At 38.6% G+C, this 81,884-nt stretch carries 70 protein-coding genes, 1 tRNA gene, 1 other RNA gene and 1 riboswitch; of the genes, 45 read left to right on the forward strand and 27 right to left on the reverse strand.

Going from position 1 to position 81,884, the window contains the following annotated elements; all coding sequences use genetic code 11:
• Window positions 1-192 precede the first annotated feature (192 nt).
• Together ABD985_RS04960 and ABD985_RS04965 are read left to right on the forward strand one after the other, a co-directional pair.
• The gene (locus ABD985_RS04960; protein WP_345369703.1) at window positions 193-1,449 is read left to right on the forward strand and encodes a hypothetical protein; all 1,257 of its coding nucleotides are present in this window, start codon (window positions 193-195) and stop codon (window positions 1,447-1,449) included.
• 137 nt (window positions 1,450-1,586) lie between these two features.
• Window positions 1,587-2,462 carry a fructosamine kinase family protein gene (locus ABD985_RS04965; RefSeq protein ID WP_345369705.1) on the forward strand — a complete coding sequence of 292 codons (876 nt, stop codon included), beginning with the start codon at window positions 1,587-1,589 and terminating at the stop codon, window positions 2,460-2,462.
• A 127-nt stretch (window positions 2,463-2,589) separates the two neighbouring features.
• Here ABD985_RS04965 and ABD985_RS04970 read toward each other — a convergent pair whose 3' ends face one another.
• The 3 genes from ABD985_RS04970 to ccsA form a co-directional block, all read right to left on the reverse strand.
• Window positions 2,590-3,840, reverse strand: a complete 1,251-nt coding sequence (locus ABD985_RS04970; RefSeq protein WP_345369706.1) for a DEAD/DEAH box helicase — start codon at window positions 3,838-3,840, stop codon at window positions 2,590-2,592.
• Between the two features lie 56 nt (window positions 3,841-3,896).
• Window positions 3,897-4,427, reverse strand: a complete 531-nt coding sequence (rimM, locus tag ABD985_RS04975) for a ribosome maturation factor RimM (protein ID WP_345369708.1) — start codon at window positions 4,425-4,427, stop codon at window positions 3,897-3,899.
• A 118-nt stretch (window positions 4,428-4,545) separates the two neighbouring features.
• Window positions 4,546-7,098 carry a cytochrome c biogenesis protein CcsA gene (gene ccsA / locus ABD985_RS04980; RefSeq protein ID WP_345369710.1) on the reverse strand — a complete coding sequence of 851 codons (2,553 nt, stop codon included), beginning with the start codon at window positions 7,096-7,098 and terminating at the stop codon, window positions 4,546-4,548.
• Window positions 7,099-7,382: 284 nt separating this feature from the next.
• Between ccsA and ABD985_RS04985 the strand changes: the two genes are divergently transcribed.
• The gene (locus tag ABD985_RS04985) at window positions 7,383-7,982 is read left to right on the forward strand and encodes a superoxide dismutase (protein WP_345369712.1); all 600 of its coding nucleotides are present in this window, start codon (window positions 7,383-7,385) and stop codon (window positions 7,980-7,982) included.
• 355 nt (window positions 7,983-8,337) lie between these two features.
• On the forward strand, window positions 8,338-9,606 hold the full coding sequence (locus ABD985_RS04990) for a DUF2851 family protein (RefSeq protein ID WP_345369714.1): 1,269 nt from the start codon (window positions 8,338-8,340) through the stop codon (window positions 9,604-9,606).
• Between the two features lie 33 nt (window positions 9,607-9,639).
• Here ABD985_RS04990 and ABD985_RS04995 read toward each other — a convergent pair whose 3' ends face one another.
• Entirely contained in the window at window positions 9,640-10,713 is a 1,074-nt protein-coding gene (locus tag ABD985_RS04995) for a DUF1573 domain-containing protein (RefSeq protein WP_345369716.1), read from the reverse strand.
• Window positions 10,714-10,854: 141 nt separating this feature from the next.
• Here ABD985_RS04995 and rnpB point away from each other — a divergent pair.
• The 6 genes from rnpB to ABD985_RS05025 all read left to right on the forward strand — a co-directional run bounded on the left by rnpB (window position 10,855) and on the right by ABD985_RS05025 (window position 16,780).
• Window positions 10,855-11,247, forward strand: an RNA gene (gene rnpB, locus ABD985_RS05000) — RNase P RNA component class A.
• Window positions 11,248-11,675: 428 nt separating this feature from the next.
• Window positions 11,676-12,875 carry a sigma-54-dependent transcriptional regulator gene (locus ABD985_RS05005; RefSeq protein WP_345369718.1) on the forward strand — a complete coding sequence of 400 codons (1,200 nt, stop codon included), beginning with the start codon at window positions 11,676-11,678 and terminating at the stop codon, window positions 12,873-12,875.
• 247 nt (window positions 12,876-13,122) lie between these two features.
• Window positions 13,123-13,233: riboswitch (SAM riboswitch) on the forward strand.
• 238 nt (window positions 13,234-13,471) lie between these two features.
• Window positions 13,472-14,749 carry a methionine adenosyltransferase gene (metK, locus tag ABD985_RS05010; protein ID WP_345369720.1) on the forward strand — a complete coding sequence of 426 codons (1,278 nt, stop codon included), beginning with the start codon at window positions 13,472-13,474 and terminating at the stop codon, window positions 14,747-14,749.
• Window positions 14,750-14,999: 250 nt separating this feature from the next.
• The gene (rplS, locus tag ABD985_RS05015; protein WP_345369721.1) at window positions 15,000-15,356 is read left to right on the forward strand and encodes a 50S ribosomal protein L19; all 357 of its coding nucleotides are present in this window, start codon (window positions 15,000-15,002) and stop codon (window positions 15,354-15,356) included.
• A 116-nt stretch (window positions 15,357-15,472) separates the two neighbouring features.
• On the forward strand, window positions 15,473-16,273 hold the full coding sequence (locus ABD985_RS05020) for a UDP-2,3-diacylglucosamine diphosphatase (protein WP_345369722.1): 801 nt from the start codon (window positions 15,473-15,475) through the stop codon (window positions 16,271-16,273).
• Between the two features lie 12 nt (window positions 16,274-16,285).
• Window positions 16,286-16,780, forward strand: a complete 495-nt coding sequence (locus ABD985_RS05025) for a YkgJ family cysteine cluster protein (RefSeq protein ID WP_345369724.1) — start codon at window positions 16,286-16,288, stop codon at window positions 16,778-16,780.
• Between the two features lie 141 nt (window positions 16,781-16,921).
• On the opposite strand, the gene rnc is transcribed toward ABD985_RS05025, so the two are convergent.
• From rnc to ABD985_RS05050, 5 genes are all read right to left on the reverse strand, one after another.
• The gene (gene rnc / locus ABD985_RS05030; RefSeq protein WP_345369726.1) at window positions 16,922-17,659 is read right to left on the reverse strand and encodes a ribonuclease III; all 738 of its coding nucleotides are present in this window, start codon (window positions 17,657-17,659) and stop codon (window positions 16,922-16,924) included.
• 215 nt (window positions 17,660-17,874) lie between these two features.
• Window positions 17,875-19,128: a beta-ketoacyl-ACP synthase II gene (gene fabF, locus ABD985_RS05035; protein ID WP_345369728.1), complete on the reverse strand. Its 1,254-nt coding sequence runs from the start codon at window positions 19,126-19,128 to the stop codon at window positions 17,875-17,877.
• Between the two features lie 172 nt (window positions 19,129-19,300).
• Entirely contained in the window at window positions 19,301-19,537 is a 237-nt protein-coding gene (locus ABD985_RS05040) for an acyl carrier protein (RefSeq protein ID WP_345369730.1), read from the reverse strand.
• Between the two features lie 135 nt (window positions 19,538-19,672).
• Complete coding sequence (locus ABD985_RS05045) at window positions 19,673-20,125, reverse strand: hypothetical protein (RefSeq protein WP_345369732.1); 453 nt, start codon at window positions 20,123-20,125, stop codon at window positions 19,673-19,675.
• 17 nt (window positions 20,126-20,142) lie between these two features.
• Entirely contained in the window at window positions 20,143-20,550 is a 408-nt protein-coding gene (locus tag ABD985_RS05050) for a phage holin family protein (protein ID WP_345369734.1), read from the reverse strand.
• 436 nt (window positions 20,551-20,986) lie between these two features.
• Here ABD985_RS05050 and ABD985_RS05055 point away from each other — a divergent pair, with 436 nt between their 5' ends.
• On the forward strand, window positions 20,987-21,505 hold the full coding sequence (locus ABD985_RS05055; protein WP_345369736.1) for a cupin domain-containing protein: 519 nt from the start codon (window positions 20,987-20,989) through the stop codon (window positions 21,503-21,505).
• A gap of 227 nt (window positions 21,506-21,732) precedes the next feature.
• Here ABD985_RS05055 and ABD985_RS05060 read toward each other — a convergent pair whose 3' ends face one another.
• From ABD985_RS05060 to ABD985_RS05080, 5 genes are all read right to left on the reverse strand, one after another.
• Window positions 21,733-22,662 (reverse strand): SDR family oxidoreductase, encoded by a 930-nt coding sequence (locus ABD985_RS05060; RefSeq protein WP_345369738.1) that lies wholly within the window; start codon window positions 22,660-22,662, stop codon window positions 21,733-21,735.
• A complete protein-coding gene (locus tag ABD985_RS05065) occupies window positions 22,655-23,209 on the reverse strand; it encodes a KdsC family phosphatase (RefSeq protein WP_345369740.1) in 555 nt (184 codons plus the stop codon). The genes ABD985_RS05060 and ABD985_RS05065 overlap by 8 nt, the downstream gene beginning before the upstream one ends.
• A gap of 236 nt (window positions 23,210-23,445) precedes the next feature.
• Window positions 23,446-24,609, reverse strand: coding sequence for an ABC transporter permease (locus ABD985_RS05070; protein ID WP_345369742.1), 1,164 nt, complete (start codon window positions 24,607-24,609; stop codon window positions 23,446-23,448).
• 118 nt (window positions 24,610-24,727) lie between these two features.
• A complete protein-coding gene (locus ABD985_RS05075) occupies window positions 24,728-24,871 on the reverse strand; it encodes a hypothetical protein (protein WP_345369744.1) in 144 nt (47 codons plus the stop codon).
• A gap of 14 nt (window positions 24,872-24,885) precedes the next feature.
• On the reverse strand, window positions 24,886-25,194 hold the full coding sequence (locus ABD985_RS05080) for a hypothetical protein (protein ID WP_345369746.1): 309 nt from the start codon (window positions 25,192-25,194) through the stop codon (window positions 24,886-24,888).
• Window positions 25,195-25,570: 376 nt separating this feature from the next.
• On the opposite strand from ABD985_RS05080, the gene ABD985_RS05085 reads away from it, so the two are divergent.
• The 10 genes from ABD985_RS05085 (at window position 25,571) to ABD985_RS05130 (ending at window position 34,208) form a co-directional block, all read left to right on the forward strand.
• Entirely contained in the window at window positions 25,571-25,894 is a 324-nt protein-coding gene (locus tag ABD985_RS05085) for an ATP-dependent Clp protease adaptor ClpS (RefSeq protein ID WP_345369747.1), read from the forward strand.
• 66 nt (window positions 25,895-25,960) lie between these two features.
• Window positions 25,961-26,566 (forward strand): recombination mediator RecR, encoded by a 606-nt coding sequence (recR, locus tag ABD985_RS05090; protein ID WP_345369748.1) that lies wholly within the window; start codon window positions 25,961-25,963, stop codon window positions 26,564-26,566.
• A gap of 160 nt (window positions 26,567-26,726) precedes the next feature.
• Complete coding sequence (locus ABD985_RS05095; RefSeq protein ID WP_345369750.1) at window positions 26,727-27,131, forward strand: DUF4783 domain-containing protein; 405 nt, start codon at window positions 26,727-26,729, stop codon at window positions 27,129-27,131.
• A gap of 180 nt (window positions 27,132-27,311) precedes the next feature.
• Window positions 27,312-28,169, forward strand: coding sequence for a carboxylating nicotinate-nucleotide diphosphorylase (gene nadC / locus ABD985_RS05100; protein ID WP_345369752.1), 858 nt, complete (start codon window positions 27,312-27,314; stop codon window positions 28,167-28,169).
• A 52-nt stretch (window positions 28,170-28,221) separates the two neighbouring features.
• Window positions 28,222-28,713, forward strand: coding sequence for a YcxB family protein (locus ABD985_RS05105; RefSeq protein ID WP_345369754.1), 492 nt, complete (start codon window positions 28,222-28,224; stop codon window positions 28,711-28,713).
• A 258-nt stretch (window positions 28,714-28,971) separates the two neighbouring features.
• Complete coding sequence (locus ABD985_RS05110) at window positions 28,972-29,892, forward strand: MerR family transcriptional regulator (RefSeq protein WP_345369756.1); 921 nt, start codon at window positions 28,972-28,974, stop codon at window positions 29,890-29,892.
• A 353-nt stretch (window positions 29,893-30,245) separates the two neighbouring features.
• Entirely contained in the window at window positions 30,246-31,847 is a 1,602-nt protein-coding gene (locus ABD985_RS05115; RefSeq protein WP_345369758.1) for a sensor histidine kinase, read from the forward strand.
• Entirely contained in the window at window positions 31,834-32,535 is a 702-nt protein-coding gene (locus ABD985_RS05120) for a response regulator transcription factor (RefSeq protein ID WP_345369760.1), read from the forward strand. Before ABD985_RS05115 ends, ABD985_RS05120 begins: the two co-directional genes overlap by 14 nt.
• A 193-nt stretch (window positions 32,536-32,728) precedes the next feature.
• Entirely contained in the window at window positions 32,729-33,148 is a 420-nt protein-coding gene (locus ABD985_RS05125) for a secondary thiamine-phosphate synthase enzyme YjbQ (protein ID WP_345369762.1), read from the forward strand.
• A 142-nt stretch (window positions 33,149-33,290) separates the two neighbouring features.
• The gene (locus ABD985_RS05130) at window positions 33,291-34,208 is read left to right on the forward strand and encodes a lysophospholipid acyltransferase family protein (protein ID WP_345369763.1); all 918 of its coding nucleotides are present in this window, start codon (window positions 33,291-33,293) and stop codon (window positions 34,206-34,208) included.
• Between the two features lie 93 nt (window positions 34,209-34,301).
• Here the strand turns inward: ABD985_RS05130 and ABD985_RS05135 are convergent, their stop codons facing one another.
• The gene (locus tag ABD985_RS05135) at window positions 34,302-35,402 is read right to left on the reverse strand and encodes a vWA domain-containing protein (protein ID WP_345369764.1); all 1,101 of its coding nucleotides are present in this window, start codon (window positions 35,400-35,402) and stop codon (window positions 34,302-34,304) included.
• 360 nt (window positions 35,403-35,762) lie between these two features.
• On the reverse strand, window positions 35,763-36,746 hold the full coding sequence (locus tag ABD985_RS05140) for an NAD(P)H-dependent flavin oxidoreductase (RefSeq protein WP_345369766.1): 984 nt from the start codon (window positions 36,744-36,746) through the stop codon (window positions 35,763-35,765).
• Between the two features lie 549 nt (window positions 36,747-37,295).
• Here ABD985_RS05140 and mfd point away from each other — a divergent pair.
• The 3 genes from mfd to ABD985_RS05155 all read left to right on the forward strand — a co-directional run bounded on the left by mfd (window position 37,296) and on the right by ABD985_RS05155 (window position 42,732).
• Window positions 37,296-40,637: a transcription-repair coupling factor gene (gene mfd / locus ABD985_RS05145; RefSeq protein ID WP_345369767.1), complete on the forward strand. Its 3,342-nt coding sequence runs from the start codon at window positions 37,296-37,298 to the stop codon at window positions 40,635-40,637.
• 202 nt (window positions 40,638-40,839) lie between these two features.
• Entirely contained in the window at window positions 40,840-42,150 is a 1,311-nt protein-coding gene (locus ABD985_RS05150) for an SUMF1/EgtB/PvdO family nonheme iron enzyme (RefSeq protein WP_345369769.1), read from the forward strand.
• Window positions 42,151-42,498: 348 nt separating this feature from the next.
• Window positions 42,499-42,732 carry a hypothetical protein gene (locus ABD985_RS05155; RefSeq protein WP_345369771.1) on the forward strand — a complete coding sequence of 78 codons (234 nt, stop codon included), beginning with the start codon at window positions 42,499-42,501 and terminating at the stop codon, window positions 42,730-42,732.
• Window positions 42,733-42,852: 120 nt separating this feature from the next.
• Here ABD985_RS05155 and tig read toward each other — a convergent pair whose 3' ends face one another.
• Both tig and ABD985_RS05165 read right to left on the reverse strand, forming a co-directional pair.
• The gene (gene tig / locus ABD985_RS05160) at window positions 42,853-44,208 is read right to left on the reverse strand and encodes a trigger factor (protein ID WP_345369773.1); all 1,356 of its coding nucleotides are present in this window, start codon (window positions 44,206-44,208) and stop codon (window positions 42,853-42,855) included.
• 143 nt (window positions 44,209-44,351) lie between these two features.
• A tRNA-Leu gene (locus ABD985_RS05165) sits at window positions 44,352-44,433 on the reverse strand.
• Between the two features lie 179 nt (window positions 44,434-44,612).
• Between ABD985_RS05165 and ABD985_RS05170 the strand changes: the two genes are divergently transcribed.
• A complete protein-coding gene (locus ABD985_RS05170) occupies window positions 44,613-46,832 on the forward strand; it encodes a RelA/SpoT family protein (RefSeq protein WP_345369775.1) in 2,220 nt (739 codons plus the stop codon).
• A gap of 261 nt (window positions 46,833-47,093) precedes the next feature.
• Window positions 47,094-50,111 carry a GAF domain-containing protein gene (locus ABD985_RS05175; protein WP_345369776.1) on the forward strand — a complete coding sequence of 1,006 codons (3,018 nt, stop codon included), beginning with the start codon at window positions 47,094-47,096 and terminating at the stop codon, window positions 50,109-50,111.
• A gap of 137 nt (window positions 50,112-50,248) precedes the next feature.
• Here ABD985_RS05175 and ABD985_RS05180 read toward each other — a convergent pair whose 3' ends face one another.
• Window positions 50,249-52,099: an ABC transporter ATP-binding protein gene (locus tag ABD985_RS05180; protein WP_345369777.1), complete on the reverse strand. Its 1,851-nt coding sequence runs from the start codon at window positions 52,097-52,099 to the stop codon at window positions 50,249-50,251.
• A gap of 229 nt (window positions 52,100-52,328) precedes the next feature.
• On the opposite strand from ABD985_RS05180, the gene ccoS reads away from it, so the two are divergent.
• The 16 genes from ccoS (at window position 52,329) to aroA (ending at window position 67,488) form a co-directional block, all read left to right on the forward strand.
• Window positions 52,329-52,499: a cbb3-type cytochrome oxidase assembly protein CcoS gene (gene ccoS / locus ABD985_RS05185; RefSeq protein ID WP_425550435.1), complete on the forward strand. Its 171-nt coding sequence runs from the start codon at window positions 52,329-52,331 to the stop codon at window positions 52,497-52,499.
• Window positions 52,465-54,624: a cytochrome-c oxidase, cbb3-type subunit I gene (gene ccoN / locus ABD985_RS05190; protein WP_345369779.1), complete on the forward strand. Its 2,160-nt coding sequence runs from the start codon at window positions 52,465-52,467 to the stop codon at window positions 54,622-54,624. The genes ccoS and ccoN overlap by 35 nt, the downstream gene beginning before the upstream one ends.
• A gap of 68 nt (window positions 54,625-54,692) precedes the next feature.
• Window positions 54,693-54,893: a hypothetical protein gene (locus ABD985_RS05195; RefSeq protein ID WP_345369780.1), complete on the forward strand. Its 201-nt coding sequence runs from the start codon at window positions 54,693-54,695 to the stop codon at window positions 54,891-54,893.
• The gene (locus ABD985_RS05200; RefSeq protein ID WP_345369781.1) at window positions 54,877-55,137 is read left to right on the forward strand and encodes a hypothetical protein; all 261 of its coding nucleotides are present in this window, start codon (window positions 54,877-54,879) and stop codon (window positions 55,135-55,137) included. Before ABD985_RS05195 ends, ABD985_RS05200 begins: the two co-directional genes overlap by 17 nt.
• Window positions 55,138-55,150: 13 nt before the next feature.
• Window positions 55,151-56,062, forward strand: a complete 912-nt coding sequence (locus ABD985_RS05205; protein WP_345369782.1) for a cbb3-type cytochrome c oxidase N-terminal domain-containing protein — start codon at window positions 55,151-55,153, stop codon at window positions 56,060-56,062.
• A gap of 114 nt (window positions 56,063-56,176) precedes the next feature.
• The gene (gene ccoG / locus ABD985_RS05210) at window positions 56,177-57,619 is read left to right on the forward strand and encodes a cytochrome c oxidase accessory protein CcoG (protein WP_345369783.1); all 1,443 of its coding nucleotides are present in this window, start codon (window positions 56,177-56,179) and stop codon (window positions 57,617-57,619) included.
• A gap of 88 nt (window positions 57,620-57,707) precedes the next feature.
• Entirely contained in the window at window positions 57,708-58,151 is a 444-nt protein-coding gene (locus ABD985_RS05215; RefSeq protein ID WP_345369784.1) for a FixH family protein, read from the forward strand.
• A gap of 90 nt (window positions 58,152-58,241) precedes the next feature.
• Complete coding sequence (locus tag ABD985_RS05220) at window positions 58,242-58,943, forward strand: sulfite exporter TauE/SafE family protein (RefSeq protein WP_345369786.1); 702 nt, start codon at window positions 58,242-58,244, stop codon at window positions 58,941-58,943.
• A gap of 304 nt (window positions 58,944-59,247) precedes the next feature.
• Entirely contained in the window at window positions 59,248-59,475 is a 228-nt protein-coding gene (locus ABD985_RS05225; protein ID WP_345369787.1) for a cysteine-rich CWC family protein, read from the forward strand.
• Between the two features lie 49 nt (window positions 59,476-59,524).
• Window positions 59,525-60,211 (forward strand): DNA alkylation repair protein, encoded by a 687-nt coding sequence (locus ABD985_RS05230; protein WP_345369788.1) that lies wholly within the window; start codon window positions 59,525-59,527, stop codon window positions 60,209-60,211.
• 117 nt (window positions 60,212-60,328) lie between these two features.
• Entirely contained in the window at window positions 60,329-61,843 is a 1,515-nt protein-coding gene (locus ABD985_RS05235) for a magnesium chelatase (RefSeq protein ID WP_345369789.1), read from the forward strand.
• 109 nt (window positions 61,844-61,952) lie between these two features.
• Window positions 61,953-62,579 (forward strand): L-threonylcarbamoyladenylate synthase, encoded by a 627-nt coding sequence (locus ABD985_RS05240; RefSeq protein WP_345369790.1) that lies wholly within the window; start codon window positions 61,953-61,955, stop codon window positions 62,577-62,579.
• 185 nt (window positions 62,580-62,764) lie between these two features.
• Entirely contained in the window at window positions 62,765-64,105 is a 1,341-nt protein-coding gene (locus tag ABD985_RS05245; protein WP_345369792.1) for a UDP-glucose dehydrogenase family protein, read from the forward strand.
• 9 nt (window positions 64,106-64,114) lie between these two features.
• A complete protein-coding gene (locus tag ABD985_RS05250) occupies window positions 64,115-65,065 on the forward strand; it encodes a UDP-glucuronic acid decarboxylase family protein (RefSeq protein WP_345369794.1) in 951 nt (316 codons plus the stop codon).
• Between the two features lie 421 nt (window positions 65,066-65,486).
• Complete coding sequence (lipB, locus tag ABD985_RS05255) at window positions 65,487-66,203, forward strand: lipoyl(octanoyl) transferase LipB (protein ID WP_345369796.1); 717 nt, start codon at window positions 65,487-65,489, stop codon at window positions 66,201-66,203.
• A gap of 67 nt (window positions 66,204-66,270) precedes the next feature.
• Window positions 66,271-67,488: a 3-phosphoshikimate 1-carboxyvinyltransferase gene (gene aroA / locus ABD985_RS05260; RefSeq protein WP_345369799.1), complete on the forward strand. Its 1,218-nt coding sequence runs from the start codon at window positions 66,271-66,273 to the stop codon at window positions 67,486-67,488.
• 227 nt (window positions 67,489-67,715) lie between these two features.
• Here aroA and ABD985_RS05265 read toward each other — a convergent pair whose 3' ends face one another.
• The 5 genes from ABD985_RS05265 to rplU form a co-directional block, all read right to left on the reverse strand.
• Window positions 67,716-70,400, reverse strand: coding sequence for a hypothetical protein (locus tag ABD985_RS05265; RefSeq protein ID WP_345369800.1), 2,685 nt, complete (start codon window positions 70,398-70,400; stop codon window positions 67,716-67,718).
• A gap of 81 nt (window positions 70,401-70,481) precedes the next feature.
• On the reverse strand, window positions 70,482-71,282 hold the full coding sequence (locus ABD985_RS05270; protein WP_345369802.1) for a DUF481 domain-containing protein: 801 nt from the start codon (window positions 71,280-71,282) through the stop codon (window positions 70,482-70,484).
• A gap of 541 nt (window positions 71,283-71,823) precedes the next feature.
• On the reverse strand, window positions 71,824-73,437 hold the full coding sequence (gene dnaA / locus ABD985_RS05275) for a chromosomal replication initiator protein DnaA (RefSeq protein WP_345369804.1): 1,614 nt from the start codon (window positions 73,435-73,437) through the stop codon (window positions 71,824-71,826).
• Between the two features lie 405 nt (window positions 73,438-73,842).
• Window positions 73,843-74,100 carry a 50S ribosomal protein L27 gene (rpmA, locus tag ABD985_RS05280; RefSeq protein ID WP_345369806.1) on the reverse strand — a complete coding sequence of 86 codons (258 nt, stop codon included), beginning with the start codon at window positions 74,098-74,100 and terminating at the stop codon, window positions 73,843-73,845.
• Window positions 74,101-74,125: 25 nt separating this feature from the next.
• The gene (rplU, locus tag ABD985_RS05285; protein ID WP_345369808.1) at window positions 74,126-74,437 is read right to left on the reverse strand and encodes a 50S ribosomal protein L21; all 312 of its coding nucleotides are present in this window, start codon (window positions 74,435-74,437) and stop codon (window positions 74,126-74,128) included.
• 319 nt (window positions 74,438-74,756) lie between these two features.
• On the opposite strand from rplU, the gene ABD985_RS05290 reads away from it, so the two are divergent.
• Complete coding sequence (locus tag ABD985_RS05290; protein ID WP_345369809.1) at window positions 74,757-75,749, forward strand: ribonucleoside-diphosphate reductase small subunit; 993 nt, start codon at window positions 74,757-74,759, stop codon at window positions 75,747-75,749.
• Between the two features lie 326 nt (window positions 75,750-76,075).
• On the forward strand, window positions 76,076-76,885 hold the full coding sequence (locus ABD985_RS05295; RefSeq protein WP_345369810.1) for a lysophospholipid acyltransferase family protein: 810 nt from the start codon (window positions 76,076-76,078) through the stop codon (window positions 76,883-76,885).
• A 486-nt stretch (window positions 76,886-77,371) separates the two neighbouring features.
• On the opposite strand, the gene ABD985_RS05300 is transcribed toward ABD985_RS05295, so the two are convergent.
• Window positions 77,372-78,133, reverse strand: coding sequence for an alpha/beta fold hydrolase (locus tag ABD985_RS05300; RefSeq protein WP_345369812.1), 762 nt, complete (start codon window positions 78,131-78,133; stop codon window positions 77,372-77,374).
• Between the two features lie 187 nt (window positions 78,134-78,320).
• Between ABD985_RS05300 and ABD985_RS05305 the strand changes: the two genes are divergently transcribed.
• Window positions 78,321-78,818, forward strand: coding sequence for a hypothetical protein (locus tag ABD985_RS05305; protein ID WP_345369813.1), 498 nt, complete (start codon window positions 78,321-78,323; stop codon window positions 78,816-78,818).
• Window positions 78,819-79,015: 197 nt separating this feature from the next.
• On the opposite strand, the gene ABD985_RS05310 is transcribed toward ABD985_RS05305, so the two are convergent.
• Together ABD985_RS05310 and gldF are read right to left on the reverse strand one after the other, a co-directional pair.
• Window positions 79,016-79,993 (reverse strand): polyprenyl synthetase family protein, encoded by a 978-nt coding sequence (locus tag ABD985_RS05310; protein WP_345369814.1) that lies wholly within the window; start codon window positions 79,991-79,993, stop codon window positions 79,016-79,018.
• Window positions 79,994-80,079: 86 nt separating this feature from the next.
• Window positions 80,080-80,808 (reverse strand): gliding motility-associated ABC transporter permease subunit GldF, encoded by a 729-nt coding sequence (gene gldF, locus ABD985_RS05315; RefSeq protein WP_345369815.1) that lies wholly within the window; start codon window positions 80,806-80,808, stop codon window positions 80,080-80,082.
• Window positions 80,809-81,884 lie beyond the last annotated feature (1,076 nt).

The raw sequence follows: 81,884 nt of genomic DNA on the forward strand, positions 1-81,884 counted from the left end.
GCCACTCCTTATAAATTTAAAGCCTTATTCAGCACGAGATGTTGGATAAGGCTTTTTTTGTGTATTATTTGGAGTAAGGTTATATTTTTTATTGCTATCTATTTTATACAAAAAAGAAATTACTTATTGGATTATTCTAATCAAACTTAATAACTTTCTACTCTAATTACATTTTTTAATATACACACTTTTATGAGAAATTTGATTGTAAGGCTAAACGTGCTTCTTTTCTTTTTTTTGGCTATTAGTACTCTTCAAGCTCAAGAAACGTATAAAAATGCTAAGTTAATCATCAGCGAAACAGATACTTTGACAGGATTAGTAAATAGTCAGGATAGAATTAATTCATATGAAAAAATAATTTTTAAAGACAAGTTAACAGATGACAAGATAATTTTTCAACCAGGATCCTTCTTGGAATGTGTGCTAGAGGATGGTCGAACATTGGTATCAAGACAATTAGTAAAAGAGGATAACTCAAAAATTTTTGTTATTGTAGAAGTATTAGAAGAAGGAAAGCTATCTCTTTTTAAATATGGAGAACAGTTTTATGTGCAAAAACAAGATGGTCCTTTACTGGAGTTATCCAATGAATGGAGGGATGTTGTTATTAATCATAAGCCTGTACGTCAATATTCAAATAAACATATAGGAATATTGACATACCTATTTTCAGATGCACCTCAATTAAAAAGTCAATTAAAAGAACTGAAGTGTAATGAGAAATCATTGAAAAAGGTTATATACTCCTACAATAAAAGCAAGAAGAGTGTATATGATACGAAGTCATCTAAAAAAATCTCTTCAGTAACTATAGCTGGAGGTTTATATACTATAGGAGGTTTCTCTATGCTTTCTGTATCTAATGATGATGCAGACTCTTTTGAATTGAAAGGGAAGGCGAATGATTTAAATATGTATATAGGTGGGTATATGAAAATAGGGGCTCCTGCTCTTTCTGAGCGTATTTATATGATATTAGCTTTGGAGTATGATAGATTGGGTTTTGATTATACTAAAGAGATGAAGAAGTCATCATATATTGAACACTATGATGTAAGTGTTCATTTATCTAGATGGAAAGTGCCATTTGGGTTACAATATGAACTTTCTCATAATGCATGGAAACCCTATTTTAGGATTTCTGGGGTTTATTTATATCAAGAATCTTCTGAAAGTACTTTTAATCTTACAAGAACTGTGACCTATGGAGATGTTGTTCAGACTTCAGAAATTGAACCAGTAAAGTTAAAAGTAAATGCTTGGTCTTATGGAGGGGAAATAGGATTAAAGAAAGTATTAAACAGTCGATTAACGTTATTTACAGGGTTACGCTATGAAGGGGGATATAATATGATTTTGCCTAGTAAAAAGCTTATAAAAGAGACCTATTACTACTCTTCATCTATCAGTAGCTTTAAAGCTGTAGTAGGAATAGAGTTAAAATAATGATTAGATATAATGTTAAATCATTCTGACTTTTCATAAATAGATCCCTTGTAGAGCTATTAGTTGTACAAGGGATAATTTATTTTAATACGCTTTATTGACTGTAGATGTTAATTAATCTAAGAGTATTGTAAAAAATGAGTTCAGATTTCTACCCATCTCTCTTACAAGAAAAACTTCAGACTACGGCATATGACTTATCGATTCACTCTATCGGAGGTGGCTGTATTAATGAAACAGTTTTGGTCGAGGTTAATAAGCGACAGTTTTTTGTTAAAACCAACCCAGACCAGTCTCTTGATTTTTTTGAGAAGGAACAGCAGGGACTCCAACTGTTACGACAAAAGGTACAAGGATTAGTAATTCCTGAAGTGTATTTTGTAGGAGAACATCAAGGTATTCCTACATTTGTGATGGAGTATGTCTTACCTTCTACAAAAGGCAAAAATGAAGTATTTTTCGATAATCTAGGGAGAGGGCTAGCAGAACTGCATCTACATGCACAATCTACATTTGGCTTAGAAGTAAACAACTATATAGGGGCACTTCCACAAAGTAACCGACAACATAGTACTTGGCTAGATTTTTTTATGGAAGAGCGCTTATTTCGACAGTTTCAATTGGCAGTGAAAAAAGGATTTTTAGCAGAAAGCACTTTGCTTAAAGTAAGTGGATTGTCCAAGGTATTGGAGGGAGTATTTCCAGATGAAAATCCTGCTTTATTACATGGAGACTTATGGAGTGGAAATTGTATGCCTACGAATGGGCAAAAAGCTTGTTTATATGATCCCGCAGTATATTATGGACATCGGGAAATGGAACTAGCGTTTACGAAGTTGTTTGGAGGATTTTCTGAGCGATTTTATGAAGCTTATGGGGAGGTATTTCCTATTGCTTCTGGATTTGAGGGGAGGGTGGCTATTTACAATTTATACCCTTTGATGGTCCATGTAAATTTGTTTGGGATGGGATATTATAGGGAAGTAGAGGAGACTTTGAATAGATTCGTTTAGATCTATTTGTTGTTGACTTGAGGGTGGACGTTTAATGAAATAGATGATAAATAGGTCGTAGCATCCACGCTACGACCAGTGTCTATTACTAACTTGCTTTTTAGGTAGTTTTAGTAACAGATTATAACTATCGTCTTTTCTGCTTATCTCTATTTTTCTTTCTATTCGCAAAAAACTCCTGTTTCCTACGGTTTTTCTCCTTTTCAGCCTCTTTCTTTTCTGAAGCTGTCATTGGTTTATCTGTCTGTGGAAAAGGATGCTCTTTTACTACGGTCAATTTTTGTCCTGTCAGTTTTTCGATATCCTTCACATAGGTATTTTCCTCTGGTTCACAGAGAGAGATCGCAATACCTTCTTCTCCAGCTCTTCCAGAACGACCGATACGGTGTACATAGGTCTCGGAAATATTCGGAATATCATAATTAATGACATAGCGTAGCTTATCAATATCAATTCCTCTGGCAGCAATATCGGTGGCTACGAGAACCTGAATACTTCCACTTTTAAAGTTATTCAAGGCTTTTTGTCGTTGTGGCTGACTCTTATCACCGTGAATGGCTGCAGCAGAGATATTCTTCTTCTTTAGTGTGCGGACAATACGGTCTGCTCCATGTTTGGTACGAGAGAAAAGTAATACCTGCTCCATTTCTTCCTTCTCAATAATATGAGTCAGTAGGTCATTCTTACTTTTCTTATTGGTATAATAGACGTATTGCTGTATGGTTTCAGCGGTAGAAGATACGGGGGTGACTTCTACTTTCTTGGGATTGTTCAAGATCGTTTTCGACAAGTCGATAATATTCTTCGGCATGGTTGCCGAGAAAAACAACGATTGTCTTTTTGTCGGTAAAAGCTTGAGAAGCTTTTTGATATCATGAATAAAACCCATGTCCAGCATACGGTCGGCTTCATCCAGTACAAATAGCTTAATATCTTTCAGGGAAATAAATCCTTGTTGCTCCAAGTCAAGTAGACGTCCCGGAGTAGCGACGAGGATATGTACTCCTCTACGAAGTTCTTCAACTTGCTTTCCTTGCTTTACTCCTCCAAAAATAACGGCATGCTTTAAATTGGTGTGTTTGCTGTATGCCTTGATATTTTCATCAATTTGGATTGCTAGTTCTCTGGTTGGTGTGACAATCAAGGCCCTAATCTTGGGTCTGTAATTTTTGTCCCCTTCTCTTTCGTGAATGAGTTGAATGATTGGAATAGAAAAGGCTGCCGTTTTTCCTGTACCAGTTTGTGCACAACCTAATAGGTCATGACGATTGAGGATAAGAGGAATGGCTTGTGCTTGAATAGGTGTGGGAGATTGATAATTCTTTTCTTCCAGTGCTTTTATAATCGGAGTGATGACTCCCAGTTGTTCAAAATTCATATAGTATTATAATATATAAAGCGCAAAGTAGGATACTTTACGCTCTATATTAAAATTTAATCTTCTAAATAAATATCTAATAATCCTTCTGGTAGATTGACCTCCATCGTTTTGGTTTCGTGGTTGGCACGAATGACAATATCTTCAGCCATAGGGATTAAGACTTCTTTTCCTTTATATTTCATCGCCAATAAATCCTGAGAGTTGGTATTGGCATAGATCGTGGCAACATGTCCCAGTTCACCTAGATTCTGATCTATAATGGTATAGTCAATAATATCGTGATAGTAGAACTGTCCTTCTTCCAGTTCGGGAAGTACTTCCAAAGGAAGGTATAGCTTAGCTCCTTTGAGCTTTTCAGCTTCTTCAACCGTTTCGATATCTTCAAGTGCTACAATAAAGCGATTTTTATTGGCAGAGATACTTTCTATAAAAAGAGGAACAAGTTGTCCCTGCTCTTCCATAAAAACGGTATCCATTTCTTCGTAGTTTGAAGGGCTGTCTACGTCCAAGTTAAAAATAACTTCTCCGTTTAACCCATGTGTTCTGGAGATAACCCCCAGTTCAAAGCAATCTTCTTTTTTCATATTGTTTTAAGGATAATGAGCCTGAATAGACTATTGTCCAATAAATTCATTATTAAACATAGCCCCACTCCGTGGGAGTGGGGCTACAATAATATATATTATACAGCAGTAAGGTTAATTATGCTGATATAGTTTCTTTTTGCTTAGCCGTTTTTTCTTCTTGTTGGTTGAATTCTTTGTAACGTCTTACAGTCACAATACCAAAACCAATACACATCACGATAGTACCAATCCAAAGAAATCCAATATAAGGTTTTTCAATCGCCTTAAGAATAATCCAGTCTTTCTGGGTGGTTTGTACATCAAATGTGAAAACCTCTTCTTCAGGGTTGATATGATTAACACTTACTTTTAGACCAAGATTTCTATTGGTAACTTCAGGGTTAGCGGCAAAAGAATTATCTCTAATCATATAGATTGGGCTAATTTCTTCTGTTGTTCCTAACACTCTTAGATTAAACTTAATGGCTACGTCTTGTTCTCCAAGATTTACCCCTGGTACTTTCTTCATAGGTGTAATACCATCCAGTACCACATAGAAATCATGCAGTAATAAGGTGTCTCCAATATGCGCTTGATGTTGCTCTGCTTGGCTCCATTCAATAGTTTCATCATCAGCAGCCAAGTTAGTAATGTGTGTGTACAAATCACCGTGCCAATAAGAAACGATATCAGGAGAAGGCACTAGCCCCATTTGCTCATTATCTTGAATACGTGGATAGAGAGTAAATACGTCTCCGTTATCCTTTTTATACTCTATCTCGTAGTAGATATTTTCATTATAGATGTGGATAGTATCTCCTGCTAAGACATAAGTTTCTCCATTCACAGCAATATTTTCTTTAGCAATCGCTCGGTATGGATCACTGAAGAACATTAATAGTTCTCTATCGAAATATCCAGGAATGTCTTTAGAAGTCATGCGTGGCCCCTTATAGGTTAGGGTATACTCCATCATACGCTTTGGTTGACTTCTGAACAACAATAAATTCTCTTTATTCATCTCTTCAGGAAATTCTGAATTGTAGATACGTCCCTCGTAGTTGATAGAGATAATTTTTTCGTATCCTGAAGAAAATAGAATACCTATAAGCATTAGTGCTATACCGATGTGAGTCACCGCTCCTCCGGATAGTTTCACATTAGTTTTAAACAGTTTGAATAGAATTCTACCGTTAGAAACTACAGAGAAAATACCGGCTGTTAATAACAAGATATATGAGAAAGTATATACTTTGACTACGTTAATAATAATAGCGGTAAGCATTAAGGCAATTGCCAGTGGAATGCTGATTTCTGTTCTTAAGGTCTTCAGGTCATTTACACGCTTCCAGAAGAAGAACTGTGCTGTTCCCGAAAGGATTGCAATACTCATTCCAAACCATAATTGGAACTTCGTATAGAAAGCTACCTGATCGGTTGGAGGAGCAATATTGGAATCCATTCCCAAACCATTCAGAATTGCATTGAATACCGGAATAGAGGTAGGGAAAATAATCTGAAAAGCAGATAAACTTAGTACCGTAGCGCCAATAAAGATCCAGAACTCACTAGAATAAGCAGAGGAGTCTGTTTCTTTCTCAGGGATCTTGTTCCAATGTTTTACGAAAATTACAATTGCCAGAATGATAAAGGCAAATAGGTAAATCATCAGCTGTCCTGATAGACCCAAATCCGTAAAGGAGTGTACGGAAGACTCGCCCAAAATACCACTTCTGGTTAGGAAGGTAGAGTACAGTACCAATAAGAAGGTAGTTACCGCTAGGATCATGGCAGCCTTCAGGCCTGTTCCATTTTTACGGAACACAATCATAATGTGAACCGCTGCAACTAAGATAAGCCAAGGAACCAAGGAAGCATTTTCCACAGGATCCCAGTTCCAATATCCACCAAAGTTTAAGGTTTCATAAGCCCAGTAAGCCCCCATCATAATACCTAGGCCCAAGACCAATGCCGCAATAGAAGACCAGTATAATGTTGGAGCAATCCATTCTTTATAGCGTCCTGTTTGAATACCTGCAATAACAAAAGCAAAAGGAACCAAGGTTAAGGCAAATCCCAAAAACAAGGTAGGAGGGTGAATGACCATCCAGTAGTTTTGCAATAAAGCATTTAAGCCAGTACCATCATTTGGAACGAAGTTCGGGTTACTCTCAAAGATAGGAGCGCTGATTGCATCTCTTAGAAGAATAAAAGGATCACTACCAATATTCATCCCAATCCAAGGGTCAACACCCAGAATCATGGAAACCAAGAATGCTTGCACCGCTGCAAAGATGTACATCACATTGGACTCCCAGCTTTTTGCTGTTTTAATCAGGATACCGCCAATCAGTACATGCCAGAAAATCCACAACAGGAAACTACCTTCTTGTCCTTCCCAGAAACAAGAAATCATAAATTCTACCGGGAGGTTATTCGAAGAATGGCTCCAGGCATAATGATATTCATAATAATGATTGTAAATAATGTAGAATAGGGATAGTACCACGCCAATGACTGCCATGCCATGTGTGATAAAGGCCGCTCTACCCAGAAGCTTCCAGCTCTTATTTTCTTGCGTTTGCGTCTTTTTGGAAGATATCCAATACGCAATAGCGGATAAAATAGCAGACACGAAAGCGATAATAATCAGGGAGTGCCCGAGATTTCCGACAAAGGTGTGTATCATCTGTTATGTAAATTTAGCTTATATGTGTATCCTGAGTTATATGCATAACTTAGTTGAAAAGTTGCGCAAAAATACTAAATAACTTTCCCTTTTACTATTGATAACTAATAGATTAATACAAAATGCTCTTCTAAAAGTTGAATTTTTCTTAATAAAGGTACCTTGAACAATTTTAGATTAATCTATCATATTTATAACCCTATACTGGTTTTTTTGTTAAGTTAGTAGGACTATATAGATTTTGATATCTATTAATTTTAATCATTAAAAAGTAGAATAATATCATGGCATTTGAGTTACCAAAACTACCGTATGCATACGATGCACTAGAGCCGCATATCGATGCAAAAACAATGGAAATTCACCACAGTAAGCACCACAATGCATATACCACTAACCTGAACGCTGCGATTGAAGGAAGCGACTTGGAAGGTAAGACAATCGAAGAAATCTTGGGTGGTGAGCTTTCAGCAGCAGTAAGAAATAACGGTGGTGGTTTTTATAACCACAACTTGTTTTGGGAAATCATGAGCCCTAACGGCGGTGGAAACCCAACAGGTGACTTGGCAGCGGCGATTGACGCAGCATTTGGTTCTTTCGACAAGTTTAAGGAAGAGTTCTCAAAGGCAGCAGCAACAAGATTTGGTTCTGGTTGGGCTTGGCTTTGTGTAAAAGATGGTAAGTTGGAAGTATGCTCTACTCCTAACCAAGACAACCCTCTAATGAAAGATGCAGGTTGTGAAGGTACTCCTATCCTAGGATTGGATGTTTGGGAGCATGCATATTACCTAAACTACCAGAATAAGAGACCTGATTACATTGCAGCATTCTTCAATGTAATTGATTGGGCTAAAGTAGCAGAGAAATTTGCTGCAGCGAAATAAGAAGGTAACATACCTTATTATATTAAGCCACTGGAGGGCAACCTTCAGTGGCTTTTTTGTTCATGGTGTTTAATTGAGCTTCGCTCGTTCATAATGTTTAGTTGAATCACGTAATGGAGCAAAGCTCCATTACGTGACGTGTTGGTTTATGTATATCACATTCATACAACATATCAACTCGATTCACAGGCTATATAGTAGTCACCGAAGGTGAAATTGAGTGATTCAACTAAACATTATGAACGAGCGAAGCTCAATTAAACATCATGAACATTTATTAACTCCGAGCTTTATATATAAGCTTACGACAACCCACCTTGCAATCATCTAATTATTCAAAGAACCCAAGAGTGATATGCAAGAGATGTTTTTTCATTATATATGGCGATTACAATATTTTGAGCACCAACACCTCTTTACTGTAAAGGGAGAAAGTGTGAGTGTGATATACCCAGGGATATATAATACGAATGCCGGACCGGATTTTTTTAATGCAAAAATATTGATAGGGGAGATGGAATGGCATGGACATGTAGAAATTCATGTGCAAGCCTCTGATTGGTACAAGCATCAGCATCAGGAGGATGAAGCTTACGATAATGTGGTTCTTCATGTCGTTTGGGAAGCTGATCGCTCGGTATATCGTATGGAGGGCAGTGAAATTGCTACGGTAGAGTTAAAAGGAAAAATCCCTTTGTCATTGTTTCAGAAATATGAAAGGATGCAGCAAGATCAGGCCATTCCTTGCGAGTACCTTTGTCAGGAAGTTCCTGAGATTTTGTGGACCTCCATGAAAGAGCGAGTATTGATTGAGCGATTGGAAGAAAAGGCAAATCAAATACATCTTCTAAAAGAATATTGTCATGGGGATTGGGAGCAGGTAGCTCTATGGGTATTGGGAAAGAGCTTGGGAGCTCCTTTGAATCAGGAACCTTTTGTAGAACTCTCTAAAAGGGTGCCTTTTCAGGCAGTGAAAAAATTGAAAGAAAATGAAATGCAATTGGAGGCGTTGTATTTTGGTCAATCTGGGTTACTGTTGCCTTGTCAGGAGCAAGCCTATGCTCAAAAGCTCATCAGGGAGCATCAGTACTTGTTTCATAAGTATAAACTTTCTCCAGCCTTAAGCCCTGTAATATGGCAACAAGGGAGAATGCGTACTCCCTCTTTACCGACTGTTCGTATAGCACAGCTGATAGGGTTGATTACTCAGAAAGATCATTTATTTCAGGAATGTATGCTTAGTAGCAAGTTTCAGGATATTAAAGCATTGTTGGATGTGGAGGTACCTTCATATTGGCAGACACATTATCATTTTGGGAAAGTACGTAAAAAGGGTACGGGTAAAATTAGTGTAACCATGAAAGCTAGAATTGCGGCCAATGGAGTAGTACCTCTCTTGGTGGCCTATGGACAGTATCAGGGAAATGAACGATGTATGGAGCAGGGAATTCAGCTTTTAGAAAGTTTACCCCCAGAGGATAATAAGTATATCAGGTTATGGAAAGAGATGGGATTGAAGGTAGAGAATGCCTTTGATGTGCAGGCTTACTTGCAACTCTATAAAAAGTATTGTGCAGAAAAGCAGTGTCTGCGATGCGTGGTGGGTTGCGCTATATTAAAATAAGCAAGACATGCTCACGCATGTCTTGCTTATTTTTTATAGTGAGTATGCGACAATCACAGCTTGCGAGATAGGCTTCTCAGGATCGTTTGTAAATATCGTAATAGTTGTTCTTACCTCTCCTCTATAGGTAGTGGGTAATAGCTTTATATTGATGTTGACCGTTTGCATAGGGCGTACCGTAGTTTCTTCTATGGTCATGACTTCTGCTCCTGGACTGGTTTCTACATTTTGAATCGTCAAAGGAGCAGCACCTTGATTTAATACCCTAACATTTACAATGCGATAAGAGTCAAGGTTGATTTTTCCCAATTTAATATACTCGTCTACAATACGAACTTGTGGCTTATGGGGTTTGAGTAACTCATCTGGAGATGGAGCGTAAACAATAGACGCTGTAATTGGAAGAGATAATTTCTTTAGCGTACTGTCATTGGTATAAAAAACTACGGTATCCTGAGTAAATCCCATATGGTTTCTGGCAGCTGGATCGTAAAATAGTTGTACACTACCTTCACTTTTGGCTTTGATCATCGGCTTACCTTCGAAGGTAACACCTATATGATTTGGAGAAAGAGGTGCTTTATTAAAAAGTATATCTTTATCACTATCGTTGTACAAGTACAACTGCTTTTTGATTATTCCTTGACTATAGATAGTGCCTAGGCTGACAATTTTGTTCTGTAAACGAAGTGGTCCCTTTTTATAAGGGTACTTGGTTTCTATAGAAATGTGTTGTGGTGTAATATATCCTGCTATGGTTAGCTCTTTTGTTTGATTGAGTTCCTCAATGCGGACTTTAAATTTTTTATTGAATGCTCCTGCCTTATAAGGTGAAAATTCAACGGTAATTTCCCCGCTCTCTCCTTTTTTTAGTTTCTCTTTATTGAAAGAGGCTACAGTACAAGCACAGTCAGTAGATACTGAACGAATAGATACTGGAGCGTAGGTCATAGAGGTAAACCGGAAAGTATGGGTAATACTGCTATCTGACAATGGGATATCTCCTAGATAAACACTGTCTTGTTCAAAGGAAATGGCGGGGGTTTGTGACATTCCCAAAGAGAGAGAGGATAGAAAGAATAATAGGATCAATACACTATGACGCATGACGTATATTTTTTGATGGTAGAGCTTGATGTACAGGGATTAAGCTGGCTTTCATCTTGGTAAAACATTATCCCGTACTAAAAAATTTATACAAAGATAGGAAGGGTTGTTCAATAACTGTGCAAAAAAGCGTAATTTTGAAACGCAAGTCATCTTATCGCTGCTGAATTTATTCAGGAGAGGAAAGTCCGAGCACCGGAGAGCATCGTACTTCCTAACGGGAAGGCACCTGGGAACAGGTGACAGAAAGTGCCACAGAAAATATACCGCCCTTAGGGGTAAGGGTGAAATGGTGAGGTAAGAGCTCACCGCGCTGCTGGTGACAGTGGTGGCAGGGTAAACCTTACGAGGTGAAAAACCAAATAGGTCTCACTTTATGAGTATTCAGGCAAGGTTGCTCGCCTTGTCGTTTGCCACCGGCAAACGGGTGAGATGGGTAGGTTGATGGAGCCTATGAGCGATCATATGGCCTAGATAAATGATAAGACGCTCCTTTGGGAGTGACAGAACTCGGCTTATCGACTTGTTATTTAAAGAAACCTCTTGTCGTTCGCGATGAGAGGTTTTTTTGTTCATGATGTTTAGGTTGAGCTTCGCTCGTTCATAATGTTTAGTTGAATCTTTGGCCGCTCATGTGGCTTATTGACTCCCTGAGATAAATTAATACTTTTACAAAGTTGAGTTTATACAATAAATTGTCTCAACTCGATACCAAGTATTAAATTTCAACTAAACATTATGAACGAGCGAAGCTCAGTTAAACATGATGAACATAGTTACCACAGTATGTGAAAACTTAATTTTACCATTTTATAACAATCATCTGCTCTTCTCAATATAGAACCCCCCGCAATAGGCCTTATATTTGTGTAGGTCTCTTAGGAAGTCATTTATTTCTAAAGAGATAAGCAGAGATGTATCATTGAGGGCCAAGTCATTGGTCTACTAACAAATAATAATCTATGGGCAAGAGTAATAAATCGAAAATCATTATCATCGACGACGACAGGACCATACGTTCAACCCTAAAAGAGATCTTGGAGTTTGAAGATTATGAGGTGGGAGAAGCAAAAGATGGAGAGGAAGCATTAGAGAAACTAATAGTGTCGGATTATGATTTGGCATTATGTGATGTAAAAATGCCAAAGATGAATGGGATAGAGGTGTTGGAGAAAGCGAAGGAGATGCAGATCCTGCGTAAGACACAATTTATAATGATTTCTGCCCATGCCAATATTGATATGGCAGTAGATGCCACCAAGAAGGGAGCTTTTGATTTTATATCTAAACCACCGGAATTGAACCGCTTATTATTGGCTGTTCGAAATGGATTGGATAAATCAAAACTCGTAGAGGAGAATGAGGACCTGGTCAAAGAGGTAAAGGAGATTAAGGTTAAGATCAATAAGCAACATGACATTGTTGGAGAATCTAAGGCCGTGAACCATATGAAGGACACGATCAATAAGGTAGCTCCTACAGATGCTCGTGTAATGATATTAGGACCTAATGGTGCTGGTAAAGAACTGGTGGCACGCTGGATACATGGAAAAAGTAGTCGTTCGGAGCAAGCCTTTGTAGAGGTGAACTGTGCGGCCATTCCTTCAGAGTTGATAGAGAGTGAGCTTTTTGGTCACGAGAAAGGAGCTTTTACTTCTGCACATAAGCAGCGTATTGGGAAGTTTGAGCAAGCCAATGGAGGGACATTATTCTTGGATGAGATTGGAGATATGAGTCTTTCGGCCCAAGCGAAAGTATTGAGAGCTCTTCAGGAGCATAAGATTACCAGGGTAGGTAGTGACAAGGACATTAAAGTAGATGTAAGAGTCGTGGCAGCAACCAATAAGGACTTGAAGCAGATGATTGCGGAAAATAAGTTCCGTGAAGATTTGTACCACCGTTTGAGTGTTATGGTGATCAAGGTGCCGGCCCTAAATGACAGAAAAGAGGATATTCCTTTATTGGTGGATAAATTCTTGACTGACCTAGGTGGAGAATATGGAAAGCCAAAGAAGAAAATTACAGCAGAGGCTATTGAGCAGCTAAAACAACATGATTGGACGGGTAATATCCGTGAGCTACGAAATGTTGTGGAGCGCTTGATGATTATGAGTGGAGAAGAGATCACAGCTTCTGACGTGAAAACCTATTGTGTATTTTAATTGAAGGAGAAAGGAAAAATGGTAATCGGTAGAAAGTATAAGGTAAGAAATAATTAAATTTCTCCTTTCTCCTTTCTCCTTTCTCCTTTCTCCTTTCTCCTTTCTCCTTTCTCCTTTCTCCTTTCTCCTTTCTCCTTTCTCCTTCAACGTTTGCATACCTTTGAATGATCTTCGTTTTTTTATGAAGTAATGAAACAGAGCTCTTTTGTTTTTTGGTATTTCGTTGAGAAATGAATAATTTTGCCTTTGCTTATCAAGAAAGACCGAGGGAATGGGCCCTATGAAGTCTTAGCAACCTGTCAATCAAGGTGCTAACTCCCATCTCAAAGTACACTATAGCTTTGGGAAAAGATGAGTGAAGAATCCTTCCTTCATACATATCTCTCAAAATTTTCTGGATAGCAAATGTTTCTTCAAGGTAAACAAGGCCTTAGGAGAGAATTAATGGTGCATTTTTGTTTATATGCCCAAACAGTTCAGGTACTTATTGGTTTAGGTACTCTGGAGTCGATTATTGGTGCTTTGAGAGAAGTACTCCATTAAGGTTTTAATTATTATTCATTTGCCGGTGTAGGCAAGCAACTTCAAATTAGAGTATGTCATATTTATTTACATCAGAATCTGTTTCAGAAGGACACCCAGATAAAATTGCAGACCAAATATCCGATGCGATCTTGGATGCAATGCTTACTCAAGATCCTTATTCTCGTGTAGCTTGTGAAACACTGGTGACTACAGGTTTGGCCGTTGTTGCAGGAGAAATCACGACAAAAGCTTATGTAGAAATTCCAGATATCGTTCGAGATACGATTGCTAAGATCGGATACAACAAGGACGGTTATCAGTTTTCTGCAGATTCTTGTGGAGTACAGGTAGCGGTACATAGCCAATCCCCAGATATTGCTCAAGGAGTTAATGAAGGAGAGGGGGTTGATAAGGAGCAAGGTGCCGGAGATCAGGGAATGATGTTTGGTTATGCGACTAACGAAACAAAAGAATATATGCCAATGGCTTTGGCTTTCTCTCACCGTTTGGTGAAGCGCTTGGCAGAGATTAGAAAAGAGCAGCCTGAATTGATGTCGTACCTTCGTCCAGATGCCAAGGCACAGGTGACGATTGAATACTCTGATGCCGGAGAGCCATTGAAAGTGCACACGATCGTAGTATCGACACAGCACGATGGTTTTGCTGAAGAGCAAGAGATGTTGGATAAGATTCGTGAGGATGTGATTGAGCACGTTATTAAAGCGGAGATCCCTGCGCATCTATTAAAAGAGGATACCATTTATCACATCAACCCAACAGGTAAGTTTGTGATTGGAGGTCCTCATGGAGATGCTGGATTAACAGGTAGAAAAATCATCGTAGATACTTATGGTGGTAAAGGTGCTCATGGTGGAGGTGCTTTCTCTGGAAAAGATGCCTCTAAAGTGGACCGTTCAGCAGCATATGCGGCAAGACATATCGCTAAGAATATTGTAGCAGCAGGATTGGCTGATGAGGCTTTGGTGCAAGTGGCTTATGCAATTGGTGTATCAGCTCCTGTATCTTTGTTAGTAAACACGTATGGGACGGCTAAGGTCGACTTGACGGATTCCGAAATCGGAAGAAAGATTTCTGAGTTGTTTGATATGAGACCTAAGGCGATCGTAGAGCGATTGGGACTTAGAAACCCTATTTTCCTTCCTACGGCGGCTTACGGACATATGGGTAGAGAGCCTTACACTGGTACCGTAGAGCTTAACCATGTAGATATTGAAGAAAGAGACGGTAAGAAAGTGGAAGTAAGAGCGAAAGAAGCGGTAGAGGTAGAGTTCTTTACCTGGGAGAAACTGGATTACGTAGGGACAATCAAAGAAGCTTTTGGTTTGTAATTATGAGTCAGTGGTTAGTGTTTGACACTAATCACTGATTTATTTTTTGTGCAGATAGATTTTTTCTTGAAAATGTTGGATCATAACACCTCATTTAATCAATTATTATTGTAAATTTGCACGATTTATAGGCTATCGACTGCTTATATATCCATAACTGTAATTTATTCAGGTAGATAAGTTTAGTATTTATATATAAATTACTATATTTGCAGTCCGAATTTTTGAAATAATAAAATACAGCAATAAAATGAGCGAGTTAATCAAAAAGGTCGAGAAGGACTTTGTAGAGGGACTTACAAAGCACCCTGACTTCAGCGCTGGAGATACAATCGACGTATACGTAAAGATTAAAGAGGGTGAAAAGGAGAGAATTCAGCAGTTCCAAGGAACTGTAATTCAAAGAAGAAACCAAGGTAGATTGGGAGAGACTTTCACTGTAAGAAAGATTTCTAACGGCGTTGGTGTTGAAAGAATTTTCCCTCTTAACTCACCAAGCATCGACAAGATCGAAGTGTTGAGAAGAGGTAAAGTTAGAAGAGCAAGATTGTTCTATCTAAGAGGTCGTCAAGGTAAGGCTGCGAAAGTAAAAGAGAGAAGATTCTAATCTACTCTTTGAGGAGTCTGAATGATGAACATACGATACAGTTAAGCCGACAAGCACTTCGATTGCTTGTTGGCTTTTTGTGTTATACTCTTTATAGTTGCGTAATCATTTTTTGCATGCAATCATCAATAGCATTAACAGAAGGAAAGAAAGTATACTTTGCTTCTGATTTTCACTTAGGAACCCCCAACTTTGAATCAAGCCGAAAACGGGAAGACAAGATTGTCCGTTGGTTGGATGAGGTTAAGCAGGATGCTGCTCATATCTTTCTGATGGGAGATTTGTTTGACTTTTGGTTTGAGTTCGCAACGGTTATTCCCAAAGGGTTTATTCGTTTTCAAGGAAAATTAGCAGAATTGACTGATCAGGGGATTCCAATTACATTCTTCACCGGTAATCATGATATGTGGATGTTTGATTACTTCACGAAGGAGTTAGGAATTGAGATTATCCGAGAACCCATTGATATAAGTATAGGAGAAAAACTATTTTATCTGGGGCATGGTGATGGCTTGGGACCTGGAGATTACAAGTATAAGATGCTTAAGCGTGTTTTTTCTAATAAGGTTTGCCAATGGCTTTTTGGTGTATTGCACCCCAATATTGGTTTGGGAATTGCCAATGCCTGGTCTCGCAGTAGTCGTGCAAGTAATGAAGAAGATGGAGAGGAGTTTCTGGGAAAAGAGCAAGAGTGGTTATGGGTGTATAGTAAAGAGCAGCAAGCGATCAAACCAAGGGATTATTATATCTTTGGGCATAGACACTTACCACTAGAACTTGAAGTAGATAAAAGGGCCATATACATGAATATAGGGGAGTGGGTACATCATTGCACTTATGGAGTGTTTGATGGGACTTCTTTGACGCTAGAGGAGTTTAAAGAGGAAGAGAAGCAAGGATTCTTTCGAGAAGGATAAAGTGGAAAGCGAATGGATTTGATTAATAAATGGCAAAGCCAAGCCAAAGAGAAAGCGAAGGAAAATCAGAACTTTCTGAAAAGGTTAAAGAAGAGCAAGCAGGCAGGGCAAATTGATCGTTGGGTGAATGAAGCCGATGAGGAAGTAGTGTCCCAAGTGGACTGCTTAAGTTGCGCTAATTGCTGTAAGACGATTAGTCCAGTAGTGACCCAGACAGATGTGAAGCGTATTGCGAAGGAGTTGAGAATGAAACCCACGGAAGTGGTAGAAGCATATCTTTTGGTTGATCACGAAGGAGATTATGTGATGAAATCCCAGCCTTGTCCTTTTCTAGGGGCTGACAACTATTGCAGTATCTATGAAGCTCGTCCTAAAGCATGTCGGGAATACCCTCACACCCAAAACAGAGGGTTTACAAAGCGACCGTCATTACATTATAAGAATACTTTAACATGTCCGATCGTTTTTAATGTGGTAGAGGAATTGAAGCAAAAGATGTTGAAATAAGCAAGGGTGACTCTTGTGATTTCCCGGACATAATTAAGAAGAATAAAGTAAGGGCGACTCTTATGGTCGCCCTTACTTCAATTCCAAAGACACTATGTCTCGGAATGATTCAATAACGTTTCGTTCTTAATGTCAGTTACATTAAGAAACATCAAGTATATCACAAGTCTTTCTGGCAGCGTCTTGTTCCGCTTTTTTCTTGCTATAGCCACTTCCTGTAGCCATTATCTCACCATCGACCACCAAGTTTACCTTAAATTGTTTATTGGATTTTCCCCCTCCAGGTTTAGAAATAGCAAATTCCACCGAATGACCATTTTTTTGAGCCCATTCAATAATTAAACTCTTGTAGTTGGTATTGGTTTCTACGACTTCATCAATGTCATAATGCTGTTGCAAGAGGTTATTGATGATATACGTGCGAGAAAATTTAAAGCCTTTGTCCAGGTATACAGCTCCTAAAAACGCTTCCATCGCATCTCCATAAATGGATTTATGACTTTGAGCAGAGTGTCTTTTTCCTTCGTATTCTACAAATTTATTTAGCCCTATCTTGAATGCTAGCCTGTTGAGAGATTCTCTATTGACAATTCTAGATCTTACTTCAGTCAAAAAGCCTTCATCCTTGTAGGGGTATTTTTTGAAGAGATATTCGGCAACAACAGCTCCTAATATAGCGTCACCAAGGTATTCCAGGCGTTCGTTCGATTCTTTAAATCCTTTGACATTATCACTTTCTGCCGCTACAGAACTATGCTGCATAGCCAAACGGTATAACCTTATATTATAAGGCTTTACACCAATCATGTGTTTCACTGCATTGGACAGCTCCTTGTCCTTGTCAGAATACTTGGTAAACCAGCGTAATAGAAATCTCAAGGTAAGTTGTTGATTTTGTTTTGATTTATAGGTGTTTGGACATATGTAATACCCCTCGGTGAAGCAAAAGCATATCGAGATGTAATATAACGATAACTATCCAACAGGGTAAATTTACTAAAAAGAATAGTACTATAATAAAAAAGAACAAAAGAGGCTTACTTTCGTAAGCCTCTTTTAGTATAAATCATAAAAGAATAATCAAAATGAGATGATTACCCTTCGTATTTTTTCATTAGGATACAGAAGTTGTGTCCACCGAAACCAAAGGTATTACTCATGGCTACTTTCACCTCTTTCTTCTGTGCCTCGTTGAAGGTACAGTTTAGTTTAGGATCAAGCTTTTCATCCGGTGTAGTGTTATTGATGGTTGGAGGAATAATTCCTTTTTCCAATGCCAAAACACTAGCCACTGCCTCTACCGCACCTGCAGCACCTAGAAGGTGTCCAGTCATAGACTTTGTAGAACTGATGTTAAGGTTATAGGCATGCTCACCAAATACCTTTTTGATCGCATTGATCTCACCAATATCACCCAGTGGAGTAGAAGTACCGTGAACGTTGATATAATCTACCTCTTCAGCAGTAATTCCTGCGTCATTCAATGCATCTTGCATTACGCGAGAGCTACCTTCTCCTTCAGGATGTGGAGCTGTAAGGTGATAAGCGTCTGCAGACATACCACCACCAATGATCTCACCATAGATCTTAGCGCCTCTAGCTTTCGCGTGCTCTAGTTCTTCAAGAATAAGTGCAGCACCACCTTCTCCCATTACGAATCCATCTCTATCCTGATCGAATGGTCTGGAAGCTGTAGAAGGATCGTCATTACGAGTAGAAAGTGCTTTTAGCGCATTGAATCCACCCATACCTGCTTCAGATACAGGAGCCTCAGAACCACCTGTCAAGAAGATGTCTGCTCTACCCAAACGAATGTAGTTGAATGCATCCACGATAGCGTTGGTAGCAGAAGCACAAGCAGAAACGGTTACGAAGTTAGGTCCTTTGAAACCATATTTGATAGAAAGGTGACCAGCACTAAGGTCAGCAATCATTTTAGGAATAAAGAAAGGATTGAAACGTGGTGTTCCATCTCCTTTAGCAAACTCCATTACTTCATCCTGGAAAGTCTTTAGACCTCCAATACCTGAACCCCAGATGACCCCTACACGCTCTTTGTTGATCGCATCAAGGTCTAGTTTAGAGTGTTTGATCGCCTCATCACTTACAATCATTGCATATTGAGTGAAAAGGTCCATTTTGCGGGCTTCTTTACGATCGATGAAATCACCGATGTTAAGATCTTTTACCTCACAAGCAAATTGAGTTTTAAACTTAGAGGCATCAAATTTTGTGATTGGTGCAGCACCACTCACCCCTTTTTCAAGGTTAGCCCAATATTCTTCTAGCGTATTTCCGATAGGAGTAAGGGCTCCCATACCGGTAATCACAACTCTTTTTAACTCCATAATTGTAGATATATCTATCAGCTTAGTTAAAAATTCTGTTCATAGTAAATAAGTAGAAAGCAATAGTGTTGGCGAATTGCTTTCATCAAAGAGAACAAAAGACCTGACAGGCCGCATCAAGCAGCACCTACCAGGTCTTTCAAGTTCCTTGGACTATCGAAAAGCGAAAAAATTACGCTTTGTGCTCTTCGATATAAGAGATAGCTTGACTAACAGTAGTGATGCTCTCAGCTTCATCATCAGGAATAGAGATTTCGAACTCCTTCTCGAATTCCATGATCAATTCTACTGTATCTAGAGAGTCAGCTCCCAAATCGTTAGTAAAGCTCGCCTCAGGAGTTACCTCTGAAGCTTCAACGCCAAGTTTCTCAACGATTATGTCAGTTACTTTTTTTGCGATTTCAGACATTTTCTTAAAAATTTAGTTGATTAACTGAGGTGCAAATAAATGCAATTCAAAAAAAAATATCAAATGAGTTCAGGAAAACTTGAATTTATTTTATTTTTTATTATGCAAACATAACAAATTCATAAACTACAAAAGCTAGCGATTTTCATAGAATCGTTCCTTTAACTCTTCAATAGCTTTGGCAAGTTCCTGTTTGGCAATACCGATCAAGAAGTTGGCAATATTGGCTTTTATCGTTCTAATAATAGTAGATTCTTCTCTTTGTCGGGTCTCAGGATAATACCTTGGAGGGTACTCTGGACCGTCTGGTAATGCTTGATAAGCGGCCGTTATCTCTTCTTTATCTTTTTTACTTTTCTTTTTACCATTAGAGAGTAAAAGATAAAGTAAACCGTATGCACCAATCAATGCCGTGCTAATAATGATCGCATTTTTACCCGTAGATTTGGCCTCTCTTACCGTAGACTTCATCTGTATGGAAAGGGCGTTCTTATATTCTTTGGTTTCTGCGACTAGTTCTTTCTTCTGTAATTTTAATCGTCGACGTATAGCAGGTACCTCGATTAGTGCTTGATCTTTTTCACTCATAGGTATTTTGATTGGAATTAGTTTTCAGTATCAAAATTATCGGTGATACTCTCAAAGATGGAATCCATTAGTGACAACAACTTATTGTTGATAGCCTTTCTATAGGAGAAGATCACTCCCAAGCAGATTAGGTAAAATAATGCTACTACAAAATATCCCCAAAAAGGAGGAAGGTCAAGTAAATAGTTGAAGAGTTCTGCGATTCCGAAACTGATAAAAATAACTGCTAACGTCACAAATAGAACGATTATACTGACTAGTGCAATCATGGTAAGCACGTCAGATAAGGTCATTTGAAGCTCTAATCGAAATATCTTGAGATAGGTTTCTACCAGCTTTGTGAGATTGTTCAGGATATTGTCCGTCTGATTGGAAGAAGTATGTTGCTCCTGCTCCTTATACGAAGGACGGTTTTGTTCAGCCATAACATTGCTTTAATTGCTTTCATTTCAATATAATAGGCAAATTAATTAAACCATAAAAAAAATCCTCGAACCCTCTCTTTTAAATCGAAAATTTTGCTTTAAAGTGTTTTGACTACATTTTATGATGAATATAGCTTCATTTATATAGTGCTGGTATACAGTGGGTAGGAGGGTATGAATTGTTAAAAGTGTATATTATACACAGAAAAAATTGTATTTTATTTAAAAACCATTTATAATTGTGACATCACCAATTCGCAATAAGAATTGCAAAAGGTGATATGGAAATTTTATAAGTGGTAAAATTTTTAAGGATTATTTGGTTTAATTGTTAAAGCTGGAAAAGTCCAACCTCTATGGGGTTGGACTTTTTTTGTCTATATATTTGGAGTAGAGATTAAGCATTTTGTCATTTCATTAAGAAGAAAAAAATCTAATGTCGGAGAAAAAAAGTTTATCTACTTCCATTGCTGCTTTGGTTAATCGCCTGAATCTCCAACCCCATCCAGAAGGAGGGTATTACAGAGAGATTTATCGTAGTGCCTTGCAGCTGCCTCAAGCGGTTTTACCTAACTTTAATGGGAATAGGGCTGCAAGTACCGCAATCTATTACTTATTGGATGGAGAAGCTTACTCTTCTTTCCATAAGATTAAATCGGATGAGGCCTGGCACTTTTATGCAGGAACTACAGTATTAGAGGTCTATGAGCTGAAGGTTAATGGAGAGCTGCTTGTACATCAATTAAGTAATGATCCGGACCAAGGAGACTTTTTTGCGGTAGTGGAGGCGGGATCATGGTTTGCTGCACGCCTTAAGAATAGAGGTAAGGAGGATTATGCCTTAGTAGGATGTACGGTAGCGCCAGGGTTTGACTTCGAGGATTTTGAGTTGGCAGCGAAAGATTTAATAGAAGAGTATCCTCAGTATGAAGCGTTGATCAGGGAGCTACTATAAGATAAGGTTGAATAATTAACCGACAGTTGAGGCGGCTTACGCCGCTGGTTGAGTGGAGCTTTGCTCCGTTGAGATGTGCTTCGCACGTTGAGAAGGAGCTGTACTACAAAATCTCAACGTGCGAAGCACATCTCAACGGAGCGAAGCTCCACTCAACGGCACGTAGTGCCACTCAACAAAGCGGATCAGCAGTATGACGGTTATAACCAACCTTAATATACTACCCATTAGATCGTTTTCTCGGAATGTTGCTCAAACCTAGTAATATCTTCCATCATCGCTTGAAGGCCTTCCTGAAATGAAAGAGGAGCGTAGCTTAATTCCCTCATGGCTTTTTGAATATTGAATCCGGTTTTTAAAGGACGTTTTCCTATTTCTTTAAATTCTTGTGCATTGGTTGGAGTAATCAGTGTTTTATCAAGCTTAAAGTAATCGGCAGTCGCTAGTGCCATTTGGTAAGGCGTCATATAGTCTTTACCGGAAAGGTGATAGATACCCGTAGCCTCTTTTTCTAAGGCCAATAAACATCCCTTGGCCAAATCTTTTACATAAGTAGGCGTTCTCCATTGATCATTGACGACTTTAATGGGATTACCTTGTTCAAGATTGTTCTTTACCCATAGGATAATATTAGATCGGCTCATATCTTTTACTACTCCATATACTAATACAGTTCGTAATATAGTCCAGGGTATATTGGATTGCTGTACGGTTACTTCTCCTTTTAACTTGGTTTCTCCATAGTAATTGGGAGGCATAGGTTTTTCATCTTCCGTGAGCATTCCTTTGTCTCCGGAAAAGATAAAATCAGTGGAGACATAGAGTAAGTGAGCTTTGATGTTTTTTGCAGCCTGACAGATATTTTGGGTTCCAAGAATATTGACCTGATCTGCCAATTTGGGATGTTCTTCACAAATGTCTACCTGAGTAAGGGCGGCAGTATGCAATACATGTGTGGGACGAACTTTCTGGAACAAGCGATTCACATCTTCTGTTTTGCTTATGTCCAGTGAGTAATAGGTATACCCTTTTGCTTGAAACCTATCGGGACCTTTGCCGCAGCCTATAATTTCGTGGGAGCTATCCGCTAGTAACTCAAGTAGCGTTTGTCCTAGTAGGCCGTTGCTTCCGGTGATTAGAATGGTTTTCTTATTCATGGATATATTGCTCGATAAGTTGGTCCATTTTACCTTGAGCGATTAAGATCATATCACCAATTTCTCTCAGTACTCCTTCTCCTCCTACAGCTTGGGTAACGTAATCGACACGATGGCGTACATAAGCCGGAGCATCAGCTGGAGAACAGCTCAGTCCACATTTTGTCAGTATACCCAAATCAGGAATATCATCTCCCAGGTAAGCGATTTCCTCATCCTTTAGATTAAATTGTTTTTTGATCTCTTCATAATGGGTTGTTTTTCGTTTACTCCCATGATAGTGAAAAGATAGGTTCAATTCTTTACTTCGATGCCTGACAACGGCAGAGTTTCTGCCGGTGATGGCTCCCACAATAAATCCCATCTTTTTCATCTGAACGATGATAAAGCCGTCTTTTACATTAAAGTTTTTGATTTCCTTGGTTGTAGAGGTGCTTTCTGGTTGCGCTTCTTGCAGGTAGATTACTTTGCCATCAGTAAGAACGCCGTCTATATCAAAGGCGATGGCTTTAATCTTTTTTAGTTTTTCTGAGATACTTTGTTTCATAGGATAAGATTATGATGATAAACTCGTTACTCTGTTCATGGTGTTTAATTGAGCTTCGCTCGTTCATAATGTTTAGTTGAGTTTTTTTGAAATCGTTGCTTTCAGTGGATTAAAATGATTTTTTACTATTTTTAATAAGTTAAGTTCAATTAACATACATCACGTGGTGATATGAACAAAGTACTCAACTAAACACTATGAACGAGCGAAGCTCAATTAAACACCATGAACAAAAGCTATCCATTCATGATGTCTGCCGGATCAGTAATTGCTCCTTTCCAGGCAGGGATGATGGTAGCACTAAGATAAGGAATAATGGCTACGCTTAGTATAATAGCAAGATCTCCCATTTGAAGTGAAAAATGAAGGTCATAGGCCGGATACATCATAGACCAACCAATGAGGAAGGGCTTGAGTAGAGGAGCCTGAAAGATATAGACATGGACTAAAGCGAGTAAGATTCCGCTTAGGGCGGCCGTAAGGGATATAATGATTCCTTCCCAAAGTTTGACCCATAATACATCGGTAATTTCCCAACCAATTCCTTTAAGAATTCCCAATTCTTTTTGCTCTTCATTGCCTAGACCGGCCATTCTTTCCCAAGCCAGAATAAGAAAGGCGAGTAAGGAAATAATTCCTCCATAAATAAAGATACCTCCTCTCCAGCTGAATAAGGCTTCATAGGTAGCTTTTAATTGGTCTCGGGTAACGACTCGGATACCACTGTAAGCCATATCAATCTTTTTGGCAATGTTGTCAGTTTCTTCTGGGTTGTAGACTTCAATACCAATGTCAGTGACCTGTTTCGGTGATAGGCCTAGCATAATACGTGCGTCGTCTGGATGAAGAATCAATAGATCTTTGGTTAACAGATCAGATTTGGCGCTAAAGCTTCCTTTGATATCGAATGATTGTAATTCTCCATGACTATCTTGTAGGGTAAAGCGGTCGCCTTCATACAGTTCTCGAATTTCCAAAAGGCCTGTTCCACAGAGTGCTTCCCCTTTTCGTAATTCTGTAGTTTGTGTATTTAAGAGAGCAAGGTCTTGTAGGGAGGCATTACTTCCCATAAGGGTAAGTACAGCCCCTGTAGCTACATCATAGTTATAACCCCAAATACGAGGAGCAATTTTTTTAATCCCTCTGATCTCTGAAGAAACTTCGTTTAAAAAGGATTCCTCTATAGGAACCAGTCGGCCTCCTGCCAGCTTTTGTACCCAGATCTCTGGTAAGTCAGACAGTACTGTTTGAGTTTCTCGATTCAACGCAGACGTAAAGAAAATGACAGAGCTAAAAAAAGCGACAACGATAGCGTAGATGCTAACGAGGGCAACATATTTTTTCCATTTCCTCACTAAAGAGCGTAAGGCATATTCTAAAAGGTATAATGTTTTAAGCATAAGCTGGGGATTCTGGTTGACTATAATATATGTTGAAGGATGAAGGATGGGTGTCCTTTGTGGTCGCCCGGACACGAGAAAAAAAGTAAAAAGTAATAGGTATAAGGTAAAAGGGGATTTAATTTTCTCCTTTCTCCTTTCTCCTTTCTCCTTTCTCCTTTCTCCTTTCTCCTTTCTCCTTTCTCCTTTCTCCTTTCTCCTTTCTCCTTTCTCCTTTCTCCTTTCTCCTTTCTCCTTTCTCCTTTCTCTTGGATGACCACAAGGGGCTCCCTTTCTTTACGGTTTATCCTCTTGAACGGGAACAAGGTTTGGTTTGAAAAAAGAGGAAGAAGGGAAGTGTTCGTGGTAAGCAGGGAAGTCTTGGAATGGCGCAATCCATTCAGGCATACTGATATGCCTAGTGTGGCGAGATTCTGTAGAGAAGCAAAAATCCGTCAGTAAAAAGCGACGAGCGATTGCTTTTTCTTGCGTGTAAATTTCATCCTTATTCTCCAGCAATTGAAAAAGTACACTTCCTAAAAGGAAGATGCTTAAGAGACCTATATAGGATAAAAATAGGGTGGATAATTTAAATGAATAATTCATGTTGGTGTATGAAATTATAGTATCCTTTTACTCGAACAGTAGCCCATTATTTCAATGGTACAGGTGTGCGAATATAACTGAGTTTACATAATATTATGAAACTTTGTTTTTTGAAACATAGTTTAACATAGACGAATAGAAAAAAACAAGAGGGTAGATAGAGATAGTAATTCCCTTATCGGTTTCATACTTAAAGCCCTAATTGACTAAATCATCGTTTTTTGGCTTGAAAAATTTGTATATTTGGACTAAAATAAGTAGAACTATTATGAAATATTTGGGTATTGCTTAGATTGATCGATCTACATACCCTAGTACATGCCATCGTTGTACTTAATTTATTTCTTTTCTATTGGGAGATTAGTATATCGATGATATGATAGAAACAATTTGCCATTATAATTTAGAAGTCATGTTAATGCATACACAAGAAGATCTTGAAGTATTAGAGTCAGAAGAGGTTAGTGTTGATGAAGAGTTGAATAGAGAGCTCGTTGTTTTTAATGATGATGTGAATACTTTTGAGCATGTGATCAGCGCCTTGATTGAAGTTTGTGAGCATAGTCCTCATCAGGCAGAACAGTGTACTTGGATTATCCATTACAATGGTAAATGTGCTGTGAAAACAGGGACATTTGATGAATTGGCTCCGATGCGTAATGCGATTTGCAATCGAGGGATTTCAGCAGAAGTACTGTAAGCATAGCGGAGTAGAGAAGCAACGTAGAAATGGGCCTGTGTAGACAGGTATTAATAATTACAGATCTTGAACTATCCATCCAAACTTATAGAAGAGGCAGTGCAGGAGATTGCAAAGTTGCCGGGTATAGGAAAGAAAACAGCCTTGAGGTTGGTGTTTTTTCTATTGAAACAAGAAACTGAGGAGGTGAAGAAGTTATCAGCGGCTTTACTAAACCTTCGTGAAAAAATACGCTATTGTCAGCGTTGTGGTAATATTGCAGAAGAAACACTTTGTCAAGTATGTGCTTCTCCAAGTAGAGATAAGACAGTACTTTGCATTGTGGAAGGAATCACGGATGTGATGGCGATAGAAAGTACAACAACTTATCATGGAGTATATCACATTTTGGGTGGAGTAATATCTCCTCTTGAAGGTATAGGTCCAGAGGAACTAAATATTCCAGCACTGATTGAAAGGATTAAGCAAGAAGGTGTTCAGGAAGTTATTTTTGCATTGAATGCTTCTATGGAGGCAGATACCACTGCCTTTTACATTACGCGAAAGCTTAAGGAACTTCCCGTAAAAATAACCACTATTGCGAGAGGAATTCCTGTGGGAGGCGAATTGGAGTATATTGATGAACTGACATTGAGTCGAAGTATACAGGAAAGAGTTTCTTATCGTCAATAAGAACCTTATTTGAAAATAGGGTATAATGGTGTGAAATTTGTGGTATTTAAAGGTGTGATAGTTTATTTTTCGAAGTAAACTGATCACATTTTCTTTTTTAGAGAATGTATCAAACAAGCTCTAAGCCTAAAAATTAAAAACCGACGTAAAATAACCCTCAATGAAACCATTACTTCTACTTATTTTCTTATTGCCTATTTCTTCATCACTAGAGGCTCAAAATACTGAAGTCAATAATTTGTTTCTGGATGATATTAATCTTGCTTTTCAGAATAAATCACCTAAGGTTATTGTTCCTCACATGGCAGAGGTGGTTGATATTCATATGGGGAACCAACGTGCAAGTATGACTCCGGAAGAGGCTGCAGTACAGTTATCTAGTTTTTTCAAGCAATATCCTCAAGGTGTATTTAAGGTTCTCAAAAAAGGATTATATGATGAGCAAACTGCATTTGTGATGGGGATTTATCAACATCAAAAGGGGAGAATAATGATGTATATCGTCTTAGATGTCTCTCAAAATAAAGTAAAAATCAAGGAGTTCGATTTTGGACGCTCTCACTAAGTGGGTAAGTTTAAAAAAATAATATACCTTTGTGCTTTCAAAACGCTGATGGCGTTGGGGATAGTATTTTGAGGGGTAGGCCTTTCAGGAGGCTCCTTCATTAAGGTCGTCTGTAACAGATAGTTTTTGTATTAACAAAATTAGAGACACCCTTTAGTGTGTCTTTTTATTTTTCCATCCGTGAAACCAGAATACTTAACAGAGGAAGCAGTCAATCAATTTATTGACTTGGCTTTGAAAGAAGATGTAGGCGATGGTGATCATTCATCATTGGCATCTGTACCGGCAAATAAGGTAGAGAAAGCTCGATTGATCATCAAGGATTCCGGTATATTGGCCGGTATCGAAATGGCAGAAAAAATTCTTCATCGTGTGGATCCTTCCGTTCAGGTAAATATCCTTATAGAAGACGGGACAGAAGTCAAATACGGGGATATTGCAATGCTGGTGGAAGGAAGTGCTCAGTCCATTTTGACCGCAGAACGCCTGCTGTTGAACTGTATGCAACGTATGAGTGGTATTGCTACACATACGCGTAAGCTGACCAATCTTTTGGAAGGAACAGGAGCAGCCTTATTAGATACCCGAAAAACAACACCTAACTTCCGTATTATGGAGAAATGGGCCGTTTTTATTGGAGGTGGAAAAAACCATCGCTTCGGGTTGTATGATATGATTATGCTGAAGGATAACCATATCGATTATGCTGGAGGAATTACTGCTGCCGTTCAGGATACACTACGTTATTTGGAAGAGACAGGAAGGTCGTTACCAATTGAAGTAGAAACACGTAATCTAGACGAGGTGAAAGAAGCGCTGTCTGTGGATGGGATCAGTAGAATCATGCTGGACAACATGAGTACGGAGGAGATGAAAGATGCGGTTCAATTGATCAACGGAAAGGTGGAAACTGAAGCTTCTGGAGGAATTCATGAAGGAAATATCGCTGAAGTAGCGAAATGTGGTGTTGATTATATATCTGTTGGTGCATTGACTCACTCTAGCCGTAGCTTAGATATTAGTTTGAAAGCATATTAGTGATTAATGTGAGAGAGTTTGAAAATAAATAAAAGACAAATTTTTTTGAACGATGATTGTTAAAACGAAAAAATATCAGCTGGATACCCAGACGTATATCAGATTAGCCTTGGCTAATGTATTGAAAGAGCAATGGTGGGTATGGTTTATTCCTGCAGCGATCTTGTTGATTCCTATAGTATGGTCTGCGGCACTTTGGTGGTGTGTGGGGATTGCAGCAACAGCCAGTATTCTTTACCTTTTATTTTGGTCAATCCAATTTGCTGGGGCAGCTCAAATGGAGCAAAGTAAGATTCTTTTTGAGAAACTGTCTTATGAAATCGATAGCCGTCAGGTATTGATCAAGTTAAACCCTAGAGAGGGTATGCCTTTAAAATGGGATCAAATACAGAAAGTGAAAAGAGAAAAAGACGCTTTTGTATTGGTGGTTTCCAGAGGACATGTGATGTACTGGCCATTTAGAATCTTCAAGTCTGACAATGATATCAGATTTGTAGAGGCAGTTTTAAGAAGAAAAGGATTCCTTCCTGAAAAAGCGAAATAAACGCTATAAAGGATTTTAGAGAATAGAGAAATGGTATAGGGTATTTTGTATTATTACAAGAGACTTTATACCATTTTTTATGGAATGACACCTGTAAGTGGACTTTTTGTAAATACTTTTAAAATATCTTAAAACATTTCTCTAAGACAGTATGTTTCTAAACATGAAAAACTACTATGAGTAATAACATTGCACCTGATTTATTTTTTATAACATTTTGGCAGGGCAGCAGTTAGAATTATAAAGATTAACTAAGCGATGAATACATATTCTATAAAAGATTTGGAGCACATGACGGGCATTAAGGCTCATACGATTAGGGTTTGGGAACAACGTTACCAGATCATTACCCCTAAGCGTACGAATACTAATATTCGTTATTATGACTCCGAGGATTTGAAGTATATGCTCAATGTCGCCCTACTGAACAATAATGGCTTCAAAATCTCGAAAATTGCTACGATGAGTAAAGATGAGATTCATGAAGCAGTATTAAAAGTATTGGGGAAACGAGAAAACTACCAAGACCAGATCAATGGATTGGCCATGGCGATGATTGACTTGGATGAGGAACGTTTTGAAAAGATCATTTCAACGAATGTACTGCAAATAGGGTTCGAAGAGACCATGTTTAAGGTGGTTTTCCCGTTTTTAGCAAGGGTAGGATTCCTTTGGCAAACCGATGCCATCAACCCATGTCAAGAGCATTTTATTTCTAATCTTATTCGACAGAAAATCATAGTTGCTATTGATGGACAAGTGGCAACAGTTAACCCTAACTACAATAAGTACTTATTATTCCTTCCTGAAGGGGAGTGGCATGAGATCGGAATCATGTTTGCCGTATACCTAATTAAGAAAAGGGGGAATAAAGTAATTTATTTAGGACAGAATCTTCCGCTAGAAGATATCAAAAAGGCTTACGAAATTTATAAGACTGATTATTTGTGTACGGCCTTGACGGCATCTCCCGATATTGACTGTGCGCAGAACTATATCAATGAGCTATCTCAGGAGTTTCCAGACGCAGGGATGATTATTTCTGGATATCAGGTCGTGGGACAAGAGCTAGAAGGGAATAATAATGTATTCTTGGTTCCAAACTTTTTCTCCTTGATTGATTTTGTGGAAGAAGATAATGCTTATAAAGAAAAAGCAGTTGAAAATCAGACATTCTAATCTTAATAAAGCTTTAATTCTCTTCCTAGAGATTATATTTTGTTAAATAGAACTTATAAAAATCCTATTTCCTGTTCTTGGGAGATAGGATTTATTTATTTTTATCTGGTCCTTTTTTGAGATGAGGGCTGTTATAAGGGAAATAGCTAAGGTGTATATAGCAGAATAGGTGCATAATATGATACGATCTATTTGCGGGTATCATGTATCGTGATCGTTTATAAACAATAAGCGATAAGCAATAAACAGTACTATAACCCGTAGAATTTTGTTAGTGAACACCCAATTGTAATAGGTTTTAGGAAAGTAATATGGGCAAAACGAAGAAAAATCTCATAATCATTATTTCGCTGATGAGTACCGCTATGGTAGGACTGATTATTCTTCAGTTTTATTGGGTGAATGAGGCGGTAAGGGTAAGGAAGGATAATTTTAGGCAGGAAGTAAATGATATGCTGTCTACGGTCGTCAAGCGTCTGGAGAACTATGAGTTTTACTTGGCACAAGAGCAGATCAATCGAGTCAATCTATCAGATAAAGTATTATCGGTCAACTTTGACTCTTTGGGAAATGCCCGTTGGAAAGAAGAACAGCGCTTGAGTATCACAAGTACATTCAGTTCTGCAAGTCTTCGTAAAGAGGGAATGGCTTTTCAAGTAGAAGAAGGAGTGATTATACAACGTTCGGGTTTTGCTAAAAGAACAGCCCTTGATGGATTGGAAAATTCTCCATTGGAACTTAAAGGGGATATCCACAACTTCGGAAGTCTTTTGCCGGATTCTACAAAGAGTATTCGTAGTGAAGCCATCTCTTTTCTAACCAAAGTAGAGCAGAAGCGAGAACTATTAGATCTGTTGATGCACAAGATGGCAATGATGGAAGAATTGAGTCTGCAGGAGCGTATGCCTTATGCTACTTTGGATTCCTTATTAAAGCAAGAGATGAGTCATAGAGGAATACAAATTCCGTATGATTTTGTCGTGAAACATTCCAAGGGAGAGTTGTCCTCTATTGTTTATGCTAGTGATTCAAGTAAAGTAAAAAATGTCCTTGGTTCTCAATATCATGTAGTACTGTTTCCAGAAGGACTGTTTGACCGAGAAAACATGTTGTATATCGAGTTTCCTCAGGAAGATCGATATATCTTGAGAAAGATGTGGGCAGTGCTGATTTCGTCCATGGTATTTATTCTGTTGACGATTTTTTCTTTTGTTTTTGCGGTAATGACCATTATTAAGCAGAAAAGAATCTCAGATATTACTAATGACTTTATTAGTAATATGACTCACGAACTTAAGACTCCAATCTCAACGGTTTCTTTGGCATGTGAGGCTTTATTGGATCCTGATGTCCAAAAAATGCCTTCTATTCATAATCGCTACCTGAACGTGATTAAGGATGAAAATAATCGTCTGGCTACTCAGGTAGAGAAAGTATTGCAGATCGCTAAACTTGAGAAAGAAAAGGCAAAGTTAAAGCTTGTAGAGACCGATGTGCACAAACTGATCAACAAGGCGGTTAAGAACACGATGATACAGGTAGAGAGTAGAGAGGGAACTTTGGTCAAAGAATTAAAGGCTAAGAATTCGGTTATTGTAGCAGATGAGGTACATTTATCCAATATTATTTATAACCTGTTAGATAATGCGAATAAATATTCCCCAGAAGTGCCGGAAATTAGGATCAAGACGGAGAATGATCTGAGAAAAAAGGGAATTAAGATTATTATAGAAGACAGAGGTCAAGGGATTCCTAAAGAATCGATTGATAAGATCTTTGATAAGTTTTACCGAGTTCCTACAGGTAATATTCACAATGTGAAAGGTTTTGGCTTAGGATTAAGCTACGTCAAAGGCATTGTGCAAGCACATAATGGAACCATAGAGGTTAAAAGTAAAGTAAATAAAGGAAGTACATTCACTATATATTTACCATTCGAACATGGAGAAGATTAAACTATTACTTGTAGAGGATGATCCTAACCTAGGTATGTTGCTTTCCGAGTACCTGGAAGTAAAAGGATTTAACGTAACCCATAGAAAAGACGGAGAAGAAGGATTGAAAGCATATCAGGAGGGAGATTTTGATATGTGTATTTTTGATGTGATGATGCCTAAGATTGATGGTTTTACATTGGCAGAACGCATCCGTAAGTCAGATGTAGATATTCCAATCTTTTTCCTAACGGCAAAATCGCTTAAGGAAGATACCTTAAAAGGTTTTGAGGTAGGAGCTGATGATTATATGACGAAGCCATTCAGTATGGAGGAGTTGTTGGCTAGAATACAAGCCATTCTACGTCGTTCCAAAAAGGCTAATAACGATAAGGAAAAACAGACGGTATTTGAGGTCGGAAAGTTTGTCTTCGATTTCAATGCGCAAAAGTTGAAAAATACAGAAGAGGATACAGAACAGCGATTAACTTCAAAAGAGGCCGCTCTGCTACGTTTGTTGGCCATTCATAAGAATGAGGTAATGGACCGCTCTGAGGCATTGAATAAGATTTGGTTAGATGACAACTACTTCAACTCAAGAAGTATGGATGTATATATCACCAAACTACGTAAGTTCTTGAAAGCAGATGAGTCTTTGAAAATTGTCAATGTACATGGACAAGGCTTTAAGCTAGTAGAGCTTAACTAAGATTAGAGTCAAGGTTGAATCGTTGAATTGAGCTTCGCTCGTTGAGTTTCACCTTCGGTGACCATTACATGGCGTGTGATTCGAGTTGAACTGTTGTATGAGTATAAATATATCAATCAACAGTTCAACTCGAATCAACGAGCGAAGCTCAATTCAACGATTCAACGATTCAACCATTGTAAAGAAAAGCCTCATGTATTATCAAACGACTATTCGCCTAAGACCCTATCCAAGAGGAATGCATATCATTACCAATGAGCTAGAAGAAGCAATATTGGAAATGAAAGGTTTGAAAATAGGGATGGCACATATCTTTATTAAACACACCTCGGCTTCACTCACCTTAAATGAAAATGCAGACCCTACAGTACGCTCCGACTTTGAAAAGCATTTGAATAAGATGGTCCCTGAAAATACACCTTATTTTGAGCATACCTATGAAGGAGCCGATGATATGCCTGCGCATATCAAAAGCTCTATGATGGGAAGTAGTGTGTCTGTACCTATTACCAATGGACGCTTTAACTTAGGTACCTGGCAAGGAATTTATTTGTGCGAACATCGTAATCACGGAGGAAGTAGAACCTTAGTGATCACGATAATGGGCCAATAATAAAATACTCACGGTTTATCGCTCACTGTCCACTGTTAATTGTCCACTAGTCTTTCAAAAAACAAATCAGTATCTTTGCACCTTCCTAATGATTTAGGACCAAGGCCTTTTGGTGTATGCATTTAATTATTTATTCAACCACATGAAGAGAAAGGGTTTTAAGAAGCTGAAGTATGATTTTATCTACTTTGCAGTAAAGAATTTGATCTGGGTTGCTTGTAAGACCCCTAGAAAACTGATGATCCGTTTTGGGGGAGCTTTGGGAAGTATGGTATACCATATCATGTCTAAAGAGAGAGCCAAAACGATCAAGCATTTGACGATGGCTTATGGAGCAGAGAAGTCTGAGGAAGAAATTAGACAAATGGCTAAAAACAGCTGGATAAATATCGGTAAGAATGCCGTAGATATTATAAGATACCGTACCATTAATAATCTGGAAGACTATCAGAAGATTGTTAAGGTAGAAGGGTTGGAGCATCTTGAGCAAGCTTATAAGGAAGGAAATGGAGTGGTTGGACTGACAGCCCATCTGGGAGCTTTTGAGATGGTAGGGACATTCCCTTTTGAGCTGGGATACCCTATTAATATTGTAGGAACAGCCTTGAAAGATCCTCGCTTGAATGAGCTTTTGGTAGGAAACCGTACGCTGAAAGGAGCTAAGTATATCCAACGTGGACAAAATACCATAAAGTTGATTAAAGCCCTTAAGAATGGTGAAATCGTCTTTTTGCTAATTGATCAGGATACACAAAAAGTACAGAACGTATTTGTGGATTTCTATGGCAAAAAAGCATCTACACCAGTAGGAGCGACCGTATTAGCGAGTAGAACGGGAGCTGCAGTAATTCCAATGGGAATCAAGCGAATGAAAGATGATACCCATCTCTTGACGATTAAACCAAAATTGGAATTGGTGGATACTGGAGATACAGAAGCCGACTTGGTAAGTAATACGCAGATCCTATCCAACTCATTGGAAGAGTTTATTCGCGACGCGCCGGAGCAATGGATCTGGATGCACGAGCGTTGGAAAACACGTCCTGAGGGAGAACAGTAGATAATTATTAATTTTCAATTTTCAATGATGACTTAATATTCTAATTGAAATAACCATCAATTGAAAATTGAAAATTAATCATTGAAAATTAAATCAGAGTTTTTTCTTTCTGTTTTTTTGAAAGTCCTCAAAGATCAAATCCCCTAATCCTTTCAAGCTACTATAGTAAGCTTTTCCCTGATTGACTTCCGTAAACTCTCTTACAAATGCTTGCAGGTAAGGATCAGTAGCAATCATAAAAGTCGTAACAGGAATACGTAATCTACGACATTGGGCAGCTAGCGTTAGTGTTTTATTCAGAATCTTCTGATCTATCCCAAAGCTATTTTTATAGTAGTTAATCCCCTCCTTAATACAGGTAGGCTTTCCATCTGTAATCATAAAAATCTGTTTGTTGGGATTTTTCCGTCTCCTCAAAATATCCATCGCTAGTTCTAGCCCAGCTACGGTATTGGTATGGTATGGACCTACTTGAAGATAAGGAAGGTCTTTGATCTCAATCTGCCATGCATCGTTTCCAAAAACAATAATATCCAAGGTGTCCTTTTTGTACTTGGTAGTGATTAACTCCGCAAGGGCCATCGCCACTTTTTTTGCAGGGGTGATACGATCTTCTCCATATAGAATCATAGAGTGAGAGATATCAATCATCAGGACCGTTGAGGTTTGGGCTTTAAACTCCTGTTCTCTGATTCTAAGGTCATCTTCTGTCAGGGTAAAATCACCAATCCCATGATTGACCTGAGCATTCTTAATGGACTCCGTCATGGAAATCTGATCCAGGGAGTCTCCAAATTGAAAGTTTCGTATTTCAGAAGTGAATTCTTCTCCTTGACCTATATAAGGAGTCTTGTGATTTCCTTTATTGCGGGACTTTTTCAGTTTACCAAAGATTTCCTCCAAAGCACTTTTTCGTATGCTTTGTTCACTTTTGGCTGTCATCGCAAAATTACCGGTGGCGGGATCTTCCTTGATATACCCCTTGCTTTTCAGGTCTTCGATAAAATCACCAATACCATAGTCATTATTGGTAAGGTCGTATTGTTTGTCCAGTTCAGTCAGCCATTGCAAGGCTTCTGAGACATCTCCCGAAGTGATGGTCAAGAGTTGCTGAAAAACATCCATTAAGTTTTCAAAGGGTGTTTTTCCTTCTTTTGGATTTGGAATGTATTTCTGGAATCGGTAGCCAAGCATAACGAATAAGGAACTTTAGGGATTTACAGTAACGAGTTGTTCATGATGTTTAATTGAGCTTCGCTCGTTCATAATGTTTAGTTGAGCTGTGCTCGTTGAATTTCACCTTCGGTGAGTTGAGTTTTTTAGGGTGAGTATTGGAGCTTCACTCCTATTCTATCTAATTGTAATGCAAAGAGTCATTTTTATGGCTCTAAAATAGAGATAAAGAAAATATCAAGTCACCGAAGTTGAAACTCAATAAGCTGCGTAAGCAGCCTCAACAAACTCAACTAAACATTATGAACGAGCGAAGCTCAGTTAAACATTATGAACAGAGCTTCTATCACTTAACCCAAAGGAGAGTAGTATTGTTAGTGATCAGACCGATTTTGTAGCAGTTGCTTCCTCGTATTCCTGAATAAGGCGTTTAACAACATCCTCTACAGAACGTATTTCGTTCACATATTCAATAGAAGGACCAGCGCACCAAACTGATTTATAAGTACTACTAAATGCTGCTTTTTCCAGAAGTTTCATGCCTTTATAGAACGTAAGCATCTTGACGAACTTCTTAAGCTTTTTATTCTTGTTAAGAAGACGCTCCATAAAGTTTTGTTGTGTACCTATCTTTTCAACATAAGGCGTCTTGATTACCGTACAAGGGGTACCGGATAATTTTGTAGTCATTACAATATCCTCGGCACCATATTGTACACAGGCTTGCTTGTATTCTTCTGATACAGCTGACTCAAAGGTTGCAATGAAGGGGCTTCCCATAGAGATACCGCAAGCACCTAAGTCCAATTTTTCACGTAACTGTGCACCATTCCCTACTCCTCCTGCAGAAATAACAGGGATAGTACAAGCTTTGACTAACTCAGGAATTAACTCATGGGCTGGAGTTGGTCCTGCATGCCCTCCAGCTTCTTTGTTCACAGCGATGACAGCATCAGCCCCCAATTCTTCTACCTTTTTGGCATAGGTGATGTCTACCACATCACAGAAGACTTTAATGCCATGTGGCTTACAAGCTTCGATTACTTTTCTGGGGCTTCCCAAAGAGGTGATAATATAATCGACTTTAAGCTCTACACAGGTTTTGAGCTGTTCTTCCATACGCACATTGGACTTGTTCACAATCAGGTTGACTCCCATCGGGCCATCAACACTGTCTTTGATATCCTTGATGGCAGCACGGAAAGCTTCATCTGTGCGGTAATTTAAGGCTGGAACTGCACCCGTAATGCCATTGCGGGCTGCAGCTTTGAGCATAGCCTCGTTAGACACCAGAAACATAGGTGCCATAATAATAGGATACTTGATGCCAAGCATCTCGGTTAAGGTAGTTTTGATTTCTTGCATGTGTTGGTTGGTGTTTATCTTGAATAAATATTCATTTAAAGCAATATATTGTTTTTGAGGTATTTTTCAATTGATTCTTTGGAAAACACCACAGGGGCGACCCTTGTGGTCGCCCGTTGGTGAGGTACTGGTCGTAGCGTGATTAAGTTTGAATAATTAACCGTCATACTACCAAATGGCTTTGTTGAGGCGACTTGCGCCGCTGGTTGAGTGGAGCTTCGCTCCGTTGAGTAGTCCTTCGGACTGTTGAGATTTTGCAGTACTGTTCTTTCTCAACAGCCCAAAGGGCTACTCAACGGCACGCAGTACCACTCAACCAGCGGCGCAAGCCGCCTCAACTGTCGGGGTATCCCTAGTTATCATCCCATCTAATGGAACAGCAATCAAAAATTAATCAAGTCGAAATGAATAAAAACCAATAACTTTATCCTGTAAAATTGTTTTGGTATTAAATGCCTTTTTCAAACTCATTTAGGCATTCATACAATACATCGTAATTTTTAAGGAATAAACAGATTAGTAGTGAGCACTTCAGAGAATCATAGCCGAATGACAATAGAACAACTATTGGCAGGATATAGACAATCAACAGGACTACAACTGTTGATGGAAGAGATTCGAAGAAAAGATAAAGGAACGTTTCACCTGAAGGGGTTGGCGGGTAGTTTGGATGCGCTTTTTGTTTCTACACTTTTTTTGGAAACCTCAAGAACACAAATGCTGATTCTACATGATAAGGAGGAAGCTGATTACTTCTTCAATGACTTGCAGGGACTATTACCTGATCATGAGATCCTATTTTTTCCTACTTCTTATAAAAAGCCTTATCAGTTTGTTGAGGTTGATAATGCGAACATTCTGCAACGGGCAGAAGTATTGAACCGAATGAATGATAGAGGGGATAAGGGCGTGTTGTTGGTAACCTATCCTGAGGCTTTGACCGAAAAGGTTATTAATCAACGCTCTTTACTGGAGAATACTTATACCGCTAAGGTGGGAGAAACCTTAGATCCGGAGTTTATTACCGAAATGCTGATAGAGTATGAGTTTGAAAAAGTAGATTTTGTTTATGAGCCGGGGCAGTTTGCAGTTCGTGGAGGAATTGTAGATATCTACTCTTATGCCAATGACTTTCCGTTTCGGATAGAGCTTTTCGGGAAGGAGATTGATACAATTCGTACGTTTGATCCACTTACTCAGTTGTCCAAAGACAGCTGTGAGCAAGCGCCTATTGTTCCGGATGTACAAACAAAGTTACTAGAAGAAATTAGAGAATCCTTCTTCCGTTTCTTGCCAAAAGATACGATCGTTTGGATGAAAGATGTACAGTTGATACAAGATACGATAGATAAGTATTATATATCAGCAGTAGAACAGTTTGATGAGATTGTAGAAGCAACCAAGCAAACACAGATCATGCTCCGCCCAGAAGAGTTATTTGAGCAGGTGGAGAACTGGAAGGAATATCTTGATAATTATTCGAAGGTAGAGTTTGGTAATCGTTTTTACTTGACTGCAGATAAAGCGATTGAAGTACAAGCTAGCGCTCAACCTTCTTTTAATAAGGATTTCAATCTATTGGGAGATACGTTGGCCGCAAATGAAGCAAAAGGCTATCAGAATGTCTTGCTCTCTGAGTCTCCTCGTCAGTTGAACCGTTTGCATAGTATCTTTGAGGAAGTGGATGATAGTCTTCACTTGAAGGAGTTACAGTTGGGATTGAGAGGAGGTTTTTTGGATGAGCAAATGGGATTGGCGTGTTATACGGATCATCAGATTTTTGAGCGCTTTCATAAAGCCAAGAGCAGGGCAAGGTTTTCTACTTCTGGCGCATTGACCTTAAAAGAGCTGCAATCACTGAATATAGGAGATTATGTAACACATATTGATTACGGAATTGGTCGATTTGGAGGATTGCAGAAAGTAGAGGTGAATGGACAGGAGCAAGAGTCGGTACGTCTTATTTTTAGGGATGACGATATTGTGACAGTGAGTTTGCACGCCTTACACAAAATCTCGAAGTATACAGGGCAAGAAGGAAGGACACCTATGGTAAGTAAACTAGGGTCTCCTGAATGGGAAAAGAAGAAGTCAAAGGCTAAAAAGCGAGTAAAAGATATCGCCAGGGAGTTGATCAAGCTATATGCCAAGCGAAGGGCATCTAAGGGATATGCATTCTCTCCAGATAATTATTTGCAAGTAGAGTTGGAGTCTTCTTTTCTTTATGAAGACACTCCAGATCAAGCGAAGTCTACAGCGCAGGTCAAAGAAGATATGGAAAAGAGTTATCCGATGGATCGCTTGGTTTGTGGAGATGTAGGTTTTGGAAAGACAGAGATTGCGATCAGGGCGGCATTTAAGGCAGTGTGTGATAGTAAGCAGGTCGCTGTGTTGGTACCTACTACGATTTTGGCAGTACAGCATTATCATACTTTTATGAATCGCTTGAATGGGTTGCCATGTAATGTAGAGTTTGTCAATCGCTTTAAAAGTGCTAAGCAGATCAAGGATATTGCGAATCGTTTGAAAGAAGGGAAGATCGATATTCTGATTGGAACACATAAGATTACGAGTAAGGCATTTGAATATAAAGACCTGGGACTTCTCATTATTGATGAGGAACAGAAATTTGGAGTAAAGACAAAAGATAAAATTAAAGAGTTGAAGGTCAATGTAGATGTATTGACACTTACAGCAACGCCTATACCCCGTACTTTACACTTTTCTCTTATGGGAGCCAGAGACTTATCGGTAATCTCTACACCACCACCAAACCGTCAGCCGGTATCTACTATACTATCGACGTATGAAGAGACAATGGTACGAGATGCAATAGATTTTGAGTTATCGAGAGGGGGACAGGTATTTTTTGTTCACAATAGGGTGAGTGATATTGAACATATGGCTAACCGTATATTGGAGTTAGTACCAGATGCCCGGGTAGCGATGGCACATGGACAGATGGAGGGCGCCCGTTTGGAGAAAATCATGATGAAGTTTATTGAGGGAGAATACGATGTGTTGGTTTCTACCAATATTATTGAGGCAGGGCTAGATGTACCAAGTGCGAATACTATTATTATTAACCGCGCACATATGTTTGGGCTATCGGATTTACATCAGATGAGAGGGAGGGTAGGTCGTTCCAATCGAAAAGCTTATTGTTATATGCTTACTCCTCCGATGATTAACCTTTCGGCAGAAGCCCGTAAACGTTTGAGTACATTAGAACAGTTCTCTGACTTGGGAGATGGTTTTAAAGTAGCAATGAAAGATCTGGATATTCGGGGGGCAGGAAACTTACTGGGAGGAGAGCAATCTGGTTTTATTACAGATCTTGGATTTGATGCTTATAATAAAGTGCTAGAAGAAGCAGTGGAGGAACTGAAGCAAGATGAGTTCAGGGCTTTATTCTCCAAAGAACTGGAGGTAAAGGAACTTAATGTCAGTTGCAGTATTGAAACAGACTTTGAGATTCTTATTCCGGAGGAATATGTCAGTAATATCTCTGAGCGACTAAATTTATATATGGCTGCCGATAAACTTAAGGACGAAAAGGCACTGCAAAAGTTTACGCAATCTTTGAAAGATCGTTTTGGACCTTTACCAGAACCGGTAGAAGACTTGCTTCGTACAGTTCGTTTACGATGGGTGGCAGAGAAATTGGGAATGGAAAAACTGATGCTGAAACAAGATACACTTAAGATTTACTTGGTGGAAAGTAAGCATGAATCCTATTATCAATCAGAAACTTTTGGGAAGGTATTGGCTTTTGTACAAAAACATTCTCGTCAATGTATAATGAAAGAGACAAAAAAACGTTTAATAATCGTAATTGATGAGATATTATCAGTAGATCAGGCCATACAATGTCTAAATCAGATCAAATAATGAAATCTTATCAAGAAATATCTTAAAAATCAATTCGCTTTGTTTCTTTTTAAAAGAAATTTTTTGATTTTTCAGAGATAAATTTCTTTGGGTATAGTTATTGATATTTTTTTTTCAATCCATACGAAAAATCAATTAGCAATCACTTGTAAAATAGGATACAAAGAACAAGGGACTCCCCTTACTTATATCTTTTCATATTATGAATAAAATTAAATCTTACGTTTCCTTCTTGAGTATTATTGCTGTTATGGCTTCTACAGCCTGTTCAGGACCAGGAAAGCCAAATGCATACGAACCCGGTAGTAAAAGTACAAAAACGGGGCTGTCGTATGTCCGCAATAAGCGAGATGCCAATAATGAAGACTTTGAGGTTAGAGACTTTAAAGGGATGCCAGAAGTACCGGATATGGTTTACATTGAAGGTGGACGTATGACCCTTGGCTCTATGCAAGAAGATCCATTACACTTGAATAACAATATTGAAAGAACGGTAACAGTATCTTCTTTCTTTATGGATCAAACAGAGGTGGCAAACATTCACTGGTTGGAGTATCTTCATGCACACAGCCATTATAACACAGACTCTTCTAATACAGAGGCTAAAGCATTTTATGATGGTTTACTACCAGATACTACTGTATGGGTAGAGGATCTAGCTTATAATGATCAGTATAGAGATCACTACTTGCGTTACCCTGGATTTAGATTTTTTCCAGTAGTAGGGGTTTCTTGGGTACAAGCTAACGAGTATAGTAAATGGAGAACTCAAGTCGTGAATAAGCGATTGGCTTTGAATTCTGGAGATCCAGAAATCGAAGAAGTAGCAGAAAACATTTATCACTACTTGCCTTTACCAACAGAAAAAGAAGAGTTGGAAAGTCAGCAACGTCTAATGAAAAGTATTTCTTTAGAGACAGGAGTTGTCTTACCTAGCTTCCGTTTGCCTACAGAGGCAGAGTGGGATTATGCGGCTCAGGCAATGATCGGTCTGCAAGACGTGGATGAAATTTATAGTGAGCGTAGAATCTACCCATGGGATGGACACTCATTGAGAAATCCTTATGGAGAAGAAATGGGTAACTTTATGGCCAACTTTAAGAGAGGTCGAGGTGACTACGCAGGTATTGGTGGACAGCCTAATGATGGCGCTGCAATTACGCAGGAGATTTTTGACAACCCACCAAATGACTTTATGCTATACAATATGGCAGGTAACGTAAGTGAGTGGGTATTGGATGTGTATCGTCCTACTTCTTACGAAATGGTGAGTGGTTTGAACCCTGTACGTAGAGATGGAGCAAAAGACCCTCAGGCCGATTACAATGACATGTATGGAGGTGTAGAGGATCGTACTTATATCTCCAACAAGATTAGAGTATACAAAGGAGGTTCTTGGAAGGATTCAGCTTACTGGTTGGCAGTAGGTACAAGAAGATTCTTACACGAAGAGGACGCTTCTTCTGCGATCGGTTTTAGATGTGCCATGACTTATCCTGGTAGAAATCGATAGAATAATCGATCATAAGATAAATGAGAAGGCTTACCGAGAAATCGGTGAGTCTTTTTTTTGTTTATCGGTTATTGCTCATCGCTTATCGTTTAAAAAAATACCTTTAAGGTATTGTATGTCGTTTAGGGGTAAAATAACTTTCTTAACTGATAACTGATAACTGATAACTGATAACTGATAACTGATAACTGATAACTGATAACCGATAACCGATAAAAATCTAAATACTTGAATTTCTTTATGCTAAGGCTACCTTTTCATTATAAAAGAATTGTAAATAACAGGCATAAGTCATATTTTTGCTACGAAAATTAATATGATTTATATAGATTGAAACTATTCATATTCATGAAAAAATCAATTGTAAGAGTAGCAGCAGGTCTGGCACTTCTTTCTTTGGCTGCTTGTGGTCAGCACAATGAAGCACCTAGCAAAGGAGTAAATTTGGACAGCGAGAGAATCTACGGAGAGTCAAGAGGTGCAGCTCCAAAACAGATCAAGGAGAAGCCTTTGGATAGACCATCTACAGAAGCATTGGAGCGTATTTCTAATATCAAGGAAATCCTTTACGCAGGAAATTAATTGAATTAGGCTACGGCCAAAGTCAATACAGGGATTCCTGTTTTTTTGACTTAAGACATTAAAAAAAGCGTCTCACTTCTTAGAAGTGAGACGCTTTTTATATGAAAGGACAGTAGCTGCTTATGCTTGCTCCTGATCCATTTTAGCTTTCATGATCTCTTCAAACTTCGCTAGATCAACACTCTCGCTTGCAATAGTGATTTGCTCCTGAATGTAGTCGAATAGCTTGTTATTGAATACCTGCTCATAGTACTCTTGGTAGTATTTGCCATTCTCAGCAGTTAGCTGGTTCTGAACAAACTCTGTTAGACGCTCCTCAGGAAGGTCTCCCATACCAAACTGTGCCATTTGTGCAGCAATTTGCTCTTTTGCGATTGCTTCAATCTCGTTGTGCTCAACTTTGATCTCAGCAGACTCAGCAACTTTATTAGAGATAGCTCTCCACTTCACTGCTTTCAAGAAGTTAGGGAACTTCTCCTCGATCTCCTCATCAGACAATTTGTTGTCGTTAGAAGAGTTCAAGATACGCTTCAACAATTCCTCAGGGAAAGAGATCTCAACTTTCTCAGAGATTTCATCTCTGATGCTGTCGTTCAAGAATGCTTCGATAGAAGGTTTGTTAGCATCTCCGATCAATGTAGCGATCTCAGCTCTGAATTCCTCTTCGTTAGAAGCTTTCTCCTCACCCAATACTTTGTCAAAGAATTCTTGGTTCAACTCAGGAGCTTCTTTTCTCTTGATAGCAGAGATAGTTGCAGTAAACTCACCAGTGAAGTTTTCTGACTCCTCTTGAGTACCACCAAATAGTAGACGAAGTTTCTTAGGATCTTCGTAAACTTTCTCAGCTTCAAAAGTAACCTCTTCTCCTACTTTCTTGCCGATAAATGCTTTACGTACTTCTTCTTGTACTTTCTCATTAAGCTCTAGCGTCGCTTCTTTTTCGAAGTCGTTAGAAGCCGCTTTGAATGTAGCAACTACGTTGTCACCTTCTGCAACTTCCTCTGCTTCTACCTCATTAGGGTATGCTTCGATCAAACGGTTTACCGTGTTGTCGATATCAGCGTCAGAAACGTTCAACTCATATCCTTTAACAGAGATCTCTTCTGAAAGTGTCAAGTCTACTTCAGGAACTACCAATTCGAACTCTAGTGTGAATTCTTTAGCTGCGTCCAATTGCTCAGGAGTAAGGAAGTCTCCTTTGAACATTGGTTGGAACATTGCATTGACGTTGTTCTCCTTCAAGTATTGGTCTACAGACTCACTTACTGTGGCGTTGAAAACGTCCATTTTAAGGTCTTTACCTACCATCTTCTTTACCAAAGATGCAGGGACTTTACCAGCGCGGAACCCTTTAAAGTTCGCTCTTTTAGCTTGCTCTTTTACGCGTTGGTTGTACTCGGGTAGGAAGTCGCTTTCTGCAACTTTTACAGTTAGCAACCCGTATGAGTTCTCTTTTTTATCGAGTATTAATTCCAAGGTTGTAATGATTTATGATGAGAAAATCCAAATCTGTTATATACCCTTTAATATACTACAAAGGGGACATTTTGGGCAGTGTTCAAACAAAAAATTCTCAATCTGCTTCGATTGAGAATTGTTGTTTTTAGCTGCTTACTTTGTGCGGATGGAGGGACTCGAACCCCCACGCCTCACGGCGCTAGAACCTAAATCTAGTGCGTCTACCAATTTCGCCACATCCGCATTATTTTTTATGCCGTGCAAAGGTAATTATTAGTTTTATTATTACAATAATTAATTGAATATTTTTTTATAAAACTATATTTCCTGAACAATAGGTACTTTTCTAAATATCTTATAAATTAAAATTGTTGAATTTATATAACTTAGCCTGAAAGATCGTCACACATAAAGACCACACCATGAAGATTGATGAAGCGAAGGAAAAGCGAGAGCTGATCAGGAGGTATAGAAACCTATTGCAAAAGGCCGCCCCTTTATTGAAGGAAGGTGACGTTAAAATAATTAAGAAGGCCTTTCTTTTTGCTGTTGATGCACATAAGGACATGCGCCGAAAATCCGGAGAGCCTTTTGTGTACCATCCGGTAGCGGTGGCTACCATCGCAACAGAGGAGATCGGCTTGGGAACTACCTCTATTGTAGCGGCCCTACTACACGATGTTGTGGAGGATACCGATTATACGATAGAAGATATCTCTGAGCGATTTGGAGAGAAGGTTGCACAGATTGTAGAGGGATTGACCAAAATATCGGAGAACTCAGCCAGAGGAGAGTCCATACAGGCTGAGAATTTTCGTAAGATGCTCCTGACCATTTCGGAGGATATTAGGGTGGTACTGATTAAGATCTCAGACCGCTTACACAATATGCGTACGTTGGAAAGTATGCCTAAGGATAAGCGTTTGAAAATTAAATCAGAAACAGAGTATATCTATGCGCCATTGGCACATCGTCTGGGGCTTTATAATATTAAGTCTGAGTTGGAGGACCTTTCGCTGAAGTATTCAGACCGTAAGACCTACGATGAGATTGTACATAAGCTGATAGAGTCTGAGCCAGCCAGGGTGAAGTTTACTCAGACATTTACGGAACCAATTATTCGGGAGTTAAATGGGTTAGGGGTACCTTATAGAATAAAATCCAGAACGAAGTCTATTCGATCGATCTATAATAAGATGCGTAAACAGGATGTCCCTTTTGAGGAGGTATTTGACCTGTTTGCTATCCGAATCATTTTTGACTCCCCTATGACGGAAGAAAAAGCTATGTGTTGGCAAGTATACTCTGTAGTGACCGATTATTATCGTCCGAACGTGAGTAGGCTCCGGGATTGGGTAAGTATGCCTAAGGCTAATGGATATGAATCTTTACACACTACCGTGATGGGGCCAGAAGGGCATTGGGTAGAAGTACAGATTAGAAGTGAACGCATGGATGATGTGGCTGAAAAAGGATATGCCGCACACTGGAAATATAAAGAACAAGGAAAAGTACATCAGCGAAAAGCACACGAGCAAGGGATTGAAGGATGGATTAGTGCCGTTCGGGAGATGCTGGAGAATGATAAGGAGAGTGCCATAGAGTTTATGGATGACTTTCGATCAAACTTGTTCAGTAAGGAAGTCTTTGTTTTTACGCCTAAAGGAGATCTAAAAGTATTCCCTAAAGGAGTCACAGTTTTGGATTTTGCCTTTGATATCCATACAGAAGTTGGAGCAAAATGCTTGGGAGCTAAGATTAATGGAAAGCTCGTTCCATTAAACCATGAACTGAAAAATGGTAATCAGGTAGAAATTCTGACTTCTAATAAATCTAAGATTAATGAAGGCTGGTTGCAGTATGTGAAGACTTCCAAGGCGAGGTCAAAAATTAAGTCTTACCTGAAAGAGGATAAGAAACGCACTGCAGCATTGGGTAGGGAAATTGTACAGCGTAAACTGAAGCAGTTGCACCTTCCAATGAATGATACCACCTTGAAGCAGCTGAGAGAGTTTTTTGATATTCGTACGGATCTGGATCTCTTCTTTAAGATTGGAGAGGGGAAAATTGATCATACAGAGATCAAGAAGTTCAATGAGCAACATAATGAGAATGAAAAGATCCGTTCCGAAAAGCTCGTTCCTGAGGATGCTAAAGAGTTTAAGAAGCGTATTCGTAAGATCCGACAGGATGGAGACGAGTTAGTGATAGGAGAGGATATGGACAATGTTCACTATTCTTTAGCCCAATGCTGTAACCCTATTTACGGAGATGATATCTTTGGGTTTATCACGATCAATAGTGGAATCAAGATTCATCGCACCAACTGCCCAAATGCTGTCTCTATGATGGCAAACTATGGGTATCGTATTATTAAGGCGAGATGGGCCAATCAGCAAGATGAGGAGTTTGAGATTAAACTGAAGCTGGAGGGAACAGACCGAGTAGGGTTGGTGAATGATGTGACGAGGGTGATCTCCATGCAGATGAAGGTAAATATTCGTTCCATCTCTATTGATACTGAAAGTAGTATCTTTAAAGGAGTGATAGGTGTTTCCGTTATGACCACGGAGGTGGTAGATGAACTCATACAGAACTTGATGAATATTGAAGGAATGGTACGTGTGACACGCATAGATTAATCTGAGAAAGATACCTTAGGCATAAGGATATAAATTTATCTTGGGGAAATACCATTAAGAATTATAAAATTGTATATTACTCTTTCGTAATTAGACGTTATAAGGAAAGAGCCTTGGCGCTTATTTGTAATAGTCATGTAGAATATAAAGTGTATAGTAGGCACACTTTAATTAAGGAAATACAGAGTATTTACCTTTTTGCATGTCTTAGGGCAATAGGCTCACTTTTTAGCATTACCTACGCTGTGATTAGAGAGAACTATGATAAACGAACGTATACTTCACCTTTGTCATGATATATCCCGAGAGGTGACACTTAGTGGATTGTCAAAAAAAGTACTGACGATATTTCAAGAAGAGCTAAAGTCTGACCGTTTGACCTTATTGGTACATTCGGGTGATGAGCTACATTTATTGTCAGAACTAAGAGGAGAGCAATTCGACCATAAAGGAAAAATGATAGGGGTGGATGCGTTTATGGTACCTCTACAGTTTTTAAATGGAAAGAAAGTAAACACACATGCTATTGCAACTAAGGCAGCCTACGAGGCAGCCTTCTCTGCTGACATTTATTTAAAGGAGAATAAACCGGAGTATATAGGTGCTTTCCCATTGAATAATGGAGACGTATATGTGGGAATGATTTACTTTGAGGGATATCATCCTATAGCTATTTCGGAAGAAAAGCTTCAGGAATTGACTCTCTTGACGACACAAATCGCCATTTCTCTTCAAAATAGTGTCTTCAACCATTCATTGATGACGCAGTTGATGGAAACTGAGCAGGAAGGAGTGAAAGAGGAACAGCAAGAGAAGGAACGCACACAGTATGAAGAGACTGCAGGAAAACAGTTGGAGTTGATTAGTGAGATAGCAGAAGGTATTCTTCAGGCTAATTCAGTTTCTCAAGTTGTAGGGAATATTTATCCGAAGCTGGCTCAAATGATGGATGCCACAGCATTGGATATAGGAATATATAATACGAGAAAAGGAGTAATTGAATTTCCTGCCAATATTAGGGAAGGAGAGACGATGCCATCCAATGCTTATGACATTAAAGATGAGAGTAAGCTGGAGGTGAAATGTTTTAATACCTCTGAGAGTTTAATAGTTTCTGGAAATACGGCAGAGCTAACTACAGCGGCAGGAGAGGTGGAAGGAGATAGAGAGTCTAGTGTATATGTTCCTATTCAAGACAAAGGGAATACCTTAGGTGTCTTGTCGGTAAAAACGGCAGGTCCTTCTCCTTACAATAAGTACCATGTGAGTATTATGAAAAGTGTAGCTTCTTACATGGCAATGCTATTGGAGCGTACACAAAGTGAGCAGAAAGAGCGCACCAAGAAAAAGCGCACAGAGAAAAGTGAGCATGAGCAAGAGTTAGAACAAGCCTATAAAACGGTAAAGCTCTTGGGAGAGATCGGACAGGATATTATTACCAACCTTTCTGTTGATAAGATTATCGATACGGTATACGATAATATTAACCGTCTGATGCATGCACCTATTTTCTCTATTGGTGTTTATAATGAAGCCAAACACCGTGTGGACGTACCAGGTACGGTCGAGAAAAATAAGAAACTACCAGCCTATTATTATGATATCTCTGATGATACGAAGTTATCCGTACAGTGTTTGAAAACACTGAAAGAAATTCAGATCAATGATTTGTCTTTGCAGTATACGGATTTCTTTGGTGGAGAGGTTCCCGATAAAATTGAGGAATTACCTCAAACAGTCCTTTATTTACCTTTGATTGGTAAAGGAGGTGGACTAGGAGTATTGACCATTCAGAGTTATGACAAGGAGGCCTACTCAGAACGGGATATTGACTTGCTAAGAAACCTTACCGTTTATATCGGTATTGCCTTGGATAACGCCTTGGTGTACGAGCAAATGGAAGGGAAAATCAAGGAAAGAACCTTGGAGCTGATGGAGCAGAAAGAGGAAGTGGAGAAAAGTAGAGATGAGCTGGATCGTTCTTTCAAAAACATACAGTTGCTTTCAGATATAGGCTTAAAGCTGACAACACAACTTTCTACTGCTGATATTATTCGTATGACGTATGATAACGTCAACCAAATTATGGATGCGACGGCCTTTGCGGTAGGAGTAATTGAGGAGTCAACACAACGAATTGAGTTCTTGGGTTCTATGGAAAAGGGTAAGGAGCTTCCTTTCTTTTATCACCCACTCAATGAGGAACACCGTTTCTCCGTTTGGTGTGCCAAGCATGCCAAAGAGGTATTTATTACTGATTTTGAAAAAGAGTATAATAAGTATTTGGATAACTATACCTTGCCAGATCAAGGAGATTTACCTGAATCGTTGATCTATGTTCCTATTTATCAGGAAAGCAAGGTTATTGGTGTATTGTCGGTACAGAGTTTTAAGAAAAATGCCTATACCCCTTATCACCTTGATATCTTACGAAACTTGGCGATTTATATAGGGGAAGCGATTAAGAATGCTAATATTCACCAACAGTTACAAGTACAAAAAGACGAGTTACAGAAGTCTAGCTGGAAGGTGACAAACAGTATTAAGTATGCCAAGCGTATACAGCAGGCAATGTTGCCAAATCGTACAGTCATCAATAAGGTATTACCAAATTCTTTTGTCTTCTATAAACCAAAGGATATTGTAAGTGGTGCTTTCTTCTGGTTCTCGGAAAATCAAGGAAAAACCTTCTTGGCAGTAGTGGATAGTACTGGAGAAGGAGTTCCTGGTGCATTTATGAGCATTATTGGAAATAGCTTGCTGAACGAGGTTGTGAATATCCGTGGTATCGTATCCCCTGCCGAAATTCTTAAAGAAGTACATTTGGGATTGTCTCGATTGATTCATCAAAAAGAATTTCAAGAAACTGATGGTATGAGCTTATCGGTAGCAGTGATTGATCAGACAAGTAACCAGATAGCTTATGCAGGAGTGAAGCACCCAATGGTTCGAGTAGCTGGAAAGCAAACAACCGTTATTGAAGGAGAGGATATTTTATTGGGAAGTAACGAACTGAAAGCAGATCATCAGTTTAAGGAATATACTTATCCTATTAGTTTGGAAGATAGTTATTACTTGATGACCGAGGGATATCAGTTGCAGGAGGGAGATGGAGATAAGAAAGACTTCGGATTGGAACAAGTCGAAGCATTAGTCAATAGCATTTCATCGGAGCCTATGCAAGTACAGAAAAAGCATTTCCGTAAGCAATTGATGAGCTGGATGGGAGACAAGACAGAGCAGACGGATGATATCTTGCTGATGGGCTTCTCTCTATAAGCTGAAGCATATACTTGTTCATAATGTTTAATTGCAATAGTTTAACTATTGCGTTCATAATGTTTAGTTGTTGACTATATTTAAAACAACTAAACACTATGAACGAGCGAAGCTCAATTAAACATTATGAACATTTTTTATAGGTGTTTCTCAGGAGTTGGGTTTTGCTTGGTAATCAATTTTTTCACCATCGCATTTTGAATATCCTGAAGATTCCCCGTAGGAATAGATTCAATCAATTTTTGTGTGTAAGGGTGTTGAGGAGCCGTGTAGATGTCTTGGGCAAACCCCTGTTCTACAATTTCACCATCTTTCATGATCAGCATACGGTCTGCCATAAACTTGACAACGGAGAGATCATGGGAGATAAAGATATAGGTGAGTTTGTATTCTTCTTTCAGCTCATTTAATAGATTGAGTACAGTAGCCTGTACTGATACATCCAGTGCTGACACAGATTCATCACAAATGATAAACTTAGGTTTAACGGCAAGGGTACGGGCAATACAGATTCTTTGGCGCTGTCCTCCAGAAAATTCATGAGGGTAACGATTGAAGTGTGCAGCATTTAAGTTAACCCTTTCCAGTAATTGTATTGCTTCTTTTTTTCTTTCGTACTCCGAAGAGTAGATCCCATGTACTTTCATAGGTTCCATAATGGCTTCCCCTACCGTCATACGAGGGTTTAAGGAGGCATAAGGATTCTGAAAGATAATCTGTATATCTTTTCGAAGTTGTATTAACTCTTTGGAAGAAAGGCTAGAAATATCCCTTCCCTTAAACATGATTTGTCCTGCAATGGGTTTGACAAGTTGTAAAATAGTACGTCCCAATGTTGTCTTACCACACCCTGATTCTCCTACCAAACCTAATGTTTCTCCAGGGTATACCTCAAAAGAAACGTCTTCTACGGCCTTCATCCACTCCAATGGTTTGCCTAGCCAATTGGTTTTGGTAGGATAGTACGTGCTAAGGTTATGTACTGATAAAATAGGCGTTTGCTGGGTAATACTATGGTTTCTTCTTTGGATTTCCTGGTCGGTTTTTTTATTCCACATAATCGCTTCCTTTACGGATGAGTATCGGCCTTTACCACCAATACTTCTACCAGAAAAAGTAGTGACAAAGTCTGAAACTACAGGTAAACGCTTGAAGGAAGTGTCTAATCGTGGACGGCAGGCCAATAACCCTTTAGTGTAAGGATGTTTAGGATTTTCAAATACCTCCCATACACTACCATATTCTACAACCTTTCCCTTGAACATTACGGCTATTTTGTCAGCAACCTCTGCAATCACTGACAAATCATGGGAGATAAAGAAAGTAGCCATGGAGGAGTGATTCAGTTCTTGTATTAATTCAAGAATACTTTTTTGTACGGTAACATCTAGTGCGGTGGTAGGTTCATCGGCAATAAGAAGTTGTGGCGTACAAGCAATCGCCATGGCAATCATAACCCTTTGTTTTTGCCCACCAGACAGCTCGTGAGGATAGGATAAGAAAATTTTCTTGGAATCGTGTAGTTGTACCTTCTGGAATAATGCTAATACCTTTCTTCTTGCTTGTGTCTTAGTATAATTTCCTTTGGTCATTACAGCTTCCATCACTTGGTCGCCACAAGTCAATACTGGGTTAAGGGAACTTAGAGGCTCCTGAAAAATCATACCGATTTCTTTTCCTCGGATTTCCCTGATTTGCTGTGCTGATAGTGATAATAGGTTGACCTTCCCCAAAGTATTACTATTAAACAGGATTTCTCCTTCTGTAATTTTTAAAGCAGCAGATTCTATCAGCTGTAAGATAGAAAGTGCAGTGACTGATTTGCCGGAACCGGACTCTCCTACAATTCCTAATGTTTCCCCTTCATTGATGGTAAGCGTCAGGTTATCAATGACAGGGAATCCTTCCCGACTCGCATGTTCTACCGTCAGGTTTTTAATATACAGGAGAGGTTTTCTATGGTCTTCTTTACGGAGTTCTTTCAGCATGGCAAAAGGTTGTTCACTTAAAAATTACAGAAAGGTATGTCCAAATATACACAGGAGAAATTTTCCTTTTATACTCCTAACGCAAATAAATGCCCTGCCAACATAATGGTGAGGAATATCCTCTATAAAAAGTTGATGAAGATCACTAATTAGAATGATGAGGATCAACTAGGAAGCTTATCGACTCATTTACCTTTGTTTAAGCTTCGTAATTAACACATATATACGTATGGAAATAATCGTGCTTTTGATCGGAATTAGTTTAATGGTGGGCCTAGGGTTCCTCTTTGCTTTTATCTGGTCGGTAAAAAACAATCAATACGAAGACACTTATACTCCAAGTATCAGAATACTTTTTGAAGACAATGGTATCACACAGTCAAGGAAAAGGAGCGAATAGTGCGCAGATAGAGCACTTCTCCTACAACAACGTACTCGTAAGAAATTTTGCGATTGCCACCACCTTCTGGGGTGTGGCAGGGATGCTGGTGGGGCTTTTGATAGCCACCCAGATGTTTTGGCCTGAGGCAAACTTTGAAACGTCATGGCTTACCTTTGGTAGGTTGAGACCGCTTCATACCAATGCCGTTATTTTCGCGTTTGTCGGAAACGGTATGTTTGCCGGGATTTACTATGCAGTTCCTCGTTTGGTAAAAGCCCGTATGTTTAGTGACTTGCTCGGCAAGATTCACTTCTGGGGATGGCAAGCAATTATTTTGTCTGCCTTAATTACTTTGCCATTGGGGATTACCTCATCCAAAGAATACGCCGAGCTGGAATGGCCAATTGATATTGCCATTGCTTTGGTTTGGGTAGTATTCGGGATAAACATGATCATGACGTTGATCAAAAGAAGAGAGCGCCACTTATATGTAGCAATCTGGTTCTTCCTGGCAACGTTTGTAACGGTAGCTGTACTACATATCGTTAATAACCTGGAGTTACCAATCTCCTTGACAAAATCTTATCCTTTGTTTGCAGGGGTACAGGATGCATTGGTACAGTGGTGGTATGGACATAACGCTGTAGCGTTCTTCCTAACAACACCTTATCTGGGATTGATGTATTACTTTGTACCTAAAGCGTCAAACAGACCAATCTACTCGTATAGATTGTCAATCATTCACTTCTGGTCACTGATCTTTATCTATATCTGGGCAGGACCTCACCACCTATTGTATACATCTCTTCCTGACTGGGCGCAGTCCTTGGGAACAGTGTTCTCGGTAATGCTTATTGCACCATCATGGGGTGGTATGCTGAATGGTTTGCTAACTCTTAGAGGAGCTTGGGATAAGGTAAGAACAGACCCTGTTTTGAAATTCTTCGTAGTAGCATTGACCGCTTACGGTATGGCTACTTTGGAAGGACCGCTATTATCGTTTAAGAATATCAACGCACATACCCACTACACAGACTGGACAATTGCACACGTACACGTAGGAGGCTTGGGCTGGAATGGCTTGTTTACTTTCGCCATGCTATACTGGTTGGTTCCTAAGATTTATAACACGAAGCTGCACTCGATTAAGTTAGCGAATGCACACTTCTGGATCGCCACACTAGGTATTTTGTTCTATGCTATTCCATTGTATTGGGCAGGTTTCACACAGGCATTGATGTGGAAAGATTTTAATGAAGCAGGAATGCTTACGTATATGAACTTCCTGGATACAGTAGTTCAATTGTTGCCAATGTACAAGTTGAGAGCCTTTGGAGGTCTACTGTATGTGGTTGGTGCTTTGATGATGGTTTATAACATCTGGAAAACAATTGCCGCTGGTAAATTGCAACCAGAAGAAGAAACAAGTGCTCCGGCATTGCCTAAGCAAGGTGAGAAAATTCAGAGATGGCATGAATGGATTGAGCGTAGACCGATCCAAATGACCATTCTTTCTACAGTCCTTATTGCAATTGGTGGTTTAGTGGAGTTCTTACCTACTTACTTTGTAGAATCGAATGTTCCTAAGATTGCGGCAGTACAACCGTATACGCCACTAGAGCTACAAGGACGTGATATTTACCTAAGAGAAGGCTGTTATGTATGTCACTCTCAAATGATCAGACCATTCCGTTTCGAGACAGAGCGTTATGGAGAGTATTCTAAATCTGGAGAGTTTATCTACGATAGACCATTCCAGTGGGGATCGAAGCGTACTGGTCCGGACTTGCATCGTCTAGGAGGGAAGTATGGAGATTCGTGGCACTTCAACCACATGTTGGATCCACAGTCGATTTCTCCAGGGTCAGTAATGCCTCCATACCCTTGGTTGATCGAGAATGATTTGGATAAGTCCAATACTGCAGCCAAGATTGAAGCGATGCAAACACTAGGTGTTCCTTATCCGGAAGGCTATGCTGATCAGGCATTAGCAGACTTGGATGCACAGGCTCAAAAGATTGCAGAGGGCTTGAACAAGGAAAATATTCCTGTAGATAAGGATAAGGAAATCATTGCTCTGATTGCTTACCTACAGCGTCTGGGAACGGATATCAAAAACGCAGAGACCGTACCTGATAAGTAATAAAATCACCTTTCCTCCCAGTGTATAGCACATTGGGAGGGAGGTAAGTATACTAAGACGATAGGATTATGTATAAAGACGTTTTAAGATCAATTGATGGTATTGAGATTTTCCCGGTAATCGGAATAGCGATCTTCTTCCTCTTTTTTGTGGCTTGGATCATTTATGTGACCACGATGAAAAAGCAGGATGTAGATACTTACTCAGCCATACCATTGGATTTGGATCTTGATGATAAAATTAAAGCAAACGATGAAAGCAACATATAAATTAATCTCATCCTCTCTAATGATGATGCTTATGTTGTTGGTGCAAAACCCAATTTTTGCGCAAGCAACAGAAGAGGTAGAAGGATCCTTTTTTAGTGGCATCACGGCTGACCTTTGGGTCTTGATTCTATTAGGAGCAACGATTTTCGTGTTCCTGTTGATATTTGTCATGTTGGCCCTTATCCTCTATACATTTTTGCTGACCTCAAAAAGGAAAGCACAGGAAGCATCGATCATTGCCTAAATCTGATTTAACTATGAAGAATCTATTCAAACACATAAAGACGGCAGGAGTGGGGATGCTTCTGTTGTGGAGTAATCAGGCAATGGCAGCGGCAGGAGATGAGCAGCTTATCAAGGGGTTTGATAACTACGATGTTCTGTTGGTGTTATTGTTATTGACACTGGGAGTATTGTTTGTAGCCATTATGGGCTTGGCATTTGCCATTTACTATATGGTGAAGCTACAGATGCCAAAAGCAGAAGTAGTAGAAGCAGAAACTGCTGAGGATAGCTGGTGGAGCTGGTTCTACAATAAATTTAATGCAGCCAAGCCAATCGCTCAGGAAGGAGATATCTTGATGGACCATGAGTATGATGGTATCCGAGAGTTGGACAACGATTTGCCACCTTGGTGGAAAGGACTGTTTTACGCTTCGATTGCATTGTCAGTAGTATACTTAGGCGTTTATCACGTATGGGATGGTGACAATGATGCCGTTTCTGTGAGAGAATACAAGATGGCCATGGTGAAAGCGGAAGCACAGAAGAAAGCTTACCTGGAAAAAATGGCTAGCTTGATTGATGAGAGTAACGTAGAAGTAGCGACAGAAGCTGCAGCATTGGAAGAGGGTAAGAAAATCTTTGATAGCAACTGTAAGTCTTGTCACGGAGCAGAGCTACAAGGAGGTATCGGACCAAATCTTACCGATGAATATTGGTTACATGGAGGAGATGTACAGGCCGTATTTAAGACCATCAAATACGGGGTTCCTCAAAATGGTATGTTGGCTTGGGAGTCCAAGTTAACCCCAATGCAAATCAAGAATGTATCGAGTTACATCTTGAGCTTGCAAGGCTCTAACCCTCCTAATCCAAAAGCTCCTCAAGGAGAAAAATGGGTAGCTGAGGAGGATGCAGCAGATACAGAAGCAACAACCCAGCAGTAATCTTAGTCATATACATACCACCACCTGGCACCTACGTCAGGTGGTGTATGTTTTATAACTGAAAGTATACCACAGCCATAGTAGTAAACAAACTGTCCAAATAGGATATACATCATGAGCACAAAGCAATCTCAACAACCAGAATCGTTTAGGGATTCTATCTCCACCGTAGATGCTAAAGGGGATCGAGTATGGCTTTATCCCAAGAAGCCTAGCGGAAGATATTACAATGCCAGAAAATGGCTTGCTTATGTCTTGATCGGATTATTTTTTGCCGGACCATTCTTGAAGATTGGAGGACAACCCTTGCTGATGTTTAACCTTTTTGACCGCAAATTTGTCCTTTTCGGTTACCTCTTTGTTCCTCAGGATTTCCATATTTTTGTCTTACTGATGATTTTAATGATCGTCTTCATTGTCCTCTTTACGGTGGTGTATGGCAGGGTATGGTGTGGATGGGCTTGTCCTCAGACCGTATTTATGGAAATGGTATTTCGCCGTATTGAATATTGGATTGAGGGAGATGCCAGCAAGAAAAAGAAGTTGGACAAGATGCCTTGGAACAGGGAGAAAATCTTGAAAAAAGGGTTCAAGCATACACTATTTGTTTTGTTTTCTTTGGCTATAGCCAATATGGTATTGGGGTATATCTTTGGCGGTGAGCAATTAATGCAGATGGTAGCATCTTCCCCTCTGGAAAACTGGGATATCTTTGTGGCACATGTTGCTTTTGCTGGGGTATTCTATGCTGTATTTGCACGCTTCAGAGAGCAAGTATGTATTGCAGTTTGTCCGTATGGTCGTCTGCAAGGAGTATTCTTGGACAAGGACTCTGTGGTGATTTCTTATGATCATATCAGAGGGGAGCCAAGAGGAAAATTGAAGAAAGGTAATAAGAAGAAAGAGGAAGCCGAAAGAAAGTTACAACTGGAGGATGTAAAGCCTCAGGGTGATTGTATTGACTGTAGCCTATGTGTACAGGTTTGTCCTACAGGGATCGATATTCGTAACGGCACACAGCTGGAGTGTATTAACTGTACGGCTTGTATTGATGCTTGTGACGAAGTGATGGATAAGATCGAAAAGCCAAGAGGATTGATTCGCTTTGCTTCTGCCAATGATATCGAAGAAAAGAAACCGTTTAAATGGACCATCAGAATGTTGGCTTATACGGGTGTACTTTGCTTGTTGTTGGGGGCCGTAGGGTTCTTATTGGGAGGAAGAAGTAAAGTAGAAACGACGGTATTGAGAGCGCCGGGTATGACCTATCAGGTGGCTGATAATGGAGATATTCGAAATCTTTATACGATACAATTAGTGAATAAAACCCATGAGGAAATCCCGATCTCGGTGAAGCTGATAGAACCTGCAGGGCAATTGACCGTAGCTGGAGGAGATATGGTAATCGAGAAAGAAGGAATTTATAAAGGAGCATTTTTTATAGAAATAGATCCATCATTATTAGACGGAGCCAGAAACACGATCACGTTGGAGATTTATTCTGGAGAAGAATTGTTAGAGACGATAGACAGTAGGTTCTTGGGGCCTATTAAGTAGTAACAAATAGCCAATAATATAATAGCACAGGGTATCGCCCAAATAGTACAGGGCACCACCCTGTATAAAATATGTAAACAGAACAACTATGAAACTAAACTGGGGAACAGGAATTGTAATCGCATTTATCGCTTTTGCATCTTTTATCGGATATATGGTAGTACAATTTTTTCAGGGGCCTGTAAATATGGTGTCCAAGAATTACTATCAGGAGGAAGCAGCCTATTTAGAGAACAAGGCCAAGACTTCCAATCTATCAAAATTAGATAAACTACCGGAGCTAAGAATAGATACTGAACAGAAAGCGGTCGTTTTTGAACTACCGGTAACGGCAAAGGTCAAAGAAGGAATAATTAAGTTTTACAGACCCTCTGATCAGGATATGGACTTCCAATCTTCTTTGCAACCCAATGCGAACGGACAACAACTTTTTCCAGTGAATGAGATAGCTTCCGGAAGATGGGTGGTAAAGGTAGAGTGGAAGGATGAACAATACCCTTATTACTTTGAGCAGTCGATTGTGATACCCTAAGTAATGATTTGTTTATCGGTTATAGCTTATCGTCTATGGTTAAAATAATTTTCTTAACCGATAACCGATTATGGTTTAAATACAAAAGAGATGATCTGGACAGCATTATTGTTAGGCGCAGTAGGTAGTCTACATTGTGTAGGGATGTGTGGCCCTCTTGCTTTGGCTATGCAAGGAAAGACAACGTCTTGGGGGCAGGTAGTAATGGAGCGTCTGGCCTATAACATGGGACGAACATTGACTTATATGGTGTTGGGAGCATTGGCAGGGTTTCTGGGACATGGGTTGGTATGGGTGGTTGGATATCAAGTCTATATTACGGCTGTACTAGGTATAATGCTATTATTGATTGGCGTATTTTCTGTAAACCCAGAACGATATGTATTGAAAATACCTTACTTGGGAAGCTTTTTTCAATCGTTAAGGAAATCGATGGGGAAGTTTCTCCGTAAAACAGGAATACATAATTATTTCACGACAGGAATCCTTAATGGCTTTTTACCTTGTGGCTTGGTTTATATGGCAATGTTCAATGCGGTAGCTTTAGGGAATAGCTGGGAAGGAGCGATGTATATGTTGATGTTTGGTTTAGGAACCACACCACTAATGTTGGTAGTAACCATTGCTGGGCATAGCCTAAAAAGTAAAGTAGCCCCCATATTGAGAAAACTCTATCCTGCAGTATTTATTATCATGGGGAGTATGTTGGTTTGGAGAGCATATAATATTGGTACTGCCGAAACAATCGCTAACCCTATAGAAGCGAATGAGTCAGGGGTACAATGTCACTAGTGGATTGATTACTAAGTAAACTTATAACTGAGTGCTACTTTCAAACAGTTTAAGGATTAAGGAAGAAGGATTATTATCCAGAAACTCCTATACCTTTATCCTTTATCCATTTGGAAGTAGTCCTTTTATTTCTATCAGAAAACTTAGTGTTTAGATCACTAGTATGGATGTCTAGTAAAATAACTTACCAATCACTAACCACTAATCACGTATTAAATAATCACAGCACTAGAGAGAACAGAATACAATAGCTTTTTTCATTGAACTTGTTTATATTATTAAATAACCAGTATGAACAAAAACAATGACAAAACATGAAATGAAGACTTGTGTTCGGTGCCAGAAGGAGTTCGAATGCAAAGTAGGCTCCGTGACAGAGTGCCAATGTTATGCAGTGTCACTGACCAACGAAGAAAGGCAGTATATTTATGAGCATTTTGAAGATTGCTTGTGTGCCGATTGTATGTTGGAACTCAAAGCAGAGTTTATAGCAGCCCAAAAGGAAAAATCAAACGAAGAATGGTCTCATTAAGTGAGACCTTTTTTATTGCATTGTCAATGCTTTAATAATATTTAAACCCATGCAGGATATAGTACCTCATACCTTTTTCTTGGAAGCATTATTGAAAAAAATGGAAAACCATAGAGATGAGCAACAAGCTTCTAAGATGAAGACTTATATGAAAAATCATTTTGAGTTCTATGGTATACAACAACCTCTCCGCAAACAAGTCTTAAAGGACATCATGAGGCAGTATGAGTTACCAAAAGGAGAAGAGTTTTATCAATTACTTCAGGCTTTGTGGATGTGTGAGGAGAGAGAGTGTCAATATTTGGCCTTAGACTTAATGGATAAGAGAAAGCAGGATTTTACGGCAGTACAAATACCTTTACTAGAGTATATGGTTCAAGAAAAATCATGGTGGGATACCGTGGACTTATTGGCCTCGAGACAAATGGGGAAGATACTTTTAGAGCATCGGGAATTGATGGAGTCAAAAGTTGAGGAGTGGTTGTCTTCCGGGAACCTATGGCTACAGCGTACAGCCTTACTTTTTCAGTTAAAGTACAAAGAGCAAACAGACTGGAATCTATTATTTGCTTGTATTGAGTCTTTAAAAGAGTCAAAAGAGTTTTTTATCCAAAAAGCCATAGGATGGACTTTAAGGGAGTATGGAAAAACAGCTCCTCAAAGAGTCATGTTGTTTGTGGAAGATACTCCTTTAGCCCCTTTAAGTAAACGGGAAGCCTTAAAGCATTTGAAATAGCTTTTACCTCGAACTACCTATAGTCTTAATTTACCAAGTAAATAGGTAACCGGTTAAAAACATAATGCCCTTGATTTAGGTTATGGAAGAGTAAATTAACTACAAGATAAGTTACTCATGAACTACGAAAATATTCCACAGGACCAACTGTTGAAAATAAAGACGCTAGGTGCATTAAAAGGGGTAAATTATAAACCCAAGACTATTAAGGAAGAGCTTAGAAGTAATTTGATACAATCCCTTCAGAAAGGAACTAATGTTTTTGAAGGAGTATACGGATACGAGGAAACGGTAATTCCAGAACTACAAAGGGCTATATTATCTGGGCATGATATTAATATGCTAGGACTTAGGGGACAAGCTAAGACAAGATTGGCCCGATTGATGATTCGTTTGCTGGATGAGTATATCCCTGTGATTAAAGGTTCTGAATTGAATGACGATCCCTTGAGTCCCTTATCCAGGTATGGTAAAACCTTAATCGAAGAACATGGTGATGATACACCCATTGAATGGTTACATAGAGATCTTCGATATACGGAGAAACTGGCTACACCTGATGTGTCAGTAGCTGATTTGGTGGGGGATGTCGATCCTATTAAGGCAGCCAATATGAAACTATCTTATGCTGATGAGAGAGTGATTCATTTTGGGTTGATACCTCGTTCCAATAGATGTTTATTTGTGATTAATGAGTTACCTGACTTACAAGCAAGGATACAGGTAGCTTTATTTAATATTCTGGAAGAGGGAGATATTCAAATCAGAGGATTTAAATTGAGAATCCCTTTGGATATACAGTTTGTATTTACAGCTAATCCAGAAGACTATACGAATAGGGGTAGCATTGTAACCCCTCTGAAAGACCGTATTTCCAGTCAGATCATTACGCATTACCCTAAGAGTATAGAAATAGGCAAGCGTATTACACAGCAAGAAGCAGCTATTAAACCAGAGCAGCATGAACGAGTACAAGTGAGTGAGATAGCCAAAGACTTGATTGAGCAAATAGCCTTTGAAGCCAGAGAGAGTGAATACGTGGACGAAAAGAGTGGTGTTTCTGCAAGATTAACGATTGCTGCTTATGAGAATTTAGTGAGCACAGCAGAAAGAAGAGCATTGTTGAATGGAGAGCAAACCACTTATATCAGGTTATCTGATTTTGTGGGGGTAGTTCCGGCAGTCACTGGTAAGGTAGAGTTGGTTTATGAAGGAGAGCAAGAAGGGGCAGGGATTGTAGCCAAAAACTTAATAGCGAAAGCAATTCGATCGACATTTCTGAAGTACTTCCCTGATCCGGAAAAAGAAAAGAAAGGCCAGAAAAACACTTATAAACCATTATTAGGATGGTTTGAAGAAGGTGGGCAACTAGATATACTGACCGATTTGCCGACTGAAAAGTATCAACAACTATTGAGAGAAGCCAAAGGATTACCAGGCATTGTTTCCCAAAAATATGGTGAGCTACCAGAAGAAGAGCAATTATTCTTGATGGAGTTTGTGTTGCATGGATTGGCTGAGTATTCTATGCTTAGCAAACACGAACTAGTAGCTGGAGTACAGTTTAAGGATTTGTTCAGTAGTATGTTTACCATGCCGGGAGAGGATTCTTTTGAAGATGGAGAAGCTTAAGAATAAAATCATTGAACGATTGAGGGAAGTCTTGGAGAACCAAGGCTTCTTTTTTTTACCTTTATAAGAAAGAATTAGAAATTGTTGTATTTCATAATCAAATTAAGCTATGGGAGTTTTTGTACGAATAAATCCAGATAACCCACAAGAAAGACTATTGGAGGAAGCGGTACAGGTATTGAAAAGTGGAGGGTTAGTTATTTACCCAACAGATACGGTATATGGTATTGGATGTGATCTTTACAATCAACAAGCCGTAAAGAAGCTATGCCAATGGAAAGGAATAAATCCTAAAAAGATGAACCTTTCTTTTATTTGTTATGACCTCTCTGATATTACAAATTATGTCAGACAATTAGATACACCAACCTTTAGGGTATTGAAAAAAGCGTTACCAGGCCCTTTTACGTTCATTATGAATGCTAGTAGTAACGTTCCTAAAATGGTAGGGGAAAAGAAGAAACAAGTAGGTATTCGTGTCCCGGATAATAACATTCCTAGAGAAATTGTACGATTATTAGGGAATCCTATCATTACGACATCCCTTAAGCAGGATGATGATTTACAGGAATATCCGACAGATGCCGAGTTAATTTATGAAGAATATGGCAATCAGGTGGATATGGTGATTGATGGTGGCGCTGGAAATACAGAAGCATCTACGGTAGTAGATTGTACGGAGGGTATTTTCAATATAACAAGACAAGGACTGGGAGATCTTTCTTCGTATATTTAGGACTTTTTAGAGAAACGGTCTATTATTTGTCTTTATTGGTAAATATATTACGCCGTTTTCAAATATAGGTGAGTGTTCGTAAATTTAGTACCGTAACCTTTATCAAAAGGGAATAAACTTACCATTCTAATTTTATCATAAGATTAGGTATTTTACCGACTATTATACCACAAACATAGCTTAATATGAATATCGCTGTTGTAGGAACAGGGTACGTTGGTCTCGTATCCGGAACATGCTTTGCCGAAACAGGTAACCATGTCATTTGTGTTGATAACAATGAAAGCAAAGTAGAGTCTTTGCAAAATGGCCAGTTAACCATTTATGAACCCGGATTGGAACTATTATTTGGTAGAAATACCAAGGAAGGTCGTTTGACATTTACGACAGACCTAGAATATGCTATCAAAAAGTCTGAGATTATTTTCTTGGCTTTACCAACACCTCCAGGGGAGGATGGTTCTGCAGATTTGTCTTATGTATTGGGCGTAGCAGAGCAGCTGGGAGAAATGATGGATGATTACAAGGTCATTGTTGACAAGAGTACCGTACCAGTAGGCACAGCAGAGAAAGTAACCGCAGCGATTGCTAAGAAAGCGAAGGTAGACTTTGATGTGGTTTCTAACCCTGAATTCTTGAGAGAAGGTGTTGCTGTAGATGATTTCTTGAAACCAGATCGTGTGGTAATCGGAACGTCTTCAGAAAGAGCGCAAAAAGTAATGCATAGACTGTATGAGCCTTTTGTACGTCAAGGAAACCCTATTTACTTTATGGATGAGCGTTCTGCAGAAATGACAAAGTATGCAGCAAACTCTTATCTGGCAACAAGAATTACGTTCATGAATGAGATTGCAAACCTATGTGAGATCGTAGGGGCAAACGTTGATATGGTACGTATCGGTATGGGTAGTGATAGCCGTATCGGAAAGCGTTTCTTATTCCCTGGTGTAGGATATGGTGGATCTTGTTTCCCTAAGGATGTTCAGGCTTTGGCTAAAACGGCAAAGGATAATGATTACGACTTCAATATCCTGAACTCCGTAATGAACGTCAACAACAGACAAAAGCACGTACTTTCAGAAAAAATCATCAAGCACTTTGGTGGTGACTTGACAGGTAGAACAATCGCTCTTTGGGGATTGGCATTTAAGCCGAATACGGATGATATCAGAGAAGCGCCGGCTATCTATATTATTGAGGATCTATTGGCAGCAGGGGCAACAGTTACGGCTTATGATCCTGAGGCAATGGAGAACATGAGAGCATTGTTTGGAGACAAAGTAAACTTTGTAGAGCATCGTTATGATGCACTGAAGGATGCTTCTTGTCTAGCAATTGTGACAGAATGGAGTATCTTCCGTACACCGGACTTTAGCTATATCGCAGAGTTGATGAAGGAAAAAGTGATCTTTGATGGTCGTAACCTTTACTCTTTGGAAGATATGGAGGAAATCGGCTTCTATTATAATAGTATCGGTCGTAATTCCATTGATAAAAAAAAGTCTAAATCAAAGACTTTAAGCTAAAATAGATCTATGAAAAGAGTTTTAATCACGGGAGCTGCAGGTTTCTTAGGCTCCCATTTATGCGATAGATTTTTGAAGGAGGGTTTCCATGTAATAGGCATGGATAACTTTCTGACAGGAAGTGTCGAGAATATAGAGCACCTGTTTCCTTTGGAGCATTTTGAGTTTTATAACCATGATGTAACCAAGTTTGTGCATGTTCCAGGAGAACTGGACTATATTCTTCACTTTGCTTCTCCTGCAAGCCCGATTGATTATTTGCAGATGCCCATTCAAACCTTGAAGGTAGGTTCTTTGGCACCGTATAATTTATTGGGTCTGGCAAGAGTAAAAAATGCACGCTTCATGATTGCTTCTACTTCTGAAGTATATGGAGATCCGAACGTACATCCACAGCCAGAAACTTATTGGGGACATGTGAATCCAATTGGACCTAGAGGAGTGTATGATGAGGCAAAACGTTTCCAGGAAGCCATTACCATGGCGTATCATACGTATCATGGTGTAAATACAGGAATCGTACGTATTTTTAATACCTATGGCCCTCGTATGCGTTTGGATGATGGCAGGGCTTTACCGGCATTTATGAGTCAAGCACTAAGGGGAGAGGATATCACGGTATTTGGTGATGGAAGCCAAACGAGATCTTTCTGTTATGTTGATGACTTAGTAGACGGAATTTTCCGTTTGACGATGAGTGATTATCATGAGCCAGTGAATATCGGAAACCCTGCAGAGATTACTATCAAGGAGTTTGCAGAGGAAATAGTCGAGCTGACAGGGTCTAATAGCACAATCTCTTATAGAGACTTGCCTAAAGATGATCCTAAGCAACGTAGACCGGATATTACTAGAGCAAAAGAAGTCTTGAATTGGGAACCTAAAGTATCTCGTTCAGAAGGATTGAAAGTAACTTTAGATTACTTTAAGAATAAGGTAGAAGTCGGAGTTGGTTCATAAAGCTAATTCCTTATAAAATCACGGATTATCTAAAAATGAGTCATCCCATATTAATATTTAAGGGGTGACTCATGTTTTTTGTTTAAAAAGTACCTTTACATATCTAAAAATGGCCTTGAAGAATTGCCGTTAAAATTTTTAATCGTAAAAGCGTTAAGAAAATTCCATTGTTTGAGCGTAGCGAGTTGAATACGCCATGTAATGGTTTTAGCTTTTGCGATTAGAAATTAGGCAAATTCTTCAAAGCCTTGATTTTTTTGCTTCGTTTTTTCATCAAGGAAAAAATGAAGAGGCTCATAAAGGACTTGTGAGATAGCTGTAAAGTGATGAATTCTCAGAAAACTAAGCCATTTGTTAATATGAGATGATTCATGTTTGTATCTTTGGGAAGTTTTGAAAATGAAATATTGGGTAGGGGCATATGAATAAGGAAGTAATATTTAAGGATCTGGGAAATATTAGGTATAAAGAGGCTTGGGATTATCAAACAGAAATTTTTGATGGCATTGTGCAGGAGAAAATGGAGAATCGTAAGCGGGAAAAAAATGGGGAAGCAACACTACCCACAAAAAATTACCTGTTGTTCTGTGAGCACCCTCATGTCTATACATTAGGGAAGAGTGGCAAACCCGAGCACTTACTTTTGTCCGACGAACAGTTACAAGGAGAAGAAATTGATTTCTTTAAAATAAATCGTGGGGGTGATATCACTTATCATGGTCCTGGACAGATCGTGGGCTATCCTATTTTTGATTTGGATAACTTTTTTACCGATATCCATAAATACTTACGTTATCTAGAAGAGGCAATCATTTTGACATTGGCCGATTATGATATTTCAGCGGGGAGAATAGATGGATTAACAGGGGTCTGGATTGACTTTGAGGAAGGAAAGCAAAATCCGAGAAAGATTTGTGCTATGGGTGTTAAAGCTAGTAGATGGGTGACTATGCATGGGTTTGCCTTCAATGTTAATGCAGATCTCAATTACTTTAATAATATTGTACCTTGTGGAATTTCTGATAAGGCGGTGACTTCTATGGCGCAGGAGCTTGGAAGGGAGGTGCCGATTCATGAGGTTGAAGAAAAACTGAAGGGACATCTTCAGCATCTTTTTGAAATTACCTGGAGTGTTTAGTACTTCAGACAATTGACTTTAATAAGCTATACCCTGTCTTGCGTACAGGCTACAACAACTTTCTAATATGCAAAAAATCAAAATCTCACACCCTACGGCCCAGTTAGCGGCTACTATTCCATTGACTTCTTCCAAGAGTGAAAGCAATCGAGCATTAATTATTCAAGCCCTGGAGGGTGGTAATATCACGTTACATAATCTTGCTGCCGCAAGGGATACACAAACGATGATTCGTCTGTTGAAATCGGAAGATAAAACATTAGATGTACTGGATGCGGGAACAACTATGCGTTTTTTAACTGCCTGGAGTGCAGTAACAAATAGATCATCTATCTTGACTGGCACAGAACGAATGCAACAACGTCCTATTCGTATATTGGTAGATGCCCTGAAGAGTATAGGTGCAGATATCCAATATTTAAAGGAAGAAGGATTTCCTCCAATGGAAATCAAAGGGATGAAGCAGGTAACAGAGGAGGTGAGTGTACAAGGGGATGTCAGTAGCCAGTATATTTCAGCCCTATTAATGATTGCTCCAGTGCTTCCTAAAGGACTAAAGATTCACCTGTTGGGGGAAGTAGCCTCTCGTCCGTATATCGAGATGACGTTGCAACTAATGCAAAACTTTGGAATATCTTACCAGTGGGAAGGACAAACTATTACGGTACCCGCACAGCAATATCAAGCAGCTGATTATACTGTGGAGTCTGATTGGTCAGGTGCTAGTTATTGGTATAGTATTGTTGCTTTGGCAAAAGAAGCAGAAATAAAGTTACTAAATCTGAAAAAGAATTCTTTACAAGGAGATAGTGCTTTGGTGGAATTTATGCCACATCTAGGAGTAGAGTCTCACTTTGATGAAGAAGGGGTGACGTTAAAGAAGGGAAAGTGTGTTGATTACTTTGAGTACGATTTCACACACTGTCCAGACTTGGCACAGACCATTGTTGTAATTTGTGCAGCTTTAGGAGTTGAAGCAAAAATTAAAGGACTAAAAAGTCTTAGAATTAAGGAGACTGATAGAATTCAAGCATTGTACAACGAACTGAAAAAGTTTGGAGTAACTTTGACAATTATTGGTGATGATGAGATCCATGTACCTAAGGCCGATATTCAGCTGACAGAGCAAGTGTTGATCGATACCTATGATGACCACCGCATGGCAATGGCATTTGCTCCTTTAGGGCTATTACATCAGGTAGCTATTGATGAGCCATCAGTAGTGGAAAAGTCTTATCCTGCTTATTGGGAGCACTTGAAGAGTGTAGGGTTCGAGATCAAGTAATGAAACTTAAAGCTGTCGCATGATGTAGCTTTACCGCTTATTGGCTATCGCTTATTGTTTCATAAGCGATAGCCAATAAGTTATTATATGGTGTCTCTAAATGGTATATGATTTCGTAGATAGCGACAGGGTTGACCTGAAATCATAGTTATTAGATTGAATAATTATCCTACGAGAGGTAAAAAGTAATAGATAAAAGATAAAAAGGGATTTAATTTTCTCCTTTCTCAATCTTTAAAGTCATAACGATTCAGTTGCTTTCCAAAACAGCTATATAGACTGAAAATACGATGATTACTATCAAAGGATAACTGTATATTACTACTACTATTAATAGGACTATTCAATACTTTATCCCCATTGATATAGAAGAGGTGTGTTTTTTGAGATTCAGGTAGATTAATGGCAATGATCTCCGCATCTACTCCAAAGTGGAAATATTGCAAGTTATAGTTATCACTATCAAGAGATTTACTGAAAAGGACATTTCCTTCTTCGTTGATTAGAGTGACTTTTTGACCATCTTTTTTTACGACGATCCATAGTTCTCCTTGCACGTCATCACGTATGATTTTATACTCTGCTTTGGTATGTGGCCCTCCCAAAATAATACGATTGGTAACATTACCCTGTAAATTAACCTCTGCCAAAGAACCATCCTTACTGATCAACGCGATTTTACTATTAGCTTCTGAGAATTTTTTGATAAGAGAGCTGCTTTTCTCTTCCACCTCAAAGCGAAATTGCATCGGGAATCCATTAATAGGATTGCCTATCCAGTCATAAGCGCCAACTTGTCCATTCTTTGATACAGTGACGATATATTCCTGACCATTAATAGCCGTATAAAAGGCCGGAGATACTAAAGGAGATAAGAACCGTTTAGGGCTCCAATCACCTATAACTTCTCCTTTTAGGTTAAACAAGAAAGCATTTCCATGATAGTCAGTAGTGATCAAATGTGGAGCTTTGTACGCCGTATTGATCATTCCGAGCTGCTTCAACTCGTATTTCTCAGGAAATTCAAGAGGGAAGTCTGGAAGAAGATTGCCTTTAGGGGTTAAGACAAAGACCTTATAGTCATTGGCAAAGGCAATGTATTTCTGCCCTTTTTGAGCATCAAATAGTAAATGAATACCATCGATAATAAAGGTATTAAGTGGGTACTGCCATAATAACTCACCATCTTTTGAAAAGCAACGAAGCGTTCGGTTATAGTCTTGTATAAGGAGATATTCTTGTCCGATAAGCCAAGGGCCCTGTGCAAAGTGATGAGGGGATTTGTAGGAGAATTTCTTTTGAAGACCTATAGTGTTATTCGTTTGATTGGCATTATACTTATGTAAGGACAGGTAGAGTTGTTCAGTATCCTGTTGAAGTGATATAAAATTAATGGCTAAAAACTTCCGCTTTTCTTTTTCCATTAGGGTAGCCCACTCTGTATGTATTCCTTGTAAGAGTGAACTCCAGAAATACTTGCCCTGTAATACGAAAGAAAAACGATTCCCTTCGGCATGCTTTTCTATAATTTCTCGACAATGATCTTTTTTACCCCAGATTTCTCCAAAAGCCAATGAGCGTATCCAATGTTTTATAGTTTCCATTGATTCACCCATAATAAGGTAGTTATTATAAAAGGTATAAAACATCATCTGTTCGTATCCTTGATAAGGTTTTCCTAAAAGAGCTTCTGGTAGCTCAGCCATGCGAATCCCTTTTATGCTAAAACGTCGATAATGTTGTTCTTCATTTCTCGCAGTTTCTAAGTGTAGTTCTTGTAATGATTTGGAAAGGCTTTCCTTATTTTTAAGTTGGCAAAATGTAAGATGATGGAAGGGTGCATCAGGGCCTCGATAAATGGCTGCTTTTCCAACCTCGTGGGTCAAGATTTCATAAAAATCATCAAGATCGAATCCTAGAGCTTTCATTTTCTCTCTACTGACTCTGGCCTGTGGAGAGAGAGTTTTGACTTGATCTTCTACGGCTTCTTGAAAGGCATTATTATCCGTGATACTGAATCTAAAGTAGTAGGCCGTCTTTTCCGGAAGCCATTGCTGAAATATTTCTTTTTTTGGTGCTTGTGAGAGTTGAAGGCGATGAATGAGAGGGTTATCAGGTGATAACTGAGGATTTCCTTGTAGGGTAATACCAGTATCATCATTACGCTGAATACCTAGTGATAAAGGTTCCCCAAGTCCTTTTAACCATGCAAGGGCAGAAGGAGTGGCAGTTTTGTCTAGTTTGTAAAATAGTTGATCGAGTTGCTGAGTATTAAGGTGAATAGCGTAATGTTCTTTACTGATCGTTTTGAGTGAGTGTACTTTAGGGTATAATATTTTTGTTTGCCGAATCGCCGCTTCTATCATTACGCCATCCCAACTGCCAATAAGATAGTTTCTGATCTGACATAGGTAGAAAGTTTTTTCCCGAATAGGAGCTTCCCAAATTGTAGTCCCTTTATAGGTTCTCTGCTTTGTAGGTTTTTCCAGAAAAGGAGTTAATTGTTGCAGTGCATTAGGTAAAGAAGTATCATCTAAAATCTGTAGGGGAAGGATAACAGAAAGTGAATAAGGTTTTACTCCCTCCGTGCTAAGAGAGATTAAGCCTTTGCCGTACTGTGTTTGGTGAGGGAGTAGTTGTCTAAGTAATTTAAATTCTTCTATAAAATCATTGAGAAGCACTATACTATTGAGATCTTTCCATATACTTCCTTTTTCGAGCTCTTGATAAAAGGTATCTAGGTGTTCTGCTTCAATAACAACAACAGTACTTTCAGGAATCAAGGCCCAAGGGTTTATACGTTGATGTTTATTAAACCAATTAAAAGCTAGTTCGATAGTAATATACAATGCCAAAATAATGACCGTGCTACTTCCTAGAAGCAGTGTATTGGAATGTTTTTTTAGCCTCATAGTTTAAAAGGTGCAGTAGTAATTGGTGGTAATGCCAGTATTCTCTATAAATATGGGAAAATACTGGCATATGGAGTAAGGTTACAATGAAAACGTTAATCCATTCTGTATAGAGTAGTTGGTTTTATCAATAGGAATATCAGGAGCGGCATCATACCAATAAGTAGCTTTTGTCGTGAAGGCAAGGTGTTTACTAATACCAATATTTAAATTGAACTCTCCGCTTATCCTTGGTAAATGAAATGAATCAAATTTCGCTTGATAATAGGTGATAAAGTTTAGAAAGCTTTTGCTGCTAATATCATATTTTAAGGAAATATAAGAGGTGCTTTTTAGACGTTCAGGAGAAGGAGAAAGGATATCTCCTTTTTGCCACCCTTCTGCTTCATTGTCTTCCTCTATTGTCCAATACCAATTTTCAGCTTCATACATTGCTCCAGTACCTATCGCAATTTGGTAGGTATCTTTTTCTCGCATAGTATAACGAAGGCCTGCTCCTGTTAGCCAACGATTTTTCATACCTCTGATATCATCATATTGTATTTGAGAGAATAACTCGTAAGAGAGCTTATTTTTACGCATCAGGTTAGTTCTGAAGTGACCAAATCCATGACTAAGGATAAACTCACCATCACCTCTTAAGGATTCGATCTCCCCAACCAATATATAGGCATGTTTCTCACTGAAATAAGCAGCATTAGATGCTAGATTAAATTCCATGGCCTCGACTTGTTGTTTTTTAAGGGAAAAGGCAGCGGTTACATTTCCTACCCATTGGGTAGAATCTTCGCCATTACTTCTCTCCTTTTCTACGTTGAGAATTTGAGCGTGTAGTCCAAAAGGAAGTATAATTAGGAATAAAGTGATTAGTTTGTTTAGCATAGCTTTTTTTAAACTTTAAAAAAGTGGTTTAAATAATATTCTATGTTCTATTAAGTAAAAAGAAGTTACTCCATAAATCGACTATAAAGGAATAATCATTAAAGATAGGCCTTTATAGTGTTGAAGGAGAAACATGAGTTACCCCATATTAACATTTAAGGGGTGACTCATATTTTTTTCTTTAAAAAGTGCCTTTATATATCTAAAAATGGCCTTGAAGAATTGCCGTTAAAATTTTTAATCGTAAAAGCGTTAAGAAAATTCCATTGTTTGAGCGTAGCGAGTTTGGAATTTTTAGCTTTTGCGATTAGAAATTAGGCAAATTCTTCAAAGCCTTGATTTTTTTGCTTCGTTTTTTCATCAAGGAAAAAATGAAGAAGCTCATAAAGAGCTTGTAAGATAACTGTAAAGCGACTAATTCTCAGGAAGTTAAGCCGTTTGTTAATATGGGATGATTCATGTTTCCTTTATTCATCCGAAAAATGATGCCACTCATCAATAGTGATGGTAGTCTTTTTTTATATTCTTTGCTTGAAAAGCTTTATTTTTTCAAGTTCATCTGTGATAATAGTTCTTCTAAGATGCGGTTATAGATTACATCAGAATCACATTTTTTGGAAACGGTTTTACTCGCATGTACTACCGTACTATGGTCTCTTCCTCCAAAGTAATCACCAATATTCTTTAAAGGTTCTTTAGTATACTCCTTAGAGAAGTACATGGCAATTTGTCTGGCATTGGCAATATCCTTCTTTCGGGTTTTGGACTTTAATTCCTCTACAGAGATCTTAAAGTAATCTGCGACAACCTGCTGTATAAATTCTACCGTAATTTCTTTCTCCGTATTTCGGACAATATTCAATAGGGCACTTTTAGCCATCTCTAAGTCGATTTTTCGACTCATGAGGGAAGCATTAGCGACTAATGAAACCAAAACTCCTTCTAGTTCTCTGATATTCGAATCAATATTGTAAGCTAAGTACTCTATAACCTCTTCAGGAACATTCATCCCTTCAGAAGCAAGTTTTTGCTGTACAATGGCAATCCTTGTTTCAAAGTCAGGCTTCTGTATATCTGCAGTCAACCCCCATTTAAATCGTGATAGTAAACGGTCTGTAAGACCTTCCAGTACACGAGGTGGGCGGTCTGAAGTCATGATAATTTGACGCCCACTTTGGTGTAGCCTATTAAAAATATGGAAGAAGGTTTCCTGTGTCTTTTCCTTGCGGGCAAGGAACTGTATGTCATCAACAATTAGTGTATCGACTTTCAAGTAATACTCTGTAAACTGATTGACACGGTTGTTTTTCAATGCTTCAATAAACTGAGTAGTGAATTGCTCAGAAGAAACATAGAGTACGAATCTATCGGGAACCATCTGTTTGATAGCATTTCCTATAGCTTGAGCCAAATGCGTTTTACCCAAACCCACACCTCCATAAACCACCAAAGGGTTAAAAGAGGTAATTCCAGGTTTTTTAGCAATTGCTATACCTGCCGAGCGAGCTAAACGATTGCAATCCCCCTCAATATACGTATTGAACGTATAATTTGGATTCAGGTTAGATTCCTGATAGCTAGGATCATTCACATTTGGAATATCATAGGAATTGATCGTACGATATGGATTTCCTGTGGCCGCTGGGGGTTCAATAGGAGTTTCCTCTTTTTTGGGAGGTACTGATGATTCAGGCTCATTGGAGGAATAAGGAAACAGGGTACCTTGCTTAGGAGTTGTTTCCTGTGGTGTTTCTTTTGTAGGGTTATTAGGAGTAGGAGGTGTAAATAGGTGTCCTTGTACAGGAGGTACCTGATATTGAGTTCCAGCTCCACCTTCTTTTGCTGGGGAAGAAGTTGATTGATCCGTTTTATTTTGCGTAAAAGGAGGATTCTTAGGCTTGGTTTTCATCACAATAGAATACTCCAGCTTGCCCGATGGTCCTAGCACAGCATCGATTGCCTTCTTTAGCAAATGGACATAGTATTCCTCTAGCCACTCATAGAAGAATGGACTTGGAATAGCAATAGTAAGCACATTGTTTTCAAGCTTGGCAGCTTTAATCGGCTTAAACCAAGTATGAAAGCTTTGTGGAGAAATCTCGTTACGAATGATTGCCAAACACTCTTGCCAAACCGTATGACAGTCTTTAGTCATCTACCTTATATATTTTACAGTCAATCAATTCATCAATTACAACTCACTAACACATATCAGGGGAGTGATTGTTTTTGGAAACAGTGTTTATAACTGTCTTCCTTTGGTCTCGATTACATTTACAGATAATCGGTATCTCAATCTCTTGAACAATATGAGATTTGAGTGCACTGTTCGCCTCTTTTTGAAAGATTTATTAGTTTTTATATAACCAATAGTTTTGAGAGTGCAAAAAATGTATGCAAAATTCCTAAAAAATTACTGAAAATGAAAACATTAATAGTTATCATCCTTGAATAGAATGGAGAAATAGGAGATTATACCATACATAATGAATGCGATAGCAAAGAGCAAAAAAAAACTCAAACCGTTGGGTTTGAGTTTTTGTTGGAATCAACGAAGGTATTATTCAGCAGATTCTACAGAAACAAATGATCTTTGCTTCAAACCTTTTTTGAATACCACTTTACCATCTGTAAGTGCGTAAAGTGTGTGGTCTTTACCCATTCCTACGTTTTTTCCTGGGTGGTGAGTTGTACCTCTTTGTCTAACGATGATGTTACCAGCCGTGATAGACTGACCGCCAAAGATTTTCACACCCAAACGTTTACTTTCCGATTCTCTTCCGTTTCGAGAACTACCAGCTCCTTTTTTGTGTGCCATTTTATTTCAAATGTTTTAAGAGTTCTTATTTAGAAATTCCTTCGATCAAAACTTTAGTGAAGTGTTGTCTATGACCGTTCTTCACTTTGTAACCTTTTCTTCTTTTCTTCTTGAAAACGATTACTTTTTCGCCTCTTACGTGACCTAGGATTTTCCCAGTAACCTTAGCACCTTCTACTTTTGGTGCTCCTACTTCTACAGTTGAATCATTATCTACAAGCAGAACATTATCAAATTCAACAGCGTCTCCTTCGTTTGCTTCTAGCCTGTGTGTATAGATATATTTATTTTCTTCAACTTTGAATTGTTGCCCAGCTATTTCTACAATTGCGTACATTTTCTCTTCGAGTTAAAATTTCCACGAAATGGCTGCAAATTTAAGGCTAATATCATATAAACACAACATTATCATAGAAATAATTATACTTATTTATTCAAAAGTGTGTTTCTGTAAGATAGAAAGCTTAAATTAAGTAGCGCATTTTAACGCAAACCAATGGTTCTTAGTCTGCAAGATGCAAATATAGTGGATTGGTAAAAATTTGCCAAGAAATAATGTTGAGTAACAGCTATATTCTTTAAAATTCACTTTCTTTAATCAAGATAACCCGCAAATAGCCTGTTTTTATGGGCGTAACTGATAACCCTATTGACTTATGAGAAACAAAATAAACCAGGAACCTATCTTATCGGAGAATAAAGATCGCTTTGTTTTATTTCCTATTGAGCACCCAGATATCTGGCAATTCTATAAGAAAGCGGAAGCGAGCTTCTGGACGGCAGAAGAAATTGACTTGGAACAGGATTTGAGGGATTGGGAACGGCTGACAGAAGATGAACGCTACTTTATCACACATGTATTAGCATTTTTTGCAGCTAGTGATGGGATTGTTAATGAAAACCTGGCGGAGAATTTCCTTTCAGAGGTACAGTATACAGAGGCAAAGTTTTTTTATGGCTTTCAGGTCGCAATAGAGAATATTCACTCAGAAACGTATTCTCTATTAATTGATACCTATGTAAAGGATCCTCAGCAAAAGCATCATCTCTTTCATGCTATTGAGACGCTATCATGCGTAGAGAAAAAAGCAAACTGGGCATTGAAATGGATAGAGCAGGGAAGCTTTGTAGAAAGATTGATTGCTTTTGCTGCAGTGGAAGGTATTTTCTTTTCGGGTAGTTTTTGCTCCATTTTTTGGTTGAAGAAGAGAGGCTTAATGCCTGGTTTAAGTTTTTCAAATGAGCTTATCTCCAGGGATGAGGGGTTACATTGTGATTTTGCATGTCATCTATATACAGAACATATCCAAAATAAGTTGCCTGAGAAACAGGTTAAGGAAATTATATTGGATGCAGTCCGAATTGAACAGGAGTTTGTGCGGGATGCAATTCCTGTAAAATTAATAGGAATGAATGCTGACCTTATGTGTCAGTATATTGAGTTTGTGGCTGACCGGTTATTGTTGTCTCTGGGATGTACAAAAGAGTATGAAGTGGAGAATCCCTTTGATTTTATGGAATTGATCTCTTTACAGGGGAAAACCAACTTCTTTGAGAAAAGGGTGTCAGATTATCAAAAGTCAGGGGTAATGAATAGTGTTGAGAAAGATAGTGATAAACCTAAGTTTACTTTAGATGAGGATTTTTAGAGTTAAATAATGTTAAATTGCATTTTGTTTATATCCTATAAATGAATAATCACTTTTGTTAAGCAAGGGTGAAAGTTTTTATATTTAGAGTAAAATCATTTTTAGAAATATATTTATGGTTTAAATGCTGTAGAAGAGTAGGGGGGGAATCAAAAACGGTATTTGTATAATTGTATAGAAATAAGACATCAATACATACGCAATAGTAGGTAGATGATGAATTCAGAGTATGTTTGGAATGTCAATTTCCTCAGAAATAGATATTCCGAACATACTCTTATAGGTTATTGTAAATATTAAAGCTCAAGGAAGTTGTGACAGGAATTATGAAAAAGGAAATAGAGAGTAGTTCTGATGCTGTGAAAGAGCAAAAATCTGTAAAGAAGAGAAGAAGAAGAAAGTTGAATATTGTGCCGACTGATGGTTTTGGAAATGTCGTCTTTCTTAAGAGAATACTGATAAGTGTTTTGGCGGGTGTGACCTATCCACGACTCAATATTTATAATAAAATGAATGTAGAGGGGATGGAGCATTTGAAAGGGCTTCCTCGGAGAAATGTCTTGTTTATATCCAATCATCAGACTTATTATTCAGATGTAATTGCTTTCTATCATATTTTCTGCGGTGCAAAATGGAATATGAAGAGTGTCAAGATGCCTTGGTATATTCTGAATCCAAGAGCTTACATGTATTATGTGGCAGCGGAGGAGACGATGAAACAAAGTGGTTGGCTACCGAAGATCTTTGCGATGACGGGAGCTGTAACGGTCAAAAGGTCATGGAGAGCTGCAGGGCAAGATGTGAAGAGGGGAGCCGATGTATCAGCGCCAGGTAAAATAAAGAAAGCGTTGGATAAAGGATGGGTAGTAACATTCCCTCAAGGAACGACTACACCTTATGCCCCTGTAAGAAAAGGAACTGCCAATATTATAAAGACATTTAACCCAATTGTGGTACCTATTAATATAGATGGTTTCCGTAGAGCATTTGATAAGAAAGGTTTGTTCTTCAAAAAGAAAGGAACTAAACTTCATGTACGCATTAAGGAGCCTATTCACTTTGACCCCGATGCTAGCTCAGAAGAAATTCTGGCGAAGATAACAGAAGCTATCGGGCAAACCCCAAAGAAAGGATAAAGTAAGGGAGACCCTTGTGGTTGTCCTAATGGAAGGTTGAAGGAGAAACATGAGTCATCCCATATTAACATTTAAGGGGTGGCTCATATTTTTTTCTTTAAAAAGTGTCTTTATATATCTAAAAATGGCCTTGAAGAATTGCCGTTAAAATTTTTAATCGTAAAAGCGTTAAGGAAATACCATTGTTTGAGCGTAGCGAGTTGAATACGCCATGTAATGGTTTTAGCTTTTGCGATTAAAAATTAGGCAAATTCTTCAAAGCCTTGATTTTTTTGCTTCGTTTTTCATCCGGGCCACGGTGGCAAGGAAAAAATGAAGAAGCTTATAAAGGGCTTGTTGAGATAGCTGTAAAGTGATGAATTCTCAGAAAACTAAGCCATTTGTTAATATGGGATGATTCATGTTTCTTTTTTATCTAATTGCTAGTTCTAACAACTAAACAATATGAACGAGCAAAGCTCAACTAAACACCTTGAACAAACCCTGTTAATAGGTGAATGACAAGATATGGTCAGTCACTTTTTGTGGTTGCTCAGCATGAACCCAATGTCCAGCTTGATCTATCATCTCAATACGAACATCCGTAAAGATATCGCGAATCATAGCTTCATCATCCGATTGTATGTAATTGGAGTTTTTACCCCCTATAAATAAGGATGGGATATCAATAGTACCCTGATGATCTAGCGCTTTTCCCACTTCTGCGATTTTCTTAGTAATAACAGGAAGATTGATCTTCCAGCTAAATCCTCCTTCGGGATTACGTTGTAGATTTTTAAGTAAGAACATTCGTATACCCATCTCAGGAATATATTCCGATAAGATTTTATCAGCTTCATTTCTCCCCTTGAGTGATGCAACAGGAATGGCATTCATTCCTTCCAATATGGTTTGGTGGTGTACAGGATATGCTCTTGGTGCAATATCTACCACAATAAGTTGCTTTAGAAGCTCAGGATGTTGAGCAGCGAACTGCATCGCTACCTTACCTCCCATAGAGTGTCCTAATAAGGTAGGGTTTTCGATATTGTGGTAGTCTATAAATTGGTATAGATCTTCTACAAAAGTAGTATAATTGAAGGCTTCTGTATTAGGAGAAAGCCCGTGGTTTCTCTGATCTACCAAGAATAACTCGTGCTTTTCAGCCAATGTTTTTCCAATGCTCATCCAGTTATCTGAGCTACCAAATAATCCGTGTAGAATAATTAGTGGAGAACCTTCTCCTGTCCTTCTATAATGTAGTTCCATCTCGATTTATTTATAATTCCTTGTAAAGGTCTTGAAAACCTGAGCATTTTTCAACTAAGAGTGAATCTACTTTTAAAGTAGATTAAACAAATACTTATTGAGGAGACTAGATAAGATATAGGTAATCCTCCTTATTCTATTCTATATTTGTGTGGAATAAAGATTAAAAAGTATAAAAATACATAGAATGAATTCACTATATAAAATAGGAAGCTTTTTATTACTCCCTCTTCTAATATTTTCTTGTGATATCAAACCACCAGAAAATATTGATACAAAGGCATTGTCGAAAGAAATCAAATCCAGAAAACTTAGAAAGATAGCAGACGCGGATATTTCTCAGAAGGCCTATGAAGTGGGGAAGGAGTTATCAAAGACTGTTAGAGAACAGCAGGAAAACTTATCTTGTGTTGATAATATATTGTTAGACCAAGAATGGGATACTTATGTAGATAAGATTGAGGTAATCTGCGAACAACCAAAAGATCAACCCGTGATCTCTTCTTTGTATGAAGCATATAATTACAACTTGAAAGAGGGGATAGAAATGACAGAGAATCTACAGGAAGTGTCAGATACAACGTTTCTGTATACTATACCTATGGTAAAAGATGGGCAATTATTAATGGTTAATTTCGTGTTGCTAAAAAAAGCACTTGTATTGCGTATTCAGCAAGAGAAATAAAAAGGATCGATTTATATCTTGACTGATAGGTGAAATTATTTTCAAATGGAGAAAGGAGGAAGGAGTGAAAAAGAGTATTTTTCCTTCATCCTTCATCCTTCATCCTTCATCCTTCATCCTTCATCCTTTAATATTAAAAGAGTTACTATCTCTGACTTTAATTTTTCACTGAGTGGTGAGATAGTCACTTCTTTTAATTACTTATCTCTAGAGTAAATCATCTCAATAAATCCATGCAAAGAGGCTTTTCTTTCTTCAGGAATTTCTAAGCCCTTTAGTAGTTGGAAAGCTTGCTGGAAGTAGGAGTGCATTTTTTCTTCTGCTATAGCTTTAACACCAATGGTATCAAATAGGGCTTTCACAGCTTCTACTTTCTCAGTATTATCAAATGAGGTTAAGGATAACCAATGTTCCAACTCATTTTTTTGTTCTTCATTGGCCTGTTCTAAGGCTTTAATAAGTAAGTACGTTTTTTTATTGGCAATAATATCTCCACCAATTTGTTTTCCTACTTTGGCTTGTTCTCCATAAAGATCAAGAATATCGTCTTTTAGTTGGAACCCTGTTCCTACTAGCTCAGCAATTTCAGCCAATACTTCAGCATCCTTCTCGGAGGCGCCTCCTACAAGAGCACCACCTCTCAGACTAAACCCTAATAGTACGGCAGTCTTTAAGCGAATCATATGTAAATACTCCTCAGCGCTGACATTATCTTCATTTTCGAAGTCCATATCATATTGCTGTCCTTCACAGACCTCTGAGGCACATTTATTAAAGTATTGAAGGATGGAGCCAAGTAATGCAGGGTCAGTATCTAAAAATTGCTCATAAGCTTTTACCAACATGACATCACCAGATAGAATGGCAATATTATTATTCCATTTCTCATGAACAGTAGCTTTGCCTCTTCTAAGAGGAGCATTGTCCATAATATCGTCATGAACTAAAGTGAAGTTATGGAATATCTCTACTCCCATCGCTACTCCCATGGCTTTTAAGTAGTTTTCATTGTAAAGGTAACAGCCTAAAAGAGCAAGTATAGGGCGGGTTCTTTTCCCTCCCATAGATAATGTATAATATATAGGGTCGTAAAGGTTGTTGGGGGCCTTTCCTATATTTAATGCCTCGATTTTGGAGGTAATTTGTTCGTTTGCCAGTTCGAAATTAAAAGACATGTGGATAAAGAGTTTCGTCGTTACAAAAAGCTTTAGTGGCCAAGGGACATGGGTAGCTATATATTATAATAGTATTCAGTGTGCACTTACCACTTTCGACTACTTAATGTTATTTTAGAAGCAAATAACATAATAAGCGTCATACTGATAAAGTATAATATGTTTCTGCTGTCAATAATTCCCTTACTTAAAGCGCTATAATGATGGTCTATGCCCCATTTACTAATCTGATAGGAATAGGTAGACCATATATTGATACTAGAGATTAGAGAAAATCCATCATATATTATAAAGCATAAAAATAAGGCAGTGATATAAGAAACTATTTGATTGTCGGTAATAGAGGAAGCAAGTATCCCAATAGCGGAAAATACTGTACCTAGTAACAGTAAACCGAAATAAGAGCCAATGGTTGCTCCTTGATCAATATTTCCGATAGGTGAACCTATTTGGTATACGGTGTAGTAATAAACTAGTGTTGGGAGTAAAGCAATTATAATAAGAGTTAAACTAGCGAAGTATTTCCCTAGAACAATGGACCAGTCGGTTAAGGGTTTAGTAAGTAATAATTCTATAGTACCTGTTTTTACTTCTTCTGAAAAGGCTTTCATAGTAAGAGCAGGAACTAAAAACATAAATAAGTAGGGAGCTAGATCAAACAGAGGGTTCAGATTAGCAAACCCATTAGAAAGAATACTACTCTGAGGAAATACCCATGAGAATAGCCCTGTAATAATAAAGAATATCACCAGAACAATATACCCTGCGAGAGAGTTGAAAAAGCTACCAAATTCTTTCTTCAATACTTCTAACATAATTCCCCTTTATTTAATGGATAATCCTACTTTTTTATAGGATTAAATGTATTGACTGTAAATATAAAAGGATGTACTTAGCATATAGCAGGCCAAAGGATGATATTTTTCTTATTCCTAAAAATATTGCTCGGTATAGTCGCTTTTCATTGAAAAACTATAGATCTTTGTAGTGAGGCCGGATAAATTGGAAAATTCAACGTAATTAATATAAGAGGAGCTTCCGTTTTGAAGGGCAGGCCACACTTATCTTAGGATAAGCTCTTTTAGAGTTAACAGTGGAAGGCCGACACTATGGGGCGAATCTAATCCTGTCTATATAGGAATTTCTTCCAACCGGCCTCTCTTTTTTATCATACAAAGGGGTATGACGCCCCTTCTTCTTAAAAGCACCTCTCTTAAAAGTACCTTCCTTTTATCTTAATGTTTAATCCATGCTAGGACTTTTGTCTCTACCCAAAAGAGCTGTGTATATGAATTACGATAACCAATAGGGGGATCTGAAATAAAGCTCAAATCATTAACACTTGTTGAAGTAGCATGAAATGAGGTTGTTGTATTTGAATATGATTATTTCTGTAAATAATTGAACTATTCCATTTGCATAATCCAAAAAATACCTACACTTTTGCATCCCCTTCAAACGGAAGGCCACAACAATTCAGGGAATGGGAGACGCTCTTTGGAGCAATTTGTTATCCACAAAATCCTCGGATTTTACTCCTGAAAAGTTTTTGAAAATTTGTTTTGGAAGTTAGTTAAAAGTTTTCTTACCTTTGCATCCGATTTCGAAAGGAAAGTAAGAAAAAGAAGTTTTGAGAAGATAATGAAATAGCGCTTCTCGCTATCGAGAGTGTAGGTTTTTAAGAAATCTCGCTGAAAAAAACTTCAAAATTAATTTGGATTGTAATTGAAAGTTTTCTTACCTTTGCATCCGCTTCTGAAACGAAGAAGTTAAAAAATATAAGTTAAGATTCTGGTTTTGAATCTCATTATAATACAAACGAGTATTATACAAGTTCTTTGAAAAACTGTGACAGAATGGTGAATCGCGCAATGCTTAACTTGTTAGGTAT

Origin of the sequence: Algivirga pacifica (assembly GCF_039543525.1) — a bacterium.
In the GTDB taxonomy this organism is placed as follows: Bacteria; Bacteroidota; Bacteroidia; order Cytophagales; family Flammeovirgaceae; genus Algivirga; species Algivirga pacifica.

What these genes read in the sequence shown, in the direction of transcription:
- ABD985_RS04960 (WP_345369703.1), top strand. Translation starts at nt 193, where the DNA reads ATGAGAAATTTGATTGTAAGGCTAAACGTGCTTCTTTTCTTTTTTTTG.
- ABD985_RS04965 (WP_345369705.1), top strand. Translation starts at nt 1,587, where the DNA reads ATGAGTTCAGATTTCTACCCATCTCTCTTACAAGAAAAACTTCAGACT.
- ABD985_RS04970 (WP_345369706.1), bottom strand. Translation starts at nt 3,840, where the DNA reads ATGAATTTTGAACAACTGGGAGTCATCACTCCGATTATAAAAGCACTG.
- rimM (WP_345369708.1), bottom strand. Translation starts at nt 4,427, where the DNA reads ATGAAAAAAGAAGATTGCTTTGAACTGGGGGTTATCTCCAGAACACAT.
- ccsA (WP_345369710.1), bottom strand. Translation starts at nt 7,098, where the DNA reads ATGATACACACCTTTGTCGGAAATCTCGGGCACTCCCTGATTATTATC.
- ABD985_RS04985 (WP_345369712.1), top strand. Translation starts at nt 7,383, where the DNA reads ATGGCATTTGAGTTACCAAAACTACCGTATGCATACGATGCACTAGAG.
- ABD985_RS04990 (WP_345369714.1), top strand. Translation starts at nt 8,338, where the DNA reads ATGCAAGAGATGTTTTTTCATTATATATGGCGATTACAATATTTTGAG.
- ABD985_RS04995 (WP_345369716.1), bottom strand. Translation starts at nt 10,713, where the DNA reads ATGCGTCATAGTGTATTGATCCTATTATTCTTTCTATCCTCTCTCTCT.
- ABD985_RS05005 (WP_345369718.1), top strand. Translation starts at nt 11,676, where the DNA reads ATGGGCAAGAGTAATAAATCGAAAATCATTATCATCGACGACGACAGG.
- metK (WP_345369720.1), top strand. Translation starts at nt 13,472, where the DNA reads ATGTCATATTTATTTACATCAGAATCTGTTTCAGAAGGACACCCAGAT.
- rplS (WP_345369721.1), top strand. Translation starts at nt 15,000, where the DNA reads ATGAGCGAGTTAATCAAAAAGGTCGAGAAGGACTTTGTAGAGGGACTT.
- ABD985_RS05020 (WP_345369722.1), top strand. Translation starts at nt 15,473, where the DNA reads ATGCAATCATCAATAGCATTAACAGAAGGAAAGAAAGTATACTTTGCT.
- ABD985_RS05025 (WP_345369724.1), top strand. Translation starts at nt 16,286, where the DNA reads ATGGATTTGATTAATAAATGGCAAAGCCAAGCCAAAGAGAAAGCGAAG.
- fabF (WP_345369728.1), bottom strand. Translation starts at nt 19,128, where the DNA reads ATGGAGTTAAAAAGAGTTGTGATTACCGGTATGGGAGCCCTTACTCCT.
- ABD985_RS05040 (WP_345369730.1), bottom strand. Translation starts at nt 19,537, where the DNA reads ATGTCTGAAATCGCAAAAAAAGTAACTGACATAATCGTTGAGAAACTT.
- ABD985_RS05045 (WP_345369732.1), bottom strand. Translation starts at nt 20,125, where the DNA reads ATGAGTGAAAAAGATCAAGCACTAATCGAGGTACCTGCTATACGTCGA.
- ABD985_RS05050 (WP_345369734.1), bottom strand. Translation starts at nt 20,550, where the DNA reads ATGGCTGAACAAAACCGTCCTTCGTATAAGGAGCAGGAGCAACATACT.
- ABD985_RS05055 (WP_345369736.1), top strand. Translation starts at nt 20,987, where the DNA reads ATGTCGGAGAAAAAAAGTTTATCTACTTCCATTGCTGCTTTGGTTAAT.
- ABD985_RS05060 (WP_345369738.1), bottom strand. Translation starts at nt 22,662, where the DNA reads ATGAATAAGAAAACCATTCTAATCACCGGAAGCAACGGCCTACTAGGA.
- ABD985_RS05065 (WP_345369740.1), bottom strand. Translation starts at nt 23,209, where the DNA reads ATGAAACAAAGTATCTCAGAAAAACTAAAAAAGATTAAAGCCATCGCC.
- ABD985_RS05070 (WP_345369742.1), bottom strand. Translation starts at nt 24,609, where the DNA reads ATGCTTAAAACATTATACCTTTTAGAATATGCCTTACGCTCTTTAGTG.
- ABD985_RS05080 (WP_345369746.1), bottom strand. Translation starts at nt 25,194, where the DNA reads ATGAATTATTCATTTAAATTATCCACCCTATTTTTATCCTATATAGGT.
- ABD985_RS05085 (WP_345369747.1), top strand. Translation starts at nt 25,571, where the DNA reads ATGATAGAAACAATTTGCCATTATAATTTAGAAGTCATGTTAATGCAT.
- ABD985_RS05095 (WP_345369750.1), top strand. Translation starts at nt 26,727, where the DNA reads ATGAAACCATTACTTCTACTTATTTTCTTATTGCCTATTTCTTCATCA.
- ABD985_RS05105 (WP_345369754.1), top strand. Translation starts at nt 28,222, where the DNA reads ATGATTGTTAAAACGAAAAAATATCAGCTGGATACCCAGACGTATATC.
- ABD985_RS05110 (WP_345369756.1), top strand. Translation starts at nt 28,972, where the DNA reads ATGAATACATATTCTATAAAAGATTTGGAGCACATGACGGGCATTAAG.
- ABD985_RS05115 (WP_345369758.1), top strand. Translation starts at nt 30,246, where the DNA reads ATGAGTACCGCTATGGTAGGACTGATTATTCTTCAGTTTTATTGGGTG.
- ABD985_RS05120 (WP_345369760.1), top strand. Translation starts at nt 31,834, where the DNA reads ATGGAGAAGATTAAACTATTACTTGTAGAGGATGATCCTAACCTAGGT.
- ABD985_RS05125 (WP_345369762.1), top strand. Translation starts at nt 32,729, where the DNA reads ATGTATTATCAAACGACTATTCGCCTAAGACCCTATCCAAGAGGAATG.
- ABD985_RS05130 (WP_345369763.1), top strand. Translation starts at nt 33,291, where the DNA reads ATGAAGAGAAAGGGTTTTAAGAAGCTGAAGTATGATTTTATCTACTTT.
- ABD985_RS05135 (WP_345369764.1), bottom strand. Translation starts at nt 35,402, where the DNA reads ATGCTTGGCTACCGATTCCAGAAATACATTCCAAATCCAAAAGAAGGA.
- ABD985_RS05140 (WP_345369766.1), bottom strand. Translation starts at nt 36,746, where the DNA reads ATGCAAGAAATCAAAACTACCTTAACCGAGATGCTTGGCATCAAGTAT.
- mfd (WP_345369767.1), top strand. Translation starts at nt 37,296, where the DNA reads ATGACAATAGAACAACTATTGGCAGGATATAGACAATCAACAGGACTA.
- ABD985_RS05150 (WP_345369769.1), top strand. Translation starts at nt 40,840, where the DNA reads ATGAATAAAATTAAATCTTACGTTTCCTTCTTGAGTATTATTGCTGTT.
- ABD985_RS05155 (WP_345369771.1), top strand. Translation starts at nt 42,499, where the DNA reads ATGAAAAAATCAATTGTAAGAGTAGCAGCAGGTCTGGCACTTCTTTCT.
- ABD985_RS05170 (WP_345369775.1), top strand. Translation starts at nt 44,613, where the DNA reads ATGAAGATTGATGAAGCGAAGGAAAAGCGAGAGCTGATCAGGAGGTAT.
- ABD985_RS05175 (WP_345369776.1), top strand. Translation starts at nt 47,094, where the DNA reads ATGATAAACGAACGTATACTTCACCTTTGTCATGATATATCCCGAGAG.
- ABD985_RS05180 (WP_345369777.1), bottom strand. Translation starts at nt 52,099, where the DNA reads ATGCTGAAAGAACTCCGTAAAGAAGACCATAGAAAACCTCTCCTGTAT.
- ccoS (WP_425550435.1), top strand. Translation starts at nt 52,329, where the DNA reads ATGGAAATAATCGTGCTTTTGATCGGAATTAGTTTAATGGTGGGCCTA.
- ccoN (WP_345369779.1), top strand. Translation starts at nt 52,465, where the DNA reads ATGGTATCACACAGTCAAGGAAAAGGAGCGAATAGTGCGCAGATAGAG.
- ABD985_RS05195 (WP_345369780.1), top strand. Translation starts at nt 54,693, where the DNA reads ATGTATAAAGACGTTTTAAGATCAATTGATGGTATTGAGATTTTCCCG.
- ABD985_RS05200 (WP_345369781.1), top strand. Translation starts at nt 54,877, where the DNA reads ATGAAAGCAACATATAAATTAATCTCATCCTCTCTAATGATGATGCTT.
- ABD985_RS05205 (WP_345369782.1), top strand. Translation starts at nt 55,151, where the DNA reads ATGAAGAATCTATTCAAACACATAAAGACGGCAGGAGTGGGGATGCTT.
- ccoG (WP_345369783.1), top strand. Translation starts at nt 56,177, where the DNA reads ATGAGCACAAAGCAATCTCAACAACCAGAATCGTTTAGGGATTCTATC.
- ABD985_RS05215 (WP_345369784.1), top strand. Translation starts at nt 57,708, where the DNA reads ATGAAACTAAACTGGGGAACAGGAATTGTAATCGCATTTATCGCTTTT.
- ABD985_RS05220 (WP_345369786.1), top strand. Translation starts at nt 58,242, where the DNA reads ATGATCTGGACAGCATTATTGTTAGGCGCAGTAGGTAGTCTACATTGT.
- ABD985_RS05225 (WP_345369787.1), top strand. Translation starts at nt 59,248, where the DNA reads ATGACAAAACATGAAATGAAGACTTGTGTTCGGTGCCAGAAGGAGTTC.
- ABD985_RS05230 (WP_345369788.1), top strand. Translation starts at nt 59,525, where the DNA reads ATGCAGGATATAGTACCTCATACCTTTTTCTTGGAAGCATTATTGAAA.
- ABD985_RS05235 (WP_345369789.1), top strand. Translation starts at nt 60,329, where the DNA reads ATGAACTACGAAAATATTCCACAGGACCAACTGTTGAAAATAAAGACG.
- ABD985_RS05240 (WP_345369790.1), top strand. Translation starts at nt 61,953, where the DNA reads ATGGGAGTTTTTGTACGAATAAATCCAGATAACCCACAAGAAAGACTA.
- ABD985_RS05245 (WP_345369792.1), top strand. Translation starts at nt 62,765, where the DNA reads ATGAATATCGCTGTTGTAGGAACAGGGTACGTTGGTCTCGTATCCGGA.
- ABD985_RS05250 (WP_345369794.1), top strand. Translation starts at nt 64,115, where the DNA reads ATGAAAAGAGTTTTAATCACGGGAGCTGCAGGTTTCTTAGGCTCCCAT.
- lipB (WP_345369796.1), top strand. Translation starts at nt 65,487, where the DNA reads ATGAATAAGGAAGTAATATTTAAGGATCTGGGAAATATTAGGTATAAA.
- aroA (WP_345369799.1), top strand. Translation starts at nt 66,271, where the DNA reads ATGCAAAAAATCAAAATCTCACACCCTACGGCCCAGTTAGCGGCTACT.
- ABD985_RS05265 (WP_345369800.1), bottom strand. Translation starts at nt 70,400, where the DNA reads ATGAGGCTAAAAAAACATTCCAATACACTGCTTCTAGGAAGTAGCACG.
- ABD985_RS05270 (WP_345369802.1), bottom strand. Translation starts at nt 71,282, where the DNA reads ATGCTAAACAAACTAATCACTTTATTCCTAATTATACTTCCTTTTGGA.
- dnaA (WP_345369804.1), bottom strand. Translation starts at nt 73,437, where the DNA reads ATGACTAAAGACTGTCATACGGTTTGGCAAGAGTGTTTGGCAATCATT.
- rpmA (WP_345369806.1), bottom strand. Translation starts at nt 74,100, where the DNA reads ATGGCACACAAAAAAGGAGCTGGTAGTTCTCGAAACGGAAGAGAATCG.
- rplU (WP_345369808.1), bottom strand. Translation starts at nt 74,437, where the DNA reads ATGTACGCAATTGTAGAAATAGCTGGGCAACAATTCAAAGTTGAAGAA.
- ABD985_RS05290 (WP_345369809.1), top strand. Translation starts at nt 74,757, where the DNA reads ATGAGAAACAAAATAAACCAGGAACCTATCTTATCGGAGAATAAAGAT.
- ABD985_RS05295 (WP_345369810.1), top strand. Translation starts at nt 76,076, where the DNA reads ATGAAAAAGGAAATAGAGAGTAGTTCTGATGCTGTGAAAGAGCAAAAA.
- ABD985_RS05300 (WP_345369812.1), bottom strand. Translation starts at nt 78,133, where the DNA reads ATGGAACTACATTATAGAAGGACAGGAGAAGGTTCTCCACTAATTATT.
- ABD985_RS05305 (WP_345369813.1), top strand. Translation starts at nt 78,321, where the DNA reads ATGAATTCACTATATAAAATAGGAAGCTTTTTATTACTCCCTCTTCTA.
- ABD985_RS05310 (WP_345369814.1), bottom strand. Translation starts at nt 79,993, where the DNA reads ATGTCTTTTAATTTCGAACTGGCAAACGAACAAATTACCTCCAAAATC.
- gldF (WP_345369815.1), bottom strand. Translation starts at nt 80,808, where the DNA reads ATGTTAGAAGTATTGAAGAAAGAATTTGGTAGCTTTTTCAACTCTCTC.